Genomic DNA, 87,295 nt, shown 5'->3' with positions numbered 1-87,295 from the left:
CAGATTGTGCAAAACGGCGAACCTCGGGGCTTGCGGGGGAAAGCCTCACCGCTTGCGCGGTCAGTACTTCAGCAGCCTGCTAGGTTTCGTCCAATTTTGGCGGGCGGACCGACTTGGCTGGCTCATGCCTTAAACAAGAAAATCCCTTCGACTACCGCTTTCCTGTCGCTCGCTTGTGCCGCTACGCTTCGTCGCACTTCGACCTCATGACACTCAGCGCCGCGATACAGCTCTCGGGTTTCGCTAGTCAGGTGATTCGAGATGACGACCGGGATGCCCCTGGCCGCAGTGATGCGCGCCAAATCTGCCAACTCCTGTTGGCGTTCTCGGGGGAAGCCTTCGGCTGTGTACTTCGTGAAAGTCGGTGCGTCGTCAAGGTCGACGTAGGGCGGGTCGCAGTAAATCACGTCGCCAGGCACGGCGAGCTTGAATGCATCTGTGAAATCGCCTTGCACGATGACCGCTTTTTCCCGCGCACGCTCACTGAACGCAAGAATGTTTTCTTCCGGCAGCGCCGGGGCCTGGACAGCCCGATTCCACGGCACGTTGAAGTTGCCCTTTGCCGAGTACCGCGACAGTCCATTGAACCCGAACTTGTTGAGATAGAGGAAATACGCGGCGCGGACGTCGGGAGGCGTGGCTTGATTGAATGCTTCGCGGATAAAGAGGTAGATTTCCTCGTTGGCTGCCTGCTGGGAGAACAGCGGTCGTGCCAGTTCGATGACGCGCTCGGGGCGCTTCACCATCTGCTTGTACATGCCGATGAGGTCAACATGGGCGTCGAGCAGCAGATAGCTCGGAAAATCGGTACCCAAGAACACGCTTGCGCCGCCAAGGAACGGTTCCACGAGGCGATTGCCGGCGGGCAACAGTCTGCGGAGCGTCGGCAGGAGCTGTGTCTTCCCGCCAGGCCATTTCAAAATTGGCCCAGCCAACGCTGGGATATTGAGGAGAGAAGGAGCGCCGGCTTGTTCGGCTTGGAGGTGAGGATGTTTTTGCATCCCCAGTATAGGTGGGCCGAGTGTTTATGACGGACGCTCAGGCGACACGATTTTGCTACCACGGAACCTATGGGCGCACGTTGCTCGATAAAGTACTCGTTTGACTGTCCGATATTAAGTCGTTGTACTTTTCATACTTTGGAGATTCACTTGCAACGACTAATTCGCATGTTTCCGGTAGCTGTAGTGCTTTCAGGATGCGCGATTGGAGGCCCGCGCTTCGCCACGCCGCTAAAGATGTACCAAGGTGCCGAAAAGCCAACGACTGAGCTGGTCAGCCTCATGGTCGAAGACATGTCCGTCAATCCCCAGAATCAGTTCGAACGGCTCTGGACTGTCACCGTGGTGGCAGTCGACGGACAGGCCGTTCCTGATCAGGGCGGCAAACCAGCGAAGGTTATGGTTCTGCCAGGTAACCACACGGTTTCGCTTGCTTGTGAGGTGCAAGGCTATCGAGGCAAGAGGACCACGACCGAATTGTCGGCATCAGCGTTCGCTGCCGGTTCCGTTTGGTATCCTTGGGCGCGAGTTCCAATGCGAAATGGGAAGCCGCTTGATGGAACCTGTCGCGGCTATCTTAAGAACTTTGCCCCCGCTATGGACTGGGATGGATGTTTGGAGCCTGCCGGCGTTAATCCTCGTTGCTATCGTGACGGCGCTAGGCCCTAACATAGCAGTCCAAAGAAACTGGCTGGCGCATCGCTCTTGATCAAGGGGCGCAAGCGGGTGCATGGGCGCGGTCAATGCCGCTCCCTTAGTTTCTAAGTTTCGAGGCAGCCATCCGCTCTCTGCGTTTTGCGCTCCATTTCCCGGTCGGGCGTGGCACTACGTTCCCAACGGAAAGCGGGGCAATCCTGGGGTGGTCGGTCGAAGTCGATGACATCCTCCATCTCTGCCGCAGGCGGTTGCGCAACGAAGAGATAGATTCCGCGAGACACGACGGCGGCTTCCACGATGAGGGTCGTGGCAAGAAGAGCCTGAAGGAGAAGTCGGTTCCAGCGATTCAAGGGGTATCAGTGTGTGGGCTCTTGCAAGCGCTAGACGCAAGCTTAGCCTGCTAGGTGGTCTTTTCATCTCACCAGTCGTTCACGAACTGTGGGAGTAGGTCACATCTGCAAATTCCGCGTTGCTGCGGTGCAACACCTGATATTCACGATACTTACAACAGAAATCAATATGTTTTAATTCTGGTCCGCGGCGGTAGGCTGCACCACTTGTGCTCCGCTGCGCAGGACCGGAATGATGCCCCCGCGTCGCTCCGGTCTTTTTTTGCCTGCGAGTACGGTCTCTCCACTCGCAGGGGTTCGCCACCAGCCCGACGTTTCTCGAAAAAAGACGGCCGCACTACTAGGAAAGTGCGGCCGTATCTGAAGAACCCCGGGGACCGGGAGGATCCGGGGTAAAAGCAGATTAGGGTCCGTCACGCCGGCCAAGTTTGTAAGGCACCGCCATTCGGCACACTGCGGCGAGTGTCTGGGCGCTGTTACTCCCATTCGTCCGCGGTCACCATCTCGACGAGCACTACACCTTCGTCCTGCATCTCGTACATCTTCCGGTAGCACCATGGGCACGGCGCCCAGTCGCGCAGGGGCGTACCGCCCAAGTCGTAGGGAATCTCCCGGACTCGTGCCGGCACTCCACACTCGCATACAACGATTCTGGTGAGTTCCATAAGGTCTCCTTGTCGTCGGGAGATTTCAGCATTGGACACGTCCGAACTCCATGGATGAGAAAGGGCAGCCAGGGGCTGCGCTTCGCTGGCACTTCAGGCGCGGGTCCGCGCGGGCACACGCCGTTTCCTGGTCAGCCACACGAACAGCGTAGCGGTCATGGCGGACTGTAGGTGCAGCAACTGGGAGCGCGGCTTTTGTATGTGCAGAAGCGTATGCGATCGCTCGTGTGGCGACCTGGCCCGCCTTGCGTGGCGGCGGCCTGAAGAGAGTTCGAATCTACGAGCGCGCCCAGCGAATTGCCGGTGTGGACTGCGTGGGCGTAGCAACGACGTCGCCGCACTCATCGCAGATCGCAACGAGGATGTTGTTGGCGGAACCCTTGCCGTCGATGAACCGCAAATCACGGCGAACAAAAGTCGTGCTGACAAGTTGGCCGCAATGGGCGCAGATGGCGCGGCTTTTGTCGCCTTCGTGGAAGGTTGTAATGCTCATGGTTGTCTGCGGGCTCCCCCGAGGAATCATCGTTCGAGTGTAGCGCCATGTCGTCTAAGGCTGCGCGGCTTCATATCGGACGTCGTTGCTGTAAGCGGCAGAAAATTGCCGCATATCGCCAAGGGTCAGCGCAAAGGGAAGAATGATGCTGCTTGCTCGGTGAAGGCGCCATGCGTGCCTCGCACAAAACTGCTCTCAGCGACTTGTCTTGGAGCGTGTTTGGAGGCTGCGGTCGCCAAGCATCAATGCTCGTACACGGCAGATTCGCCTCTGTTACAAAATAATTTTTACCTCGAGAACTCCGCGACACGCAGGCTTATTTCCACTTTCACGCTGACCGACGTTGCGCAAATCGAGTGCCGGCGCTCTGTCATCAATGCTCCGTAGAGATATACCTCACCGCATGTCACTTCGCGTGGCGTGCGAGAGCCGAGGCTACAGTCGCTGCGCTACGCGCGCATGGATTCGTCTGCGTGACGCCCAAGGGCTGAGTCCGGCATTGCCAATATTTGATGGAGTGGTAACGAACGATGCCTAGCAAGAACTACATGCTTGTATGCAAAGGCCTGACGAACCTGGGGCAACCCCAGAATCGGCTGTGGTGGGATGAGGACCCTGTGACAGGTAAGTCGATGGAGAACGTTGTACTGGCCGTAGCGCCGCCCGACTACCCGCAACTGGCAGATGGTTTGGAAATCGGGGCAATCTACAAGTACGAGTGGAGCAACTTAAGCCACTACTGTCTGTTCGAGTATTCGTTCGACTACTACTTTTTCGACTGGTGCGCAAAGCTGGTTGAGTTGACCGTGGGAGTAGAGCTAGGCGGAGGACCACGGCGCATCATCGAGTTCTGCAACGACGTTTCCGACTTGGTGATGGACAAGGAAAAGTACCCGGAGTCTGACGGAAGAGGGCCGTTCTGGGAGCTTCTTCGGTACGGCGTCAGGGGGATGTGCTTTGGGCCGGCTGCTTGCGCGAAGGTGAGCGCGGACTTTGACGAGTGGGATGCAAAGGTACGGCTCACCGGCGACAAGGAGTTCTACGAGTATTACTGCAAACTCCGAGAGTGCTTCAGCCTGGTCAAGGAGAACGGGCTAGTCTACTTTCCGCCTCCCTGGATGACTGAAGACGAGAAAACTGGCATGGGTGTATTCATCATTGAGCCGATGCTGGGCGCGCATCCCGACCGCGTGCATCCGTAAGCGATGAGCCAATTCAAAAGAGCGCCCATGGGCGCTCTTTTGCTTGCGTGAACGACGGTTGTCGTGTGGCCGTATGGGGCTCGATCCTAAGCGCGGAAATCTGGCAACTCAAGTCGGGAATTGTATTCGATTCGCCAACGCTCAAGGCGTTGACTACGAAGATCAGGCGTTGCGTCCATCATAGCCTCGTTCATGACTTCGACCATAGAAGGAACCAGTGCCGATACCGCATCAGCCCAAGCGCAGGCCGGGGCGATGGTAACGGGAACCCCACGAGCTGCGCCCCAGGCGACCAGAGCCCCTTGGTTAACTGTCCGGTCACTCGCGGAGTAGAGCCTACACGGCCGGGAGACATTCCTAAACGCATCGTCCAGCCACTCCCCAACTTTATTTCCGAGGTAGGAGTTCACGTACTCGAAGCGCACGCAGGTTCCGTGATTGCCGTCGACAAGCCCTACCGTGGCGCCGGTAGGGCTCCACACATGCAACTTGTTGGCGAGAAGTATGTAGGCGCCTTCGCGATCAAGGGCCGGTAACTCGTCATAAGCAAGGGCACGATATTCCTCGCGCTTGCACGTCCTGCTACGCGCTTTCTCTTCTTTTCGAGTTGTCATTTCCCTCTCCGCAGTTTTGCTTCGAGCTAAGGCAAGGCGAGTTCCGTTGTCAAGAACTTCAAAGGTGAGAGAGCTTGGAAAAAACTCTCACCTTCGGAATCGCAGTTGCCGGAGACAGCACCCGTAAGGCCCAGCATGGCAATGCTGTCCACTTCCCGTAGGCGCCCTAAAAGGGGCGCTTATCAGGGATTTCTCTACATAAGCGGCAGAATGTTGCCGCTTACGGGAAGAGGATTCTGCAACGGGTAGCCGCCGTCGGCATGTCAGGCAAGGGACCTTCGACATCCCACTCGCAAATTGCCCCTCGTGTTGCGCACCAAATTCACCTATCAAGATATCAGCAGATATCTGGATAAGCGGCTGCGGCAGGAAGCCCGGCGCGCGTCCCGATGTCGTTGATGCGAAGGAGAGGGCGCGGCATGGCAAGCAAAAAGCCAGCGGAGAAAGGAACGGCCGGCGAGGAGACGGGCCTCGCGCCAGCCGCGCGTCGTCGGGGCCCGGGGGCACCAATTCCTCCTGTGAGATATCTGGGTGCACAGCACTTCGCGTTCTACAAGGGCGTAGTTGAGGGTTTGGACCTCGCGGACCTTGGCGCGCGCTACTTGGGGACCGGGGCCGACCGGCGAGCGGCGGCCGCTGAGCTGCGGGTGATAGAAGCGGAACTGCTTCGCGGCGTTCGACGCCTGCAATCCGAGCGCACCGGTTCGGAAGCAGCCGATGAGCATGGCGGTTTGCTCGATGAAGCCTCCTGGCAGGAGTTGTTCTCGGTTGCGGGCGAGCATGGCGGCGTTCAGCGAAAGCGACGCGCCCGGCAACTGGTAGCGCTTGACCTTGTGCGGCCGTACTTGACCAGGACGCCAGCCCCCGAGGATTCCGTGGCGGCCTGGTTTTCGCCGGCGGTGGCTGCGCGGCTTACTCGCGCTGGATTACCAACCCTGCAGGACTTGAAGCAACAGGTTGTGTTGCGCGGGCCTCGCTGGTACACCCTCGCGCACGGCATTGGACCGGCTACGGGGCGGCGGCTGACAGCTTGGCTGGTGGACGCCGGGTCTTCGTTGGGCGACATACCGCCTGCCGCGCTGGTTTCGCGCAGAGAAGCTTCGCGCGAAACGCTGGGCAGCCTACGGCCGGCTGCCACTATGGTCGCTCCCTTGGAGTCACTTCTATTGCCGGCATCATACGATGGCAGTGATGGTCATAACCGTCCGCCGCGCGGGACGCCAGCGAGAACGGCCGCTCAAAATGATTTGGGTGCTATACGAGCTTGGCTCGGTGTGCATGGCCCAGAGCAGGGCGCGACATGGAAGACCTACCGCTGCCATGCAGAACGCTTGCTGCTGTGGGCTGTGTTCGAACGAGGGAAGGCGCTATCCGACCTGACCGTGGAAGATTGCTCCGCATTCCTCGACTTCCTTGCCGACCCTCAGCCAGCAGAACGTTGGGTCGGTCCGCGTGGCGTGCCACGTTTTCGATATGACTGGAGACCGTTCGCGGGCTCCCTGTCACCAACGAGCATCCGCCAAAGCTACACGGTGGTGAGCAGTCTATGTCATTGGTTAGTCGACGCTCACTATCTCCGATACAACCCATTCGCTTTGCTGCCGAAGCCGAAGACAGCCCACACGAGAATCCAAATCTCGCGAAGCTTCACGAGGTCGCAATGGGCGTTCATTAAACGACATGCAGCAGAGCTGCCGGCGGACGATCCGCGAAGCATGCGGCTTCAGTTCATGCTGCACCTTGCCTATGCAACGGGTCTGCGAATCTCTGAGCAAGCGAGAGCCACCGTAGGCCAGCTTGTGCATCACGACCATCCAGATGATCCGCGCGGAACCTGGACTCTGGTGTTTGTTGGGAAAGGGACGATTGAGCGGGAAGTTCACGTCTCCCATTCAGTCATTTGGCTCCTGACGCGTTACCTGAAGAACCGAGGTCTGACAGACGACTTTGCGCGTCTGCATCCAGCAACACCTTTGATTGGTCGTGTGAAGCCTGACGGAAACGTGGGGAGCCTGTCAGTCGAACAGCTCCACGCCATTTTCAAGAGGTTCTTTGCAGATACAGCACGTGCGATGGAGAGCGATGACCCAGAAGGTGCGCGGCGTCTTGCTAGCGCTTCGGCGCACTGGTTGCGCCATTCCTTTGGCAACCACGCTGTTGCGCATGGCGTCGCGTTGGATGTTGTGCAGAGCCAGTTGGGCCACGCATCGCTCGCTACCACATCGGTCTACGTACGCGCAGAGGCCGAACGTCGCGCTCAAGAGCTGGAACGGACGGGACTTTTCTAAAGTTAACTAGAACAAAAATAAGCATATATTTAGTGTGAAACTATCATATGGACGATTTTGTATAACGTAAATTAGCATTAATGAAAAATCACAGGACGATGATACAGAGTGAGTGAAGTTGACATGTTACGTCGTAATCAATGTTCTATTGATGCCACATTCCGAGGACGATTAGTCGAACCTCATTGTTCAGGTTTATTAGATAATTCTTGAAAAAAAATTTACGTGACCTATGGTTCAGTCCGAATCGTTGGGATGCCGTGAAGTGGTTCGAGTTCCGACAGCCCAGAGGCAGGCGATAGGAACGTGAGTTTCTAGACCATGGAAACCACATGTATCGAACAGCGGTAGCGTGGGTATCAGAGAGAGTTGGAGAAATCATGGCGATGCAAGGGAAGAGAAAGTCAAGTCGTAGACGCTCCCGTTCTTCCACGGATCCTTGGGAACCGTTGGGCGGAACCGGTCAAGTTTCCTTCGATGCCACTGAGTTTGATGTTGTCGTCGTGGATGGGGCGCGACGTCAACAGCATCGGCCGCGGCTCGTAGTCGTCACAGACGATGCAACGAGACAAATCGTACGTTGCAATCTTCAAATGACGAGCGGGTTGCCACCGTATCTGAAAGCAGTCGCACCTCGAAGGAGCTGAGCCATGCATGCGTTAAGAAATCCTCAGATTCAGTGGATAGGGACACCTGTTGCGCATTCAAAATTGACCATTGCCGTCCAGGAATGTTTCCCTGGCGTACGTTGGATGTCCGCGCCAGGGCCTTCCGAGTTTGCGAGCCTACTTCGACGACTGATGCTCATAACATGCGCCCTCTGGGATGGGAACTTTGGGGCGATGTCCACAGGTCCCTACGGACCCGACGGCCAATCGTTGAATCTGGCGGCAGGGTTCGCTCGATATCGTATCGAGGGCGTTGGAAAGTCGAACCGAGTCGCCGCAATGCTGCGGGGGCCCATCCTGAATCCGCTACGAAGGCGGCTATCTTGGTCTTTTGTAGCGCTAATGGAACAGACGGGCGAGCCGTGGCATCCAGGGGGGGGCAACTTACTTGATAGGGAGGGAATCAACTGTTCCCCCCGATCTAAATGCAGGATTGGACTTACACCGACACGGAGAGATCTTCGACTGGCCCAACCGGCCACAACAATACGTTGATTCCAAGGAAGAGATCGGGCGCCACGTGGGGCCACTTGGAATTGATGTCGAACTGCATCCGAATCGCACTAGTCTGGCATCGCTGAGCGGTGATCTACCGCGGAACGGACGGATGACATCTGCAGAGGCGGTGCGGTTTTGCGAGTTACATCAGATTGAGTTGCGAGGACGCAGCGTAGCTCGCAGGCCACGCGCGACAACCGTAGTTGATTCGTGGACGGACCGGATTCGGGCTCATCAGGTTGACGAAGCTATCGGCCGTCAAGATTGGGTTTCGCAGATCGAGCTTACCTGGCGATCCAAATGTTCGAAGAGTTCGATGGTCGATTCAACACTACCTCGCGTGGAGCGATGCGACGTGCATTGGCCGGATGTAGTCGCCCGGGGCGGGGCGGCGTCTGGGTATCGGGGTGCCAGGCATACTTAGTCGGCACTAGATGCGCCTTACGAACAGCGAGGGCGCATGGCCCACTGTCATCGAGAGATCTGAATGGCATCGGTAAGGGTGTGCTCTCGAGTCTTGCCGGGGAGCCCCTCTTCTCCGTACGGAATTGCCTCGTGTAGCAGTGCATGCTTGAACGCATTGCTCGATGATTCTGGGAGCAATCATGGACGACAGCGCCCTTAATATCCTTTTATCCAAGTGGAACATGCCGTTGGATGGCCGATATCTTGTCGAGGGTGTTCGGCGTAAGCGTCAGGACAAATTGTCCCGAGACACAATCGGTTGTGTTGGGTATATGCCCAGCAGAAAGATGGGCGGGGTTGTGGCGGCACCGGGCAGAAATGTCGGGCTACCCCTAGCAATTCTGTTCGAACATGATCCTCAAGTTCTCGAATATTATTTTCAGCCATTTAGTCTCGAAATCCCCGTGTATCGTGAGGACGGACGCCTTGCCACCTATGTGAATGATGCGCCGAGCGTAATGCTGATCCGGGAGGATGGCGTCTTTGTTCAATCTTGGAGGACAGAGGGCGACCTCGAGGAGCTGCGGGGGAAATCGCCAAACTTCTACAAAGACCAAGACTATAGCTGGCATTGGCGCCCAGCAGAGAAGTATTACGCTTTGCTACGTATTCATCATCAGACCCGCAGCCAGGTCGAGATTCAACGTCAGCATATTCTGACCATGAACCTTGACGACCTCTCACGCTACTCAAAGAAGGAGCCGCTGGACGCTTCTGTTTGCCGCGCGTTGCGCGACGTCCTTGATAGAGAGGTCGTCCTCACGTTGAGACAGCTCCAGGAAGGTTTTGATTTCGATGCGGACGACGTGCGCACTGCAATTTTTCAAGGCCAACTGGACTGCGATTTGGTTCACGAACGGCTAGACGGGACTGACAGCTTCCATCTCTATCGCAACGCCGAGGATATGAGGATATTTGGGCCTGACGTGCGGAACCAGGATCTCTTACCTTTCGCGCAGCCGGAAAATGTTTGGGTCAACTCCCTCATTCCGTTTGATGGCGCAACCTACCGTGTAGAAGGCGTCTATGGGGACCGCGTCAAGTTGCGTGGTAAGGGCGATGCAAGGTTGGAACTGCCGCTTACCGTCGTAGCGGCTGCAAGCGCAAGAAGCATCGTAGATTTGGACGGCGGCGTCCGCGAGTCACTTCGGCACGAGTACCGTTTGCTCACCGAAGCTGAGGAAATGGATGCATCTCATAAGCTGAACGCTGTCCGAACGGGTACCTCAATACGGTCGGACAGGCAAATGCGCCGGTATCGCGCTAGCGTCAGGAATGCAAGTACAACCGCCGAAGCTGTCGCTGCGCTGGCGACGCGGGAGCGCGATCGCGGCAATCGGGAGCCTCGCCGGCCAGCGCTAGAAGCCCTTGCTCGGAGGTTCATTCTTCATGTCATCCATTTAGGTCCTAGGATTTCAATCAAAGGTGCGTTTGATTCGTATGTGCGCTATTGCGAGAAGAAAGGGTTGCCAACATTCAGCATGGCAACCTTTCGAATTCGTGTACATCGATATCGCAACCTAGTCCGTCAACACGGCAGTCGAGCGGCGCTGGCAATGACACCAATCGCCACGGTTCTGAACTCGGGGCGTCTGCCAAATGGATGGCTTCCGCATCAATTCGTGCATATCGATCACACTCCGGCAGATGTCGAGGTGGTCGGACCGACAGGCATGAATCTCAAAAGACCGCTTATAACGATAGCCCATGACGCTTGTATTCATTGCGCGCGAGCCATCTACCTTTCGTTTGGGAGTGCCAATGCGGAGTGCGTGTTGATGGTCCTGCGCGATTATGTCCGTAGATGGGGGAGATTGCCTAAGTACGTGATCGTGGATGGCGGAATCAACTTGCGGTCGCAGGCGACGATGCGGTTCTTCAAGGATCATGAAATGACCGTGATCCGACGTGCAAAGAGAAATCCAAGGCAGGGAGCGCCCATTGAAGCAACGAACAAAGCTCGCGAACTCCAGGTTGATGTTCTGCTGCCAGGGAGTACGTCTCATCTTAAAGACGATGTGCGTGCCTACAACGGGCATCCGTCGCCAAAATCTAAGGCGCGCGAGACGGTTGTGAGTCTCTACCGCCGTTACGAGCAGTATTACTTAGTCAGAAAATACAGCAACGATAAGCATCCGGCGCTAGGTTTGACGCCTGAGGAATACGAGACAGAGTTGTTCTTGCGCCATGGCCGACAGCCATTCTTGGCTGTTTCGTACGATGAACAATTTTTGATCGACACGGCGCCATACCCTGTGCGACCCATACACAGTGTTGATAGCCGTCGCGGTGTCTGGGTAGGTTACAGGTGGTACCAACATGAAGCATTCGCTACCGCCAAGCGCGATGCCAAAGCGGCGGTTCGCATTGAGCGCTTCAACGCTGATGTCGTCTACGTCGAATACAAGAGGCGCATGCTTGTCGCAACGGCATCGGACATTAACCCGTTTCCTGGGCGGACGTCATATCAGATGGAGCAGGCTATCCGGCAGTTTCATGAAGAAGCGGGTCGGTTGGCGCAGCGTTCGGCACTAAAGCCGTCAGAACTTCATGATGTTTTAGGTCTCGAGGCCCGCCATTTTGACCCGGTTATCGGTATGCGAGAGGAGGAGCTCAGGCGCCTCTATTCAGGAAACGGAATGATACCCCGAGTAGATGCTGTGAACGGCACGATAGAAGTTATTGATCCGAAGGTAGCGGAGGCGATCATGAGGGCACAGGTTGACGCTGCACGCCATTATCCCTTCGCATCCACCGAGACGAACGAGGAGTCAGAAGATGAAGCAAAGGATTCGAATAACGAGCTTGATATTGAGGATCAGGATGTCGATGAGCCAAGTCCGACGGTTCTGGACCCCGCTCCTGTCGGCCTACGCGGGGTTAACTTCGATAACGTCCCCAGCTTATTTTGAGAGCAAGGAAAAATGGAACCAGATTCAACGGTTGACTGGAAAACAATGGCTTGCGATCCCAAGAGGTTTGATTCTGATGACCTAACCAAATTGGCTATGCTTGGAAACATAAATCTATCGCATGCCAATATGAGCGCGGCACTCGGTAATATTATTCACCTTTTGTTGCCTAATAATGGGGTTCCAATAATAGGTCTATCTGGTGTGTCGGGTGTGGGTAAATCTGAGATGCTTAAGAATGTGCTGCCTGGTAGTTTGCGGCAGAAGAGTTTTTGCAAGAAAGACGGCCAGTTATATATATCAGCGCCAGCGAAGGTAAATAAGAGAATTATGCCGAAGGCATTTTGTGCGCTGATGCTAAAAGAGGGGGGGGAGCCAATGATCGATGGTAAGGTAAAATTTATCAATCAAGATGGCAGATTGAGCGTTAAATTCAATCGACGTCCACCAACGGAGGAAGTTCTGGGGGACGCCGTGAATAGCATGCTTTTGAATAGAGATTTTCATCTCGTCACAGTGGACGAGGTTATAAATTTGCTCTTGCACGGAGACGAAGAAATCATGCTTAAGTCACTTGCTGATTTCGCAAAGGATCACTGTCCAAAGCTATTGATTGTTACGGACTTAAAGGCCACCCTGGAGGCGAGAAAATCAGATCAATATGTCAGAAGAGGGAGGCACGTGATGTTTGAAAGGTATGTGTTTGAACAATCTGATTCTAGGGAAAGAAAAGAGCTTGTGATAAACAACTTCAAATGCATACTGGAGAAGTACGATGAAATATGGCCTTGGGTTGATAAACCTAATTTATCTAAGAAATCTAGGGATTTGAGAAAACAATCTCTTGGTCAGATTGGCACTCTAAAAGCCATCCTCATATCTGCAGCCGAGATGCAGGCCGATCACGAAGGGAAATGGAGTGATGATTTTTTGATGGATTCATATATGGCAGAGCCGCAACGCGCGGACCTTGAAAGACTCTGGCTCGAGGCAGAGCAGAGCATGCGTGCCTATGCTTGGAGGAGCAGAAATGGAAAAATCCACTAGAAGGTCTCAGTTCACTGAACGTGATCTTCGTGCTGAGCGATCTAGCGCCGGCTGCCATGTGGGCGCGGATTCGCCGTGCTCCGGGAACGTGCCCCTGGATTTTAAGGTCGTTCAAGCATGCCCGAAGCATGGCATCAAGCTTGTGTGGGCCATTGGCGAACCTCGTGGTGATAAGCGAGTCGGAGTATGCGCGTTGGCACGTGAGGGGCTGCAATGGGAAAAGCCACTAGCAAGGTCGAAGTAATCGACCCGTGTGCGTCGCACGCCCCTCCTCTTAGCACTTTGTATCGGTTGCCGTGGATTGGGGTGGGCACTGCCTACTGTGAGTCGCTACGTAGTTACCTGTGGAGACTGGCCTTCGCTCATTGCGTGGTGCCGTACCGTTTAGTGGAAACCTTCGTGCGGCCCTACATGGAGGCTCAGGGACTCGGCAGACCGTGGTCTTTCGTTGGTACCGGCAGGACGTACTCGCTTTCTTCCAAAAGCATCGAACTGCGTGCGTTGGTAGACCGGCTTTCACAGTTGACGGGGCTTGACATGATTGTCTCGGCGAGTTTGCAGTCGCTACTTTCAGTGTTGTCCGGCGCCGGCCTTGTGTCCCGTATCGAACGGTTTTGTCCAGCATGTTATGCGGACGAAGATACGCCGCTTTACGGGCAGGTAATGTGGGAGTTTGATGTCGTTAAAGCATGCCCGAAGCACGGACTGCGGCTTGTGCAGGCAATCTGTGGAAGTCCCATTGAGGGGAGATTTCACAATCGGCAGGAGGCGCCATGTGTTCGCGGCGTATGCAGAAAGTGTGGATCTATTCGGATGCAGTGCAACCGGGAGCAAGTTCTTCCCGCGTCCGCTGAGGAGGTGCGCATCGCGCGGGAAATCGGTGAGGTGATTGCCGTAGCATCTGGCGGGGCAGAAATATCAAAGGCGGGGCTTGTTCGCGGCCTCGAAATGTGTGTTGCCGCCAAGGGCGGACCGCGGTCGCTGAGTTGTGCCTCCGGAGTAAACCGGACATCGATCAGTGGGATGGCGCATGGGCGCCGCGGAAAACCAACCATGCAAATGTTACTTGCGCTGGCTAAGGCTTCGGACAGGAGCCTAGTGAGTATCATTTGCCCGACTTTGTACCGACCGATTGTTTGGCGAGAGGAGGTCACACTTTCGCGGAATGTCCTTCGACGACGAAGGCTCGACCCAGAGCTGAACGAAGCAATTGAGAAGGCAAAGGCGTCCTATGCCTGTTTGGAGTCCAGTCCACTGTCAGCCGCCGGTCTTGCCAAATCCCTGGGAATCTCATCCGGTCCATCGTTGAAAAGTATGGATCCTGAGCTGTACGCAGCAGCAGTCGCTGCTCATGGTAGATACAAGGCAGAACTGAGACTGGCAGAGGAGCAGGCGTTGAGGGACGCTGTTTCTCTCGCGTTTGCCCAAGGAGTATCGACGTCTGCCGTGCAGATTGCCAGGCATCTCAAGATCTTCTTTGGCTCTGAATGGCGAATGAATGTGCTCCATGATGAACTCAAAAGGCTCATGGATTCCCCTGCAAATGGAAAACCATGCGAGTAAAGCATAACCAGTCCTTTCTCCGCGAAAAGCAGATCGCGTCCAAGCGGACATGAATTGCGAGTTTTCCCACCGTCACATGTTGCGCCCCGGCATACGCACAATTACCTAATGCTGCGATGCGATATTCCTTCTGCTACAATTCGGGAAAACCCCATAAGGGTTATCCCTGAAAAGGAAGGACGCCATGAACACCCAATCCGACATCAAGCTGACCGATCAACTGGAACGCGACCTGATCGACCGCGAACTGGGCACCCAAAGCCTGGGCTTTGCCAATGACGTGAAGCGCGCAGTTGCAGCCATCCAGAACATTTTCACCCGCCTGCAGGCGGAAGCGCGCAAGGCCAAGGTGGTCTACGCGAACGGCTGATCGGTATCGGCTGATAGCAGTACAGGCGGCGCTGCAAGCGTCGCAGCATTGAAAACCGGCCCGCCGCGCACCGAATACAAGGTGCGCGGCGGGCCGGTTTTTTGCTTTTGGCGTGGCGTGTCGAACCGTTCGGATCAGCGCTGGATGTCGATGTTATCGACGCGATCGGGGTAGAACGCCACATATCCGGCGATTTGGAACACGGCGTCGTGCGGGTGTTCGTACGTCCAGACGGCATTGTTGCCCCGGGCCCCGGCTGCCGCGATGCTGAAGTACGCGGCGTCGCCCTTGTACGGGCAATGGCTGGCGTGTGCGGTCCGGGTCAGTTGCGACATGTCCACGTCGTCGCGCGGGATGTACTGGACGGCCGGGTAGGACGCTTCCTGGAGGTTCAGGGCGCGCGTGGTATCGGCGATCACGCGGCCGCCGGCCGTGACGACAACGCGTGCGCGCTGCGGGGTGATGGTGATGGGATGGTCCGGGCCGGGGATCTTGACGGGCTTGTCAGTCATGGCGACTCCTTGCCTTGGGTGCGACGGCGGAAAAAATGAGGCGCGGCAACGATGCCGCGCCTGCGCCGGCCTGACGCACGCCTGAGAGTCGTACGTGCCCGCGCCAATCATGAAAAAACCGCCACGGAGGTGACGTAAGGCTGGAAGGGAGAGAGAGCCTGCAGCCCTGAGCAAGACGATAACGCGACCGATCGTTGCGCAAAAGCGCAACGGCGGAACACACTTTTCGGGGTTCTAAAACAATGGCCCCGTCCAAGCGGGGCCATGATCAGTCAAATCGTCGAAAAAGACGCGGGGAAAGGCTCAGCTTCGGGACTGTTCCTCGATCCACAGAGACAGGCGCACCTTGTAGGCCTGCTGGATATGGCGGCGCGTGATCTGTTCGGCCTGTTCGGGGTTGCGTGCCTCCAGGGCCTCCACCAGCGCCATATGTTCCTCGTAGGACCCACGTGCCCGGCCCGGCACGGCCAGCGTGGACCGGCCCAGCAGCGCCATCGACTCGTGCAGCGACCGCAGCGTCTTGAGCAGGTAGCGGTTGTGGGCGCAGCGGTGCAGGGTTTCGTGGAACAGGCGGTTGTTCATCGCCAGCTTGTCCGGATCCGACGCGAACGACAGGTCGCGTTCGACGATATCGCGCAGCAGCGAGATTTCCACATCGGTGGCATGGCGCGCGGCCAGCGCGGCTGCCGTCGATTCCAGCACCTCGCGCATGACATAAAGTTCGCTGACCATGCTGGCATCGAGCCGGGTCACCATCATGCCCCGGTTCGGCTCGTTGACGACCAGGCCTTCGGATTCCAGTCGGGACAGCGCTTCGCGCACCGGCGTGCGCGACAAGCCTAGCGTTTCGGCCAGCTCGACTTCACGCAGACGGGTTCCCGGTAGCAGTTGGCCTGCCTGGATGGCGGCACGCAGTTGTTGATAGGCCCGCTCGGAACGCGGCAACGAAGCACTCTGGTCGCCGTCGGCGCCAGCCAGGTCCGTAGGAAGCATGAAAAACGTGAAGTGGGTAACCAAGACACGAGAGTCTACCCGAGATCGCCGCCGGGCCTTTTGTCAAAAGGGAAACTGCGTCGTCGACAGCACCTGCTTGAGGACCATGAACGAGCGGATCTGCCGTACGCCGGGCAGATAGAGCAGTTGCTCGGCATGCAGCCGGTTGAAGCTCTCGCTGTCCCGCGTGCGCACGAGCATGAAGTAGTCGAATTCCCCGGTGACCACGTGGCACTCCATGCAGCCCGACACTTTTTGCGCGGCGGTCTCGAATTGTGCGAAGGATTCGGGCGTGGATCGGTCGAGTACCACGCCAATCATGACCAGCATCCCGGCGTCCAGCGCCTTGGGGTCCAGCAGCGCCACGATGCCGCGAATCAGGCCCATTTCCTTGAGTCGCTCCACCCGCCGCAGGCAGGCCGGCGGGCTCAGATTGACCTTCGCCGCCAGCGCCACGTTGGAGATCGACGCATCCTGCTGCAGCGCGCGCAGGATGGCCTTGTCGGCGCGGTCCAGCGTGTCGACGTGCGCCGGGGCCGGCGTTGCAGGCGCTGCGGATGGGGCAGGCTGCCCGGCTTTGGTGCGAAATTTTGTTTCTTTCAAGGCAATCTCACCGGAATAAATAAAAGGAATGGCGTCTTGCGATGGATGAATAGTGTTTCGCAGGGCCATTCTTTGCAAGCACGTTTCGTGGCTTTTTTTCTAGGATTGAGTCCATCGCCCTCAACCCCGGAGCAGCCACCATGAACCTGAAGCGCTTTCCTCGCCATGCCCTGACGTTTGGTCCCACCCCGATCCAGCCCCTGCAGCGCCTGTCCGAACATCTTGGCGGCAAGGTGGCGCTCTATGCCAAGCGCGAAGACTGCAACAGCGGCCTGGCATTCGGCGGCAACAAGACCCGCAAGCTCGAATACCTGATTCCCGATGCCCTGGCGCAGGGATGCGACACGCTGGTGTCGATCGGCGGCATCCAGTCCAACCAGACGCGCCAGGTTGCCGCCGTGGCCGCGCACCTGGGGCTGAAGTGCGTGCTGGTGCAGGAAAACTGGGTCAACTATGCCGATGCCGTCTACGACCGCGTGGGCAATATCCAGATGTCGCGCATGATGGGCGCCGACGTGCGGCTGGTGGCCGATGGCTTTGACATCGGCATCCGCAAGAGCTGGGAAGAGGCCATGGAAAGCGTGCGCCAGGCTGGCGGCAAGCCGTATCCGATTCCCGCCGGCTGTTCGGAGCATCCGCTAGGCGGGCTGGGATTTGTCGGGTTTGCCGAGGAAGTGCGCGCGCAGGAGGCCGAACTGGGATTCAGGTTCGACTACATCGTGGTGTGTTCGGTCACGGGTAGCACGCAGGCCGGCATGGTGGTCGGCTTTGCCGCCGATGGCCGCGCAGACCGCGTGATCGGTATCGACGCCTCGGCCAAGCCGGAGCAGACCCGCGCGCAGATCCTGCGCATCGCCAGGCATACGGCGGGGCTGGTGGAGTTGAACCGCGACATTGCCGATGCCGATGTGGTGCTCGACACGCGCTATGGCGGCCCGGAATACGGCCTGCCGTCGGAAGGCACGCTCGAAGCGATCCGTACGTGCGCACGGTACGAAGGCGTGATGACCGATCCGGTGTACGAGGGCAAGTCGATGCACGGCATGATCGACATGGTGCGGCGAGGCGAATTCCCGGCGGGGTCGCGCGTGCTCTATGCCCACCTGGGCGGCGCGCCCGCGCTGAGCGCCTACAGCTTCCTGTTCCGCAACGGCTGAGCGGCGCTCACAGACGTAGTAGATCCTCCACGCGCTGGCGGCACAGCCGGACAAACTGCTGTGCCGCCGTGGACTGTCCCTGGCCCGGATGAAACGCCAGGATGGCGCGGAAGCGCACGGGGCCGGCAAACGGCACGCTGCGCAGGCCCAGCGCCGTATAGGTGCGCGCCACCAGCGGATTGGTAATGGCGAGGCCCACGCCCGCCAGCACCATTGCGCATTGTGTATGGCTGTAAGGGGTCGTCGCGACAAACCGTGCCGTGTGGCCGTGCCCGGCGAGCGCGGATTCCAGTTGCCGCTGGGCCGGATCGCCTGCATCGAGCCCGATCAACGGGGCATCGGCCAGATCCGAGGCGCCCACCCGGGCCCGGCCGGCAAACGGATGCGTGGCCGGCACGATGCAGACCGCCGGCACCGCGTAGAACTCCGAAGCGGTCAGCCCGCTCGTGTCCACTTCGTCGCCCATGAACGCCAGGTCCAGTTCGCGCTGGAGCAGCCGTTCGCGCAGGCCGCGCGAACTGTCTACCTCCAGCCGGCAGTGACTGCGCGGATAGCTGTGCGTGAAGTTGGCTACCGCCAGGGGCATCACGCTGGCGGCCATCGCGTGCAGCGCGCCCACGCGCAGCACCGTGTCTTCGTGCGAGCGCAGCAGGTCGATCTTGCGCTGTACGGCATCCAGGCCCACGTAAACGCGCTCGACTTCGTCCATCAGCGCGGCCGCCTCGGCGGTCGGGACCATGCGGCCCTTGCTGCGGTCGAACAGCCTGAGCCGCGCCGATTGTTCCAGTTGCAGCACGATCTGGGTCACCGCCGGCTGGCTGATGTGCAGCGCCTCGGCGGCGCGGCGCGCGGAGCCCAGCCGCATGACCATGCGGAATACCTCGATCTGCCGCGCGCTGATGGTTTGCCCGGCTGCCTCTGCGATCTGGTTCATTGCCACCCTATAAGTTTGGCTTATTGAAAACGCCGGATGGCTTGCGTCGCGGCGGTGCGTCTGCCCGTAGACTCGCGGTCATGCCATTCCCGTCCGTTGCCATGTCCGATATCCACGTGTCCGGCCCCGTGCCGAGCCTCAATCCCGCGCTGCGCGCCCTGCAATGCGTGACTTGCGGCGAGGTCTATCCGGTCTCCGACCTGCCCGAAGGCTGCCCGGCCTGCGCCAGCCGCGGCAGGCCAAGCAGCCTCGAAGCGGTCTACGAAGCTGCCCCCGGTGCGCCGCTGCCCGATTTTGCACCAAAAAGCCACGGTTATCGCTGGGGCCACTGGATGCCGTATCTCGACGGCGTGACGCTGGGCGAGGGCGCCACGCCATGTCTGCCCGTCCCGGCGCTTGCCGCGTTGACCGGCGTGGCGTCGGTGTGGATCAAGAACGAGGGAGCCAATCCCACCGGCTCGCACAAGGACCGCATGTCGGCCCAGGCCGTGAGCCGGGCGCTTGCCACGGGGGCGCGGGACGTGGTGCTGGCGTCCAGCGGCAACGCGGCGGTGTCGGCGGCAGCCTATTGCGCAGCCGCCGGGCTGGCGTGCGAGGTCGCCACCTATCGCGACCTGCCTGCGGTGTTCGATGCGGCGCTACGCCACTACGGCGCCCGTCGCGTGATTTGCGCGACCGGCCATGCGCGCTGGGAACACGTGCGCCGCCGGGTGCGCGAAGACGGCGCCTTTGCGCTGACGAACTACAGCCTGCCGGCCGTCGGCAGCCCGGTGTTTGGTGTGGAAGGGTATCGCGCCGCCGCGCTCGAATGGGTTCAGCAGGGCTGCCTGCCCGACCACGTGATGGTGCCCACCGCACGCGGCGACCTGCTATGGGGTCTCTACAGCGCGCTGCGCGACCTCGTGCGGCTTGGGCACCTGGCGCGCGTGCCGAAGCTGTGGGCCGTCGAGCCGTTCCCGCGTCTGGCCCGCGTGCTGGGCGGCGCTTCGCAGCAGGCGGATTTCCCCGGCGCAACGCAGCAGTTCTCGACGGCTGGCTCCACCGTTACCGCGCAGCAGGTACATGCGGCTACCCGATCGGGTGGCGGTGCGATCGTCGTGGAGGACGCCGCCGCGCGCGCCGGCACCGGGCAACTGGCCGCCGCCGGTTTCTGGGTCGAGCTTTGCGCGGGCGCCGGACTTGCCGCCGCGCAGATGCTGCGTGCCGATGGCCGCATCGATCCATCGGAAACCGTCCTGCTCATGCTGACGGCGCGCGGCGACCGCGACCCGGCGCAGATCACAAACTAAAGCCCTGGAGGGGACCACCATGACGTTGCGTTACCTGACCGCCATCTTTTCCGTCAGCCTGGCGGCCCATGTGCCGGGGGCGCAGGCGGCCGGCTATCCCGACAAGCCCATCCGCCTGATCGTGCCGTGGGCGGCGGGCGGCAGCACCGATGCGCTGGCGCGCGCCGTGGCGCAACGGATGAGCGAATCGATGGGCCAGCCCGTGGTGGTCGAAAACCGTGCCGGGGCCTCGGGTCGCATTGGTGCCGAGGCCGTTGCCAAGGCCGCGCCCGATGGCTACACGCTGGGTGTGATCGAACTGGCCCATGCCGTGGCGCCATCGGTATTTCGCCAGATGTCCTACGATGTGCTGCGCGATTTCGCGCCAGTTTCGCTGCTCGGCGAATCGCCGCTGGTGCTGTTCGCGGACAGTGCGCGCTATCGGCCCGGTGACATCCAGCGCTTCCTGGCCGATGCGCGCCAGTCCGGCAAGCCGGTGCAACTGGCTACGAGCGGCAACGGCACGATCAGCCATCTGGCGGGCAAGATGCTGGAGGCGCAGGCAGCCATCCCGGTCGATGCCGTGCCTTATCGCGGGTCGGCGCCTGCGCTGACCGATGTTTCCGCGCAGCTGGTTTCTGGTCATTTTGCGACGTTGGCGAGCGGCAGCAGCCTGCTTGGCGGCGGCAAGATCACGGCGCTGATGGTCACGGGGCCGTCGCGGCTTGCAGCGCTGCCGAATGTGCCGACGTCAACCGAGGCAAGACTGCCGGCCTTGCAGGTGAGCCAGTGGTGGGCGGTGGTGGCCCCGGCGCGCACCCCGACGGCTGTGATCACCCGTCTCAATGACGAAGTGCGCGCTGCGCTGGCCAATCCCCAGACCCGGGCACGGCTGGACAGCCAGGGCATCGACCTGAAGGCTTCCACGCCCGCGCAACTGGGCGACCGGCTGCGCGGCGAGGTCGACCGCTGGGCGCAACTGGTGAAGCAGGCGGGTATCCAGCCGGAATAGGCGCAGGCACCTGCAACCGGGCGCGGGCAATCAGCCCCGGTACTGCTGCGCGTTCAGATAGGCATCGCGCGACGGCAGCAGGTGGCTGGCGCACAGCGCCACCAGCGCGTCGATATCGCCGGCCTTGAGCGCCTCGATCATCTGCCAGTGTTCCTGGCGGGCGCGTTCGCGGTACTCGGCCGACACCAGCGAGGCAAAGCGGATCGGATGGGTCTGCCGCGCGAATTCGGCAATGGCCTTCTGCAGCGTCTGGTTGCTGCAGAGGCTGAACAGCTCGCGGTGGAAGGCCAGGTTGACGCGGAACACCATACGCGCGTCGCCGGCCGCAACGGCCGCGTCGTGCTGCTGCTGGATGGCGATCAGGCGGTCGAGGTGTGCCGGCACGCGCTGCAGGTCGATGCGCCGGGCCGCCTCGGTCTCCAGCATGCCGCGCACTTCGTACAGCTCGGTCACTTCCTGGACCGAAAACGAGCGCACCACGGCGCCGACGTTCTTGCGCCGCTCCACCAGCCCCAGGCGGTCCAGCGCGGCCAGTGCATCCCGCACCACGTGCCGCTTGACGCCAAACCGCTCCATGAGTTCGTCCTCGACCAGGCGCTCCCGGGGGTGCAGCCGGCCAAAGACGATATCTTCCTCAAGCGTGGCGATCATCGCGCCCAGGGTGTCCTGGGCCACGGGCGTGTCGTCGACGCCTGCATTGGCAGCGGCGTGGAGCGTGTCGGAACTCGGCATCAGGCGAATCGCGCCGGGGCTGGCCCCGGTCGCGTGAAGAGGTGTGGGATGGAAAGCCGTCATTCTGACCGATTTTCCTGTCCGTGGCGCCTGTCCGGCCATGGTTCCACCGTGCGTCAGGCGCCGTTGCCCGGCACCTTGCCGCGCGTCTCGGCGGCGCGCAGGAAGTCGAAGTCCACGCCCTGGTCGGCCTGGTTGACGGTGGTGAGAAAGAGCTTGCGGTAGCCACGGTCGGCGGTGGGCACCACCACCGGCGTTTCCTGCGCGCGGCGTGCCAGTTCTTCATCACTGACATGCAACGTCAGGTCGCGGCGCGCCACCGACAGGCTGATGCGGTCGCCGTTGCGTACATGGGCCAGCGGCCCCCCGATGGCCGATTCGGGCGTCACGTGCAGCACGATGGTGCCGAACGCGGTGCCGCTCATGCGGCCATCCGAAATCCGCACGATGTCCTTGACACCCGCGCGGGCCAGCTTGCGCGGAATCGGGATATAGCCTGCCTCGGGCATGCCGGGTGCGCCTTTCGGGCCGATGTTCTTGAGCACCAGGATGTCGTCGGCGGTCACGTCGAGGTCGTCGCTGTCGATGCGGTTGGCAAGGTCGGCGGCGTTCTCGAACACCACGGCGCGGCCTTCGTGCTCCATCAGCTTCGGGTGTGCCGCCGACTGCTTGATGATGGCGCCGCCCGGTGCCAGGTTGCCGCGCAGCACGGCAATGCCGCCCTGCGGATAGATCGGGTTGTCGCGCGTGCGCACCACCTCCTGCCTGAACCCGGGACCCGCGCGCTCGATTTCCTCGCCCAGCGTGCGGCCGGTCACGGTCAGCGCATCCAGGTTCAGCAACGGCTTCAGTTCGCGCAGCAGCGTAGCCATGCCGCCCGCGTGGTGGAAGTCTTCCATGTAGTGGTCGCCAGACGGCTTCAGGTCCAGCAGCACCGGCGTGTCGCGCCCCATGTGGTCGAGGGCGGCCAGGTCGATGTCATACCCCAGCCGGCCCGCGATGGCTGCCAGGTGGACGATTCCGTTGGTGGACCCGCCAATCGCCAGCAGTACGCGCATGGCGTTCTCGAAGGCGGCCGGTGTCAGGATCTTGTCGATCGTCAGGCGTTCGCGGGCAATGCGCACCGCTTCCGTACCGGTCTGCTCGGCCACGCGGATACGGTCGGCGGTCACGGCCGGCGGCGAGGCGCCACCGGGCACGGTCATGCCCAGGGCTTCGGCAATGCAGGCCATGGTGCTGGCCGTGCCCATCACCGAGCAGGTGCCCACGCTGGCCACCAGCTGGTTGTTGACGTCGGCGATTTCCTCGGCGTCGATCTCTTCCGCACGGAACTTGCCCCAGTAGCGGCGGCAGTCGGTGCAGGCGCCCACGCGCTCGCTGCGGTGCGATCCGGTCAGCATCGAACCCGTGATGAGCTGGATGGCCGGGATGCCGGCCGATGCCGCGCCCATCAGTTGCGCGGGCACGGTCTTGTCGCAGCCGCCAATCAGCACCACGGCATCCATGGGCTGCGCGCGGATCATCTCCTCGGTGTCCATCGACATGAGGTTGCGCAGGTACATGCTGGTGGGCGCCGAAAAGCTCTCGTGGATCGAGATCGTCGGGAAGTCCATCGGCAGGCCGCCGGCCAGCATGATGCCGCGCTTCACGGCCTCGATCAGCTGGGGCGCATTGCCGTGGCAGGGGTTGTAAGCGCTGCCCGTGTTGACGATGCCGATGACCGGACGGTCCAGTGCGTCGTCGGTGTAGCCCGCGCCCTTGATGAACGCCTTGCGCAGGAACAGCGAGAAGCCTCGGTCGCCGTAGTTGGTCAGGCCCTTGGAAATGCCGGTGGCGGCGTCGGCAGGCGCGATGTCGTGGCGCGGGGCGGCGCCTTTCGGGTTCTGTTCGTCGTGGGACATGGATCGATGCAGTGTGCCGGGGCGCGGTGCCCCTGGATTGGAGGTTGGACCTAAGGATAGTCGAGTCCCGTCTGATTGTCGTCGGTACTATCACCTATATTATTAATAATACGATTGACTAGAGTTCGGGCAGTCTCGGGCGCGCCAGTGCCCCGGACATATCCATGCATCCGAACCAGAGCAGGAGGAGACTTGTGAAGCACAAATTAAGATCATGCGCCGAAGGCATGAGCCGCCGGCGTGCCCTCGTGGCGGCGATGGCCGTTGCCCTTGGCGGCGCGCTGCCGGCCATCGCCCGGGCGGACTATCCCGACAAGCCGGTCAGGCTGGTGGTGCCCTATACCCCGGGAGGCGCCACCGACGTCATTGGCCGGGTGATCGCCCAGAAGCTGTCGGTGTCGCTGGGGCAGCCGGTAGTGGTGGAAAACCGCGCGGGTGCCGCCGGCAATCTGGGCGCAGCCTACGTCGCCAAGGAAAAGCCCGATGGCTACACGCTGTTGCTGGGCGCGCTGACCAGCCATTCGATCAACAGCGTGCTGCAGCCGTCGGCGGCGGGTTTCACGATGGACAAGAGCTTCGTGCCCGTGGCCGTCGTGGGCCGGGTGCCGCTGGTGGTGGCCGTAGGGCCGTCGTTCAAGGGCAAGACACTGGCGGACTTTATCGCGGCGGCCAAGGCCAGGCCGGGCGGCATGAACTATGGATCATCGGGCAATGGATCGCCGCAACACCTGGCGGCCGAGCTGTTCAAGCGCCAGGCCGGCGTGGAACTGGTGCACGTGCCCTACAAGGGCAGCAGTCCCGCGCTCAACGATCTGATGGGCGGACAGGTCGACGTGGTGTTCGACACGCTGCCGGCCACCCAGGCGTTCATCAAGGGCGGACGGCTGCGCGCGCTGGCATCGGCCACGCCGCAGCGGGTGCTGCCGGATGTGCCGACCGCGGCCGAGGCGGGGCTTGCCGGCTTCGAGGTCAGTTCGATGTTCGGCGTGCTGGCGCCGGCCGGCACCGCGAAGCCGGTGGTCGGCAAGCTCAGCGCTGCGCTCAAGGACATCATGGAGCAGCCCGAGGTGAAGTCCGCGCTGGTGGCGCAGGGCGCGATGCCGGTCTACAGCACGCCGGATCAGGCGCAGGTGCAGATCCAGGCCGAAGTCACGCGCTGGTCTCGCGTCATCAAGGACTCGAATATCCAGGCAGACTGATCCGGGCGGCGTGCGGGCCGCGCGCAACCCCGGCGGTCATCGCGGTCATCGCGGGTGTGGTGGCTGTCGCGGTTACCGCCGGCCCGGCGCGGCCTGCTGGAACTTCTGCGCCAGGAAATCGATGAAGGCGCGCGCCCGCGCGGTCTGGTTGCGGCGCTGGGCGTAGTACACGAACAGGTCGGCGGATGGCAGCCGGTACTCGGGCAGCACCACGCGCAGCCGGCCGCTTTCCAGATACCTGGCAAGGTCCCATTCCGATCGCACCAGGATGCCGTGCCCGTCCAGCGCCCAGCCCAGCACGATATCGCCATCGTTGCTCGATAGCGCGCCTTCTACCTTCACGTTTTCATGGTGGCCGTCGCGTTCGAACCGCCAGACGCCGTAGGCGTCGTCGTTCTGCCGGTGGATGATGCAGCGATGGTGCGCCAGGTCGGCCAGCGTCCGTGGCGTGCCGGACTGTTCCAGATAGGCCGGCGACGCGCACAGGAAGCGGCGATTGGGCAGGATGCGCCGCGCCGACAGCCGCCGGTCTGGCAGCGTGCCAAACCGGATCGCCAGGTCGACGCCGCTGTCGACCAGATCCACGGGACGGTCGGTCACTTCCAGCTGTACCTCGACATGCGCGTAGCGTTTGGCAAATTCGGAGACCAGCGGCGCGATGGTGGTACGGCCAAAGCCCAGCGTGGCGTTCACCCGCAGCAGGCCACGGGGCTCGGCGCCGCTGCTGGACACCACGTTTTCCATCTCCCGCAGGTCCGCCAGGATGCGCGTGGCATAGGCGAGGTAGGTCTCGCCCTCGTTGGTCAGGCTGATGCTGCGCGTGGTCCGGTTCACCAGCCGCACGCCCAGGCGCGACTCCGTCAGGGCCAGGCGCTTGGTGGCGGCCGGGGGCGTCAGGTTCAGCTCCCGGGCGGCGGCCGACAGGCTGCCCAGCCGGGCGACCAGTACGAAAAACTCCAGTTCGGATGCCAGGTCGGTTTTCACTCTAAGTGAATAATGAAGTAAAAGTGATTCAATCTTAGTGCATCGTCTGGCGCCTAAGCTACCGGTTCCCACGTGACGCCCATCACCGATGCCGCGCGTTCCGCACACCAGGAGACCCCCGTGAGAATCGTAGAAATCCGAGAAAAGACGTTCCCCATCAGTTCGCCCATCCGCAATGCCTATATCGACTTCAGCAAGATGACGCTGAGCCTGGTGGCCGTGGTCACGGACGTGATCCGCGACGGCAAGCCGGTGGTGGGCTATGGCTTCAATTCCAACGGCCGCTATGGGCAGGGCACACTGATGCGCGAGCGGTTTATCCCCCGCATCATGGAAGCCGATCCGGCGTCGCTGGTGGATGCCACTGGCGACAACCTCGATCCGCACAGGATCTGGGACACCATGTTCCGGAACGAAAAGCCCGGCGGTCACGGCGAGCGCTCGGTCGCCATCGGCACCATCGACATGGCGGTCTGGGATGCCGTGGCGAAGATCGAGGGCAAGCCGCTGTTCCAGTTGCTGGCGGATCGCTACGGCAACGGCCAGCCGGATCGCAAGGTATTCGTGTACGCCGCTGGCGGCTACTACTACCCCGGGCAGGACCACGGCAAGCTCAAGGACGAGATGCGCAGCTATATCGACCGCGGCTATACGGTGGTCAAGAAGAAGATCGGAGGCGCGTCGCTGGATGAAGACCTGCGCCGCATCGACTCGATCCTGAGCGTGCTGCAGGACGGCCAGAAGCTGGCCGTGGACGCCAACGGCCGCTTTGATCTCGACACGGCCATCCAGTACGCCAAGGCGCTGTCGCAGTACGACCTGTTCTGGTACGAGGAGCCCGGCGATCCGCTGGACTTCGAACTGCAGGCCACGCTGCGCAACTACTACGACAAGCCGATGGCGACCGGCGAAGACCTGTTTTCGATGCAGGACGCGCGCAACCTGATCCGCCACGGTGGCATGCGTCCGGATCGCGACTGGCTGCAGTTCGACTGCGCGCTGAGCTATGGCCTGGTGGAATACCTGCGCACGCTCGACATGCTGAAGCAGCACGGCTGGTCGGCCAGCCGCTGCATTCCGCACGGCGGTCACCAGATGTCGCTGAACATCGCTGCCGGCCTGGGCCTGGGCGGCAACGAGAGCTATCCCGACCTGTTCCAGCCGTTCGGCGGATTCCCCGATGGCGTCAAGGTCGAGAATGGCTATCTGACGATGCCGGACCTGCCGGGTATCGGCTTCGAGGGCAAGTCGGACCTGTACAGCGTGATGCAGCAACTGTCGGCCTGACGGCCCGGGCCCTGCCGCCGGGGCGCTGTCCACCATCCTGTGACAGCGCGCCGGGCAGGCCGTCACGCATCATTCATCGCCCGGCGCCGTGCTGAACAGCGCCTCGCCACGCTCCTGCAGCAGCGCCATCAGGCGCAGCGCGGCGGGCGACAGGTAGCCGTGCCGCCGGTAGCTGACGCCAAGCCGGCGCCGCAGCCTGGCCTCCTTGAGCGGCACTTCGCGCAGCACGTGGCGGTGCTCGTCGAGCGTATGGCGTGACAGGAAGCTCAGCAGTTCCGTCTTGCCGATCAGCCGGGGCAGCAGCGGGATCGAGTTGGCATCGATCTGCGTGGCGGGGCGGGGCAGCCCGTGCGACTGGAACGCCGCGTCGATCCATTGCCGGCTCGGTATCGACGCCGCCGGCAACACCCATCGCCAGGCCAGCAGCGCCTTGAGCGTGACGCGCGGCAGGGCAAAGACCGGGTGATGGCGGCTGGCAACCACCACCACCACGTCTTCCACGATGGCATGGCTGACCAGCGCGTCGTCATGCTCGGGCATCAGGCCGATCAGCAGGTCGAGCGTGCCTTCCTTGAGCCGTTCGCGCAGCACCAGGCTGGGTGCCACGGTAATGTCGATGGTGGTCGCCGGCGCTTCTTCCAGCAGCAGGCTGCAGATTTCGGGCAGGACATGCTCGGCGGCGATGGGGCCGCTGCCTATCCTGACGTGGCCCGCATTGCCCCTGGCGAAATCCCCGACTTCCCTCAGCGCTTCGTCCGTGGCGCCGCGCAGCATGCGGGCGCGGGCCAGCAGCACCTCGCCGACCGGCGTCAGCCGGATGCCGCGCCCCTTGCGCTCGAACAGCTCGCTGCCAAAGGCCTCTTCGAGCCGCTGCACCGCCTTGGTCAACGCGGGCTGCGTGCGGCCCAGCTTCTCGGCGGCGCGGCCGATATGCCCGAGTTCGGCCACCACCTCGAAATAGCGCAGATCCCTGAGCTGGATTTCCATCGATAACTCACAGGAATGAAAACATGAACATTATCAAATAGACGGAATGCTTTGGCGCGGCAAGAATGCCTGCAAACGAATCGAGACAGGAGACATGCGATGCTGAAGCCCGGAATGCTGGTCACCGCCGCCGTATCGGCGCTATTGGCCGTTTGCAGTGGCACCGCGAGCGCCGAGACGTGGCCGGGCCGCCCGATCCGGCTGGTGGTGCCGTTCCCGCCCGGTGGCGGCACCGATGCGGTAGCGCGGCTGATTGCCGAAAAGATGTCCACGCAGGCGCACTGGACCGTGGTGGTCGAGAACCGTCCCGGCGCAGGTGGCAACGTTGGCCTGGACGTGGTTGCCAAGGCGCCGGCCGATGGCTACACGATTGGCCTGGGGCAGACCGCGAACCTGGCGATCAATCCCGCGCTCTACCCGAAGATGCCGTTCGACCCGCTCAAGTACTTCGCGCCGATCACCACGGTGGCGTCGCAGCCGGTGGTGCTGCTGGTCAACGCCGCTTCGCCGTTCAAGACGCTCAAGGATGTGGTGACCGCCGCCAAGGCCAAGCCCGAGGCCCTGCGCATGGGCACGCCCGGCAACGGCACCGTGGCCCACCTGACCGGCGAACTGCTGGAGCGCCAGGCCGGCTTCCGCATGCTCAACGTGCCGTACAAGGGCGCCAGCCCGGCGATGATGGACCTGCTGGGCAACCAGGTGGAATTCAACTTTGCCAATACCGCTGCCGCCATTTCGCAGTTGAGCAGCCAGAAGGTGCGGGCGCTGGCAATCAGTTCGGCGCAGCGCGTGCGCATTTCGCCGTTGCTGGCCAATGTGCCAACCGTGGCCGAATCGGGCTATCCGGGCTTCGAGGCCATTACGTGGACGGGTCTGGTGGCGCCCGCCCGTACGCCGCAGGCCGTGATCGACCGCATCAACGCCGAAGTGCGCAAGGCGCTGAAAACACAGGACGTGCTGGACAAGCTGGCCGTTGAAGGCAGCACAGCGATGGGCAGCACGCCGCAACAGTTCAGCGAATACCTGCACGCCGAGCACCAGAAGTGGGGTGCCCTGGTCCGCGAAGCCAATATCAAGCTCGATTGAATTCAGAGAATGACCATGCATACCGTATTTGTGACCGCGCCCCGGCTTGCTGCCGCTGGCGTGCAATGGCTGGACCGGGCCGGTGCGCGCGTGATCTACCTGTCGTCGCCTGACGATGCGCAGGAGGTCGAGCGCATCATGGCAAGCGAGCCGGTTGACGCCGTGATCTCGCGCACGGTGGCGTTGTCGGCCCAGGCCATTGCGTCGTGTCCCACGCTCAAGGTGATCTCCAAGCACGGCGTGGGCGTCAGCAATATTGATGTGCAGGCCGCCACGCAGCGCGGCATTCCGGTCTACGTCACGCCGGGTGCCAACGCGCAGTCCGTGGCCGAGATGACGCTGGGCCTGATGTTCGCGGCGGCACGGCGCATCGGCTGGATGGATGCCGAACTGCACGGCGGCCGGTGGTCGCGCGCGCAGGATGGTGTCGAGTTGTGCGGCAAGACGCTGGGCCTGGTCGGGTTTGGTCAGATCGGCCAGCGCGTGGCCCGCGTCTGCCTGGCGCTGGGCATGCGCGTGGTGGCGTTCGACCCGGCGCTGACCGGCCGCCAGACTCCCGTCGAAGGCGTGGAGCTGGTGTCTTCCGTCGCCGACCTGCTGCCGCAGGCCGACGTGCTGAGCCTGCATGTCCCGTTAAACCCGCACACGCGCAATATGCTGGGCGCCGAGCAGTTCAGCCTGATGCCGAAGGGCGCCATCCTGGTCAATACCGCACGTGGCGAGGTAGTGGATGAAGCTGCGCTGGTGGCCGCGCTGCAGGACGGACGCCTGTTCGCAGCCGGGCTCGATACCATGGCTATCGAGCCATTGCCGGCGGACAGCCCGCTGGCGGCGCTGAAGAATGTGGTGCTGACCCCGCACGTTGGCGGGTCCACGCCGGCTGCGTTGGCCGCGATGGCCAGCGGCGCCGCGCGCAATGTGCTGGGCTGGCTCGACGGCCAGCCCGTGGACCGCGCCGCATGCGTCAATCCGCAGGTCTTTTCCTGATTTCCGCTTTCCCGATTTCCCGCTTTCCCGCTTTCCAGATTTCCAGATTTCCAGATTTCCAGATTTCCAGGTTTCCCCAATTCCATTCCCGATCCAGGAGACAGTCATGAGTCAATCCGACGCCGCCGCCGCAGCCCAGTGGCCCCCCGGCTATCGCATCCACCCGCGTGCCGAAGGGCCTGCCGCCGCCGTGGTGGCCGCCTTTCGTGACATGCCGGTGGCTGCCATTGGCGATTCGATGAGCCGCAATATCGGCACGGTGGGCCTGCGCCAGTACCATCGCCGCCTGGAAACCGTGCTGTGCGGCCCGGCCGTGACGGTGCGCGTGCGCCCCGGCGACAACCTGATGATCCACAAGGCGCTGATGATGGTGCAGCCGGGCGATGTGCTGGTCATCGACGGCGGCGGCGATGTCACGCAGGCGCTGGTTGGCGGGCTGATGCGCACCACGTGCGTGGCGAAGCAGCTTGGCGGCCTGGTGATCGACGGCGCGATCCGCGACCTGTGCGAGTGGGCCGAGGACGGCATGCCGATCTTCGCGCGCGGCCACACCCATCGCGGGCCCAGCAAGGATGGCCCCGGCGAGATCAACGTGCCGGTGTCGTGCGCCGGGCTGGCGGTCATGCCGGGCGACCTGATCGTTGGCGATGCGGATGGCGTGATCGCCGTGCCGGCCGCCGAGGCCGCGCTGGTGCTGGAGCGCTGCAAGGCGCACCTGGCGAAGGAGGCAAAGATCCGCGCCGACAATGCTGCGGGCACCTCCGACCCCGAGCGCTTCGATGCGACGCTGCGCGCGAAGGGGCTGCCGGTATAGCTTGCCCGGGAACGGAGGGTGACGTGCGGGTGACATGAACGCCGCGCCGGCTTTCGTCGGCGCCGTCCCACAGCGCGTGTCGGCATCCATCCGATTCCGGCGCGCGGCATGGGCGCTTCACAATCGGCCGGAGGATCGAGCCAGTTCGATCCTTACCGATTCGATGGAGGTGCCTTGTGAAACGATCCCTCGCGCCGCTGGCAGCGGCAGGAATCGCCCTGGCCGGTGCGGCGCTGGCCGCCCGGGCATATGGCAAGTTCTCCGGCGGCAGGCGCGGCAATGCCGAAGTCCCGGAACCGGCCAGGCTTGTGGACCTGGATCGCTACCTTGGCAAATGGTACGAATTCGCCCGCTACGAGAACGGCTTCGAGCGCGGTTGCGAAGGCGTGACCGCCGAGTATGCGCTACGCGACGACGGCCTGATCTCGGTGCGCAACACCTGCCACGAGGGCGGCGCCGATGGCGGCACACGCACATCGGAAGGCCGCGCCCGCGTGGTGCCGGACAGTGGCGGGGCCAAGCTGGAAGTGTCGTTTTTCGGCCCGTTCTTCTTCGGCGACTACTGGGTGCTGGACCATGCCGACGACTACACGTGGTCGATCGTCGGCGAGCCGTCGGGCCGCTTCCTGTGGATACTGACCCGCGACGCCCGGCCGCCGCGCGCGCTGGCGACGTCGCTGATTGCCCGCGTGGCAGCGTTGGGCTACGACACCGCGCTGCTGCGCGAGACGATGCACTGACCAGCCGTGCCCGCGCGGGCGGCAAAGGGCCGTCAAGTCAAATAGCGCGCGAACAGACCAATGCGGCTCAGTCCAGCGCGCGATTCCGCGACTCGACGTTGACCGCGCCGACCGCCAGCGCAGCCGTGGCGAGCATGGCCGAGATCATCGCCAGGGCCAGCGTGAAATGTGTGGACATGACCGGCGCGATGACGGCCGGGGCGAACAGGCCGCCGAAGCGGGCCACGGCGCCAGCCGTACCCATGCCCGTGGCGCGCAGGTTGGTGGGATAGACCTCGGGCGTGAAGGCGTACAGCGCACCCCAGGTGCCCAGCAGCGCAAAGCTCATCAGCAGCGTGGATCCAACCACCACCACGGGCGCGGTGCCCAGGCTGTACAGCATGCTGCCCACGGCGCTGAGCAGCAGGAAGCCGATCAGCGTCGGCTTGCGGCCCCATCGCTCCACGCCATAGGCCGCCAGCGCGTAGCCAGGCAGTTGCACCAGGGCCAGGATCACCAGAAAGGCCTGGCCGCGCATGAAGGCAAAGCCGGCGCCGCTCAGGCGGATGGGCAGGTAGACGAACACCGCGTAGTAGGCCACCGAGATCAGCAACCATGCGGCGAACAGGGCCACGGTGCGGCGCCGGAAGGTGGCCGTGAACAGCGTGAAGACCGATTGCCGCTCGGTGCGCTCGGATTGCAGCGCGGGAATGGTGACCTGCCTGCCGTTGGTCTGGGCCACGCGTTCCAGCACCTGGCGCGCCTGTTCGGACTTGCCGTTCCGGTTCAGGAACAGCGGTGATTCCGGCACATACATGCGCGGGATCAGGCCCACCAGCGCGGGGATGCCGGTCACGAAGAAGATGATGCGCCAGGCGTCGTCGCCATGGGCTGCGGCGGCCAGCGCCAGCAGGGCCAGGCAGATGGTGCCGAGCGCCCAGAACGATTCCAGCAGCACCAGCCAGCGGCCGCGACGGTCGCGCGGCAGGAATTCGGCCAGCATCGTGTAGTCGACCGGCAGCGTGCCACCCACGCCGATGCCGGTCAGCAAGCGCAGCACCATCAGCCAGCCCAGGCTCGGCGCAAACGCGGAAGCCACGCCGCAGGCCGCATCGATGACCACGGCCAGCATGAGCGCCGGCCGCCGGCCGATACGGTCGGCGATACGCCCGAAGCAGAACGCCCCGAGCAGCATGCCGACAAAGAACGTGGTGCCGGTCTGCAGCGCTTGCGGCACCGGCACGCCGAATGTGCTGGCAATCGACGGGGCACTGAAGCCGATGGACAGCACCTGCATCGCATCGGCCATCCACACCAGCCCGAAGATCACGAAGAGCCGGTACTGGAATTTTCCGACACCGGCGGTACGAATGGCCTCTTCAAAGCTGATCTGCGAGGTCGACATGCTGGCAATGGTCCGTGCGACAAGGGAATGGGCGGTGTGGCAGGCCAGCCGTTGCCGGCCCGGCTGCCACGCTGGCGGCCATTCTAACTTGGCAGGATCATTTCGATGGCGATGGCGTTGCCCGATCCGCCCTCGATGCCGGCCACCCTCAGTGCCGGCTGGCCGATGCCGCCCCCAGGCCCGTCATGGACCGCACGTACTGGGGCAGGTAGGCCTGCCGCTCGCCCGCAGCCGCTTCCGAACGATCCAGCACCGACAGCAGCCACGCGGCGCCAAAGGCCAGGGTCATCGAGAACAGCGCCGGATTGGCGTACGGGAAGATCGGCTGCCCATGCTTGAGGATGCCCACCCAGACGGTCGGGCCCAGCACCAGCAGTGCAATGGCAGACACCAGGCCCACCACGCTGCCGCCCACCGCGCCGCGCGTGGTCAGGCCCTTCCAGAACATCGACAGGAACAGCACCGGGAAGTTGACCGAAGCCGCGATGGCCAGCACCAGGCCGGACAGGAAGGCGATGTTCTGCTTTTCGAACAGCAGGCCGAGCAGGATCGCCACCACGCCGATGCCCAGCGTGGCAAAGCGCGACACGCGGATTTCCTCGGCCTCGGTGGCGCGGCCCTTGCGGATCACCGTGGCATACAGGTCGTGCGACACGGCCGATGCGCCCGACAGCGCAAGCCCCGCCACGACGGCCAGGATGGTGGCGAAGGCCACGGCCGAGATAAAGCCCAGGAACATGCTGCCGCCCACGGCTTGCGCCAGGTGCACGGCCACCATGTTGCTGCCGCCGACCAGCTGCCCGGCAGCGTCGCGGAAGGCGGGGTTGTTGCCCACCAGCACGATGGCCCCGAAGCCGACGACCAGGATCAGCAGGTAGAAGTAGCCGATAAAACCGGTGGCATAGCAGACCGACTTGCGGGCCTCGCGGGCATCGGCCACGGTAAAGAAGCGCATCAGGATATGGGGCAGGCCCGCCGTGCCGAATATCATCCCCACGCCCAGCGATATGGCCTCCACCGGATTTGCCACCAGCCCGCCAGGCGCCATGATCGACTGGCCCTTCGGATGGGCCTGGACGGCGGCGGCAAACAGCGCATCGAGGCTGAAGCCGAATTGCGCCAGCACCTCGTAGGCCATGAACGTCGTGCCGCCCAGCAGCAGGATGGCCTTGATGATCTGTACCCAGGTGGTGGCGAGCATGCCCCCGAACATCACGTACAGCACCATCAGCACGCCTACCACCAGCACGGCGGACAGGTAGCTGGTGCCGAACAGCAGCTGGATCAGCTTGCCGGCGCCCACCATCTGGGCCACCAGGTACATGATCGACACGGTCAGCGTGCCGAACGCGGCCGTGATACGCACCGGCTTTTGCGACAGGCGGTACGCCACCACATCGGCAAACGTGTAGCGGCCCAGGTTGCGCAGCCGCTCGGCCACCACGAACAGGATGATCGGCCAGCCGGCCACCACGCCCAGCGCGTAGATCAGGCCGTCGAAGCCCTTGTCGAACATCATGGCCGAGATGCCCAGGAACGATGCGGCAGACACCATGTCGCCGGCAATGGCCAGGCCGTTCTGGAAGCCGGTGAGCCCGCCACCGGCCGCGTAGAAGTCCGATGCCGTGCGCGTACGGCGGGCCGCCCAGCGCGTGATGACCAGCGTGAACAGCACGAACACCACGAACATGCCGATGGCATGCCAGTTCATCGGCTGCTGGGCCACGTTGCCGTCGACGGGCGGGCCCGCGTGGGCGCTGGCCGCGCCAAATGCAATGAGGGCGGCAAGGGCAGACGCAAGGTTGGCAGGTCGCTTCATGCTGCGCACTCCTTCAGGATGCGGGCGTTCAGGCCGTCGAACTCGCGGTTGGCCTTGCGCACATAGATGGCGGTCAGCGCGAACGCCACCACGATCACGCCGGCACCGGCGACGATGCCCGTGGTCAGCGTGCCGCCGCGGATCGGCGCCACCAGCAGTGCGGGGTAGAAGGCCAGCAGGCCGATAAAGCCGAAATAGACGGCCAGCATCAGCGCGGTCAGCGACCAGCCCAGGCGTGCGCGGCGGCGGGTCAGCGACTGGAAGTCGGGGTGTTGGGTGATAGAGGCGAATTGCCGTTCGGTCATGGTTGTCTCCAATGGCGAAGCGTGGCCGGCAGGCCTTCTGACGAGGCGTTGCGGCCTGCCGCCCGCGAGAGTGGCGGGCGGCGACGGCGAGGAGTAATCGGGGGGAAGCGCGTCAGGCGGCGGCGCGAACCGCTTCCGGCGCGGCCGGTGCTGTGGCGGTGCGCAGGTCCAGCACGCGCCGGGCCTTGCCGGTGGAGGTCCGCTCCAGGCGGTCGGCCGGCACGGCGTCCACGCGGGTGGTGATGCCGACGTTGGTCTTGATCGCATCGCGCAGCCTGGCGCCCAGGGCCTCGCGGTCGGCATCGGACAGGCGATGCGTGACCTCGGGGCGCACTTCAACCGCCACGGCCAGGCGGTCGAGGTGGCCGTCGCGGGTGACGGTCAGCTGGTAGTGCGGTGCCAGTTCGGGCTGCTTGAGGATCAGTTCCTCGATCTGCGACGGAAACACGTTCACGCCCCGGATGATCAGCATGTCGTCCGAACGCCCGGTGATCTTGCCGATGCGGCGCATGGCGCGCGACGTGGGCGGCAGCAGGCGCGTCAGGTCGCGCGTGCGGTAGCGGATCACGGGCAGCGCCTCCTTGGTCAGCGACGTGAAGACGAGTTCGCCCTCCGAGCCATCGGGCAGCACTTCGCCGGTCACGGGGTCGATGATCTCGGCGTAGAAATGGTCTTCCCAGATGACCGGGCCGTCCTTGCTCTCGATGCACTCGCAGGCCACACCGGGGCCCATGACCTCGGACAGGCCGTAGATGTCCACGGCGTCGATGCCGGCGCGTGTCTCGATCTCCTGGCGCATGGCGTCGGTCCATGGCTCGGCGCCGAAGATGCCGATCTCCAGCGAGCTGTCGGCCGGCGACATGCCCTGGCGCGCCATTTCGTCGATCAGGTTCAGCATGTACGACGGCGTGACCATGATGATGCGCGGCTTGAAGTCGCGGATCAGCTGCACCTGCTTCTCGGTCTGTCCGCCCGACATCGGGATCACGGTGCAGCCCAGCTTCTCGGCGCCGTAGTGGGCCCCCAGCCCGCCGGTGAACAACCCGTAGCCGTAGCAGACCTGCACCAGGTCGCCACGACGGCCGCCAGCGGCGCGGATCGAGCGCGCCACCAGTGTCGCCCAGGTGTCGATATCGTTGGCGGTATAGCCCACCACGGTCGGCTGGCCGGTGGTGCCGCTCGACGCGTGGACGCGCACCACCTGCTCGCGCGGCACGGCAAACATGCCGAACGGATAGTTGTCGCGCAGTTCCTTCTTGGTGGTGAACGGAAACTTCGACAGGTCGGACAGCTGGCGCAGGTCGCCGGGATGCACACCGGCAGCATCGAATGCCTGGCGGTAGTGCGGCACGTTGTCGTAAGCGTGTTGCAGCGTCCATTTCAGGCGCTGCAGCTGCAGTGCCTGGAGTTCGTCTCGGCTGGCATGCTCGATCGGATCGAGCAGGTCGGTTTGGGGGGCGCGCTGGACCATGGGTGTCTCCTCCAGGGTATGTCGGGCGAATCGTGGGGATGGCGTAAGCCGTGGGGTTCAGTCTTTCAGATGGCGGCGAGCCTGAATTACCCGGAAGCGGTTGGCGACGAACGCCGTGTCGGCCAGCGCGGCATTGGCGGCCGGATTGGCGCCGGTGCCGTGGAAGTCGCTGAAGGCGGCCGACTGGTTGACGAGCACGGGGCCGGTCAGGTTCAGCGACAGCGCCACGCCCGCGTCCAGCGCGGCGTCTTCGAGTTGCGATTCCACGTTGCGCTGCGTGCTGTAGCCCGACAGCGTCAGCGCGCCGTGCTGCTTCGCAATGCGCCGCGCGACGGCAATCGCCTGGTCGGTGCTGTCGGTGGCGATCACGAAGGCGATGGGGCCGAACAGTTCCTGCGTGAATTTGTCTTCGTCGCGCACATCCACCTTGAGCAGTAGCGGCGTGCGCACGCGTGCCTCGGGGAACTGCGGATGGGTGATGGTCTGGCTGTCCAGCACGACCTTGCCCAGTGCGCGCGATGCCTCGATACGCTGGGCCACGCCGTCGTTCTGGATTGCGCCCAGGATCTCCACGGCCTTGGCCGGATCGGCGGTCAGCTTCTGCAGCGCCTCGCCCAGTGCGGCGACCACGCCGTCAAACGTGACATGGCCCTCCGGCGTATCGATGCCGTCGCGCGGGATGTAGAGGTTTTGCGGCGCGGTACACATCTGGCCCGAGTACAGCGCCAGCGACAGGGCCAGATTGCGCACCATGCCCTTCAGATCGTCGGTCGAATCGATGACCACCTGGTTGACCCCGGCCTTTTCGGTGTAGACCAGCGCCTGATGGGCATTGCGTTCGAGCCATTCGCCATTGGCCGTGCTGCCCGTGAAATCGATCAGCCGCACCTCGGGGCGCAGCGCCAGCGTGGACGCCATGCGCTCGTCCGGGTTGTTGGCGACCAGCGTGACGATGTCGGGGCTGAAGCCGGCTTCGGCCAGCACTTCACGGGCGATCTGCACCGTGATCGCCAGCGGCAGGATGGCGCCCGGATGCGGCTTGACCACCACCGGATTGCCGGTAGCCAGGCTGGCGAACAGGCCCGGATAGCCGTTCCAGGTGGGGAACGTGCAGCAGCCGATGACCAGGCCGATGCCGCGCGGCACGACCGTGAAGGTCTTCTCCATGCGCAACGGCGGGTTCTTGCCCTGCGGCTTTTCCCAGGTGGCGCGGGCCGGGATGCCGCGCATCGCCTGCCAGGCATAGGCCACGGCTTCCAGTCCGCGATCCTGTGCGTGCGGGCCGCCAGCCTGGAACGCCATCATGAACGGCTGGCCGGTGGTGTGCATGACCGCGTGGGCCATCTCGAAGCTGCGGCGGTTCAGGCGGGTCAGGATTTCCAGTGCCACGCCCACCCAAGTCGTGGGGCCGGCCTCGCGCCAGGCGGGCGCGGCGGCTTCGATCGCGCCGAAGAGCGCGTCCAGGTCGGGGCGCGGATAGGTCACGCCAAGCGCCGGGCCGTAGGGCGAAACTTCCTGGCCAGCCTGGCCGGTCGTGCCAGGCTGCGTGATCGCGAACGGCTGCCCGAGGCGTGCATCGAACGCGGCCTTGCCGTCGTCGGCCGCCGTTTCGCCATAGACCCTGGGGCTCGGCATTTCGGAAAACGGGCTCCAGTAGCCGCGCTGGTCGATGGCGTCGAGCGCCTGGTCGAGCATGGCCTGATGGCGGGTGAACAATGCGTGGGTCACGGGGGTCTCCAAATTTTCCAGATCGTCTACGCCGAAGCGTGAAGGGCGTTGTGATGGGGCAGGGCGGGTGTGGGGGCCGCTCAGGTTTCCTGATCGAAGTCGAGCACGAGCTTGCTGCTGACGGCGTAGCTCTGGCAGCTCAGGATGAAGCCGCGCGCCACTTCGTAGTCTTCCAGCGCGAAGTTCACATCCATGTCGACTTCGCCCGAGACGCGCTTGCAGCGGCAGGTGGAACAGACGCCGCCCTTGCACGAATAGGGCAGCTCGATGCCCTGTTCCAGCGCGGCGTCGAGCACCGTCTGGGTGTTCCGGGCCACGGTGAAGCGGCGCGAGCGGCCATCCTGTATCACCGTGACCTCGCAATCCTGCTTGCCGGCGGCGGCGCCTTGCGGCTGCGGCGCGCGGGTGGCCGGCGCGCTGGTGCCGAACAGCTCGCGCTTGATGCGAGCGGGGTCGACGCCGTTCTGCTTCAATGCGTCGGATACGCCTTCCATCATCGACTGCGGGCCGCAGATAAAGGCCACGTCGATGCTGGCCGGGTCCACCCACTGCTTGAGCAGCGCGTCGGCCTTGGCGCCGTCCAGGCGGCCGTTGAACAGGTCGATGTCGAGCGTCTCGCGGCTCAGGATAAAGACCAGGTTTAGCCGGTGCAGGTAGGTGTCCTTCAGGTCTTCGAGTGCTTCCTTGAAGATCACCGTGGACGACGCGCGGTTGCCGTAGAACAGCGTGAAGCGGCTATCCGGCTCGGCACGCAGCGTGGTTTCGATGATCGACAGCAGCGGCGTGATGCCGCTGCCAGCGGCAAAGCCCACGTAGTGCTTGCGGTGGCCGGCATCGAGCGGCACGCTGAAATGGCCGGACGGCGGCATCACGTCAAGCGTGCAACCGGCGCGCAGCGTGGCGGTAGCCCAGTTCGAGAACAGGCCGCCGTCCACGCGCTTGATGGCAATGCGCAGGCGCTGGTCCTGCGCGGCGGCGCAGATCGAATAGGAGCGGCGCACTTCGTTGCCGGCAATGCGCGTGCGCACGGTCAGGTGCTGGCCGGGCGCGTAGCGATACGTCTCGGCCAGTTCCGGCGGGACGTCGAAGGTCACGGCGATGGCATCGCGCGTCTCGTTGGTGACATCGGTCACGCGCAGGGCATGGAAAGTGCTCATGTCAGTGTCTTCCGGTCGCGGCGGCTCAATGCGCCTTGAAGTAGTCGAACGGCTCGCGGCAGTCGCCGCAGCGGTACAGCGCCTTGCAGGCCGTGGACCCGAACTGGCTGACCAGGTGCGTGTGGGCCGAACCGCAATGGGGGCATGCCACCTTCGGTGCGGGCTGGCGCCGGCGGGTAATGCCGCTGATGTCGATGACAGTCTGCGCGGGCGGTGCAATGCCGTAGCCGGCCAGCTGCTGCCGGCCACGCGCGGTCATCCAGTCGGTGGTCCAGGCCGGCGCCAGTTGCAGCCGCACATCCACCTGGCCGATGCCATGCTCGCCCAGCGCCTGCACGATCTGCTCGCGGATCAGCGTGACGGCGGGACAGCCCGAATACGTCGGGGTGATCGTCACCACGCAGGTGTCGGCTTCCCAGTGCACGCCACGCACGATGCCGAGATCGATGACCGAGATCACCGGAATCTCGGGATCGGGGATGGTGTCGAGCCACGACCAGATGGTGTCCGCGGTTGGGGCCATCGTGGCGTGGGGATGGACGATTGCCTGCGCCTGCATGCTGCTCACCACGTGGCGCCGGGATAGGCGCGCTGCAGGAACTGCATCTCGGCCAGCAGGAAGCCAAGGTGTTCGGAGTGGCGCCCGGCGTGGCCGCCGCGCTGCATCCAGCCATCGGCCGGCATTTCCAGTGTGGCTTCTTCCAGTACGTCGGCCACCTGTTTGCGCCAGGGCGCCTGCAGCGCGGCGGGGTCGCAGGCCACGCCGGCCGCGATCAGGGTGGCATCGACGCTGTCGGCGTCGAACAGCTCGCCGGTGTACATCCACAGGCGGTCGATGGCGTCCTGCATGCGGCGATGGCTTTCGGCCGTGCCGTCGCCCAGGCGCACCACCAGATCGGCGCTGCGGCGGGCGTGATAGGCCACTTCCTTGACGGCCTTGTCGGCGATGGCGGCGATGGCGGCATCGCTGGACCGCCGCAGCGCGTCGAGCAGGTAATAGTGCCAGGTATCGAACAGGAACTGGCGTGCCAGCGTATCGGCATAGCTGCCGTTGGGCTGCTCCACCAGCAGCGGGTTGCGGAACTGGTGCGCGTCGCGCAGATAGGCGAGCTGGTCTTCGGTGCGGCACGCGCCTTCCACTTCACCGGCATGGGACAGCCACATGCGCGCCTGGCCGATCAGGTCCAGGGCGACGTTGGTCAGCGCGATATCCTCCTCCAGCGCAGGGCCCTTGCCGCACCATTCGGACAGGCGCTGGCCCAGCACCAGCGCGGTATCGCCCAGGCGCAGCAGGTAGTCGAAGGTTGCTTGCTTGCTGACTTGCATGGCGTGCCTCAGATGTGCTTGACCGCTTCCGGCATCGGAAAGAACGTGGGATGGCGATAGACCTTGCTGTTGGCCGGTTCGAACAGCGGGCCCTTGTCGGTCGGGCTGCTGGCGGCGATATGCGTGGCCGGCACGGCCCAGATGCTGACGCCCTCGTTGCGGCGCGTGTAGACATCGCGGGCGTTGTTGATCGCCATGGCTGCGTCGGCCGCGTGCAGGCTGCCGACATGCTTGTGCGCCAGCCCGTGCTGGCTGCGGATAAAGATTTCCCAAAGCGGCCATTCGCTCATGGCTGTCTCCTGCTTGTTGAGTGCTGGATGCTGAAACGCTGAATTGCGGAAAGGGGCGCGTCAGGCGACCTGGCGTTCCACCGGGTGTCCGGCGGAATGCTTGCCGGCGTGGGCCGCCAGTGCGTCGCGGAACCACGCGCCGTCCTGCCAGGCCTTGACGCGGGTGCCAAGACGTTCGCGATTGCAGGGGCCGTTGCCCTGGATCACGTTGTAGAACTCGTCCCAGTCGATGGCGCCGAAGTCGTAGTGGCCGCGTTCGTCGTTCCACTTCAGATCGGGGTCGGGAATCGACAGGCCCAGGAACTCGGCCTGCGGCACGGTCTGGTCCACCATCTTCTGGCGCAGCGCATCGTTCGAGAACAGCTTGATGCGCCATTGCGCGGATTGCGCGCTGTGCAGCGAATCGGCGTCGGACGGCCCGAACATCATCAACGCGGGCCACCACCAGCGGTTCAGCGCGTCCTGGGCCATCTGCTTCTGCTCGGCCGTGCCGTTGCACAGCTTGAGCAGGATGTCGTAGCCCTGGCGCTGGTGGAACGACTCTTCCTTGCACACGCGCACCATGGCGCGGGCATAGGGGCCGTACGAGCAGCGGCACAGCGGCACCTGGTTGATGATGGCCGAGCCGTCCACCAGCCAGCCGATGGCGCCGATGTCGGCCCAGTTCAGCGTCGGGTAATTGAAGATGCTCGAATACTTGGCTTTTCCGCTATGCAGGTCGGCCAGCATCTGGTCGCGCGACACGCCAAGCGTTTCCGCCGCGCTATATAGATACAGCCCATGGCCCGCTTCGTCCTGGATTTTTGCCAGCAGCACGGCCTTGCGTTCCAGCGTCGGCGCGCGCGTTACCCAGTTGCCTTCGGGCAGCTGTCCCACGATTTCCGAGTGGGCGTGCTGCGAGATCTGGCGTACCAGTGTGCGTCGGTAGGCGTCGGGCATCCAGTCCTTCGATTCGATGCGGATGCCTTCGTCGATGCGCTGCTGGAAGCTGCGTTCGTCATCGCTCATGTCGTCCGCCGTGCGGACTTTCGTGACACCGGTATCGACCAGTTGCGCGTACATGCATGTCTCCGTGATTCGCGTCAGGTTCGTAGGCCTGACATTGATCAGGATCATAGTGATACGATTTGACTCATTCAACGAGTTCGTGTGTATCACTTTGCGCAAGGAGACCCATGCCTGACGTGTTGAAGCCGGAGGGGGTATCGCCTGCCGTGGCCCGGCTGTCGAAGGGGCTGAAACTGGGGGCGGGCTCGCTGCTGGTGACGATGTATGGCGATGTGATTGCGCCGCGGCCGCAGGCGCCTTGGCTGGGCAGCCTGATCACGCTGTCGGCGCCGTTTGGCCTGAGCAACCGTCTGGTGCGCACGGCAATCTTCCGGCTGGCGGCCGACGACTGGCTGGCGGCCACGCGCGTGGGCCGCAAGAGTTTCTACGGCCTGTCCGATGCGGGCCTGCTACGCGTTCAGCACGCGGGCAAGCGCATCTATGCGGGCGCGTCGCCGGCATGGGACGGCAAGTGGACGCTGGTGCTGCTGCGCAACGACACCAGGGCATCGATGCGGCAGCCATTGCGCAGGGAACTGCTCTGGGAAGGCTTCGGGCCAGTGGCGCCTGGGGTGTTCGCGCACCCCAATGCCGACCAGGGCTCGCTGGAAGAAATCCTGGCGGCCGCCGGCGCCGCCGAGCATGCGGCCGTGATGGTGGCCGAATCGGCGGCCGCGTTCTCGCGGCGGCCGCTTGAACAGCTGATCCAACAGACCTATCGGCTCAAGGAGGTGGCGCAGGCGTGGCAGGCGTATGTCAGGCGCTTTGCCTCGTGGGTCAAGGAAGCCCCGTCACTGTCGGCGGCCGATGCGTTTTTCGTGCGCATCCTGCTGATCCACGAATATCGCCGCGTGCTGTTGCGAGACCCCGGGCTGCCCGATGAACTGCTGCCGGCCGACTGGCCCGGCCGTGAGGCGCGGGCCGGTACCGGTGCACTCTACGCCGCACTGTTGCCAGCCAGCGAGGCCCATCTGCGGGCGTATCTGGAAACGGAGGGCGGCATTTTTCAATCGCCCATGCGCGTGTTACGCGAGCGGTTCACGTCACGTTTTCACGAATAGCCGCCTGAGCCTGTTGCCGTCAATCGTGTGCGACAGCCTTGCTGCCAGCCTTCGCACGCCGGCGCCGGGCGAGCATGTTCAGTCCCTCCACGGCCGTGGAGAACGCCATCGCCGTATAGATATAGCCCTTCGGCACATGGTGACCCAGCCCGTCGGCGATGAGCGTCATGCCGATCATGATCAGGAAGGCCAGCGCCAGCATCACGATGGTCGGGTTGCGATTGATGAAGTTGGCAAGCGGGGTGGCGGCCACCAGCATCACGGTCACGGCGGCGATCACGGCCACGAACATGATCGGAATGTGATCTGTCATGCCTACGGCGGTAATGATGCTGTCGATGGAAAAGACCAGGTCCAGCACCAGGATCTGGCCGATGGCTGCAGCGAAGCCGGGCACGGGGCGGGCAGCGGCCAGTTCGTCCTCGTGTTCGGCCTCGGGCGCCACGTGCTCGTGGATTTCGCGCGTGGCTTTCCAGACCAGGAAGGCGCCACCGGCAATCAGGATGATGTCCCGCCAGGAAATGCCCTTGCCGAACACCGTGAAGACCGGTTCGGTCAGCGCCACGATCACGGCGATGGTGGCAAGCAGCCCCAGCCGCAGGATCAGGGCCAGGCCAATACCGATGCGGCGCGCCTTTTCCCGGTTTTCCGCGGGGAGCTTGTTGGTCAGGATGGAAATAAAGATCAGATTGTCGATGCCCAGCACGATTTCCATGGCAACCAGGGTAGCCAAAGCGGCCCAGGCCGACGGGTCGCGTGCCAGTACGAGCAGTGTTTCCATGCGGACTCCAGATCTCCGTGACGGTGGAAGAGGGCCGGGAAGCGGAAGGGCGGCCCGCAAGCGGACAACGGTAGACATGGTAGTACACACCCTGCACGCGGCGAAACCGGTACAGCGTGTTCTGCACCACTGAGTGAAAGAACGAGGTTGTCGAATGGCGATTGTGAAATATAGTATGTGATATACCAAAGAACTTTACGCATCACTATCACAACCATCAGGAGACAACCGATGAAGATCTGTATCTACGGAGCGGGAGCCATTGGCGGCTACATGGGCGCCCAGCTGGCGTTGGCGGGCGCCGATGTCAGCTTTATCGCGCGGGGGCCCCATCTGGCGGCCATGCAGGCCAACGGCGTGCGCCTGCAGATCGAGGGCGAGGAGCGCGTCGCCAAGGTTCGTTGCACCAGCGATCCGCGTGAACTCGGCCCGCAAGATTACGTATTCATCACTTTGAAGGCGCACCAGGTGCCCGGCGTGGTGGACCTGATGCAGCCGCTGCTGGGGCCCGAGACCGCCGTGGTGACCGGCGTCAACGGCATTCCCTACTGGTATTTCCACAAGCATGGCGGCGAATTCGCCGGCCGGACCCTGGAAAGCGTGGACCCGGGCGGCAAGCAGTGGCAGGGCCTGGGGCCGGAGCGCGCCATTGGCTGCGTGCTGTATCCGGCGGCCGAGATCGTGTCGCCCGGCGTCATCAAGCACGTCTACGGCAAGAAATTCCCGATTGGCGAGCCGGACGGCACCCGTTCGGAGCGCGTGACCCGCCTGGCGGAGATGATGGCAAAGGCCGACCTGGACGCGCCGGTGCGCGACAACATCCGTGACGAGATCTGGCTCAAGCTGTGGGGCAATCTCTGCTTCAACCCGATCAGCGCGCTGACACATGGCACGCTGGACATCATCACGTCCGATCCGGCCACGCGTGCGTTGTCGAAGCAGATGATGCTCGAAGCCAAGGACATCGCCGAGCGCTTCGGCGTTCATTTCCGGGTGGATGTGGAACGGCGCATCGATGGCGCGGGCGCGGTTGGGGCGCACAAGACGTCGATGCTGCAGGACCTGGAGGCGGGCCGGGCCATGGAGATCGATCCGCTGCTGACCGTGGTTCAGGAAATGGGCCGGATGATCGGGCAGCCCACGCCGATGATCGATGCGGTGCTGGGCCTGATCAAGCAGCGCGACCGCATGGCCCAGGTGGCGCTTGCAGCCAGCGCCGAACCGGTCAAGGTGGCCAAGGCCGCCTGATCGAAACGAGGGCAATGACCTTCGGCAGTGCCGTCATTGTGATATACCATATACGAAAGGCCGGATTCGTCCCTTGCCTCGCAGTGTGGCGCGGAAACACGCCAGATTGATGAGCGGAACGCATGGCGCCATGCCAAACTGGTGCCATGACGTTCACGGGACGCGTGCCACCGGACGCCAGACCGGCGTCCGGGGCACCGGCCACTGACGAGTGCATTCATGTCTGCCCAAAGCCAACCTGAAGTCCAGCCGCAAGGGCTGTCCCTGTCGCTGCAACCGATCAACGCCGGCGCCAGCCTGCGCGACCAGGCGTACGCAATGCTGCGCCAGGCCATTGCCGACGCCGACATCTACCAATCGCGCGACGAAGTCCGGCTTGACGAACGCGTACTGTCCGAAGCGCTGGGCGTAAGCCGCACGCCGATCCGCGAGGCCATGACACTGCTGGAGCAGGAAGGGTTCCTGCGCACGGTGCCGCGCCGCGGGATCTATATCACCCGCAAGACCAAGCGTGAAATCGTCGAGATGATCCAGGTCTGGGCCGCGCTGGAAAGCATGGCGGCGCGCCTGGCCACGCAGAATGCCACCGACGAGGAAATCGGCAAGCTGCGCCATATGTTCGACAGCTTCCGCGATTCAACGCCGGCCGAGCATATCGAGGAATACTCCGACGCCAATATCGTGTTCCACCAGGCGATCGTGCAGCTGTCGAAGTCGCAGGTCATCATGGACCAGATCAAGAACATCTTTGTCCATGTGCGAGCGATTCGGAAAATGACGATCTCGCAGAGCGACCGTGCGGCGCGCTCCATCGTCGATCATCTGCGGATTATCGAAGCCCTGGAAAAGCGCGATACGGAACTGGCCGAACGGCTGGTGCGCCAGCATTCGCTGGACCTGGCCGAGTACGTGGAAAAGAACTGCGATTTCCTGGACTGACGGCCGGTCGCGCCATGCGCTCGCCTTTGCCAGGACCCATCGGTGAGGCGAGGGCGGTGCCATGCTGACAAGCGCCATGTCGCGCCACGTTGCTGCACCCCGCCCACTTGCCCCGCCGCGCCCCCGCGCGGCGGAAGACTTCGAATCCTGCCTGCCGCCACAACCAACTGCTGGTGGCTGACCGTTTTCCTGCCCCGGCATCCCGTTCGAGGATGTCATTTTCACCGCTTTGCCAGTCATCGCCAGCGCTTGATACGCGCGCTGGCTGCCGGCCGTTGTCGGCCTCCATCCGCATTTGCTGCAACGCATCATCGAAACCTCCCGGATTCGGGTTTAAACCCCCTTGCGTCTTCGTGATATACCACATACTGTATGTCAACAGAGCAAAACACACATCAGGAGACGCAGCATGGCCGACACCCATAACGAACGCAAAGCCCTGGACGGTATTCGCATCCTGGACATGACTCACGTGCAGGCCGGCCCCTCGGCCACGCAGCTGATGGCCTGGATGGGGGCCGACGTGATCAAGGTCGAAATGCCCGGACGCGGTGACATCACGCGCAGCCAGTTGCGCGACGTGCCGAACGCCGACAGCCTGTACTTCACCATGCTGAACAGCAACAAGCGCAGCCTGACGCTCAATATGAAGACGCCGGAAGGCAAGGCGCTGCTTGAGGACCTGATCCAGCAGAGCGACGTGCTGATCGAGAACTTCGGCCCGGGCGTGCTGGCCCGCGCCGGGTTTGACTGGGACCATATCCAGAACCTGAATCCGCGCATGATCTATGCGTCGATCAAGGGCTTCGGTCCCGGCCCGTACCAGGACTGCAAGGCCTACGAGAACGTGGCGCAGTGCATGGGCGGTTCGGCTTCGACGACCGGCGAGGCCGCCGGCATGCCGACGGTGACCGGTGCGCAGATCGGCGATTCGGGTACCGGTGTGCACTGCGTGGTGGGCATCCTGGCCGCTCTGCTGCAGCGCGAGCATTCGGGCCGCGGCCAGCGCGTGGAAGTCGCCATGCAGGATGCCGTGCTGAACCTGTGCCGCGTGAAGCTGCGCGACCAGCAGCGCCTGGATGCCGGCCCGCTGCGCGAGTACCCCAACGACCAGTTCGACGACCATGTGCCGCGCGCCGGCAATGCCTCCGGCGGCGGCCAGCCGGGCGCTGCGCTGCGCTGCGCACCGGGCGGCCCGAACGACTACGTCTACGTGATCATCCAGCCGCAGGGCTGGGAGCCGCTGATGCGCCTGTGCCGCCGCGAAGACCTGATCACCGATCCGGAGTTCGCCACGCCGGAAGTGCGCCTGAAGAAGCTGACCGCGTGCTTCGGCATCATCGAGCAATGGACGCTGGGCCGTACCAAGTTCGAGGTGATGAACGCGCTCAACGAGGTGGATGTGCCGTGCGGCCCGATCCTGTCGATGAAGGACCTGATCGAAGACAAGTCGATGTACGAGCGCGGCTACCTCGTGGAACTGGAGCATCCGACGCGCGGCAAGTACGTGCAGCTTGGCTCGCCGATCACGTTGTCCGATTCGCCGGTGAGCGTGGAGCGCTCGCCGCTGCTGGGCGAGCACACCGACGAGATCCTCGAATGGCTGGGACGCTCGCCCGCACAGATCGCGGCGCTGCGCGTGGCGGGAGCGGTCTGACCCGAGGCCGCCCGGCCACCTGTTAGCTGTTTCCACGGCCCCCGGGAGGGGCCCCAATGTCTGCTGAGAGCGCAGGCGCCGCAAAGACGCGCCTGCCGGAGGAACTCTGCCGTGCAAACCTGGATTCGCTTCCGCCGTCCTGACGGTGACATCGCTTACGGCCGCCTCGACGATGGCGATGCCGATCGCGTCATCGAATGCGATGGCCCTGGCTATACCGATCCCCGTCCCACGGGCAACACCTACAGCTACGCCTCGCTGGAACTGGTGGCCCCGTGCCAGCCCGGCAAGATCGTGGCGCTATGGAACAATTTTCACGCCCTCGCAGCCCGGCTGGAAAAAACGGTGCCCGTGCATCCGCTGTTCCTGCTGAAGCCGGCCAGTTCGCTGGCCGGCCCCGGCGACGCCATCCTTCGCCCGAGCGGATACACCGGCAAGATCGCCTATGAAGGCGAGCTTGGCATCGTCATCGGCCGCGAATGCCGCAATGTCCCGTTGAGCGACGCCGCCTCGCACATCTTTGGCTACACCATCGTCAATGACGTCACGGCGGGCGAGCTGCTCAATGCCGATCCGAATTTCCCGCAGTGGACGCGGGCCAAGGGGGCCGACACCTTCGGTTGTATCGGTCCGGCCATCGTGTCCGGCTTTGACTGGCGCAGCGCCAGCGTGGTGACGCGCCTGGATGGGAACGAGCGCCAGAACTATCCGCTGTCAGACATCGTTTTTTCGCCAGAAGAGCAGGTCAGCCGCTTGTCGCAGGACATGACGTTGATGCCGGGCGACGTGATCGCCGTTGGCACGTCGATCGGCGTCGGGTCAATGAAGGACGGCTCGGTGGTGGAGGTGTCGATCCGCGGCATTGGCTCGCTGGTCAACCATATGCGCGGTTGAGGCCGGTTCGGCCCAGTCGCGCAGGGCAGCAGGTGCCCTGGCATCAGCCAGACCAGCCAGGGCATGCAGTTCCGGGATCGGTAATTCCCCTTAATTTGCTTCTAATTTTCACGAAATGCTGCAGTGCACCGACGAAAGTTCGTCGAAATAATGGGAAATCTCTTGCCGATCTTTGATATATTACATACCGTATTTCAGCGTTATCGAATACAGGGGATCGAAACGGAGGAGACACCGTGCCGATTTGTCCGAAGTAGCCAGGCGGAACGCAAGCGCGACCGCTACGGACACCCTGAAGAAGAGAAATTCCAATCCCGTCAATTTGCATAGAAGGAAGCAACCATGGCAGAAGTCGGAAACGAACTGCAGCGTCACGCTGCAGAAGAGCAGCAGGCACAAACCGATGGTTTTCATCTGGTCATCGACGCGCTGAAGCTGAACGGCATCGAAAACATCTACGGCCTGCCTGGCATTCCGGTCACCGATCTGGCCCGCCTGGCGCAGGCCAACGGCATGCGCGTCATCAGCTTCCGTCATGAGCAGAACGCAGGCAACGCCGCGGCGATTGCCGGCTTCCTGACGCAAAAGCCGGGGGTTTGCCTGACCGTGTCCGCGCCGGGCTTCCTGAACGGGCTGACGGCGCTGGCCAACGCGACCACCAACTGCTTCCCGATGATCCTGATCAGCGGCTCCAGCGAGCGCGAGATCGTTGACCTGCAGCAGGGCGACTACGAAGAGATGGACCAGCTTGCCATCGCCCGCCCGCACGCCAAGGCCGCCTTCCGCGTGCTGCACGCCGAAGATATCGGTGTCGGTGTGGCCCGCGCCATCCGCGCCGCCGTATCGGGCCGCCCGGGCGGTGTATACCTGGACCTGCCGGCCAAGCTGCTGGCCCAGTCGATGGAAGCCGAAAAAGGCCGCAAGTCGCTGATCAAGGTGGTGGACCCGGCCCCGCGCCAGCTGCCGGCACCGGATTCGGTCGACCGCGCCGTCGAACTGCTGAAGACCGCCAAGCGTCCGCTGATCCTGCTGGGCAAGGGTGCCGCCTACGCACGCGCCGATGCCGATATCCGCGCGCTGGTCGAGAAGACCGGCATTCCGTACCTGCCGATGTCCATGGCCAAGGGCCTGCTGCCCGATACCCACCCGCAATCGGCCTCGGCCGCACGGTCATATGTGCTGGCGGAAGCCGACGTCGTGGTGCTGGTGGGCGCGCGCCTGAACTGGCTGCTGTCGCACGGCAAGGGCAAGACCTGGGGCAAGCCGAAGCAGTTCATCCAGATCGACATCTCGCCGACCGAGATGGACAGCAACGTCGCCATCGCCGCACCGGTGGTGGGTGATATCGGTTCGTGCGTATCGGCACTGCTGGGCAAGATCGGCAACGACTTCGCCAAGCCGGGCGCCGACTGGCTGAACGCGGTGGACGAACGCAAGGAAAAGAACCTGGCGAAGATGGCCGAGACCCTGGCCAAGGAGACGTCGCCGATGAACTTCCACAGCGCGCTGCGCGTGCTGAAGGACGTCGTCAAGGCCAATCCGAGCATCTCGTTTGTCAACGAAGGCGCCAACACGCTGGACTACGCTCGCGCCGTGATCGACATGTACGAGCCGCGCAAGCGCCTGGACGTGGGCACCTGGGGCGTGATGGGCGTGGGCATGGGCTACGCGGTGGCTGCGGCGGTCGAGACCAGCAAGCCGGTACTGGCGGTGTGCGGCGACAGCGCATTCGGTTTCTCGGGCATGGAGGTCGAGACGATCTGCCGCTACGACCTGCCGGTCTGCATCGTGGTCTTCAACAACAACGGCGTCTACAAGGGCATCGACAAGAACCCGACCGGCGGCAAGGACCCCGCGGTCACGATGTTCGTCCCGGGTGCGCGCTACGACAAGATGATGGAAGCGTTCGGTGGCGTTGGTCACAACGTGACCACGCCGGCGGAACTCGAATCGGCCGTGAACGAAGCGCTGCGGTCGGGCAAGCCCACGCTGATCAACGCCGTCATCGATCCGGCCGCGGGTACCGAAAGCGGTCGCCTGACCAACCTGAATCCGCAAAGCTCGGCCAGCAAGTAAACAGCCAACCACCTGAATTTCACCCTCTATTCCAACGGGAGAGCGAACGTGAACTTACCACTGAGCGGTATCAAGATCATCGACTTCACGCATGTCCAGGCCGGCCCCGCCTGCACGCAACTTCTCGCATGGTTCGGTGCGGACGTCATCAAGGTGGAGCGCCCCGGCTCCGGCGACGTGACCCGCACGCAGCTGCGTGACCAGCCCGACGCCGACGCGCTGTACTTCACGATGCTGAACAGCAACAAGCGCTCGCTGACGCTGGACACCAAGAAGCCGGAAGGCAAGAAGATCCTGGAACAGCTGATCCGCGAATCGGACGTGCTGGTCGAGAACTTCGGCCCGGGTGCGCTGGACCGCATGGGCTTCTCGTGGGCGCGCATCAACGAACTGAACCCGATGATGATCGTGGCATCGGTCAAGGGCTTCAGTGACGGCCACCACTACGAAGACCTGAAGGTCTACGAGAACGTGGCGCAATGCGCCGGCGGTGCCGCATCGACCACCGGCTTCTGGGACGGCCCGCCGACCGTGTCGGCCGCTGCCCTGGGTGACTCGAACACCGGCATGCACCTGGCGATCGGCATCCTGACCGCGATCATCGGGCGCCAGCAGACCGGCAAGGGCCAGAAGGTGGCCGTGTCGATGCAGGACGCCGTGCTGAACCTGTGCCGCGTGAAGCTGCGCGACCAGCAGCGCCTGGACGCCCTGGGCTATCTGGAAGAGTATCCCCAGTACCCGCACGGCACGTTCAGCGACGTGGTGCCCCGTGGCGGCAACGCCGGCGGTGGCGGCCAGCCGGGCTGGGTGCTGAAGTGCAAGGGCTGGGAGACCGATCCCAACGCCTATATCTACTTCACCGTCCAGGGCCATGCCTGGGAGCCGATCTGCAAGGCACTGGGCCGGGAAGAGTGGATCAACGATCCGAACTACAACACGGCCAAGGCCCGCCAGCCGCACATCTTCGAAATCTTCAACACCATCGAAGAGTGGCTCGCCGACAAGACCAAGTACGAAGCGGTGGACATCCTGCGCAAGTTCGATATCCCGTGCTCGCCGGTGCTGTCGATGAAGGAAATCGCGGCCGATGAATCGCTGCGCAAGAGCGGCTCGATCGTGGAAGTCCCGCACAAGCAACGTGGTACGTACCTGACCGTGGGCAGCCCGATCAAGTTCTCGGACATGAAGCCGGAAATCACGGGTTCGCCGCTGCTGGGCGAGCACAGCGAGGAAGTGCTGTCCGGCCTGGGCTACGACGCAGAGGAAATCGCCCGCCTGCGCGAGTCGCAGGTGATCTGAGCCGGATAACGGCGCTGCCGGGATGCGTGGAGCGGACGCACCACGCATCCCCGGCGCCTTTTCCATTTCAGCTGGACGCCTGACCTGAATGACCAGCTGCCGGCTGAGCCGATGGGCCCATCCAATGGGCTCCCGGTGCCGGCAGTGCCACAATGACAGCCTGGGCCCCGGGCGCTGAACCGGGCCAATCCCCATTCCTCAGGAATGACCATGCAGACTGCAATCGACTACGAACAGCTGGTGTCCGCCATCGGCGACGCCGTCATCATCTCCGGCCCCGACGGGGCCATCACGCTGTGGAACCCGGCCGCGGAGTACATGTTCGGCTATACCCAGGAAGAAGCGCTGGGCAAGTCGCTGGACCTGATCATTCCCGAGCGCCTGCGCGCGCGTCACTGGGAGGGCTACGACAAGACCATGGCAACGGGCCAGACCCGCTACGGCCATGACCTGCTCAAGGTGCCGGCGATCAACAAGAAGGGCGATGCGATGTCGATCGCCTTTACCGTGGCGCTGCTGCACGGGGAAGGCGGGGAGGTCACCGGCATCGTGGCGGTGATCCGCGACGAGACCGTGCGCTTCCAGGAAGAGCGCGCGCTGCGCAAACGCATTACGGAGCTGGAAGCCAAGGCAGGCGCCGCGGCCTGAGCCCGCTGAATCACCGAGGCGGGACGTGATGCGGGGCGCTTGATGGCGCCCCGTTTGCTTTGTCGATCGCTAGCGCATGGCTGCGGCCATGGTCGCCCCCAGTTCCGCCGGCGAAGCGGCCACCTGGATGCCGGCCGCGCGCATGGCGTCGATCTTGGCCTCCGCCGTGCCCGTGCCGCCCGAAATGATCGCGCCGGCATGGCCCATGCGGCGTCCCGGTGGCGCGGAGGTGCCGGCGATAAAGCCCACCACGGGTTTGCGCGGGCGTGCATCGCGCAGGAACCGTGCCGCGTCTTCTTCCGCCGACCCGCCGATCTCGCCGATCATGATGATGCCTTCTGTCTGGTCGTCGGCCAGGAACATCTCCAGGCAGTCGATGAAGTCGGTACCGTTGACCGGGTCGCCGCCAATGCCGATGCAGGTCGACTGCCCCAGTCCGGCCGCCGTGGTCTGCGCCACGGCCTCATAGGTCAGCGTGCCCGAGCGCGACACCACGCCGATCCTGCCCGGCGTATGGATGTGCCCCGGCATGATGCCGATCTTGCATTGGCCCGGCGAGATCACGCCGGGGCAGTTCGGCCCCACCAGGCGGCTGCCGGTGCCAGACAATGCACGCTTGACGCGCACCATGTCCATCACGGGAATACCTTCGGTAATGCAGACGATCAGCGCAATGCCGGCATCCACCGCTTCGAGGATGGCGTCGGCGGCGAATGGCGGCGGCACGTAGATGACAGATGCGTCGGCGCCGGTGGCATCGGCCGCGGCGGCCACGGTATCGAAGACCGGCAGGCCCAGGTGCGACTCGCCGCCCTTGCCGGGGGTGACGCCTCCGACCATCTTCGTGCCATAGGCCAGCGCCTGTTCCGAATGGAACGTGCCTTGCGCGCCCGTAAAGCCCTGGCAGATCACGCGCGTGTTCTGGTCGATCAGCACAGCCATGTCAGTTGCCTCCTTTTTCCTGCGTGGCACGCACGGCCGCCACCACCTTTTCGGCTGCATCGGCCAGATGGCTGGCGGATTTGATCGGCAGGCCCGAATCGCGCAGGATCTGCCTGCCCAGGTCGACATTGGTGCCTTCCAGCCGCACCACCAGCGGCACGGTCAGGTCCACTTCGCGCGCCGCCGCCACCACGCCTTCGGCGATCACGTCGCAGCGCATGATGCCGCCGAAGATGTTCACCAGGATGCCTTCCACCTTGGGATCGGCCAGGATCAGCCGGAAGGCGGCCGTCACGCGCTCCCTGGTGGCGCCGCCTCCCGCGTCCAGGAAGTTGGCTGGCTCGGCGCCGTAGCGCTTGATGATGTCCATGGTGGCCATGGCCAGGCCGGCGCCGTTCACCATGCAGCCGATATTGCCGTCCAGGCGCACGTAGCTCAGCCCGTGGCGGGCGGCCTCGGTCTCGGCCGAATCTTCCTCGCTCTCGTCGCGCATGGCCTCGATCTCGGGATGACGGAAGAGGGCGTTGTCGTCGAAACTGAACTTGGCGTCGAGTGCCAGCATGTCGCCGCTGTCGGTGACCACCAGCGGATTGATCTCGACGACCGACGCGTCGAGTTCGGTGAACGCCCGATAGGTGGACAGGATGAACCGCGTGGCCGCGTCCACTTGCTTGCCGGTCAGCCCGAGACCAAACGCCAGCCGGCGTGCATGAAACGGCTGGATCCCGCTGGCCGGGTCGATCGCCACCTTCAGGATCTTCTCGGGGGTGCGCGCGGCAATCTCCTCGATATCCATGCCGCCCTCGGTGGACACCATGATGGTGACGCGCGCCGTGGTGCGGTCGATCAGGATGCCCAGGTAGAGTTCGCGCGCGATGTCGAAGGCCTTCTCGATATAGAGGCGCCGTACCACCCGGCCGGCCGGGCCGGTCTGCCGGGTCACCAGCGTCTTGCCCAGCATCTGGCCGGCATTGGCATGCACATCGTCGATCGACGTCACGACGCGTATGCCGCCCTTGCCCGAGTCGTCGCCGGCAAAGCGGCCGGCACCGCGGCCGCCGGCGTGGATCTGCGACTTCACCACCCAGACCGGGCCGCCCAGTTTGCGGGCGGCATGGGTGGCCTCGTCTGGCGTAAATGCTACGCAGCCTTGCGGTACGGGCACGTCATGGCGCCTGAGCAACTCCTTGGCCTGATGTTCGTGAATGTTCACGTGTCTCCTCGCTTGGGATGCGCCAGGGTGGCGCAGGGCGGTGTCCGTTGTTCTAGTTTTTTGTAGCCTAAAATATGGTATGTAATATATCAACAAAATCCACAAAAAAGTGCCTCACAAGGTGCTCGGATGAGCTTGTCGCAAGCATGATTGATGCGATGACAAGCCCACCGCATCAATCATGCGCGATTGATCGCAAAGCTTTCTTTGTTGCGGGTTTTCGCGGATAGGAAGGCGCCGATTTGGTGCGGCGCGGCACCGAAAGTTGGCGTTCTGCCGATTTTCTTCTTGTTGCGTGGTGATATATCACATACGGTGTTTAGCAAGGTCGACGCCGCGCGGCGCGAATGGTGCATCCCGGTCGAACAAGTCAGACCGGCCGCATAGACATTGCCTTCACGAGAATACTCAAGGAGACAACGCCATGAACAACAAGGCTCTGGAAGGAGTTCGCATCCTGGACATGACCCATGTGCAGGCCGGCCCGTCGGCCACGCAACTGATGGCCTGGCTGGGTGCCGATGTGATCAAGGTAGAACTGCCCGGCCGGGGCGACATCACGCGCAGCCAGTTGCGCGACGTGCCGAACGCGGACAGCCTCTACTTCACGATGCTGAACTCCAACAAGCGCAGCGTGACCCTCAATATGAAGACGCCCGAGGGGAAGGCCTTGCTCGAGGAACTGGTGCAGCGGTGCGATGTGCTGGTCGAGAACTTCGGGCCGGGCGTGCTGGACCGTGCCGGCTTCGATTGGGACCGCATCCAGATGTTGAACCCGCGTCTGATCTACGCCTCGATCAAGGGCTTTGGCCCCGGCCCTTATGTCGACTGCAAGGCCTACGAGAATGTGGCCCAGTGCATGGGCGGATCGGCCAGCACCACAGGCGCCGACGACGGCGAGCCCACCGTGACCGGCGCGCAGATCGGTGACTCGGGCACGGGGGTGCATTGCGTGGTGGGCATCCTGGCCGCACTGCTGCATCGCGAGAAGTCCGGCCGCGGACAGCGCGTGGAAGTGGCCATGCAGGATTCGGTGCTGAACCTGTGCCGTGTGAAGTTGCGTGATCAGCAGCGGCTCGCGGCCGGCCCGCTCAAGGAATATCCGAACCAGGAGTTCGGCGATTTCGTGCCGCGCGCCGGCAACGCGTCGGGCGGCGGCCAGCCCGGTGCCGCGCTGCGCTGTTCGCCGGGTGGGGCCAACGATTATGTGTACGTCATCATCCAGCCGCAGGGCTGGGAGCCCCTGATGCGCCTGTGCGGGCGCGAAGACCTGATCACGCATCCGAACTTCGCCACGCCGGAGGCCCGCCTGAAGATCCTGGGCGAATGCTTTGGCGTGGTCGAGAAGTGGACCCGGACCAGGACCAAGTTCGAGGTCATGGCGGCCCTGAACGACGTGGACGTGCCGTGCGGCCCGATCCTCTCGATGAAGGACCTGATCGAGGACGGCTCGCTGTACGAGCGCGGCTACCTGGTGGAGCTGGATCACCCGCAGCGCGGCAAGTACGTACAGCTGGGGTGCCCGATCATGCTGTCCGATTCGCCGGTGGAAGTCGAGCGCTCGCCGTTGCTGGGTGAGCACACCGATGAAGTGCTCGAATGGCTGGGCCGCACCCCGGCACAGATTGCCGCGCTCAAGGCGGCCGGAGCGGTCTAGCGCCGCCCGGTACTTCCCGAAATTTTCTCCAGAGCAGTCCGCACGCCGCCTGCGTCAACCGACGCGGGGCGTCTGCCCTTTTGCACGCCTCAATATTGGCGGAGATCCCGCCCGATACAGATGGAGACCTGACATGGCACATGACAAGGATGCGGTACGCAAGATCCTCGCGACCGTCAAGGAAGAAGGCCGCGATGCACTGACTGCGCCCGAGGGCAAGCTGGTTTGCGACGCCTATGGCATTTCGGTGCCGGGCGAAGGCGTGGCGAAGTCGCCGACGGGCGCCGTCGAGCTGGCCAGCAAGATGGGATTTCCGGTGGTGCTCAAGATCGTGTCGCCCGACATCCTGCACAAGACCGAGGCCGGCGGCGTGCTGGTGGGCCTGAAGTCGGCGGCCGAGGTGGAGCAGGGCTACCTGACGATCATCGAGAACGCAAAGACATACAAGGCGGACGCCAATATCGTCGGCGTGCAGGTGCAGCAGATGATCGCCGGTGGACAGGAAGTCATCATCGGCGCCGTGACCGACCCGTCGTTCGGCAAGCTGGTGGCGTTTGGCCTGGGTGGCGTGTTGGTGGAGGTGCTCAAGGACATCACGTTCCGCATGGCGCCGGCTTCGTCCGATGACGCGCTGTCGATGCTCGACGGCATTGCCGCCGCCGAAGTGCTCAAGGGCGTGCGCGGCGCCGAACCGGCCAACCGCGAAGCACTGGCGGGCATGATCCAGCGCGTGTCGGAGCTGGTCAGTGATTTCCCGGAAATTTCCGAACTGGACCTGAACCCGGTCTTCGCCAGCGCCAGCGGCGCGATTGCCGCCGACGTGCGGATCGTGGTCGACCACTCGCCGCAGCCGGAGAAATATCGCCCGAGCCAGGAAGACATCGTGCGCCAGATGAACCGCATCATGAAGCCCGATACCGTGGCCGTGATCGGTGCTTCGGCCGAGGACGGCAAGATTGGCAATTCGGTGATGAAGAACCTGATCAATGGCGGCTATCAGGGCAAGATCTACCCGATCCACCCCAAGGCCGGGGAGATCATGGGCATGGCGGCCTACAAGAGCGTGCTCGATGTGCCGGGCGACGTCGACGTGGCCGTCTTTGCCATTCCCGCCAAGTTCGTGGCGCAGGCGCTGGAGGAAGTTGGCAGGAAGGGCATCCCGGGCGCCGTGCTGATTCCATCGGGGTTTGCCGAAACGGGCAACGTCGCGGGCCAGGAGGAGATCGTGGCGATCGCGCGCAAGCACGACATCCGCCTGATGGGGCCGAATATTTACGGTTTCTACTACACGCCGAAGAACCTCTGTGCCACGTTCTGCACGCCGTACGACGTGAAGGGCAAGGCGGCCCTGTCGTCGCAGTCGGGCGGCATCGGCATGGCGATCATCGGTTTCTCGCGGTCGGCCAAGATGGGCGTGTCGGCCATCGTAGGCCTGGGCAACAAATCGGATATCGACGAAGACGATCTGCTGACGTTCTTCGAGCAGGACGAGAACACCGAGATCATTGCCCAGCATTGCGAAGACCTGAAGGATGGCCGGGCGTTTGCCGAAGCGGCCCGCCGCGTTTCGCAGAAGAAGCCGGTGGTGGTGCTCAAGGCGGGCCGTACCAGCCTGGGCGCCCGGGCGGCCAGCTCGCACACGGGCGCGCTGGCCGGCAATGACAAGATCTACGAGGACGTATTCAGGCAGGCCGGCGTAATCCGTGCCCGCTCGCTGCGCGATCTGCTGGAATTCGCGCGGGGCATTCCAAAGCTGCCGACGCCCAGGGGCGAGAACGTGGTGATCATCACCGGCGCGGGTGGTTCGGGCGTGCTGCTGTCAGATGCCTGCGTGGACAACGGCCTGTCGCTGATGGGCATGCCCGAGGATCTGGACGCCGCATTCCGCAAGTTCATCCCGCCGTTCGGCGCGGCGGGCAACCCGGTGGACATCACCGGTGGCGAGCCACCTTCGACCTACAAGAACACGATCAGGCTGGGCCTGGAGGAGCCGCGCATCCACGCGATCATCCTGGGCTACTGGCACACGATCATCACGCCGCCGATGGTGTTTGCCAGGCTCGTGATCGAGGTCAAGGAGGAAATGAAGGCGCTGGGTATCGAGAAGCCGATCGTGGCGTCGCTGGCCGGAGACGTGCAGGTGGAGGAAGCGGCCGAATACCTGTACGCGCACGGCGTGCCGGCCTACGCATACTCGACGGAAATCCCGGTGGCGGTGCTGGGGGCCAAGTACAAGTGGGCGCGCGGCGCCGGGAAGATCTGAGGCAGCGGTTGACGAAGGAGATCGTAGAAAAGCCAAGGGCCCCGTGACGGGGCCCTTGTCGCTCTGGCGATGCGCGGGAATCTAGTTCGCGCCAGCGCCGGCCATGCCACGCAGGTACTCGTTCTTCTTGTCGAAGATCAGCTGGCTCAGGAACGGCGCATCGTAGGCGTTCAGCAGGTGGGCATGGTACTGCTCGATATAGCGCGTGACGCGCGCCTTCTCGCATTCGATGCCGCACAGCCATTCGAACATCGGCGCGTCCCAGCGGAAACGCAGGCCCAGTTCGGTGAATGCGGCATTGTAGGCGGCCAGCTGGACCTCACGATCAACGTGGCGCATCTCGCGGACGGCCGTCGACATTGCGGCGGTGGCGGGCGCGTCGGATTGGAGGTGGTTCATGATCGTCTCCTGTAGTTGGCACACATCTCAGCGTGTGATGTCCGAAGCTTAGACAGGAGGAACGATTTACGATAATTAAAGTTTTATCGAAAAATCATAAGTCATTGCTTATGCATGAGATGACCGGTGTCTCGCGGGATGGATCAGGCCCTCGACACCGGTGATCTGCTGGATCAGCGTATGGCCTTCCTCCATCAGGAACTGCTTGAACGCCAGCGCAACCGGCGGCAGGCGCTTGTTCTTGCGATGGACCACATACCAGTTCAGCATCACCGGGAAGCCTTCGATATCAAGCACGGCAAGCTTGCCGGTCTGCAGTTCCAGGCCCACGGTGTGCGCGGACAGAAACGCGATGCCCATGTTGGCGATCACGGCCTGCTTGATGGTCTCGGTACTCTTGATCTCCATCGCGATGCGCAGGTTCGACAGCCGGCCCGCAAAGCCTTCCTGCATCGAGTTCCAGGTGTCCGAGCCTTTCTCGCGCGACACGAACGCTTCCTCGGCCAGGCCCGCCAGCGGGATATTGCGCTGGCCCACCAGCGGATGGTTGGGCGCGGCGACGATCACGTAGGGGTGGGGGGCGAACGATTCGGCAATGGTGTCCACGCCCTCGGGCGGGCGTACCATGACTGCCAGGTCGGTCAGGTTGCCCGCTAGCTGGTGCAGCAGTTCCTCGCGGTTGTGCACTGCAAGATTCAATGTGACCGACTCATGCCGATTCATGAATTCGGCCAGCAGGCGGGGAAAGAAATAGTCGCCCGCACTGATCACGGCAACGTTCAGGCGGCCTCCGGAAATACCCTTAAGCTGCGCCATTGCGTCTTCGGCTTCACGAAATTGCTGAATGATGCTGCGGCTGTAGTGGAGCATTTCGGTGCCGGCCGGCGTCAGGAAAATGCGCTTGCCGAGCTGCTCGAAGAGGGGCAGCCCGACATGCAGCTCAAGCTGCCGAACCTGTGTAGAAACAGCAGGTTGCGTGAGATGCAGCTCTTCGGCCGCGCGCGAGAAGCTCAGGTGGCGGGCCACCGTTTCGAAGACTTTCAGCTGGCGCAGCGTGGCGTTTTTCATTGCACGATATCCTGCAATCTATAAAGGATCGTCAATGATCATAATAAAAAACTTTATGCTGTGCTGATCTAAGTTTGAAGTAGCATCAATCCACGAATACACGTGCCGCAATGTCAGGCGCGCTCATTCAGTAGTGAAAGCGGGCGTCCCCCCAAGGCCAAGCCCACCACGCGCGCCGCAGAGCGCGCATGACACTAATGCAAGGAGACACGACATGGCGCACATCAATGCGGCAGGCCCCGCCATGGGCAATTCCAACGGCGGATTGCTCCGCAACCGCTGGTTCCAGCTATTTATCGGCGTGCTCTGTATGGGCCTGGTGGCGAACCTCCAGTATGGCTGGACGTTGTTCGTAACACCTATGAACGCGAAGCATCATTGGGGCGAATCTGCGATCCAGATCGCCTTTTCCATTTTTATCGTCACTGAAACCTGGCTCGTGCCGCTGGAAGGCTGGCTCGTGGACAAGTTTGGCCCGCGCCCCGTGGTGGCCGGCGGCGCAATCTGCGCGGGGCTGGCGTGGGTCATGAATTCCTATGCCACGTCGCTGCCGATGCTCTACGCGGCGGCGGTGATCGCCGGTATCGGCGCGGGCGGCGTCTATGGCACTTGCGTGGGCAATGCGCTGAAGTGGTTCCCGGACAAGCGTGGCCTGGCCGCCGGCCTGACCGCCGCCGGCTTTGGCGCGGGTTCGGCGCTGACGGTGATCCCCATCGCCAACATGATCCAGAAGACGGGTTATGAGAACGCGTTCTTCACGTTCGGCATCCTGCAGGGCGTACTGATCTTCATCATGGCCCTGCTGCTGGTGAAGCCGCAGCCGCCCAAGGGGCTGGTGGCCAACAAGAAGATCCTGACCAACCCGGTGGAATTCACGCCTGGGCAGATGGTGCGCACTCCGGTGTTCTGGGTGATCTACATCTCGTTCGTGGCCGTGGCGGCGGGCGGCATCATGGCCACCGCGCAACTGGGCCCCATCGCCAAGGACTTCGGGTTTGCGACGATGCCGGTGACGATGCTGGGCATGACGCTGCCGCTGCTGACGATGACGCTGTCGATCGACAACCTGTGCAACGGGCTGACGCGTCCGCTGTGCGGCTTCGTCTCGGACCGCATTGGTCGGGAAAATACGATGTTCCTGATCTTTATCGGCGAAGGGCTGTCGCTGATCGGCCTGATGAAGTTCGGCCACGACCCCTATATGTTCATGCTGTTCGCCGCGCTGACGTTCCTGTTCTGGGGCGAGATCTTCTCGATCTTCCCGGCGCTGTGTGCCGATACGTTCGGTAGCAAGTTTGCCGCGGCCAACGCCGGCACGCTCTACACGGCAAAGGGCACGGCTGCGCTGCTGGTGCCGGTGGCATCGGTGCTGTCGCATACGGGTGGCTGGAACCTGGTGTTTGCCGTGGCGGCCGTGATGACCGTGGCGGCGGGGCTGTCGGCCAAGTTCGTGCTGCAGCCGATGCGCCGCCGCTTTATCACGGGCCACGTCGAGGCGCAGCCCGTCAGCGATACCGGTACCTACATGGCAGGCTTTTCCACGGGCAAGGGTGAATAACCTGAGCCCCCCAACCCCTGCAGTACCCAGCAAGGAAGGAGCGGCACCATGAATGTTTCGCTTCCTCAGTTGAAGGCCTTTGCCGCGGTAGCGCGCCAGAAAAGCTTTACGCGCGCCGCGGCGGAACTGGGTCTCACGCAGTCGGCAATCAGCCGCAGCGTGCGCGAGCTAGAAGAAGAGATCGACCAGCGGCTGTTCGACCGCACCACGCGCCAGGTGGAGCTGACTGACGCCGGCGAAATGCTGTCGCAACGCATCTGCCATCTGATCGAGGAAGTCGAGCAGACGCTGCGCGACAGCCATGGCACCGGCAAGCCAAGCCAGGGCACCGTGCAGATTGCCACCGACCCCGTGCTGTCGTCGATGTCGGTGCCGATGTGGCTGGCGGGCTGCCGCAGGGCGTGGCCCGGCATCGGCATCACGCTGCGCGATCGTTCGCATGAATGCGTGCTGCAGAGCGTGCGCAGCGGCGAGGTGGATTTCGGAATCGCCAGCAATCCTGCCGCTTGCGACGATCTCTACTGCGAGCCGCTGTGCGTGGACCCGCTCCAGGCCGTGCTGCCTGCGGACCATCCGCTGGCGTCGCGCGAATCGCTGGGGTGGGGCGAGCTGGCCGATGCGTCGGTGCTGTCGCTGGACCAGAACTCCGGGGTCCAGCCCGCCGTGGAGCGTGCTTTGTCCACGTATCACGTCAGGCCTGGCTCGCTGCAGCTGCTCGGGCATTTCGCGGCCATCTTCGGCATGGTGGCGATGGGGCTGGGTATCGGCGTGGTGCCGTCACGTGCGCAGGCCAGCGGCATGGCTCCCGCTGCTGTCCTGCGACCGTTGCGGCCCCAGGTGACGTCCAATGTCATGCTGGTCCGACGCAAGGCACGCTCGCTGAAGCCCAACGCGGCTGCGGTCTGGGACAACCTGCGCGCGCAGGAATACGACCAGAGCCTGCTGAAGAAAGTGGGGTAGGGCAATGAGCGGGATTCACGTGCCGCGCCGCAGTAAATATTTTTGCGACGATTTCGGTACTTTTATTGCCTGAATAGGCCAATTCAGCCCCCGTACGGCACGTTTTTGAGACGAACAACGCACCCCACGGGGTGCGTTGTTGTTTTTAGAGTGATTCCTCTCTAGATATATCACATACCAAATATTTACAGACCTCGCAGTGCAGCATATAATGAATCCACCTTGATCCTTACGACTTAGGAGTTTTCATGAACGCCACGCTGCTTACCCTTCTCGCTCTCGGTGTTGTTTCGCTGGGTGTCGCCGTTACCTATGTGCTGGCCACCTTCCTGCCGATGGGCCTGCTGACCACCGCCCAGGAACATGGCCGTTTCGCTGGTCTGGGTTCGTCGGAAGAGCCGTCCACCGGTATCGGCAGCTCGGCATCGGATATGGTGCTCCAGCCGCGTTTCCTGCACGCCTGATTGCCGTTCGATGGTTTTTGCAGTACCCGCAGTACTTGTAGTTGGCAGTTGGTTGTAGTGGGGAAGTTGTAGCGGCCGGCAACTCCCGCAGCACGCAGTATCCGCAGTCCTCCGCGGCCGTTTTCTCCGTCTTTTTGCAAGACGTGTCTCCATGCCCCTGCGCCCGTGATCTCAGGTCGCGACGCAGCCTGGCATTCTCCTGCAGCGCACCTCCGACCGCATTCCCCTTCGTGGCTGCCTCCGGACCTTTCCGGAATCCTCCTTCCGTTCCGTTCCTGACCCATCGGCGCCCATGCGTCACGCTCCTGAACCGTGCCCGATTCAGTCTGTCCGCTGATGATTCAACGTCGCCGCAACGCTCGGGACTTTCCCTAGATGGGGTAATCCGCGACATGCGCCGCAGCATTTTTCATTGATGCTGGTTCCATGCCTAAGTGACTGATCGACAAGGGGATTGGGCTGCCGGCCCAGGGGGCTTTCATGCACCCGATGCACCAGTCGACGGGGTCACGCGACTGCGAGCTTTCGAATGTCTGCCTGATAGGTCAGGTAACGCGCCGAATGGTCTTGACTTGCTTGATATACCACATACTGTATAGCACTAGAGCGGCTAAGCCGTTCGAAGACAAGAACGTACAGCAGCACACACCACAGGCATCCAATGCAGATGCCGATCCACAACAGCGGGCCCACCCGCCAGAAGGAGACACCATGGAAAGTCGGCAGAGCGCGAGCGCGCAAGCGTCCTGGTATTCATCGCCGTGGACGCAGCTTGTATTTGGCGTGATCTGTATGGCGATGATCGCCAACATGCAGTATGGCTGGACCCTGTTCGTCAACCCGATCGACGACAAGTACCACTGGGGCCGCACGGCAATCCAGGTGGCATTCACAATCTTCGTGGTCACCGAAACCTGGCTGGTGCCGATCGAAGGCTACCTGGTGGACAAGTATGGCCCGCGCCCGGTGGTGGTGGGTGGCGGCTTGCTGTGCGCGGTGGCCTGGGCGCTGAACTCGGTGGCGTCGTCGCTGCCGATGCTCTACGTGGCCGCGGCAATTGGCGGTGTCGGCGCGGGCGCGGTGTATGGCACCTGCGTGGGTAACGCGCTGAAGTGGTTCCCGAATCGCCGGGGTCTGGCAGCTGGCCTGACGGCCGCGGGCTTCGGCGCCGGATCGGCCGCGACCGTGGTGCCAATCGCCAACATGATCAAGAGCAGCGGCTATGAGGCCACGTTCCTGTACTTCGGTCTGGGGCAGGGCATCATCGTCATGATCCTGGGCATGCTGCTGCTGCCGCCGTCGGCCAAGATCCTGGCGGACGTGAAGTCGACGCTCAAGGCCGCGACCACGTACAACGCGTCGCCGCGCCAGGTGCTGTCGTCGCCGATCTTCTGGGTCATGTACGCGATGTTCGTGATGATGGCGGCGGGCGGCCTGATGGCGACAGCGCAACTGGGCCCGATCGCCAAGGACTTCGGCCTGCACGATTCGCCAGTGTCGATCCTCGGGCTGACCTTGCCGGCGCTGACCTTCGCCCTGACCATCGACCGCGTGCTGAATGGCCTGACACGCCCGTTCTTCGGCTGGGTGTCGGACAATATCGGTCGGGAAAATACGATGTTCCTGGCGTTCGCGGTGGAGGCGGTGGGTATCCTGCTGCTGGCAAACTACGGTCACAACCCTGTGGCGTTTGTGATCCTGACAGGCATCGTGTTCTTCGCCTGGGGTGAAATCTACAGCTTGTTCCCGGCCACCTGCGGCGATACGTTCGGGCCGAAGTTCGCGGCGACCAATGCCGGCATGCTCTACACGGCCAAGGGTACGGCTGCGCTGCTGGTGCCGTTCTCTAGCGTGATCACGGCGGCCACCGGCGACTGGCACGCGGTGTTCATGCTGGCGTCGGGCATGGCGGCAGTCTCGGCGCTGATGGCGATCTTCCTGCTCAAGCCGATGCGCGAGGCGCATGCAAAGAAGTTCGTCCAGGACAACACCACGTCTCCAATGGGCTATCGCCCCGTACCGGATGACCTGACCTGACCTGTTCGCCTTTCGCATCATGGAGAAACGAAAGCCCGCTTCGTGCGGGCTTTTTGTTTGGCCGGATTTTCCTGAAAAACGGGAAAGTGATTGCAACACTATCCGGCTAATCAATCAGCTGGCGATTGGCTACGATGCATCCATCCCGTCATTCTTCGAACGGATGCTGACATGAAAGCCATCGGCCTGACCCGTTACCTGCCCATTTCCGATCCCCAGTCGCTGGTCGACGTGGAGATTCCCAAGCCCGAAGCCTCGGGCCGCGACCTGCTGGTCAAGGTGGAAGCCATTGCCGTGAATCCGGTGGACACCAAGGTGCGTGCGCCGAAGGACAAGGTCGAGGACGCCCCCCGCGTGCTGGGCTGGGACGCCGCCGGTACCGTGGTGGCGGTGGGCCCGGAGGTGACGCTGTTCAAGGTGGGCGATCCGGTGTTCTACGCGGGCAGCATTACCCGGCCTGGTGCCAACAGCGAATTCCATCTGGTCGACGAACGCATTGCCGGCCACAAGCCTGCATCGCTGGATTTCCCGCAAGCCGCCGCGCTGCCGCTGACGGCAATCACGGCCTGGGAAGCGTTGTTCGACCGGCTCGGCGTTTCGCCAAAGGGCGACGATGCCGGCAGGTCGGTGCTGATCATTGGCGGGGCAGGCGGTGTGGGGTCGATCGGCATCCAGCTTGCCAAGGTGCTGGCCGGCCTGACCGTGATCGCCACCGCTTCGCGGCCGGAATCCGAGGCATGGTGCCGCCGCCTGGGCGCCGATCACACGATCGACCACCGCCAGGACATGCCGAAGCAACTGCGCGCGCTGGGGTTTGCGCACGTGGACTACATCCTGTGCTTCAACGATACGGATCGCCATTTCCACGCCATGGCCGAGGCGATCGCACCGCAGGGCAAGATCTGCTCGATCGTCGAGAACGCCGGCCCGCTGAGCGTGGGCGAACTCAAGAGCAAGAGCGCCACGTTCGTATGGGAATTCATGTTCACGCGTGCGATGTTCGAGACGCCCGACATGATCGCCCAGCACCGCCTCCTGAACGAAGTGGCGCGGCTGGTAGACGCCGGCAAGCTGCAGACCACGGTGGGTGACAACCTGGGTGCCATCCGTGCCGACAACCTGCGGCGTGCTCATGCTCTGCTTGAAGGCGGCCAGACCATCGGCAAGCTGGTGCTGCAAGGGTTTTGATCCGCAATTAACGGCCAAGCCGTAGTCAGCGCTGCATGGACGGCGAGCCAGGCTTCCGCATCATTGCGACGCGGGGGCTCTGAGCGACATTGGGGGCAGGGCAGGCGTGGCCGCCAGGCCGCACACGAAACGCGCGAGATGTGCGATGACATCGGTATCGCGCAGGACGCGCCGGTGGCCCAGGCCCTCGGTAGTGATCAGGCGCGAGTCCGGCCATGCGCCGGCAATGGCCGCGCCATCTTCCCAGCGCACTTCCTTGTCGTCGCGGTCATGAATCACCAGCAGTGGCGGCACCGGACGCGTCCGGCCGATATCGGGCACGTTGAACGTGGACCAGCTCGCGCCCAGCCATTGCTCGCTGCGGCGTTGCATGCGGTCCAGCACATGCGGCGCGATGCCAAGCTGCCAGGCCATCGCAGAGCACGCGTCGTACATGTCGGCAGGGGCGCCGATCATCGCCACGCCGCGTGCGGGCAGGCCCTCGCGGATTGCCTGCGCGGCCGCCGCACCGCCAAGCGAGTGCGCCACGACGGCATGCACCGGCCCGACATGCCATGCCACGGCCAATAGCGATCTCGCCATTTCCAGTATCGAAGTCTGCTGCTGGCCCCGCGCACCCGCATCCGACGCGCCGTGCGACAGCGCATCGAATGCCACCACGCGCATGCCCGCCGACAGCAGGCCGCCGACCACCGCATGCCACTGGCCCGCATTGCCTCCCCAGCCATGAGCCAGCAGTACCACCGGCCCCTTGTTGCCCCAGCGATACACGCGGACGCGACGGCTGGCACCCTGGCCGGTCACGAGCGCCCATTCCGTGCGTGCGGAATCCAGCAGCCGGCGGCCTTCGGGACTGTGCTTGCCCCGCGGCGGACTGAACCACAGGCGCTCCAGCGCCGTGGCGGTGGCGGTCGGAAAGAACAGGCTGCCGGTTTGCCAGCGCAGCCGACGCCACGCCATGACACTGGCTTGCAGTGCGCCGGCAACGGTCCGGGGACGGCGGGAGAGGGCGCCGCCAGCGTTCGGGCTGGTGGAGCGTTGGGATGTGGATGACAGCACTTGCGGCACGACGAACACCTCCAACTGATCATTTACCGATCTGGCCGGTGACAAGACCGTGCTGGCCTCATCTTTTTTATGCTTTACGACCGACCAGTCGTGCTATTTTCTGGGCAAGAAAACAGGGCAAAAATGCCGCCTGAACCACCCTCTACATTGTCGCGCCGCTATCTCACGGCACGCGGATAACCGGGAATCGGCATCGCACGGCGCAGCATCTGCCGGATCAGTCTGTTCCGGCGGCCTCCCTGGCGCGATTCTCTTTGACGTCATTGACCAGCCGCGCGAACGCACGCCGGGCCATCACTTCCGCATCGGCACGGGCCATCAGCCTGGACGACGACTGGAACGACATGCCGATGCCTGCCATCTCGAAGGCAAACTGGCGCGGGTCGGTGTCGGCGTGCAGGTCGCCTTCGTCCACGGCATCGGTCACCACGCGCACGATGGTGCTGTGCCAGTCCTTGAAGGCCAGTACCAGCCGGTCGCGGATGATGCCGGGCCGGTTGCGGTACTCCTGCGACAGCGCCATGAACACGCAGCCGCCCTCGATGACCGCGCCGGCGATCCACGCCAGATAACCGTCGAACAGCGTTTCGAGCCGGGCGATGCCACGGTCCTGCCGCATCGCCGGCTGCACCACGATTTCCGAGAATCGCTCCATCGCGCGCGCCAGCACGGCCTCCTGCAACGCTTCCTTCGACTTGAAGTGGGCGTAAAGGCCGCTCTTCGACATATTGGTGTCGGCGGCCAGGGTGGCGAGCGACAACTGCTCGAAGCCGACCTGGGTGGCCGACTGCAGAGCCTGTTCGATGATCGCGGTGCGCGTGAGCTGTCCCTTTTGCATGCGATCGAGAATAGCACGACCGGTCGGTTTGTCAACTTGCCTTGTGGCACACATGGACGATACTGATGTGACGTCAACGCAAAGCGCGCACTGTCGTTATGTGGGGGCGGGAGGAGGGATGCTGTGCTTTATCCGCCGTTTGGATGAGAGTCCGGCGGCGAAGATCAAGCCATCATAAGAAATCTGTAAAAGTGTTCCACAACAGACCTTACGGAACGCTTTACGTGCTCTATACTCGAATGCACGTCCGCGCACTTTTTTTTCACTGGTGACTGGAGACCGACATGAACAGTACAGCCGTGCCAAGAGGCGCTAGCGAACCGTTCCGGCAACTGCGGGCGTTGCGTCGAGCGCGCAAGCTCAAGCAGGAGGACGTCGCCCGTAAGGCCGGGATTTCCCGCGAGGCATATCTTCGTGCCGAATCGGGTCAGGCCGACCCGCGCATGTCCACTTTCCTGGCGGCCTGCGAGGCGCTGGGTCTTGAAGTGGTGCTTGCGCCACAGCATCTTGCCGCCGACGTGAACGCGTTCATTGCCAGCCGTAATGGCGGTGTGACGGCTGCATCGATGGCTGGCCAGCCTGCCGCGGCAGCTGCACCGGCTGCATCGACGCCGTCGCCCGGTGGTTTTGGTTCGGGCCCCACTACGGGGGAGGGCCACAAGCCCGTCTAACCCCTCAGGATTCGTGACAGGACAGGCGATCGCTCGTCCTGTCACGAATTCCGTTGGCTGCGCCTGGCGTCTGCCCGGGCGCCGCTTGTCCTGCCGGCCGCCATATCGGATGGCGCGCCTTGCTGTTGCCCCCTTGCGGCGAGCTTTCGCGCCGCTATCTCCGCTTTTCCCTTTTTCCTGACGCTCCGCCACTGATCGTGGCTGTCGCCGTGCGCCCTGATGCCTGTCGGCGCGCCTACGCTCGCCCACTCGCTGACCTATCGTAATTGTGGTTTGACATCGCTCGCCTGCATGATTACGATTTGGTAAATCAATTTTACTAACCATAATTTGATGGATATGGCGCCCACGCCATGCCGATGACAAACGCCGGCTTTCAAGCCGGCGGAGGTGTGAGAGGAAAGACTCCATGACGCAAACACAACTGCACACGGCCGACACGAAGATCGCCGAGTACATGTCCGGCTTCGCCAATGAATTCGCCACCGAGGCGCTGCCCGGCGCCTTGCCTGTGGGCCGCAATTCGCCCCAGCGCGCCCCTTATGGCCTGTATGCCGAGCAGATTTCCGGCACGGCCTTTACGGCGCCGCGCGCCCACAATCGCCGTGCGTGGCTGTACCGGATTCGCCCGGCGGCGATGCACAAGCCGTTCGAGCGCATCGAGCAGGACCGCTGGCTGAGCCGTTTCGACGAAGTACCGCCGTCGCCGAACCAGATGCGCTGGAGCCCGCCGGCAATGCCTTCCGCGCCAACCGATTTTGTCGATGGCATTGTGACGATGGCCGGCAATGGCGGCCCCGAGGCCCAGACCGGCTGCGGCATTCATCTGTACCTGGCCAACCGGTCGATGCAGGACCGCTATTTCTACAACGCCGATGGCGAAATGCTGATCGTGCCGCAGCAGGGCCGCCTGCTGATTGCCACCGAGATGGGGCGCCTGGCCGTGGAACCACAGGAAATCGTGATGATCCCGCGCGGCGTGCGCTTCCGTGTGGAACTGCCCGATGGCGAGGCACGCGGCTATATCTGCGAAAACTACGGCGCGCTGTTCAAGCTGCCCGACCTGGGCGTGATCGGCTCCAACGGCCTGGCCAACCCGCGCGACTTCCTCACGCCGGTAGCCAGCTATGAAGACCGCGAAGGCAAGTTCGAACTGGTGGCCCGCTTCCAGGGCAATCTCTGGCGCGCCGAGATCGATCATTCGCCGCTGGACGTGGTGGCCTGGCACGGCAACTACGCGCCGTACAAATACGATCTGCGGCACTTCAACACGATTGGCTCGATCAGTTTCGACCATCCCGATCCGTCGATCTTCCTGGTGCTGCAGTCGCCGTCCGACACGCCGGGCGTGGACACCATCGATTTCGTGATCTTCGGCCCGCGCTGGCTGGCTGCGCAGGATACGTTCCGCCCGCCCTGGTTCCATCGCAATATCGCCAGCGAATTCATGGGCCTGATTGCCGGCGTCTACGATGCCAAGGCCGATGGCTTTGCGCCCGGTGGCGCCAGCCTGCACAACTGCATGAGCGGCCACGGCCCCGATGCGGAAACATTCGAGCGCGCGTCGGCATCGGACACCGATACGCCGCACCACATCACCGACACGATGGCGTTCATGTTCGAGACGCCGGGCGTGATCCGTCCCACCCGCCATGCGGCCGAATCGGCGCTGCTGCAGCACGACTACTACACGTGCTGGCAGGGCCTGAAGAAGCATTTCAACCCGAACGTGCGCTGATTTCCGGAGTTACAGAATAATGACTGCCCCCAAGACCAGCTGGGTCGCCTCGGCCAACGACGGCCAGACCCACTTTCCGCTGCAGAACCTGCCGTATGGCATTTTTTCGATGGGTAACAGCGCGCCTCGCGTCGGCGTGGCGATCGGCGACCAGGTGCTCGATCTGTCGGTGCTGGACGATGCCGGCCTGCTGCCTGCCGCCGTCAAGGGCGCCTTTGCCGCGCCCAACCTGAACCGTTTTATCGCGCTGGGCAAGCCGGTGTGGACCGACACGCGCGCCGCGCTGACGGCGCTGTTATCCGCCGATAACCAGACGCTGGCCGGCAATGGCGCCCTGCGTGACAAGGCACTGGTGCCGGTGTCGGCGGTGACGCTGCATCTGCCGGTGGATATTCCGGGCTACACGGATTTCTATTCGTCGCGCGAGCATGCCACCAACGTGGGCCGCATGTTCCGCGATCCGGCCAATGCCTTGCTGCCGAACTGGCTGGAGATCCCCATCGGCTACAACGGCCGCGCCAGCTCGGTGGTGGTCAGCGGCACGGCGCTGCGCCGTCCCAATGGCCAGATCAAGCTGCCCGATGAGGCGCGCCCGGTGTTCAGCCCGTGCCGCAAGCTCGACTACGAACTGGAAATGGCCTTCATCGTCGGCAAGCCGTCGAATCTGGGCGAGCCCGTCAGCACCGCCGAAGCGTCTGCGCACATGTTCGGCATGGTGATCCTGAACGACTGGAGCGCACGCGATATCCAGCAATGGGAATACGTGCCGCTCGGACCGTTCAACAGCAAGGGGTTCGGCACCTCGATCTCGCCGTGGGTCGTCACGATGGACGCGCTCGAACCGTTCCGCAGCGAGAACCCGGCGCAATCGCCCGAGCCGCTGGCGTACCTGCAGCAACCGGCCCGCAACGCCTACGACATCGCGCTGGAAGTCGCGCTGCAGCCGCAGGGCGCGGCCACCGCCACCACGGTCTGCCGCACCAACTTCAAGGCGATGTACTGGACCATGGCACAGCAGCTGGCGCACCACACGGTGTCGGGCTGCAACGTGCGGGTGGGTGACCTGATGGGATCGGGCACGATCAGCGGTACCACGCCCGATTCGTTCGGCAGCCTGCTGGAAACCACGCGTAATGGCGCCGAGCGCGTGACGCTGGCCGATGGTGTCACCCGTGGCTTCCTGGAAGATGGCGATACGGTGACCATGACCGGCTGGTGCCAGGGCGATGGCTACCGCGTCGGTTTCGGCGAAGTGACCGGCCAGATCCTGCCCGCGCCGCGCTGAACGTCCGGCCGGCCTCGCGGCGGGTAGTAGGGGAAACGACAAGGCGGATCCGGCCAAGTGCCGCATCTGCCTTGTTACAATTTTGCATTCCAGTTACGTTCTGGCACAGCCACCGCTACCGGTGGCGTGGGAGAATGCGTCGCCGACCAGATATCGCCTGCTGGCGGCAGACTGGATCACTTTCCCTCCCCACGCGCACGGCATGGCACTTCAATTCGACATTCGCGCATGGGCCGCCTGTGCGCCGGCATTGCAGACTCCCGCCGACTGGCAGGCCTGGAGCCAGGCGCCCTGGTTGCCGGAGGGGACGGACCTGCCCGCGCTGGCTGCAATGGCCCCGATGCTGCGCCGGCGCGTCAATGTCACGGGCCGCGCCGCGCTCCATCCCGCCTACGATATCGCCGCTGTTGACGACGCAACCGGCACGCCGAAGGGCATTCCCGCCGTCTTTGCCTCCCGTCATGGCGATTCCCACCGTGCCTACGAAATGCTGGGCGAGCTTGCCAACGGCCAGCCGCTGTCGCCCACGGCCTTTGGCCTGTCGGTTCACAACGCCATCGGCGCCATGTTTTCGATCGACCGGCGCGATCCATCGAACATGCAGGCGCTCTCGGCCGGGCGCGATACCGCGGAAAATGCGCTGGTCGAAGCCTGCGCGCTGCTGGAGGAGGGCGCCGACGAGGTGCTGGTGGTCTGCTACGACACGCCGCTTCCCGATCCCTATCTGGATTTCGCCGACGAGCCGCAGTGCCTGTTCGGCTGGGCCTGGCACATTGGCCGGCCGGACGGCCGTCATCCGGCCTTCAGCCTGGAAATCATCGAGCCGGACAGCCTGGACGCGCCGCGTCCGCCTGCCTTGCTGCCACATGGCCTGGATGTGCTGCGCTTTGTCCTGACTGACGAGCCGATGCTGCTGCACCGTGGCGAAAGCGCCGCATGGAGGTGGCAGCGACATGGTTGACCGCATCGAACGTGGCTGGCGGGTACTGGCTACCGCGCTGTGCTTCATCGTTTTCGGCATTGGCGGGCTGCTGGTCCGCCTGGTGGTGTTTCCCGTGCTTTCGCTGATGCCATGGTCTGCCGACACGCATCGGCGCGCCTGCCGAGATGTGATTCATCATACGCTTCGTGGGTTTCTGTGGCTGATGTGCAGCCTGGGCGTGATCGAATACCGCGTGCGCAATGGCGAACGGCTGCGGCGCGGCGGCCTGCTGATCGTGGCCAATCATCCGTCGCTGATCGACATCGTGTTCCTGATGACGCTTACGCGCGGCGCCGATTGCGTGGTCAAGGCCGACCTGGCCCGCAACCCGTTCACCAGCGCCGCCGTGGCTGCCACCGGATGGATTCGCAACGACGCCGGCGGCGCGGCGATGGTCGAAGACTGCATCGCTTCGCTGCGGGCGGGCAGCAACCTGATCATTTTTCCGGAGGGCACGCGCACGCGGCCGGGCGAACCGCTGCAACTGCAGCGCGGCGCCGCCAACGTGGCCGTGCGCGGCGGTTTTGATCTGACGCCAGTGGTGATTCGCTGCGAACCGCCTACGCTGACAAAAGGCGACAAGTGGTATCGCGTGCCCGCGAGGCGGCCCTGCTACGAGATCGACGTCCATCCCGATGTCAGCGTGGCGGCCTGGACGCCCGTTGAGACCGAAGCCGTGCAGGCGGTGCGGCGACTGACCCGCTCACTATCCGATTTTTTTACGAGGGAGATCCGCCGTGAAGGCGCTTGAACAGGAAATCAAGGAACTCATCATCGCGTCGCTGTCGCTGGAGGACATCACGCCGGACGATATCGATGCAGAGGCGCCGCTGTTCGTCGAGGGGCTTGGCCTCGATTCGATCGATGCGCTGGAACTGGGTCTCGCGCTGCAGAAGAAGTACGGCATCACGATGAAGGGCGACAAGGAAGAAATGCGCGCCCGTTTTGCCAGCGTGGCAACGCTGGCCGCCTATGTGGCGTCGCAACGCGACAAGTCCGCAAGCTGAATTGAGGCGTAAACAGCACTTTTAATGCGCACTTTGTTTGACGGGGGAAATGCGGAGCGAATCATGACGCACGATGAAATCCTTGCACGCGTGGCTGCGGTGCTCGAGCAGATGTTCGAGATCGCGCCCGGGCGCATCACGCCCGAAGCTCGCCTCTACGACGATCTCGATATCGACAGCATCGATGCGGTAGATCTGCTTGTCAGACTGAAACCGATGTTGCACCACCCCCTGAAACCGGAACAATTCAAGTCGGTGAAGACTGTGGGAGACGTGGTGAGAACGCTTGCGCAACTGATCGATTCCCCGGCGGCCACCGCCTGACTCTGGAACAGCATGGCATGGCGCAATTTGGGGCTGGGGCTGCTGACGATGGCATACCCGCTCGTGATCTATTTTGGCTTGCAGCATTACTCGCCGCGCGTGATGGCGCTGGCGCTGGTGGCGCTCGCGTTGCTGCGTGCCACCACCAGCCGCCAGGCCGCCTGGCGCCTGCTGGCCTTGCTGGCGGGCGTGCTGGCCGCCGTGGTGCTGGTCTCCGACCATCCGTTGCCCTTGAAGATTTATCCCGTACTCGTCAACGTGGCGCTGCTTGGCGTTTTCGGCTGGAGCCTTGCCTATCCCCCCACGCTGGTCGAGCGGCTGGCGCGCCTGCGTGAGCCGGACCTGCCCGCGCATGGCGTGGCCTATACGCGCCGTGTGACGCAGGCCTGGTGCGTGTTCTTCGTCTGCAATGGCACGGTTGCCGCCGTGACGGCGTTTGCCGCCAGCGACCGGGTCTGGGCGCTGTATAACGGCGCCATTGCTTATGGCCTGATCGGCGCGATGTTTGCCGGCGAATGGCTGGTGCGCCAGCGTGTCAGGGCCCGTCATGCGGAGGGCCATCATGGCTGAGCGCGTGACAGACGCAGGCAGCGTGGCTGGCGTGAGCGGGGCGATGTCCCGGCTTGCCACGCAGGCGGCCGCGGTCGGCTTTGTGGCCCATGTGGCGGCCTGGCGCCGGGCATTTGCGGCACAGGCCGGCCAGCGCTGGGCGTTGTACCTGGACCAACCCGGCGCGTTTGCCGCGGCGCTGCTTGGCGCATGGCACGCGGGCAAGCAGGTGGTATTGCCCGGCGACAATCGCGCGGAGACCATCGCGGCCCTGCGCGGCGCAGTCGACGGTCTGGCCGGCGATCTGCCGGAGGGCTTGCAGGCTACCTCCGGTTCGCCCGTATCCGGTCACGCCTTTGACTGGCTTGCGCTGTCCCCGGACGATACCTGGGTCACGCTGTTCACGTCGGGCTCAACTGGCGCGCCGATGGCCTTGCCAAAGCGGCTGGCCCAGCTGGATGGCGAACTGCGCGCGCTGCAACAGGCGTTTGGCAAGCGCATGCCGGCCGATGTACGGGTGCTGACCACGGTGTCGCACCAGCATATCTACGGCCTGCTGTTCACGATCCTGTGGCCGCTTGCCGCAGACCGCGACATCCCGCAGAACCGGCTGGCTTTTCTTGAAGAACTGGTAAGCCAGTGCGCGGCCGACCGGCGTCCGGCCATCCTGGTCAGCAGCCCCGCCCATCTGCGGCGGATGCCTGCCGGGCTCGACTGGCCCGCCACGCAGGGCGTCTTGCAAGCGGTGTTTTCGTCGGGCGGCCCGTTGCCGGCCGAGGCATCTGCCGATGTGCTGCGCCTGGCCGGTGTATCGCCGGTCGAGGTCTTCGGCAGCTCCGAAACCGGCGGCATCGCCTGGCGCCAGCGCCAGTATCACGCCGATGCGTGGACACCGTTGCCGGGCGTGGCCTGGCGCCTGCAGGACGGGCACCTTGCCGTACGTTCCGCGCATCTGGCGGATGACGACTGGTACGTCTGCGCCGACCGCGCGCTGCCCACGCAGGACGGCGGCTTCGTGCTGGCCGGCCGGGCCGACCGCATCGTCAAGATCGAGGAAAAACGCGTTTCGCTGACGGCCATCGAGCAGCGCCTGGGCGCGTCGCCCCTGGTTCGCGAGGCCCGCGTGGCGATGATTGCAACCGCCGTGGGCGAGCGCGTCGGCGCCGTGGCCGTGCTGGACGATGCCGGGCAACGCCTGCTTGATGAACAGGGCCGGCCCGCCGTGGTGCGTGCGCTGCGCCAGTGCCTGGCCGGCGCCATCGACCCGCTGGCGCTGCCGCGCCGCTGGGTGTTTCCGCGCGAGTTGCCCGCCAATGCACAGGGCAAGACCACCGAGGCCATGCTGCGCGAGCTGTTCCGGCACACGGTGCCCGCGGCGCGCTGGGTGGCTGCCGACGCCACGTCCGCACAGGCCGACCTGGACATCGCCGACGACCTGGCCGTGTTCGATGGGCATTTCCCCGGCATGCCGGTGGTGCCGGGCGTGGCCCAGGTGGACTGGGTCATGGCGCTGGCCCCCGAGCGGCTCGCCATTCCGCCGCGCGAGCGTTTCGCGCGGCTCGACATGCTCAAGTTCCAGGCAGTCATCCGGCCCGGCACCCGTGTCAGGCTCGCGCTGGCCTGGCAGCCGGCCGAATGCGTGCTCGGTTTCCGATTGACCTCAGATGCCGGCGCGCATGCGAGCGGCAAGATCGTATTTCATCCCGTAGCTTCATGAGCGCAGTATTCCGCCCCATCGTGCTGGTTCCGGTCTACGACCATGAGCATGCCATCGGCGCCATGGTCGAGGCGATCCTGCGCCATCCGTGGCCCTGCCTGCTGGTCGATGACGGCAGTGGGCCGGCGTGCGCGGCGGTGCTGCGCCAGATTGCCGACGCCCATCCCGACCGCGTGCTGCTGGAACGGCTGCCGCAGAACCAGGGCAAGGGCGCCGCGATGATGGCCGGATTTCGCACGGCGGCGCGGCTCGGCTATACCCACGCGCTGCAGATCGATGCCGACGGCCAGCACGACGCCAACGATATTCCGCGTTTTCTGGACCTGGCACGTTCGCACCCGGACGCCGTGATCGCCGGCTATCCGGTCTACGACGACACCGTCCCCAGGCACCGCTTCTACTTCCGCTACCTGACCCATGTCACGGTGTGGCTGATCACGCTGTCATTCGAAATCCGCGATTCGATGTGCGGCCTGCGCGTGTATCCGCTGCCCGCGGTGACGAAGCTGATGGCCGGCAGCCGCCTGGGTCACCACATGGAGTTCGATACCGAGGTAATCGTGCGGCTGTACTGGCAAGGGGCCCCGGTGGTCAACGTGCCAACGCGGGTCACGTATCCCTCTGACGGCGTGTCGCACTTCCGCATGCTGCAGGACAACCTGCTGATTGCCGGCATGCTGACGCGGCTGTTCGCGGGCATGATCTGGCGCGCGCCGTCGCTGCTATGGCGCAAGGTGAGGACGGCATGAGCATCGTCCATCCCGATTCCTCGAAATCGTCGTCCGACCGCCCGCAGCGTGCGCAGCACTGGAGCGCCATTGGCGAGGCCACCTGCGTGTGGGGCATCTGGCTGCTGTATGCGCTGTACCGGGTGTTCGGGCGGACGCTGTTCCGGCTGGTGATGGTGCCGGTGGTGGCGTACTTCTGGCTGGCCTATCCGCTGGCGCGCCGTTCGTCCACGGACTACCTGCAGCGCCTGGAAGCGGCCACCGGTGCCGTTGGCACGCGGCCCACCTGGCGCCATTCGCTGAACCATTTGTTCTCGTTCGGCGACACGATCCTCGACAAGCTGCTGGCCATCGGCGGCCGCTATCGCTTCGAGAACGTGTCCAAGGAAGGCGCCGATGTGCTGCTCAGGCAGATTGCCAGCCGCCAGGGCGGCATCATCATGACCGCGCATGTGGGATGCCTGGAGCTGTGCCGTGCCATGGCCGGCCGTATCGAAGGATTGCGGCTGACCGTGCTGGTGCATTCGGCCCATGCCGAGCAGTTCAACCGCATCCTGGCGCGGCTCGATCCCGACGCGATGCTGCAGCTGTACCAGATCGACGATATCTCGCCGGCCACGGCGCTTGAGCTGTCGGCTCGCGTGCAGGCCGGCGAGTTCGTGGCGATTGCCGGCGACCGGGCACCCGCGCATGGCGGCCGCGCCGTGAGCGTGCCGTTCCTGGGCGCGCCGGCACGCTTCCCGGTGGGCCCGTACGTGCTGGCGGCGCTGCTCAAGTGCCCGCTGTTCGCCATGGGCTGCGTGCGCGCCGGTAATGGCCACGTGATCCGCTTCACCGAACTGGCGCGCAGCGTAACGCTGCCGCGCGCCGCGCGCGAAGCGCGGCTTGAAGAACTGGCGCGGCGCTATGTGGCGTGGCTGGAACTGCTGGTGGTGCGCTCGCCCTACGACTGGTTCAACTTCTACGATTTCTGGGCCCGGGATCCGATCAGCGTCGGCCGGCTCGATCCCTCGCAGGCTGCGCGCGACCAAGATGCCGAACATCCTCCATCATGAAATCGAACTGACGCCGGCGTTCCACGACCTGGACCCGATGGACGTGGTCTGGCATGGCAACTACCTGCGCTATTTCGAACTGGCGCGCTGCGCGCTGCTGCAGCAGATCGACTACGACTACCCCCAGATGCGCGATTCGGGCTTTGCGTGGCCAATCATCGACATCCGGGTCAAGTACGTGCGGCCGCTGCGCTATGGGCAGTCGATGATCGTACGCGCCACCTTTGCCGAGTGGGAACACCGGCTCAAGATCCACTACGAGGCGCGCGATGCGGCCACCGGCCAGCGGCTGACCCGGGGATATTCGATCCAGGTGGCCGTGGACATGGCTACGCAGGAAATGCTGTACGCGAGCCCGCCCGTGCTGTTGCAACGACTTGGAGTCCAGGAATGATGCGCCGAAACCTCCTGGCGCTGGCGGCGCTGGGCTGCCTGGCCGCGCTGCCGCTGCATGCCGAGGACCTGCCCGCGGCGGTGGCCGCGCGGCTGACCGATGCGCCCGTGATTCGCGGCCAGTTCGAACAGACCCGCAGGCTGGCGGGCTTCAGCACCCCGCTGGTGTCGCATGGCGATTTTGTGGTGGCGCGCGGCCGGGGCGTGGTGTGGACCACGCGCGACCCCGTGCCGTCGAGCTTGCTGGTGACGCCAGACAAGCTTGTCATGCGCGGTGCCGACGGCCAGGTGCAGCAGCAGATGCGGGCCGATGCCCAGCCGGCCATGCGCATGGTGGGGGAATCGATGATCGCCATGCTGCGTGGCGATTTCCGCAGCCTGTCGAGCCGTTTCTCGGTAACCGGCAAGCTGGTGGGCAGCAAGGGCTGGACCCTGACGCTGACCCCGACCGATGCCGGTGCGCGGCGCGCGTTTGCCCGCATCGACCTCTCGGGAGACCAGTACGTACGTGACGTGAAGCTGGAGGAAGCCAGTGGCGACAGCACGGTGGTGAAGATGATCAACCCCGCGGCCGCCAACCGGCTCGATGCCGCAGAGGAGCAGCGCTTTGAGTAATGCGGCAGGCGGTCTCGCGATGCAGGGTGCGCTCACGCGTCGAGACCGGGTGCTGGCGATTGCGTGGCTGTTGCTGGTGATCGCGGTGGCCGTGCATCAATTGCAGTTCTGGCGCGCCTCGCGGATCGATACCGATGTGATGGCGCTGCTGCCAACCAGCGCGCGTACCGCCACGGCCGACCGCGTGTTGCGCCAGCTTGGCGAGGGCGTCTCGCGCGAAGTGGTGGTGCTGGTCGGGGCTGACGACTGGGCGCATACGCGGGCCGCTGCCGAGCGCTTTCGCCAGTCCATTGGACCGGCCAACCCGCTGCTGCAGCCGCAGGACAAGCTGGGTGCCTTCGATTTCGACGCGGCGCTGGCGTTCTATCGCCCGTGGCGGGACCGGCTGCTGACAGATGCGCAGCGCCAGCAACTGGCTTCGGAAAGCCCCGATGCGCTGGCGCGGCAGGCCCTGACGCGGCTCTACCAGTTCTCGATGGGCCCGCAGCTTACCGAATGGGCGGCCGATCCGCTGGGCCTGTGGCAGCAGTGGTGGCTGGACCGCGCGGCGGCGACGCGGGTGCGCGAGCGCGACGGCATGGCGACCGTGACGGGCGACGGCAAGGACTGGATCGTGCTGACGTTCCGCACGGCCCGGTCGGGCTTTTCCGCCAACGGCAATACCGACTACGGCGACCTGCTGGGCCAGGCCGAAACGGCAGCACGACATGGGGCAGGCGGCGACAGCGGCGTGCGCGTCATCATGGCCGGCATTCCGCTTCATGCCGAGGCCGCGGCATCGCAGGCCAACTGGGAAATGAACGTGATCGGCTGGGGCTCGCTGGCGGCGGTGTTGCTGCTGGTGTGGATCGCCTTCCGCTCGCTGCGGCCCATCCTGCTGGTTGGCCTGTCGCTGCTGATCGGTACGGCCATGGCGATTTCCGCCACCGCCATGGTGTTTGGTCGCGTACACCTGATCGCACTGGTGTTCGGCGCCAGCCTGATGGGCGTGGCCGAGGACTTCGGCATCCACTACTTCGTGACGCGGCAGGCCATGCCGCGCGCGACGCCGCCTTCGGTCATGCGCTTTCTGCTGCCCGGGCTGTCGCTGGCGTTGCTGACCAGCGTGATGGCGTATCTGGCCCTTGGCATCGCGCCATTCCCCGGCTTGCGGCAGATGGCGCTGTTCTCGGCGGTGGGGCTGACCGGGGCCTTCCTGACGGTGGCGTTCTGGTTTCCGCTGCTCGACCGCGGCACGCCGCGCCAGACCCGGCTGTCGACATGGCTGGCCGAAAGCCTGGCGCGCTGGCCGCAGGTGCACAATGATCGCCGTACCTGGATGGCGTTGGGCCTGCTGGGGCTGTTCATTGCCGGTGGCGTGTGGCAGGTGCGCGTGGTCGACGACGTGCGGCAGCTCCAGAGTTCGCCGCCGGCGCTGATCGAGGCGCAACGCACCATCGGCCGGCTGCTGGGCACGCCCAGCCCCGCACAGTTCGTGCTGGTGCGGGGTGCCACGCCCGATGAAGTGCTGGCACGCGAAGAAGCAGTCAAGGCCAGCCTGGCTGGCACGCGGGATCGTCATGCATTTGGCGGTTTCGTGGCGATTTCCGACTGGGTGCCTTCGGCGGCCCGCCAGCGCGCCGATGCAGCGCTGGCCGACCGCCAGGAGGCGGCGGTGCGCGAGCGCGTGGCCAGGGCGCTGGGCGGCACGATTGCCGCGCCACCCGCCGCGCCCGCCGGCGCTGGGCTGACCCTGCAGGCGTGGCTGACCCATCCGGTGTCCGACACCCTGCGTCATCTGTGGCTGGACCGCGAGGGCCACGGCTACGCCAGCGTGATGCTGCTGCGCGGCCTCGACAATGCGGCGGAGATTCCGGCCATCGCCGCCACGGTGCGCCAGGTGCCCGGCGCGGAATGGGTGGATCGCGTGGCCGATTTTTCGTCGCTGCTGCATCACTACCGCGTGCTGATGAGCTGGCTGCTGCTGGCCGGCGCGGGCGTGGTGGGCCTGCTGCTGGCATGGCGCTACGGGCTGTCGGGCTGGCGCGCGCTGGTCCCGACGCTGCTGGCGGCGGCGTTCAGCGTGGCCGTGCTCGGCTGGCTGCAGGTGCCGCTGCAGCTGTTCTCGATTTTGGCGCTGGCGCTGCTGCTGGGCGTTGGCGTCGACTACGGCATCTTTCTGCTCGAGCATCCCGGCGACGGCGTGTCATGGACGGCCATCGTGCTCGGCGCCGCCAGCACGCTGCTGGCGTTCGGGCTGCTCGCGCTATCGTCCACGCCGGCGCTGCATGCGTTCGGCATGACGATGCTGTCGGGCGTGGGCGCGGTCTGGGTGCTGTCGCCATGGTTCAGGCCCGCCGCCAGATAGGCGCGGGACACAAGGAGAAATATTAATGAGGACCGAACAAGCCGAAGTCGTGATCGTGGGGGCGGGTCCGGCCGGCTCCGTGGCCGCCGGGCTGTTGCGCCGGCGCGGTATCGGCGTGCTGGTGCTGGAAAAGGAAACGTTCCCGCGCTTTTCGATCGGCGAAAGCCTGCTGCCGCAGAGCATGGCCTATATCGAGGAGGCTGGCATGCTGCAGGCCGTGGTGGAGGCGGGCTTCCAGTACAAGAACGGCGCGGCGTTCGCACGCGGCGACCGCTATACCGACTTCGACTTTCGCGAGAAGTTTTCGCCTGGCTGGGGCACCACTTACCAGGTGCAACGCGCGCATTTCGACGACGTGCTGATCCGTGAGGCGCAGAAGCAGGGCGCCGAAGTGCGCTTCCGCCATGTGGTGGAGGCGGTGGACGTCGGCGGCGCGCAGCCGGTGGTGACCGTGCGTGGCGAAGACGGCGAAAGCTATGCCGTGCAGGCCAGATTCCTGCTCGACGCTTCGGGCTTCGGGCGCATCCTGCCCCGGCTGCTGAAGCTGGAATCGCCGTCGAACTTCCCGGTGCGCGCGGCCATCTTCACGCACGTGGCCGACGGCATTCCGGCCGGCACGTTCGACCGCAACAAGATCCGTGTCGGCGTGCACCCCGAGCATGACGATGTCTGGTACTGGACGATCCCGTTCTCCAATGGCCGCTGCTCGCTCGGGGTGGTGGCCGAGAAGGCATTCCTTGACCGGTACGAGGGCGACGAGATGACGAAGCTGCGTGCGCTGGTCAATGAAGACCCGGGGCTGGCGGGGCTGCTCAAGGACGCGCAGTGGGATACCCCGGCGCGCCAGATCGCCGGCTACGCGGCCAACGTCAGTTCGCTGTGGGGCAATGGCTATGCGCTGCTTGGCAACGCAGGCGAGTTCCTGGACCCGGTGTTCTCGTCGGGCGTGACCATCGCGTTCAAGTCGGCCAGCCTGGCAGCCGACTGCCTGGCGCGCCAGCTGACCGGCGAGACGGTTGACTGGGAAGCGGACTTCGCAAAGCCGCTGAAGGCGGGCGTCGACTGTTTCCGCGTGTTTGTCGAGGCGTGGTACGAAGGCCGCTTCCAACGCGTGCTGTTCCATCCCGACTCGCCTGCCGAGATCCGGGGCATGATCTCGTCGATCCTGGCCGGTTATGCCTGGGATACGTCCAACCCGTTCGTGGCCGATGCGCGGCGGCGCCTTGGCGTCGTGGAGCAGCTTTGCGGCGCCTGATACCGGTCTCCCTCGTCTCGCTGATGGCCGCGTGCGTGCTGGCTGCGGGCATGGCCGGCTGCGCGACGACCGGGGCGCCCAATGCCGCGGAACGGCCGAATCCGGCGCAAGCGCCGCTGCTGCGGCTGTCGCCAGCGTCACTGGGCCGTACACTGAGCCTGGAGCAGCAGATCACGGTGCAATACCCGTCGCCGCAGGGCGAGCAGACGCGCGACATGCTGGCGCTGCTGGAGGCCGATGCGGCGCATACGCGTCTGGCCGCCATGGCTGGCAACCAGGTGCTGGCGCGTATCGACTGGGACGGCCACGACCTGCGGGTGACGCGGTCGCCGTGGGCGCCGCCCGAACTGAAGCCCGAGCGTATCCTGAGCGATATGCAGTTGTCGCTCTGGCCGGTGGCCGCGATCCAGGCCGCGCTGCCTGCGGGATGGCGGATCGATGCCACCGGCGGCATGCGCCAGTTGCGTGCTGGCGCCGAGGTGGTGGCGGAGATCCGGTATCCCGATGCCGCCACCACGCTGTTCACCCAGCGGCGTGATGGCTATCGGCTGACCATTCGTACCTTGCGCGACAACGGGAGTGCGAGATGACGGTGTACCTGCACGACATGAACGTGCTGTGCGCGCTGGGCAGCGGCAACGATGCCGTGCGGGCCGCGCTCTGGCGCACTGACGGCCCCTCTGGCGGCGCCAGCACCGATCGCTATACGCCGGGCACGGCGCTGCACCTTGGCGTGCTGGCCGAAGCGGTCGATGTCTCGGACCTGCCGCCCGATACGCCGCCGTCGCAGGCCAGCCGCAACAACGCGGTGCTGGAGCGCGCGCTGGCGCCATTGCGCGCTGCTGTCGATGCGGCCATCGCACGGGTGGGGCCGACGCGCGTCGCCATCGTGCTAGGTACCAGCACGTCTGGCATCCATGAGGGTGAACTGGCCGTGCGCGCGCGTGCCGCGACCGGTGCGTTTCCCACGGGATTCCACTACAGCCAGCAGGAACTCGATTCGCCGGCACGCTACCTGGCGCGCCGGCTTGGCACGGCCGGGCCGGCCTATACGATTTCCACGGCGTGTTCATCCAGCGCGAAGTCGCTGAGCGCAGCCGCACGGTTGCTGGAAATGGGCGTGGCCGACGTCGCCGTGGCCGGTGGCGTGGATACGCTCTGCACGTTCACGATTGCCGGATTCCGCGCGCTGGAAGCCGTCAGTGCCACGCGCTGCAATCCGCTTTCGGTTCACCGGCAAGGCATCAACCTGGGCGAAGGGGCGGCACTGTTCCTGATGTCGCGCGAGCCCGGGCCGGTACGGCTGAGCGGCTGGGGCGAGACCGGCGATGCCCATCATATTTCCGCGCCCGACCCGAGCGGTGCCGGTGCCCGGGCGGCCATGCAACTGGCGCTGGCCCGCGCGAGGCTGCAGCCGGGCGATATCGACTACCTGAACCTGCATGGCACGGCCACCGAGCAGAACGACACCATGGAGACGCGCGCTGTGGCGGACCTGTTCGGCGCGGACATACCGGTCAGTTCGACCAAGCCGCAGACCGGCCATACGCTGGGCGCGGCCGGGGCCGTCGAGGCCGCGCTGCTGTACCTGACGCTGGCTGGCAACCCGAAGGGCCGGCTGCCCGCGCATTGGTGGGACGGCGCGCTCGATCCCGATATTGCACCGCTGCACGTGGTGGGCGCCAACGAGTCGCTGGGCCGCCCGGTGCGCCACGCCATGAGCAATTCGTTCGCCTTTGGCGGCAGCAATTGCGTGCTGGTCATGAGCGAGGGCTAAAGATGCCTGCCGCCGATCCGTTATCGACTGCACGCAACCCGCTGCCGCCGGTCGGCGAACTGGTGCCCCACGCGGGTGCCATGCGCCTGATCGACGAGTTGCTGGAGGCCGATGCCATGCATGGCCTGGCACGGGCCACGGTGCGGCCGACGCAGCTTTTCGTGGACGATGCCGGCATGCCGGCGTGGATCGGCGTGGAGTACATGGCCCAGACCATTGCCGCCTGGGCCGGCATGCGGGCGCGCGAAGCCGGGCTGGGTCCGGTGCCGGGATTCCTGCTGGGCACGCGGCGCTACGTGAGCGATGTGCCGGCGTTTGCGGCCGGCAGCGTGCTGACGATCCGCGTGCAGCTTGAGATGGCGGGTGACGTGGCGGCCGAAGGTGGCCTGTCGATGTTTGCCTGTACGTTGGCGCAGGATGGCAGGGAAGTCGCCCGCGCCACGGTTTCCGTATTTGTGCCTGCCGATGCGCGGGCCTTCCTCGAAGGACAGCAGACATGACGAACCAGACCGTGCTCGTGACGGGCGCGTCGCGTGGCATCGGCCGCGCCATTGCCTTGCGCCTGGCGCGCGATGGCTTTGACGTGGTCGTGCATTGTCGTGCCAGCCGCGCCGAAGCCGAATCCGTGGCCGACGCCGTGCGCGCGTTCGGCCGCAATGCGCGTGTGCTGGCCTTCGACGTGAGCCAGCGCCAGGCCACGGCCGATGCGCTGCTGGCCGACATCGACCAGCATGGCTGCTACTACGGGGTGGTCTGCAATGCCGGCCTGGCGCGCGATGCCGCCTTCCCGGCCATGACCGGCGAGGAATGGGACGAGGTGGTGCATACCAACCTGGACGCCTTCTACAACGTGCTCAATCCCGTGGTGATGCCGATGGTGCAGCGCCGCCGGCCGGGGCGCATCGTCACGCTGTCGTCGGTGTCGGGCATCGTCGGCAATCGCGGCCAGACCAACTACAGCGCGGCCAAGGCGGGCATTATCGGCGCCACCAAGGCGCTGGCGATCGAGCTGGCGAAGCGCCAGATCACGGTCAATTGCGTGGCGCCGGGGCTGATCGATACCGAGATGGTCGAACCCCACGTGCGCGAGGAAGCGCTGAAGATCATCCCATCGCGCCGCCTGGGTACCCCGGATGAGGTAGCTGCAACAGTTGCCTTCCTGCTGTCGGCCGATGCCGGTTACATTACGCGGCAGGTGATATCGGTCAACGGAGGCATGTTCGGATGAAGCGGGTGGTTGTGACGGGCATGGGCGCCGTCAGCGCGCTGGGCAACGACTGGGAGACGGTGCGCCGTAACCTGGCCCGTGGCCGCAACGCCGTCGTGCGCATGGACGCCTGGGCCGGTATTCGCGGCCTGAACACCCAGCTTGGCGCGCCAGTGCCGCCGTTCACGCTGCCGCCGCACTACACGCGCAAGGTCATGCGTACGATGGGCCGGGTGTCGCAGATGGCGGTGCTCGCCAGCGAGGCTGCCTTGGCCGATGCCGGCCTGACCGGCCATCCGCTGGTGACCGGAGGGCAGATGGGCGTGGCGTACGGATCGTCGACCGGCACACCATCGGCTGCGCAGGATTTCGCGCGGATGATGAGCGACCGCACCACCGAGGGCGTCAACGCCACGACCTACATCCGCATGATGGCCCACACCACGGCCGTCAATATCGGGCTTTTCTTTGGGGTGACCGGGCGGATTCTGACCACGTCAAGCGCCTGCACGTCGGGCAGCCACGGCATCGGCTACGCCTTCGAGACCATCGCCACGGGCCGCCAGGTGGCCATGCTGGCGGGCGGCGCGGAAGAGCTCGACGCCACCGAAGCCGCGGTATTCGATACCCTGTTCGCGGCCAGCACCCGCAATGACGAGCCCGAAGCCACGCCGCGCCCGTTCGATGCGGCGCGCGACGGCCTGGTGCTGGGCGAGGGCGCCGGCACGCTGGTGCTTGAAGCGCTTGAGCATGCCCAGGCGCGGGGCGCGCGCATCCTGGCCGAGGTGGTTGGCTACGGCACCAATAGCGACGGCAACCATGTCACGCAGGCCCAGCCCGAAACGATGGCGCAGGCCATGCGCATGGCACT

The 87,295-nt window shown here is 64.1% G+C and carries 79 protein-coding genes and 1 pseudogene (1 of these 80 running past the window's edge); 51 read left to right on the top strand and 29 right to left on the bottom strand.

All coding sequences use genetic code 11. The features are described from left to right. Window positions 1-122: 122 nt before the first annotated feature. The 3 genes from A9J21_RS16450 to A9J21_RS16435 all read right to left on the bottom strand — a co-directional run bounded on the left by A9J21_RS16450 (window position 123) and on the right by A9J21_RS16435 (window position 3,166). On the bottom strand, window positions 123-920 hold the full coding sequence (locus tag A9J21_RS16450; protein WP_082926463.1) for a Dam family site-specific DNA-(adenine-N6)-methyltransferase: 798 nt from the start codon (window positions 918-920) through the stop codon (window positions 123-125). 1,564 nt (window positions 921-2,484) lie between these two features. Then, window positions 2,485-2,637, bottom strand: coding sequence for a hypothetical protein (locus A9J21_RS16440; RefSeq protein WP_231906949.1), 153 nt, complete (start codon window positions 2,635-2,637; stop codon window positions 2,485-2,487). A gap of 313 nt (window positions 2,638-2,950) precedes the next feature. Further along, a complete protein-coding gene (locus tag A9J21_RS16435; protein ID WP_066737445.1) occupies window positions 2,951-3,166 on the bottom strand; it encodes a hypothetical protein in 216 nt (71 codons plus the stop codon). A gap of 530 nt (window positions 3,167-3,696) precedes the next feature. On the opposite strand from A9J21_RS16435, the gene A9J21_RS16430 reads away from it, so the two are divergent. Further along, window positions 3,697-4,368 (top strand): hypothetical protein, encoded by a 672-nt coding sequence (locus tag A9J21_RS16430; protein WP_066737443.1) that lies wholly within the window; start codon window positions 3,697-3,699, stop codon window positions 4,366-4,368. A gap of 86 nt (window positions 4,369-4,454) precedes the next feature. Here the strand turns inward: A9J21_RS16430 and A9J21_RS31590 are convergent, their stop codons facing one another. Then, a complete protein-coding gene (locus A9J21_RS31590; protein WP_156545948.1) occupies window positions 4,455-4,982 on the bottom strand; it encodes a hypothetical protein in 528 nt (175 codons plus the stop codon). 419 nt (window positions 4,983-5,401) lie between these two features. Between A9J21_RS31590 and A9J21_RS16425 the strand changes: the two genes are divergently transcribed. From A9J21_RS16425 to A9J21_RS16410, 6 genes and pseudogenes are all read left to right on the top strand, one after another. After that, window positions 5,402-7,270 carry a tyrosine-type recombinase/integrase gene (locus tag A9J21_RS16425; RefSeq protein ID WP_197497519.1) on the top strand — a complete coding sequence of 623 codons (1,869 nt, stop codon included), beginning with the start codon at window positions 5,402-5,404 and terminating at the stop codon, window positions 7,268-7,270. Between the two features lie 1,771 nt (window positions 7,271-9,041). After that, window positions 9,042-11,813 carry a DDE-type integrase/transposase/recombinase gene (locus A9J21_RS16420; protein ID WP_197497518.1) on the top strand — a complete coding sequence of 924 codons (2,772 nt, stop codon included), beginning with the start codon at window positions 9,042-9,044 and terminating at the stop codon, window positions 11,811-11,813. 12 nt (window positions 11,814-11,825) lie between these two features. Next, window positions 11,826-12,860 (top strand): hypothetical protein, encoded by a 1,035-nt coding sequence (locus tag A9J21_RS16415; RefSeq protein WP_156545946.1) that lies wholly within the window; start codon window positions 11,826-11,828, stop codon window positions 12,858-12,860. Between the two features lie 213 nt (window positions 12,861-13,073). Next, window positions 13,074-13,562 (top strand): annotated as a pseudogene (locus tag A9J21_RS32705) (TniQ family protein); the annotation flags it as partial. 351 nt (window positions 13,563-13,913) lie between these two features. After that, a complete protein-coding gene (locus A9J21_RS32345; protein ID WP_231906948.1) occupies window positions 13,914-14,423 on the top strand; it encodes a hypothetical protein in 510 nt (169 codons plus the stop codon). A 184-nt stretch (window positions 14,424-14,607) separates the two neighbouring features. Further along, window positions 14,608-14,793, top strand: coding sequence for a hypothetical protein (locus A9J21_RS16410; protein ID WP_066737437.1), 186 nt, complete (start codon window positions 14,608-14,610; stop codon window positions 14,791-14,793). A gap of 134 nt (window positions 14,794-14,927) precedes the next feature. On the opposite strand, the gene A9J21_RS16405 is transcribed toward A9J21_RS16410, so the two are convergent. The 3 genes from A9J21_RS16405 to A9J21_RS16395 all read right to left on the bottom strand — a co-directional run bounded on the left by A9J21_RS16405 (window position 14,928) and on the right by A9J21_RS16395 (window position 16,970). Beyond that, entirely contained in the window at window positions 14,928-15,305 is a 378-nt protein-coding gene (locus A9J21_RS16405; RefSeq protein WP_066737435.1) for a DUF427 domain-containing protein, read from the bottom strand. A 303-nt stretch (window positions 15,306-15,608) separates the two neighbouring features. After that, window positions 15,609-16,298, bottom strand: a complete 690-nt coding sequence (locus A9J21_RS16400) for a GntR family transcriptional regulator (protein ID WP_066737433.1) — start codon at window positions 16,296-16,298, stop codon at window positions 15,609-15,611. A 63-nt stretch (window positions 16,299-16,361) separates the two neighbouring features. Then, window positions 16,362-16,970 (bottom strand): Lrp/AsnC family transcriptional regulator, encoded by a 609-nt coding sequence (locus A9J21_RS16395; protein WP_231906947.1) that lies wholly within the window; start codon window positions 16,968-16,970, stop codon window positions 16,362-16,364. 71 nt (window positions 16,971-17,041) lie between these two features. Between A9J21_RS16395 and A9J21_RS16390 the strand changes: the two genes are divergently transcribed. Beyond that, window positions 17,042-18,058 carry a 1-aminocyclopropane-1-carboxylate deaminase gene (locus A9J21_RS16390; RefSeq protein WP_066737431.1) on the top strand — a complete coding sequence of 339 codons (1,017 nt, stop codon included), beginning with the start codon at window positions 17,042-17,044 and terminating at the stop codon, window positions 18,056-18,058. A 7-nt stretch (window positions 18,059-18,065) separates the two neighbouring features. Here the strand turns inward: A9J21_RS16390 and A9J21_RS16385 are convergent, their stop codons facing one another. Next, a complete protein-coding gene (locus tag A9J21_RS16385; protein WP_066737430.1) occupies window positions 18,066-18,992 on the bottom strand; it encodes a LysR family transcriptional regulator in 927 nt (308 codons plus the stop codon). A gap of 80 nt (window positions 18,993-19,072) precedes the next feature. Between A9J21_RS16385 and A9J21_RS16380 the strand changes: the two genes are divergently transcribed. Further along, complete coding sequence (locus tag A9J21_RS16380) at window positions 19,073-20,281, top strand: pyridoxal-phosphate dependent enzyme (protein WP_231906946.1); 1,209 nt, start codon at window positions 19,073-19,075, stop codon at window positions 20,279-20,281. Window positions 20,282-20,300: 19 nt separating this feature from the next. Then, window positions 20,301-21,272 (top strand): tripartite tricarboxylate transporter substrate binding protein, encoded by a 972-nt coding sequence (locus A9J21_RS16375; protein WP_066737427.1) that lies wholly within the window; start codon window positions 20,301-20,303, stop codon window positions 21,270-21,272. 30 nt (window positions 21,273-21,302) lie between these two features. Here the strand turns inward: A9J21_RS16375 and A9J21_RS16370 are convergent, their stop codons facing one another. Then, window positions 21,303-22,004 carry a GntR family transcriptional regulator gene (locus A9J21_RS16370; protein WP_066737426.1) on the bottom strand — a complete coding sequence of 234 codons (702 nt, stop codon included), beginning with the start codon at window positions 22,002-22,004 and terminating at the stop codon, window positions 21,303-21,305. A 116-nt stretch (window positions 22,005-22,120) separates the two neighbouring features. Next, a complete protein-coding gene (locus A9J21_RS16365; RefSeq protein WP_066737425.1) occupies window positions 22,121-23,905 on the bottom strand; it encodes an IlvD/Edd family dehydratase in 1,785 nt (594 codons plus the stop codon). Between the two features lie 227 nt (window positions 23,906-24,132). Here A9J21_RS16365 and A9J21_RS16360 point away from each other — a divergent pair, with 227 nt between their 5' ends. After that, on the top strand, window positions 24,133-25,104 hold the full coding sequence (locus tag A9J21_RS16360) for a tripartite tricarboxylate transporter substrate binding protein (RefSeq protein ID WP_066737423.1): 972 nt from the start codon (window positions 24,133-24,135) through the stop codon (window positions 25,102-25,104). Window positions 25,105-25,176: 72 nt separating this feature from the next. Here A9J21_RS16360 and A9J21_RS16355 read toward each other — a convergent pair whose 3' ends face one another. Next, on the bottom strand, window positions 25,177-26,088 hold the full coding sequence (locus tag A9J21_RS16355; protein WP_066737421.1) for a LysR family transcriptional regulator: 912 nt from the start codon (window positions 26,086-26,088) through the stop codon (window positions 25,177-25,179). 120 nt (window positions 26,089-26,208) lie between these two features. Here A9J21_RS16355 and A9J21_RS16350 point away from each other — a divergent pair, with 120 nt between their 5' ends. Continuing rightward, on the top strand, window positions 26,209-27,375 hold the full coding sequence (locus A9J21_RS16350; RefSeq protein ID WP_066737478.1) for a mandelate racemase/muconate lactonizing enzyme family protein: 1,167 nt from the start codon (window positions 26,209-26,211) through the stop codon (window positions 27,373-27,375). Between the two features lie 69 nt (window positions 27,376-27,444). Here the strand turns inward: A9J21_RS16350 and A9J21_RS16345 are convergent, their stop codons facing one another. Continuing rightward, window positions 27,445-28,362: a LysR family transcriptional regulator gene (locus A9J21_RS16345; RefSeq protein ID WP_082926460.1), complete on the bottom strand. Its 918-nt coding sequence runs from the start codon at window positions 28,360-28,362 to the stop codon at window positions 27,445-27,447. Between the two features lie 99 nt (window positions 28,363-28,461). Here A9J21_RS16345 and A9J21_RS16340 point away from each other — a divergent pair, with 99 nt between their 5' ends. The 4 genes from A9J21_RS16340 to A9J21_RS16325 all read left to right on the top strand — a co-directional run bounded on the left by A9J21_RS16340 (window position 28,462) and on the right by A9J21_RS16325 (window position 31,989). Further along, window positions 28,462-29,448 (top strand): tripartite tricarboxylate transporter substrate binding protein, encoded by a 987-nt coding sequence (locus tag A9J21_RS16340; protein WP_231906945.1) that lies wholly within the window; start codon window positions 28,462-28,464, stop codon window positions 29,446-29,448. Between the two features lie 15 nt (window positions 29,449-29,463). Then, the gene (locus tag A9J21_RS16335; RefSeq protein WP_082926465.1) at window positions 29,464-30,435 is read left to right on the top strand and encodes a hydroxyacid dehydrogenase; all 972 of its coding nucleotides are present in this window, start codon (window positions 29,464-29,466) and stop codon (window positions 30,433-30,435) included. Between the two features lie 106 nt (window positions 30,436-30,541). Continuing rightward, window positions 30,542-31,249 carry an RraA family protein gene (locus A9J21_RS16330; protein WP_066737418.1) on the top strand — a complete coding sequence of 236 codons (708 nt, stop codon included), beginning with the start codon at window positions 30,542-30,544 and terminating at the stop codon, window positions 31,247-31,249. 176 nt (window positions 31,250-31,425) lie between these two features. After that, window positions 31,426-31,989: a lipocalin family protein gene (locus tag A9J21_RS16325; RefSeq protein ID WP_066737416.1), complete on the top strand. Its 564-nt coding sequence runs from the start codon at window positions 31,426-31,428 to the stop codon at window positions 31,987-31,989. A 67-nt stretch (window positions 31,990-32,056) separates the two neighbouring features. Here A9J21_RS16325 and A9J21_RS16320 read toward each other — a convergent pair whose 3' ends face one another. The 10 genes from A9J21_RS16320 to paaA all read right to left on the bottom strand — a co-directional run bounded on the left by A9J21_RS16320 (window position 32,057) and on the right by paaA (window position 42,531). After that, window positions 32,057-33,373 (bottom strand): MFS transporter, encoded by a 1,317-nt coding sequence (locus tag A9J21_RS16320; protein WP_066737414.1) that lies wholly within the window; start codon window positions 33,371-33,373, stop codon window positions 32,057-32,059. Window positions 33,374-33,521: 148 nt separating this feature from the next. Next, the gene (locus tag A9J21_RS16315) at window positions 33,522-35,192 is read right to left on the bottom strand and encodes a cation acetate symporter (RefSeq protein WP_066737412.1); all 1,671 of its coding nucleotides are present in this window, start codon (window positions 35,190-35,192) and stop codon (window positions 33,522-33,524) included. Further along, complete coding sequence (locus tag A9J21_RS16310; protein ID WP_066737410.1) at window positions 35,189-35,497, bottom strand: DUF485 domain-containing protein; 309 nt, start codon at window positions 35,495-35,497, stop codon at window positions 35,189-35,191. The genes A9J21_RS16315 and A9J21_RS16310 overlap by 4 nt, the downstream gene beginning before the upstream one ends. A gap of 112 nt (window positions 35,498-35,609) precedes the next feature. Continuing rightward, window positions 35,610-36,968, bottom strand: a complete 1,359-nt coding sequence (gene paaK, locus A9J21_RS16305; RefSeq protein WP_066737408.1) for a phenylacetate--CoA ligase PaaK — start codon at window positions 36,966-36,968, stop codon at window positions 35,610-35,612. 57 nt (window positions 36,969-37,025) lie between these two features. After that, window positions 37,026-38,696: a phenylacetic acid degradation protein PaaN gene (gene paaN, locus A9J21_RS16300; protein ID WP_066737406.1), complete on the bottom strand. Its 1,671-nt coding sequence runs from the start codon at window positions 38,694-38,696 to the stop codon at window positions 37,026-37,028. Between the two features lie 80 nt (window positions 38,697-38,776). Then, window positions 38,777-39,853, bottom strand: a complete 1,077-nt coding sequence (gene paaE, locus A9J21_RS16295) for a 1,2-phenylacetyl-CoA epoxidase subunit PaaE (protein ID WP_066737400.1) — start codon at window positions 39,851-39,853, stop codon at window positions 38,777-38,779. Between the two features lie 25 nt (window positions 39,854-39,878). Beyond that, window positions 39,879-40,412: a 1,2-phenylacetyl-CoA epoxidase subunit PaaD gene (gene paaD, locus A9J21_RS16290; RefSeq protein WP_066737473.1), complete on the bottom strand. Its 534-nt coding sequence runs from the start codon at window positions 40,410-40,412 to the stop codon at window positions 39,879-39,881. Window positions 40,413-40,417: 5 nt separating this feature from the next. Next, on the bottom strand, window positions 40,418-41,179 hold the full coding sequence (paaC, locus tag A9J21_RS16285) for a 1,2-phenylacetyl-CoA epoxidase subunit PaaC (RefSeq protein WP_066737398.1): 762 nt from the start codon (window positions 41,177-41,179) through the stop codon (window positions 40,418-40,420). Between the two features lie 8 nt (window positions 41,180-41,187). Next, window positions 41,188-41,469: a 1,2-phenylacetyl-CoA epoxidase subunit PaaB gene (paaB, locus tag A9J21_RS16280; RefSeq protein ID WP_066737396.1), complete on the bottom strand. Its 282-nt coding sequence runs from the start codon at window positions 41,467-41,469 to the stop codon at window positions 41,188-41,190. Between the two features lie 60 nt (window positions 41,470-41,529). Next, on the bottom strand, window positions 41,530-42,531 hold the full coding sequence (gene paaA, locus A9J21_RS16275) for a 1,2-phenylacetyl-CoA epoxidase subunit PaaA (RefSeq protein ID WP_066737395.1): 1,002 nt from the start codon (window positions 42,529-42,531) through the stop codon (window positions 41,530-41,532). 113 nt (window positions 42,532-42,644) lie between these two features. Here paaA and paaX point away from each other — a divergent pair, with 113 nt between their 5' ends. Then, window positions 42,645-43,577, top strand: a complete 933-nt coding sequence (gene paaX / locus A9J21_RS16270) for a phenylacetic acid degradation operon negative regulatory protein PaaX (protein WP_082926459.1) — start codon at window positions 42,645-42,647, stop codon at window positions 43,575-43,577. A gap of 19 nt (window positions 43,578-43,596) precedes the next feature. On the opposite strand, the gene A9J21_RS16265 is transcribed toward paaX, so the two are convergent. Continuing rightward, window positions 43,597-44,358 (bottom strand): TerC family protein, encoded by a 762-nt coding sequence (locus A9J21_RS16265; protein ID WP_066737393.1) that lies wholly within the window; start codon window positions 44,356-44,358, stop codon window positions 43,597-43,599. Window positions 44,359-44,589: 231 nt separating this feature from the next. Between A9J21_RS16265 and A9J21_RS16260 the strand changes: the two genes are divergently transcribed. From A9J21_RS16260 to A9J21_RS16230, 7 genes are all read left to right on the top strand, one after another. Then, entirely contained in the window at window positions 44,590-45,606 is a 1,017-nt protein-coding gene (locus A9J21_RS16260; RefSeq protein WP_066737391.1) for a 2-dehydropantoate 2-reductase, read from the top strand. Window positions 45,607-45,825: 219 nt separating this feature from the next. Then, window positions 45,826-46,545 carry a GntR family transcriptional regulator gene (locus A9J21_RS16255; protein WP_066737389.1) on the top strand — a complete coding sequence of 240 codons (720 nt, stop codon included), beginning with the start codon at window positions 45,826-45,828 and terminating at the stop codon, window positions 46,543-46,545. A 409-nt stretch (window positions 46,546-46,954) separates the two neighbouring features. Further along, window positions 46,955-48,202, top strand: a complete 1,248-nt coding sequence (frc, locus tag A9J21_RS16250) for a formyl-CoA transferase (RefSeq protein WP_066737387.1) — start codon at window positions 46,955-46,957, stop codon at window positions 48,200-48,202. A gap of 111 nt (window positions 48,203-48,313) precedes the next feature. Beyond that, window positions 48,314-49,096, top strand: coding sequence for a fumarylacetoacetate hydrolase family protein (locus A9J21_RS16245; RefSeq protein WP_066737385.1), 783 nt, complete (start codon window positions 48,314-48,316; stop codon window positions 49,094-49,096). A gap of 342 nt (window positions 49,097-49,438) precedes the next feature. After that, entirely contained in the window at window positions 49,439-51,172 is a 1,734-nt protein-coding gene (gene oxc / locus A9J21_RS16240) for an oxalyl-CoA decarboxylase (protein WP_066737383.1), read from the top strand. A 48-nt stretch (window positions 51,173-51,220) separates the two neighbouring features. Further along, the gene (gene frc / locus A9J21_RS16235) at window positions 51,221-52,471 is read left to right on the top strand and encodes a formyl-CoA transferase (protein WP_066737381.1); all 1,251 of its coding nucleotides are present in this window, start codon (window positions 51,221-51,223) and stop codon (window positions 52,469-52,471) included. A 210-nt stretch (window positions 52,472-52,681) separates the two neighbouring features. Beyond that, the gene (locus A9J21_RS16230) at window positions 52,682-53,119 is read left to right on the top strand and encodes a PAS domain-containing protein (RefSeq protein ID WP_066737470.1); all 438 of its coding nucleotides are present in this window, start codon (window positions 52,682-52,684) and stop codon (window positions 53,117-53,119) included. A gap of 69 nt (window positions 53,120-53,188) precedes the next feature. On the opposite strand, the gene sucD is transcribed toward A9J21_RS16230, so the two are convergent. Continuing rightward, complete coding sequence (gene sucD / locus A9J21_RS16225) at window positions 53,189-54,061, bottom strand: succinate--CoA ligase subunit alpha (protein ID WP_066737380.1); 873 nt, start codon at window positions 54,059-54,061, stop codon at window positions 53,189-53,191. 1 nt (window position 54,062) lies between these two features. After that, a complete protein-coding gene (gene sucC / locus A9J21_RS16220; RefSeq protein ID WP_066737379.1) occupies window positions 54,063-55,274 on the bottom strand; it encodes an ADP-forming succinate--CoA ligase subunit beta in 1,212 nt (403 codons plus the stop codon). A gap of 424 nt (window positions 55,275-55,698) precedes the next feature. On the opposite strand from sucC, the gene frc (A9J21_RS16215) reads away from it, so the two are divergent. Both frc (A9J21_RS16215) and A9J21_RS16210 read left to right on the top strand, forming a co-directional pair. After that, window positions 55,699-56,931, top strand: a complete 1,233-nt coding sequence (gene frc, locus A9J21_RS16215; RefSeq protein ID WP_066737378.1) for a formyl-CoA transferase — start codon at window positions 55,699-55,701, stop codon at window positions 56,929-56,931. A 133-nt stretch (window positions 56,932-57,064) separates the two neighbouring features. Further along, on the top strand, window positions 57,065-59,194 hold the full coding sequence (locus tag A9J21_RS16210; RefSeq protein ID WP_066737377.1) for an acetate--CoA ligase family protein: 2,130 nt from the start codon (window positions 57,065-57,067) through the stop codon (window positions 59,192-59,194). Between the two features lie 81 nt (window positions 59,195-59,275). Here the strand turns inward: A9J21_RS16210 and A9J21_RS16205 are convergent, their stop codons facing one another. Both A9J21_RS16205 and A9J21_RS16200 read right to left on the bottom strand, forming a co-directional pair. Next, entirely contained in the window at window positions 59,276-59,554 is a 279-nt protein-coding gene (locus tag A9J21_RS16205; protein ID WP_231906950.1) for a LysR family transcriptional regulator, read from the bottom strand. Window positions 59,555-59,701: 147 nt separating this feature from the next. After that, window positions 59,702-60,661 carry a LysR family transcriptional regulator gene (locus A9J21_RS16200; protein ID WP_066737373.1) on the bottom strand — a complete coding sequence of 320 codons (960 nt, stop codon included), beginning with the start codon at window positions 60,659-60,661 and terminating at the stop codon, window positions 59,702-59,704. A gap of 214 nt (window positions 60,662-60,875) precedes the next feature. On the opposite strand from A9J21_RS16200, the gene oxlT (A9J21_RS16195) reads away from it, so the two are divergent. From oxlT (A9J21_RS16195) to A9J21_RS16175, 5 genes are all read left to right on the top strand, one after another. After that, on the top strand, window positions 60,876-62,219 hold the full coding sequence (oxlT, locus tag A9J21_RS16195) for an oxalate/formate MFS antiporter (protein WP_066737370.1): 1,344 nt from the start codon (window positions 60,876-60,878) through the stop codon (window positions 62,217-62,219). A 48-nt stretch (window positions 62,220-62,267) separates the two neighbouring features. Next, window positions 62,268-63,179, top strand: coding sequence for a LysR family transcriptional regulator (locus A9J21_RS16190; protein ID WP_066737368.1), 912 nt, complete (start codon window positions 62,268-62,270; stop codon window positions 63,177-63,179). A 248-nt stretch (window positions 63,180-63,427) separates the two neighbouring features. After that, a complete protein-coding gene (locus tag A9J21_RS16185; protein ID WP_066737366.1) occupies window positions 63,428-63,643 on the top strand; it encodes a hypothetical protein in 216 nt (71 codons plus the stop codon). A 711-nt stretch (window positions 63,644-64,354) separates the two neighbouring features. Then, complete coding sequence (gene oxlT, locus A9J21_RS16180) at window positions 64,355-65,680, top strand: oxalate/formate MFS antiporter (RefSeq protein WP_066737364.1); 1,326 nt, start codon at window positions 64,355-64,357, stop codon at window positions 65,678-65,680. A gap of 171 nt (window positions 65,681-65,851) precedes the next feature. Beyond that, window positions 65,852-66,868 (top strand): zinc-binding alcohol dehydrogenase family protein, encoded by a 1,017-nt coding sequence (locus A9J21_RS16175; protein ID WP_066737362.1) that lies wholly within the window; start codon window positions 65,852-65,854, stop codon window positions 66,866-66,868. Window positions 66,869-66,928: 60 nt separating this feature from the next. Here A9J21_RS16175 and A9J21_RS16170 read toward each other — a convergent pair whose 3' ends face one another. Together A9J21_RS16170 and A9J21_RS16165 are read right to left on the bottom strand one after the other, a co-directional pair. Beyond that, window positions 66,929-67,828, bottom strand: coding sequence for an alpha/beta fold hydrolase (locus A9J21_RS16170; RefSeq protein ID WP_082926458.1), 900 nt, complete (start codon window positions 67,826-67,828; stop codon window positions 66,929-66,931). 325 nt (window positions 67,829-68,153) lie between these two features. Then, entirely contained in the window at window positions 68,154-68,774 is a 621-nt protein-coding gene (locus tag A9J21_RS16165; RefSeq protein ID WP_066737360.1) for a TetR/AcrR family transcriptional regulator, read from the bottom strand. A 284-nt stretch (window positions 68,775-69,058) separates the two neighbouring features. Here A9J21_RS16165 and A9J21_RS31020 point away from each other — a divergent pair, with 284 nt between their 5' ends. From A9J21_RS31020 to A9J21_RS16065, 20 genes are all read left to right on the top strand, one after another. Next, window positions 69,059-69,445 carry a helix-turn-helix domain-containing protein gene (locus tag A9J21_RS31020; RefSeq protein ID WP_082926457.1) on the top strand — a complete coding sequence of 129 codons (387 nt, stop codon included), beginning with the start codon at window positions 69,059-69,061 and terminating at the stop codon, window positions 69,443-69,445. Between the two features lie 409 nt (window positions 69,446-69,854). Then, on the top strand, window positions 69,855-71,183 hold the full coding sequence (gene hmgA / locus A9J21_RS16155; protein WP_066737356.1) for a homogentisate 1,2-dioxygenase: 1,329 nt from the start codon (window positions 69,855-69,857) through the stop codon (window positions 71,181-71,183). Window positions 71,184-71,202: 19 nt separating this feature from the next. Continuing rightward, on the top strand, window positions 71,203-72,468 hold the full coding sequence (gene fahA / locus A9J21_RS16150) for a fumarylacetoacetase (RefSeq protein WP_066737354.1): 1,266 nt from the start codon (window positions 71,203-71,205) through the stop codon (window positions 72,466-72,468). 202 nt (window positions 72,469-72,670) lie between these two features. After that, window positions 72,671-73,429 (top strand): beta-ketoacyl synthase chain length factor, encoded by a 759-nt coding sequence (locus A9J21_RS16145; RefSeq protein WP_066737352.1) that lies wholly within the window; start codon window positions 72,671-72,673, stop codon window positions 73,427-73,429. Continuing rightward, complete coding sequence (locus A9J21_RS16140; RefSeq protein WP_066737350.1) at window positions 73,422-74,201, top strand: 1-acyl-sn-glycerol-3-phosphate acyltransferase; 780 nt, start codon at window positions 73,422-73,424, stop codon at window positions 74,199-74,201. The genes A9J21_RS16145 and A9J21_RS16140 overlap by 8 nt, the downstream gene beginning before the upstream one ends. After that, window positions 74,188-74,457, top strand: coding sequence for a phosphopantetheine-binding protein (locus A9J21_RS16135; protein ID WP_066737348.1), 270 nt, complete (start codon window positions 74,188-74,190; stop codon window positions 74,455-74,457). The genes A9J21_RS16140 and A9J21_RS16135 overlap by 14 nt, the downstream gene beginning before the upstream one ends. 63 nt (window positions 74,458-74,520) lie before the next feature. Beyond that, window positions 74,521-74,781, top strand: coding sequence for an acyl carrier protein (locus A9J21_RS16130; RefSeq protein WP_066737466.1), 261 nt, complete (start codon window positions 74,521-74,523; stop codon window positions 74,779-74,781). 12 nt (window positions 74,782-74,793) lie between these two features. Next, on the top strand, window positions 74,794-75,351 hold the full coding sequence (locus A9J21_RS16125; protein WP_066737346.1) for a hypothetical protein: 558 nt from the start codon (window positions 74,794-74,796) through the stop codon (window positions 75,349-75,351). Further along, window positions 75,344-77,047 carry an AMP-binding protein gene (locus A9J21_RS16120; RefSeq protein WP_066737344.1) on the top strand — a complete coding sequence of 568 codons (1,704 nt, stop codon included), beginning with the start codon at window positions 75,344-75,346 and terminating at the stop codon, window positions 77,045-77,047. Before A9J21_RS16125 ends, A9J21_RS16120 begins: the two co-directional genes overlap by 8 nt. Further along, complete coding sequence (locus tag A9J21_RS16115) at window positions 77,044-77,796, top strand: glycosyltransferase family 2 protein (RefSeq protein WP_066737339.1); 753 nt, start codon at window positions 77,044-77,046, stop codon at window positions 77,794-77,796. Before A9J21_RS16120 ends, A9J21_RS16115 begins: the two co-directional genes overlap by 4 nt. Continuing rightward, window positions 77,793-78,830, top strand: coding sequence for an acyltransferase (locus A9J21_RS16110; protein ID WP_066737465.1), 1,038 nt, complete (start codon window positions 77,793-77,795; stop codon window positions 78,828-78,830). The genes A9J21_RS16115 and A9J21_RS16110 overlap by 4 nt, the downstream gene beginning before the upstream one ends. Continuing rightward, a complete protein-coding gene (locus tag A9J21_RS16105; RefSeq protein ID WP_066737337.1) occupies window positions 78,808-79,224 on the top strand; it encodes a thioesterase family protein in 417 nt (138 codons plus the stop codon). Before A9J21_RS16110 ends, A9J21_RS16105 begins: the two co-directional genes overlap by 23 nt. Next, window positions 79,221-79,838 carry an outer membrane lipoprotein carrier protein LolA gene (locus A9J21_RS16100; protein WP_066737334.1) on the top strand — a complete coding sequence of 206 codons (618 nt, stop codon included), beginning with the start codon at window positions 79,221-79,223 and terminating at the stop codon, window positions 79,836-79,838. The genes A9J21_RS16105 and A9J21_RS16100 overlap by 4 nt, the downstream gene beginning before the upstream one ends. Beyond that, complete coding sequence (locus A9J21_RS16095) at window positions 79,831-82,185, top strand: MMPL family transporter (RefSeq protein WP_231906944.1); 2,355 nt, start codon at window positions 79,831-79,833, stop codon at window positions 82,183-82,185. The genes A9J21_RS16100 and A9J21_RS16095 overlap by 8 nt, the downstream gene beginning before the upstream one ends. A gap of 25 nt (window positions 82,186-82,210) precedes the next feature. After that, complete coding sequence (locus tag A9J21_RS16090) at window positions 82,211-83,440, top strand: NAD(P)/FAD-dependent oxidoreductase (RefSeq protein WP_066737330.1); 1,230 nt, start codon at window positions 82,211-82,213, stop codon at window positions 83,438-83,440. Further along, window positions 83,428-84,030 (top strand): DUF3261 domain-containing protein, encoded by a 603-nt coding sequence (locus tag A9J21_RS16085; RefSeq protein ID WP_066737328.1) that lies wholly within the window; start codon window positions 83,428-83,430, stop codon window positions 84,028-84,030. The genes A9J21_RS16090 and A9J21_RS16085 overlap by 13 nt, the downstream gene beginning before the upstream one ends. Then, window positions 84,027-85,217 carry a beta-ketoacyl-ACP synthase gene (locus A9J21_RS16080; RefSeq protein WP_066737326.1) on the top strand — a complete coding sequence of 397 codons (1,191 nt, stop codon included), beginning with the start codon at window positions 84,027-84,029 and terminating at the stop codon, window positions 85,215-85,217. Before A9J21_RS16085 ends, A9J21_RS16080 begins: the two co-directional genes overlap by 4 nt. A 2-nt stretch (window positions 85,218-85,219) precedes the next feature. Further along, window positions 85,220-85,717: a hypothetical protein gene (locus A9J21_RS16075; protein ID WP_066737324.1), complete on the top strand. Its 498-nt coding sequence runs from the start codon at window positions 85,220-85,222 to the stop codon at window positions 85,715-85,717. After that, window positions 85,714-86,445, top strand: coding sequence for a 3-oxoacyl-ACP reductase FabG (gene fabG / locus A9J21_RS16070; RefSeq protein WP_066737322.1), 732 nt, complete (start codon window positions 85,714-85,716; stop codon window positions 86,443-86,445). The genes A9J21_RS16075 and fabG overlap by 4 nt, the downstream gene beginning before the upstream one ends. Beyond that, window positions 86,442-87,295: the 5' portion of a beta-ketoacyl-ACP synthase gene (locus A9J21_RS16065; protein ID WP_066737321.1), read on the top strand. It continues 388 nt past the right edge of the window; only the first 854 of its 1,242 coding nucleotides appear in the window; the start codon lies at window positions 86,442-86,444; its stop codon lies off the right edge, out of view. Before fabG ends, A9J21_RS16065 begins: the two co-directional genes overlap by 4 nt.

This window comes from Cupriavidus sp. D384 (genome assembly GCF_001652915.1).
In the GTDB taxonomy this organism is placed as follows: Bacteria; Pseudomonadota; Gammaproteobacteria; order Burkholderiales; family Burkholderiaceae; genus Cupriavidus.
This window is presented reverse-complemented; position numbering and strand designations above follow the sequence as displayed.

What these genes read in the sequence shown, in the direction of transcription:
- A9J21_RS16375 (WP_066737427.1), top strand. Translation starts at nt 20,301, where the DNA reads ATGACGTTGCGTTACCTGACCGCCATCTTTTCCGTCAGCCTGGCGGCC.
- A9J21_RS16435 (WP_066737445.1), bottom strand. Translation starts at nt 3,166, where the DNA reads ATGAGCATTACAACCTTCCACGAAGGCGACAAAAGCCGCGCCATCTGC.
- A9J21_RS16320 (WP_066737414.1), bottom strand. Translation starts at nt 33,373, where the DNA reads ATGTCGACCTCGCAGATCAGCTTTGAAGAGGCCATTCGTACCGCCGGT.
- hmgA (WP_066737356.1), top strand. Translation starts at nt 69,855, where the DNA reads ATGACGCAAACACAACTGCACACGGCCGACACGAAGATCGCCGAGTAC.
- A9J21_RS16230 (WP_066737470.1), top strand. Translation starts at nt 52,682, where the DNA reads ATGCAGACTGCAATCGACTACGAACAGCTGGTGTCCGCCATCGGCGAC.
- A9J21_RS16185 (WP_066737366.1), top strand. Translation starts at nt 63,428, where the DNA reads ATGAACGCCACGCTGCTTACCCTTCTCGCTCTCGGTGTTGTTTCGCTG.
- A9J21_RS16190 (WP_066737368.1), top strand. Translation starts at nt 62,268, where the DNA reads ATGAATGTTTCGCTTCCTCAGTTGAAGGCCTTTGCCGCGGTAGCGCGC.
- A9J21_RS16255 (WP_066737389.1), top strand. Translation starts at nt 45,826, where the DNA reads ATGTCTGCCCAAAGCCAACCTGAAGTCCAGCCGCAAGGGCTGTCCCTG.
- A9J21_RS16410 (WP_066737437.1), top strand. Translation starts at nt 14,608, where the DNA reads ATGAACACCCAATCCGACATCAAGCTGACCGATCAACTGGAACGCGAC.
- sucD (WP_066737380.1), bottom strand. Translation starts at nt 54,061, where the DNA reads ATGGCTGTGCTGATCGACCAGAACACGCGCGTGATCTGCCAGGGCTTT.
- A9J21_RS16110 (WP_066737465.1), top strand. Translation starts at nt 77,793, where the DNA reads ATGAGCATCGTCCATCCCGATTCCTCGAAATCGTCGTCCGACCGCCCG.
- paaB (WP_066737396.1), bottom strand. Translation starts at nt 41,469, where the DNA reads ATGAGCGAATGGCCGCTTTGGGAAATCTTTATCCGCAGCCAGCACGGG.
- A9J21_RS16390 (WP_066737431.1), top strand. Translation starts at nt 17,042, where the DNA reads ATGAACCTGAAGCGCTTTCCTCGCCATGCCCTGACGTTTGGTCCCACC.
- A9J21_RS16415 (WP_156545946.1), top strand. Translation starts at nt 11,826, where the DNA reads ATGGAACCAGATTCAACGGTTGACTGGAAAACAATGGCTTGCGATCCC.
- A9J21_RS16090 (WP_066737330.1), top strand. Translation starts at nt 82,211, where the DNA reads ATGAGGACCGAACAAGCCGAAGTCGTGATCGTGGGGGCGGGTCCGGCC.
- fabG (WP_066737322.1), top strand. Translation starts at nt 85,714, where the DNA reads ATGACGAACCAGACCGTGCTCGTGACGGGCGCGTCGCGTGGCATCGGC.
- A9J21_RS16130 (WP_066737466.1), top strand. Translation starts at nt 74,521, where the DNA reads ATGACGCACGATGAAATCCTTGCACGCGTGGCTGCGGTGCTCGAGCAG.
- A9J21_RS16260 (WP_066737391.1), top strand. Translation starts at nt 44,590, where the DNA reads ATGAAGATCTGTATCTACGGAGCGGGAGCCATTGGCGGCTACATGGGC.
- oxlT (WP_066737370.1), top strand. Translation starts at nt 60,876, where the DNA reads ATGGCGCACATCAATGCGGCAGGCCCCGCCATGGGCAATTCCAACGGC.
- A9J21_RS16405 (WP_066737435.1), bottom strand. Translation starts at nt 15,305, where the DNA reads ATGACTGACAAGCCCGTCAAGATCCCCGGCCCGGACCATCCCATCACC.
- A9J21_RS16145 (WP_066737352.1), top strand. Translation starts at nt 72,671, where the DNA reads ATGGCACTTCAATTCGACATTCGCGCATGGGCCGCCTGTGCGCCGGCA.
- oxlT (WP_066737364.1), top strand. Translation starts at nt 64,355, where the DNA reads ATGGAAAGTCGGCAGAGCGCGAGCGCGCAAGCGTCCTGGTATTCATCG.
- A9J21_RS16330 (WP_066737418.1), top strand. Translation starts at nt 30,542, where the DNA reads ATGAGTCAATCCGACGCCGCCGCCGCAGCCCAGTGGCCCCCCGGCTAT.
- A9J21_RS16380 (WP_231906946.1), top strand. Translation starts at nt 19,073, where the DNA reads ATGCCATTCCCGTCCGTTGCCATGTCCGATATCCACGTGTCCGGCCCC.
- paaK (WP_066737408.1), bottom strand. Translation starts at nt 36,968, where the DNA reads ATGGTCCAGCGCGCCCCCCAAACCGACCTGCTCGATCCGATCGAGCAT.
- A9J21_RS16170 (WP_082926458.1), bottom strand. Translation starts at nt 67,828, where the DNA reads ATGGCGTGGCGTCGGCTGCGCTGGCAAACCGGCAGCCTGTTCTTTCCG.
- A9J21_RS16200 (WP_066737373.1), bottom strand. Translation starts at nt 60,661, where the DNA reads ATGAAAAACGCCACGCTGCGCCAGCTGAAAGTCTTCGAAACGGTGGCC.
- A9J21_RS16420 (WP_197497518.1), top strand. Translation starts at nt 9,042, where the DNA reads ATGGACGACAGCGCCCTTAATATCCTTTTATCCAAGTGGAACATGCCG.
- fahA (WP_066737354.1), top strand. Translation starts at nt 71,203, where the DNA reads ATGACTGCCCCCAAGACCAGCTGGGTCGCCTCGGCCAACGACGGCCAG.
- paaX (WP_082926459.1), top strand. Translation starts at nt 42,645, where the DNA reads ATGCCTGACGTGTTGAAGCCGGAGGGGGTATCGCCTGCCGTGGCCCGG.
- A9J21_RS16360 (WP_066737423.1), top strand. Translation starts at nt 24,133, where the DNA reads ATGAGCCGCCGGCGTGCCCTCGTGGCGGCGATGGCCGTTGCCCTTGGC.
- A9J21_RS16165 (WP_066737360.1), bottom strand. Translation starts at nt 68,774, where the DNA reads ATGCAAAAGGGACAGCTCACGCGCACCGCGATCATCGAACAGGCTCTG.
- frc (WP_066737387.1), top strand. Translation starts at nt 46,955, where the DNA reads ATGGCCGACACCCATAACGAACGCAAAGCCCTGGACGGTATTCGCATC.
- A9J21_RS16120 (WP_066737344.1), top strand. Translation starts at nt 75,344, where the DNA reads ATGGCTGAGCGCGTGACAGACGCAGGCAGCGTGGCTGGCGTGAGCGGG.
- A9J21_RS16125 (WP_066737346.1), top strand. Translation starts at nt 74,794, where the DNA reads ATGGCATGGCGCAATTTGGGGCTGGGGCTGCTGACGATGGCATACCCG.
- frc (WP_066737378.1), top strand. Translation starts at nt 55,699, where the DNA reads ATGAACAACAAGGCTCTGGAAGGAGTTCGCATCCTGGACATGACCCAT.
- A9J21_RS16370 (WP_066737426.1), bottom strand. Translation starts at nt 22,004, where the DNA reads ATGCCGAGTTCCGACACGCTCCACGCCGCTGCCAATGCAGGCGTCGAC.
- A9J21_RS16365 (WP_066737425.1), bottom strand. Translation starts at nt 23,905, where the DNA reads ATGTCCCACGACGAACAGAACCCGAAAGGCGCCGCCCCGCGCCACGAC.
- oxc (WP_066737383.1), top strand. Translation starts at nt 49,439, where the DNA reads ATGGCAGAAGTCGGAAACGAACTGCAGCGTCACGCTGCAGAAGAGCAG.
- A9J21_RS31020 (WP_082926457.1), top strand. Translation starts at nt 69,059, where the DNA reads ATGAACAGTACAGCCGTGCCAAGAGGCGCTAGCGAACCGTTCCGGCAA.
- A9J21_RS31590 (WP_156545948.1), bottom strand. Translation starts at nt 4,982, where the DNA reads ATGACAACTCGAAAAGAAGAGAAAGCGCGTAGCAGGACGTGCAAGCGC.
- paaC (WP_066737398.1), bottom strand. Translation starts at nt 41,179, where the DNA reads ATGCAAGTCAGCAAGCAAGCAACCTTCGACTACCTGCTGCGCCTGGGC.
- A9J21_RS16385 (WP_066737430.1), bottom strand. Translation starts at nt 18,992, where the DNA reads ATGAACCAGATCGCAGAGGCAGCCGGGCAAACCATCAGCGCGCGGCAG.
- A9J21_RS16335 (WP_082926465.1), top strand. Translation starts at nt 29,464, where the DNA reads ATGCATACCGTATTTGTGACCGCGCCCCGGCTTGCTGCCGCTGGCGTG.
- A9J21_RS32345 (WP_231906948.1), top strand. Translation starts at nt 13,914, where the DNA reads ATGCAAATGTTACTTGCGCTGGCTAAGGCTTCGGACAGGAGCCTAGTG.
- A9J21_RS16115 (WP_066737339.1), top strand. Translation starts at nt 77,044, where the DNA reads ATGAGCGCAGTATTCCGCCCCATCGTGCTGGTTCCGGTCTACGACCAT.
- A9J21_RS16100 (WP_066737334.1), top strand. Translation starts at nt 79,221, where the DNA reads ATGATGCGCCGAAACCTCCTGGCGCTGGCGGCGCTGGGCTGCCTGGCC.
- A9J21_RS16140 (WP_066737350.1), top strand. Translation starts at nt 73,422, where the DNA reads ATGGTTGACCGCATCGAACGTGGCTGGCGGGTACTGGCTACCGCGCTG.
- A9J21_RS16210 (WP_066737377.1), top strand. Translation starts at nt 57,065, where the DNA reads ATGGCACATGACAAGGATGCGGTACGCAAGATCCTCGCGACCGTCAAG.
- paaA (WP_066737395.1), bottom strand. Translation starts at nt 42,531, where the DNA reads ATGTACGCGCAACTGGTCGATACCGGTGTCACGAAAGTCCGCACGGCG.
- A9J21_RS16425 (WP_197497519.1), top strand. Translation starts at nt 5,402, where the DNA reads ATGGCAAGCAAAAAGCCAGCGGAGAAAGGAACGGCCGGCGAGGAGACG.
- A9J21_RS16075 (WP_066737324.1), top strand. Translation starts at nt 85,220, where the DNA reads ATGCCTGCCGCCGATCCGTTATCGACTGCACGCAACCCGCTGCCGCCG.
- paaD (WP_066737473.1), bottom strand. Translation starts at nt 40,412, where the DNA reads ATGCAGGCGCAGGCAATCGTCCATCCCCACGCCACGATGGCCCCAACC.
- A9J21_RS16340 (WP_231906945.1), top strand. Translation starts at nt 28,462, where the DNA reads ATGCTGAAGCCCGGAATGCTGGTCACCGCCGCCGTATCGGCGCTATTG.
- A9J21_RS16400 (WP_066737433.1), bottom strand. Translation starts at nt 16,298, where the DNA reads ATGCTTCCTACGGACCTGGCTGGCGCCGACGGCGACCAGAGTGCTTCG.
- A9J21_RS16345 (WP_082926460.1), bottom strand. Translation starts at nt 28,362, where the DNA reads ATGGAAATCCAGCTCAGGGATCTGCGCTATTTCGAGGTGGTGGCCGAA.
- paaE (WP_066737400.1), bottom strand. Translation starts at nt 39,853, where the DNA reads ATGAGCACTTTCCATGCCCTGCGCGTGACCGATGTCACCAACGAGACG.
- A9J21_RS16265 (WP_066737393.1), bottom strand. Translation starts at nt 44,358, where the DNA reads ATGGAAACACTGCTCGTACTGGCACGCGACCCGTCGGCCTGGGCCGCT.
- A9J21_RS16310 (WP_066737410.1), bottom strand. Translation starts at nt 35,497, where the DNA reads ATGACCGAACGGCAATTCGCCTCTATCACCCAACACCCCGACTTCCAG.
- A9J21_RS16105 (WP_066737337.1), top strand. Translation starts at nt 78,808, where the DNA reads ATGCCGAACATCCTCCATCATGAAATCGAACTGACGCCGGCGTTCCAC.
- A9J21_RS16080 (WP_066737326.1), top strand. Translation starts at nt 84,027, where the DNA reads ATGACGGTGTACCTGCACGACATGAACGTGCTGTGCGCGCTGGGCAGC.
- A9J21_RS16315 (WP_066737412.1), bottom strand. Translation starts at nt 35,192, where the DNA reads ATGAAGCGACCTGCCAACCTTGCGTCTGCCCTTGCCGCCCTCATTGCA.
- A9J21_RS16175 (WP_066737362.1), top strand. Translation starts at nt 65,852, where the DNA reads ATGAAAGCCATCGGCCTGACCCGTTACCTGCCCATTTCCGATCCCCAG.
- A9J21_RS16395 (WP_231906947.1), bottom strand. Translation starts at nt 16,970, where the DNA reads ATGGCCCTGCGAAACACTATTCATCCATCGCAAGACGCCATTCCTTTT.
- A9J21_RS16205 (WP_231906950.1), bottom strand. Translation starts at nt 59,554, where the DNA reads ATGTCGACGGCCGTCCGCGAGATGCGCCACGTTGATCGTGAGGTCCAG.
- A9J21_RS16430 (WP_066737443.1), top strand. Translation starts at nt 3,697, where the DNA reads ATGCCTAGCAAGAACTACATGCTTGTATGCAAAGGCCTGACGAACCTG.